The following is a 110869-nucleotide window of genomic DNA, read 5'->3' as shown; positions in this document are numbered from 1 at the left end:
GATGCGATCGGACAACAAGGCAAACAACGGCGCGGTGATGACGATGGCGATCGACAGCGACAAGTCGAAGATCAGCGCGTCGGTGCTGCCGTACCCCAGTTGCGTGGCGTATGACAGAAAGAACGTGCTGCCGATGTAGGCGATGGTCACGTAGCCGAAAGCGATGCCGGTGCACAGCAGCATGGCTCGGGGCCGTGCGCGCAATGCTTCGAGCAATGGCATGCGCACCGGCGCCTGCGGTTCAGCCGGCTGCTCAAGGGGTTTCTGCAAGCGCGCATACAGACCGATCAGCACCAGCACACCACCGAGCCAGAACGGAATGCGCCAGGCGAATCCGGCCAGGTCATCGTGCGCCGCGACGCTGACGATGGCGAACACCCCGGCACCGAGAATCCCGCCGATACCGATGCCCATGCTGGTGAAGCTGCCCCACAACCCACGTCGTCCGGGCGGCGCCGACTCGATGCCGAACAGCGCTGCACCGCCCCACTCGCCACCGGCGGCGAATCCCTGCACCAGCCTGAGCAACACCAGCAACACCGGTGCACCCGCACCGAGCGTTGCGTAGTCCGGCAGGCACCCGATCAACAGCGTGCTCAGGCCCATCAGCAGCAGCGTGATCACCAGCATTTTCTGCCGGCCGAGTTTGTCGCCGTAATGCCCGAACACCATGCCGCCCAAAGGGCGGGCGAAAAACCCGGCGCCGAAAGCACCGAACGCCACCAAGGTCGCGGTCAGCGGGTCCATCTGCGGAAAGAACACCTTGGGAAACACCAGCGCGGCGGCGGTGCCGTAGATTACAAAGTCATAGAACTCCAGCGCGGTGCCCATGCCGGAGACGAAAAACGTCCTCAGCGCAGACGGCGAAGCGCTCGTGCGATCAATGTCGGTAGCCATGTGCAATGCTCGTTTTGTTTTTATTGGAGGCAGCGGTTCAGAAGCGCAGATAGCCGTTTCGGGCCAGTTGTTTGGGGTTGCCGGCGGCGTATTCAAGCACGCTGTTTTCAGTGTCGATGCCGATGGTCAGCAGGGTTTCCCAGCGTTCGGTGGCCGGCATGCTCAGGTCCGGATGGAAGCAGATCGGCGCGTCTTCGCCCGCCTCGCCACACATGGCGTCAGCCCGCTGACTGAGGTTGCCGCTGGTCATGTTCGGCCGCGCCGTGTTGACGTGGGCAATACGCGCGTAGGTCGTGGACGCATCAGGGGTGCGCTCGCCCAGACTCAGTTCGGGATCGAGAAAATGGTTGGTGTGAGTGATCCAGCCGTCGGCGTCGGGCCGCACCACGGCGGTGAAGGCCGGCGACATTTCAATGCTCACCGCACGCGGGTTCGAATCCTCGCGGGAGAACACGGTCAGCACCGTGGAGGCACTGACTCGCGCCGAACGCGCCAGCGCAATCGCCTCCTCAACACTGCTGGCTTCCTCGAGGATGCGCCGGGCAATCGCATGCACCGGCACCCCGGCCGACCCGTTGTCGCTGGCGTGATGCAGTATGTTGAAGTGCAGCCCCAGCCCCGCGCTGTTGACGCCGATCTTGCCGAGCATGCCGAACTCGGTGAACAGCTTGACCGTCATGCCCTTGGCCGTGGTCAGTTGCAGAATCAATCCGTTAGGCACCAGCGAATCGTGCCAGTCCCAGGTCTGAATAGTGCGCGGCGCCAATGCGCCGTTGGGCGCAAACACCGCGGTGGAACACTCGCCTTCGGTGGACGCCGGCATCACCGCGAGAATCTCGGTGCGGGCATTCAGGCTGGCGAGCTGCCAGAGTGGTACTCCGGCGCCTTCAGCGGTGGCGACGATTTCTTCGGCGAGGCTCGGGCACCAGCCTTGCAGGGTGTGCAGACTGGCTTCGCCGATGGCCCGCACTTGTGCCTCAGGCACGCCGACCTGAGAGAAGAAATCCAGATAAAGCGCCACTGTCTGGCGGATCTGCGCAGCCCAGGTGACGCCAATCTGTTGCCCGCGAATCTGCGGGTTGCGGGTGTCGGTGACAAAGCAATGAACATTCACGAAAAGGTTTCCTTGGTTACGTTACACAGAGAGGCCATCAAGGCTTGCGGCGGTAGATTTCGCGACCGGCAAACCAGGTGTTGAGCACTTGGGTGTCGCGCAGGGTCTTCGGCTCGACACTGAACACATCGCGGTCGAGGACGATCATGTCGGCCTGCTTGCCGGGTTTGAGCGAACCGATCCGGTCTTCCAGGCGCAGCACTTTGGCCGCGTTGAGGGTGTAGGCCTGGAACATGGTCTGGCGGTCGATGTCTTCGGCGGCGTTGAGCACGCCTTTCGGGCCTTTGCGGCTGACCGCCTGATAGATCGCCTTCCACGGTTCGGGAGTGGTGATCGGCCAGTCACTGGCACCGGCGATGGTCGCGCCATTCTTCAACAGCGAACGCGCCGGATAGGTGTACATGAAGGCCATGGCACTGACGTAAGGCTTGACCAGATCCATGCTCGACTCGTCGGCGGCAGCCCAGAACATCTGCATCGAGGCGATCACATTCAGCGCCTTGAAGCGGGCGAACTCCTTGGGGTTGACCATTTGCAGGTGGGTGATCGAATGGGCGATGCCGCTCTGCCGATCCTTGCGCGCCTGTGCGATGCCATTGAGCGACTCACGCACCGCACGGTCGCCGATGGCGTGGATGTGCACCAGCCAGCCGCGCGCATCGGCGGCACTGACCAGTTCGCCGAAATGCGCCGGGTCGATCAGCAGTTCACCGGTCTTTTTTGTGTTGCGGTACGGCTCGAGCATCGCCGCGCTTTGCGCCGGCACTTCGGCCACGCCGTCGGCGAAGATCTTGATCCCCGGCAGGGTCAGGTTGCTGATACCGAGAAACTGCTGGCGCACCTTGTCCAGCTCATCAAGGTCGGCCGGCGTAGCCTTGGAGTCCGCCATCAGCAGCGCTGCGACGTGGGCGGTGAGTTCGCCGTTTTCCGAGAGTTTTTTGTAGGTCGGCAGCACGCCGAGCGAGGCATTGGTGACGTCACTGCCGGGGACTTCGTTGGCGAGCGGGTCCAGCCACCCGGTGATCCCCAGGCTCTTGTAGTAGTTCAGCGCTGCGCGCCCACCAGCCAGCAACTGATCAGCCGTCGGCGGCGGCAGCAAGGCCTGCACCGGGTACAGACCGGCATCGACGAGAAAGCCATTCGGGCTGCCATCGGGGTCGTGGCCAATGATCGCCTGCTCTTCGCCTTTGAGGCCCTTGATCTTTTCAGCCGTCACGCCAGCGCGGTCGAGCATGGCCCGATTGGCCCAGCCGGTGTGCAGATCCCAGCCCAGCAGCAGGATCGGCTGGTTCGCCCATTCGCCCTGATTGAAGCGCTGTTCGAGGCCGGCAATGTCGCTCCAGTAAGTCGATGGCAACCCGCCGACACTGAGGAATTCTCCACGCTGCGCCTTGCCGTCCTGACGCCATTGGCGCAGGTGCTGTTCCAGTTGATCAAGTGGCAACAGTTGCCCGTCGAGGTTGGCCTGCAACATCTGCAGACCGCCCTTGATGGTGTGGGAATGTGAGTCGATGAAGCCGGGCATCAGCACGTTACCGTGCAGGTCGATCACTTGCGTGGCGGCCGTCTTCAGGCGCAACACCTGCGCATCCGTGCCCACGGCGAGAATCTTGTCATTCTCCACCGCCACCGCCTGCTGCAAGGGCTGGCCGGGTTCTGCGGTGTAGACCTTGGCGTTGTGCAGGATCAGATCGGCGGACGCCAGACTTTCCAGTGAGGCACAGGCCAGTGCCGATGACACCATCAGGGTCAGTAGCTGCTTCATGAGGTTTCTCGTTATTTTTGTTAGGCTGCGAGCAAGCCTATCCAAGCCTTGGCGATAACTGAATGCCACCTCGCGCACAACTTTTGTGCCCAGCAGGAATAGATCAATGGACAAGATGAGCGCCCTGACCATGTTCGTCGCCACCGCCGAACACGGGAATTTCAGCCGCGCCGCCGAGGTGCTCGGCAAGACCCCGTCGGCCCTGACCAAAGCCGTGGCGCAGCTGGAGGACGAACTCGGCACGCGCCTGTTCGACCGCACGACCAGACGCATGGCCTTGACCGAGGCCGGACGGATTTATCTGGACGGTGCGCGACAGGCGCTGATGCAGCTGCAACTGGCCTGCGAAGGCGTCGAGCAGCTCAAGCACGAATTGAGCGGCGGCCTGCGCATCACCGCGCCACCCTCTTTCGCCCCGGCGTTTCTCAATGAAGTCTGCTGTCGTTTTCTCGACGCCCATCCGCAGGTGCATCTGGAAGTCGACTTGAGCGACAGCTATGACGACCCGGTGGACGGTGGGTACGATCTGGCGCTGCGTGACGGCCCGATCGATCTGCCGGGGGTGATCGCCCAACCTATCGTCGAGAATCAGGTGGTGTTGTGCGCCAGCCCGGCGTACCTGGCGCGCAAGGGCAAAGAGGTGTCACTGGACAACTATCAGCAGCACGACTGGCTGATCTTCCGTCATCCGCTGCTCAACCGGCATTTCTGGTGGGTCAAGCAAGGGGAGCGGCGGATACGTTTGACCCAGCCGAATCCACGGGTGGCCAGCGACAATTACGACTTCCTGCTGGCCTGCCTGCTGAAGGGCCAGGGCCTGCAGTTTCTGCCGCAATGGAGCGCCGCGCCGTATCTGGCGCGCGGTGAACTGGTGGAGGTGATGCCCGAGTACTGGCGTGAGCCAAGCGCATTCGGCCCGTGGATTTACGTGCTGTACCTGGCGCACCGGCGCAGCACGCGCAAGGTCAAAGTGTTTATCGAATTCTTGAAGGCGCACTGGCGCCCACTGGCACCTGGGGTGAATTCCGACCTGCCCGCCGCTGACGGCCGCTGTTTTTCCGAGTTGTGAATCAACGATGCGGATGCACCGTCATCGCCACCAGTTTGATCACGATCGGCCGCACCACGAGGATGCAAAGGAAAGCCACCGGCATCGCCAGCTTGTAGGCGTGCAGCGCATTACTCAGGTAGTCGTTATCAATCCCGGAGTTGGCGGCGGTGATCACCAGCGACATCAGGAATGCCATGATCGTCGCCATGTACAGCGCAAACACATACGGCGTCGCCCGTGCAGAAAGCTTGCGTCGGCCGAGATACAAGGCATCGGTATCTGTTCTTTGATTCATATGGCTTTTCCATCCATTGATAGGGAGCCGGCACCTTAGCAAAGCCCCCTGCCCTCAACTAGACGGCCCGCCGCAGGTACTTTATAAAGCATAACTTACGAATCAAACCCATACGGCGGGACACGGATGAATCTGTTGGCGGCGATTGCCAGTTTTATCAAAGTGGTCGAGGCCGGCTCGATCGTCGGCGCCGCCAAGACGTTGGGCGTCAGTGCGGCCGCCGTGAGCCAGACCCTCAATCGCCTCGAAACCCACCTCGGCGTTCGCCTGCTGCAACGCACCACACGCAGCATGGCGCTGACCGAAAACGGCGCGTTGTATTACGAAAAGGTGCGACGTATTGCGGCTGATCTGGAGTCAGCGCAAAGCGCGATCATCGGCGACGAAGGCGAGCTGCAAGGCCGCTTGAGCATCGCCTCCACCAGCGCCTTCGGCCGTCACGTATTGGCGCCGTTACTCGCCAGTTTCGCCGCACTGCATCCGCGCCTGCTGGTCGAGCTGTCGACCACCAACGGCAAGATCAATCACATTCAGAACGGCATCGATCTGAGCCTGCGGATCAAGCCGCAACTGGAAGATGGCATCGTCGCGCGCAGGATCGTGTCCCTGCCCTTCGTCTTCTGCGCCGCTCCCGCCTACCTTGCGCGCGCCGGCGTACCGCAGTCACCGCAAGACCTGCAACATCACGCCTGCCTCGCATTCCGCTATCCACTGGATGGCCGCTTTCTGCGCTGGGGTTTGATCCGCGACGGCCAGCCCTACGACGCACCGATCAATGCCACCGCCATCAGCGACGACATTGATGCGCTGGCGCAAATGGCAGTCCACGGCGCGGGCATCACGCGCCTGGCCGAATTCGTCGCCGCGCCCTATCTTGAAAGCGGTCAACTGGTGCCGCTGTTTGAAAATCTCCCGGGTGAAAGCCACGCCTATGTCGAACCGATGGACATCTACGCCTGCGTGCAGGAACGTGCGGCGATGACGCCGAAGGTTCGAGCTTTCATGGATTATTTGACGGAGCACCTGAACAGACGCTGGCCGATGCAAGTTCGTTGATCATGCCTGGCGGATGAATGCAGCGCTCTGTCTTCAACGCTTCAGATCAGCACCGAGCCGTTGACTGCACGCGCTCATCTGCCGGGTAATCCATTCGCGAAAAAGCATGGCATTTGCACTCTGTTCGAAGGGTCGCGGTGATAACAGGCAATAACTCGAACCGTCGCGAATGAAGCCGAACGGCGCGATCAATTGGCCGGATTTTAGCTCGTCCTGAACCATCAGAAACGACGCCATACCGATCCCTTGCCCCGCTAACGCCGCTTGAATGCGCAGATAGAAGTGTTCGTAATCGACCCGACTGACCTCCGCCACGCTAATCCCGGCCTGTCGCACCCAGTTGTCCCACGCCTGCGGGCGCGTCTTGCTGTGCAGCAGGCAGGCACCGCGCAAATGATCACCGTCAGGACGACTGGCCGGCACGCAAACCGGGCCGATCCACTCCTCGCAAATGCTCACGCCATGCACGGTCTCGTTCCAATGAAAATCGTCGCGCCGGATCGCCAGATCCACCCCTGAACGAGCGAAGTCGATGGGCCCGCCGGCCGTCAGCAATTGCACCTGCAACTGTGGGTGTGCGCTGTGGAAGTCAGGCAAACGCGGGATCAGCCATTTCATGGCGATGGTCGGCTCGCAGGACACCACCAGCACGTCATCGTGGACTTCGCGTTGCAGACGATAAACAGCGCTTTCCAACTGCTCGAACATCGGCGCGGTGACATTGAACAGCAAGCGCCCGGCGTGATTGAGAAAGATCGCCCGATTGCGCCGCTCGAACAATTCCACGCCGATCGCCTCCTCCAGCAAGCGCACCTGGCGGCTGACCGCACCGTGGGTGACGTGCAGCAGTTCGGCAGCCTTGACGAAGCTCTGGGTCTGGGCGGCGGTGTTGAAGAAGCGAAAGGCAGCCAGCGGAGGCAGGTTCATATAGGCGATGATTTCTCACAGATTTTCGCGACTATAAATCGTTTTTTTTGCCTAAGACACTTCTCCATCATGGCGCCGCTCGCAGACGCTAGAGCATTCGCATCAACAATGTTGGTCGTTGGTACAGATCGAAGCTCGACATCTGTGAATTTTAGTAGCGCAAATAACGTCATGGAGAGCAGGAATGAACGAGTTGTTTCTGGTAATCGCCATCACCATTTTGGCAGTGATCAGTCCTGGGCCGGACTTTGCCATGGTCACCCGCAGCAGTTACGCCTACGGCCGGCGCAGCGGTTTGCTGGCGGCGCTGGGCATCGCCTGTGGCGTGCAGGTTCATGTGTTCTACACGGTGTTCGGGGTGGCGCTGATCATCACCCAATCGCCGCTGCTGTTCTGGATGATGAAACTGCTGGGCGCCGGCTACCTGATCTATCTGGGCATCAAATCCTTTACCAATAAATCTGTGCTGACATTTGCCGATGCGAGCGCTTCGGCGCCCCGCGCCTGGAAGGTGTTCTGCTCAGGTTTTCTGACCAATGCACTGAATCCGAAAACCATGTTGTTCGTGGTGGCGGCTTACAGCCAGGTGGTGGAGCCAGGCAGTTCACTGACGGTGAACTTCGCCTATGGCCTGTTCATGTCGGTCATTCATTGGGCATGGTTCAGCCTGGTCGCGCTGTTTTTCTCCACTGAACGGTTGCGCCGGCGCCTGCTGGAAAAACAGCGGCTCCTCGACAAGGTCATCGGGATCGCATTGATAGGTCTGGCGGCGTGTTTGATCATTCCGGGGGTTGCGCAGTCTTGAGCTAGAGCGTTTATGCTGTCGTGTCTGATACCCGTCAGCTCATTCTCGGCAAGTTCACCATGAGGCCCATTTCATGAGTAAAGCGCCCTACGTACCGCCCAAGGTCTGGAAACACGAAGCCCCCTCCGGCGGCCAGTTCGCCAGCATCAACCGCCCGATTGCCGGGCCGACGCATGAAAAGACGTTGCCGGTGGGCAAGCATCCGCTGCAGCTGTATTCGCTGGCGACGCCCAACGGCGTGAAGGTGACCATCCTGCTGGAAGAGTTGCTCGCACTGGGGCACACCGAGGCCGAGTACGACGCGTGGCTGATCCGCATCAACGAGGGCGATCAGTTCTCCAGCGGCTTTGTCGAGATCAATCCGAACTCGAAGATTCCGGCGCTGCTTGACCGCAGCGCGCAGCCGCCGATTCGGGTGTTCGAATCCGGTTCGATCCTGCTGTATCTGGCGGAGAAATTTGGCGCCTTCCTGCCCAAAGACCCGGCCGGCCGCACGGAAACCCTGAACTGGCTGTTCTGGCAGATGGGCGCCGCGCCTTATCTGGGCGGTGGCTTCGGGCACTTCTACGCGTATGCGCCGGAGAAGCTCGAATACCCGATCAACCGCTTCACGATGGAAGCCAAGCGTCAGCTCGATGTGCTCGACCGACGCCTTGGCGAAAGCCGCTATCTGGCCGGCGACAGCTACACCATCGCCGACATCGCGGTCTGGCCGTGGTACGGCCAACTGGTGCGCAATAACGTGTATTCGGCGGCTGAATTCCTCGCAGCCCAGGAGTACACCCACGTGCAACGCTGGGCAGAAGAAATCGCCGAGCGCCCGGCAGTCAAGCGTGGCCAGCGGGTCAACCGCACCTGGGGTGACGAGGCGAGCCAGGTTGCGGAGCGACATCAGGCCAGCGATCTGGACTGACGTCACACTCCCACAAAGATTTGTGCTGGACATGGGAATCCGTAATCACCAGCAAACTTTATGGGAGCGAGCTTGCTCGCGAAGGCGCCGGGTCAGTCAACACTGACATAACAGACCTGGCGCTTTCGCGAGCAAGCTCGCTCCCACAGGGAATTCGGGTTGGACATGAGGATTTTTGAACCTCAGCAATTACAGTGAGACCACACCACCACTGTCGTCAAAGGATCTGCAATGCCCCCTGGAAAACGTGAACTGGCGCGGATCGAGCGGCGCTTGATTGCCACGCTCACCGACGCGTGTGAAACCGCAAAAAGCGAAATCAAAGGCTTCACCTGGCTGACCCACACCGCTGACCTGAACGCACTGGCGGCAACCCTGAACGTCATCTGGGTGTTCGACACTGAAGCCGACAAAAACCTCGCCCTGACTGACGCCAAGGCACGTCTCTTCGAACTGACGGCCACTGCGCTAAAGGAGGCCGATATCGATCTGTCCCCTTCAGAGCGCAATGTGCGTTTCGACTCCGAGGAGGAATGCCAACGCACGCACGGAGGCAACTGGCGCGAGCGTCTGGCGCGGTATTCCTAGCCCTTGCGTTGCTGCTGATACTGCGCCATCAGCTTGTCGAGGAACTCGAACAGCTTGAGGTTCATCTGCTCATACGCGTTGGTGCGAAGCGCCGCCGGCTGCTGAACGAAACGACGATCCACCGCTGCCGCCAACTCTTCAGGGGAAGCGGCAATCAAGCGCTCCACGACCTCCGCCGTGAACTCCATGTGGCACTGGAAACCGTAGACCAGATCGCCGTATTCGATTATCTGACGCGGGCAGCCCTCACTGACGGCGAGGACCTTCGCCTGCGCCGTCAGCCCCGGCATGTCGTTGTGCCAATGCCCGACTTCCAGCACATCGCCGAAGTGCGCCACCTTGGCATTGCCCTTGCCTGCCTCGGTCAAGGTGATCGGAAAATTGCCGATCTCTTTTTCCGGACTGTGGCCATGTGCAGCACCCAGTGCTTCGCCGAGCAATTGCGCGCCCAGGCAAACGCCGACCACTGCCTTGTTCGCGTTGATCGCCCGGACGATCAGATCGCGCTCGGCGGCCGCGTCGAAGTGCGCGCATTCGTCTTTGCTCGTCGCCGGCGACTGCGGGCCGCCCAACACCACCAGCAGGTCGATGTTTTCGACGCTCGCGGGCAAGGCCTCAAACGCATGAACGCGCGAATAGCTCGCTTCATGGCCACGCTCGCGCACCCAGGTCTCATAGGCGCCGGGTGATTCGAATGCTTCGTGGACGACGAAATGAACGTTCATTGAAAATCCTTGGTGGGCGGCTGAGAGAGTGATGCGCGAAAGACTATATGACACTTGGTGTCATATGCAAATCCGTTGCTGGAGCCGAGCTGCCCGCTCAACGATCACTCTCTCACTTCTCTCAACCGGTCACGTTCGATTCGACCAGATGCACTTGCTCAGCACTGCGACCGGCAAGCCAGGCGAGCGCAGACGCCACCACCAACACCGCAGCGCTCAGCTCGAAGGTGGCTTTATAACCGCTCAGGTCAAACGCCAGCCCACCGACGATGGCCCCTGCTGCGATAGCCAGTTGCACGATGGCCACGAGCAAGCCTCCGCCGGCTTCGGCATCCTCCGGGAGGGTCTGTGCCAGCCAGGTCCACCAGCCAACCGGAGCAGCGGTGGCCACCAGACCCCATAGCCCGAGCAGCACCGCGGTCAGCAACGGCGATGCGCCAAAGTTCACAAGGGCCAGCGCAATCACCGCCATGATCAGCGGAATAACCGTCAGCGTGCGGTACAGGCCAGTGTCGAGGAATCTTTCGATCACAAAGGTCCCGATGAGGCCGGCAAGCCCCAGCCCCAGCAGCATCAACGACAGGGTTGCAACGCTGCCCCCGGTGACCCCCTCCAGAAAGGGCCGCAGGTAGGTGAACAGCATGAACTGCCCCATGAAAAATACGCTGACAGCGATCATCCCCAAAGCGACCGGCCATTGCTTCATCAGCCGCAGGGCGTTGCCGCGACCGGCCTGACGCTCGAGCTTGAAGGACGGCAGACTGATCAGCAGCCACACGGCCGCCAGCGCGGCGACCGGAACCACACAGAAGAACGCGCCGCGCCAGCCTATCAACGCGCCGAGGAAACTCCCCACCGGAGCGGCGATGACCGTCGCCAGCGCGTTGCCGCCGTTGACGATCGCCAGCGCCCGGGATACTTGATCAGGCGGCACCAGACGCATCGCGGTCGCCGCCGACAACGACCAGAAACCGCCGATGGCGATGCCGATCAAGGCCCGCCCGAACATGAACGAGGGGTAGCCCGGCGCGAACGCGACGACCGTACCCGAGACGATCATCAGCAAGGTCAGCCCCAGCAACAGCTTTTTGCGCTCGACACGCGCGGCGACCGCTGCAATCACCAGACTGGTCACCAGGGCGAATGCACCGGACACGGAAATCCCCTGCCCGGCCTGGCCTTCGCTGATGTGCAGATCGGCGGCAATCGGCGTCAGCAGGCTGACCGGCATGAATTCTGAGGCGACCAAAGCGAAGGCGGCCAACGACATGGCCAACACCGCGCTCCAGCCGCGTTGTTCTGTAGAAAGGGAAGTCATTGGAACTACCTGTATTGCGAGAGGCGTCCGGGCGATTGCCCGGACGCACTGTTTTTCACGGTGCCAGCGTCGCGTTATCGATCACGAAACGGTATTTGACGTCACCTTTGAGCATGCGCTCGTACGCCTCATTGATCTGCTCGGCACGGATCAGCTCGATGTCCGAGACGATGCCGTGTTCGGCACAGAAATCGAGCATCTCCTGAGTCTCCGGAATGCCGCCGATCATCGATCCCGCGAGGGTGCGACGCTTCATGATCAGGTTGAACACGTTCGGCGATGGATGCGGCGACGCCGGAGCGCCCACCAGTGTCATCGCGCCGTCACGCTTGAGCAGCACCAGCAAAGCGTCGAGGTCGTGGGGGGCGGCCACGGTGTTGATGATCAGGTCGAAGCTTTTCAGGTGCGCGGCCATTTGCTGCGCATCGCTTGAAACCACCACTTCATCGGCGCCAAGGCTTTTCGCGGCCTCGCGTTTCGATTCGGACGTGGTGAACGCCACGACGTGCGCGCCCAACGCGTGCGCCAGTTTGATCCCCATGTGCCCCAGACCACCGATGCCCACCACGCCGACTTTCTTGCCGGGGCCGGCGTTCCAGTGCCGCAGCGGCGACCAGGTGGTGATACCTGCACACAGCAGCGGCGCCACGGCAGCCAGTTGAGCCTCGGGGTGGCGAATGCGCAGGGCGTAGCGCTGATGCACGACGATCGCTTGCGAATAGCCGCCGAGGGTCCAGCCGGGGGCATCCGCAGTCGGAAAATTGTAGGTGCCGATCATGCCGTCGCAGTAGTTTTCGAGGCCTTCGGCACATTCTTCGCAATGCCTGCAGCTGTCGACAATGCAACCGACGCCGACCAGATCACCCGGAGCGAAGCCGCTGACCTGTTGGCCTACGGCGGTGACTCGACCGACGATCTCGTGACCGGGCACACACGGATATTGTGTGCCCTCCCATTCGGCCCGCACCTGGTGCAGGTCAGAGTGGCAGATACCGCAATAGGCAATCTCGATCTGCACGTCTTCCGGGCCGGGATCGCGACGGGTGATGCGCAGAGGTTCAAGCGGTTTGTCGCCCGCATGGGCGCCATAAGCGAAGACTTGCATGGTGGCTCTCCTGTAATGGTTTGACACATTCTCCCGGTCGATTCGCCTCTGCCCTAGTGCATTCCTCTTGAATGCTTGCCTGATCCTCTGAGGTTGCAGGGCGGTATATAGGAAACCTCTGCTGGGCGGACTAGAGTTCGAGCAACAGGAGCGACCCGACATGATCCCTACCCCCGCGCGCCACGAATCACCTTTGGCGTTGAACATTGACCCGCGCGTGAGTGTGCCGGGTGACTTCGCCACGTCCGTACCCGGCCTGTCGCTGTTTCGCCGCGATCAGCCGGCGCCACCGAGCGTGTGTATGATCGAGCCGAGCCTGATTCTGGTGGGCCGTGGGGAAAAGCGCTTGTGGGTCGGCGGTGAGGGTTACCGCTACGATCCCTCAAGGTTTCTGGTCACCTCGCTGGATCTGCCCGCCAATTCCGAAGTGATGCTTGCCAGCCCCGAACAGCCCTGTGTCGGGCTGGTGCTGAAACTGGATGTCGGCATGCTCGCCGAGATCCTCAGCAAAGGTGGCTTGCCCGCGAAACGGCAGCCGTCGATGAACACCGGCGCTGGTATTGGAAGCCTGTCGTGCGCGCTGGAAGGCGCGCTCGAGCGCCTGCTGGCACTGCTCGACGAGCCTGAAGCGATCCCGGTGCTGGCGCCGCTGATCCTGCGGGAAATCCACTATCGGCTGCTCCATACCGATCAAGGCGCGCGGCTGCGGCAGATCACGGCCGTCGATGGCCAGGGTTATCGCATCGCCAAAGCCATCGACTGGCTTAAGGTCAACTACAGCGCGGCGTTGCGCATCGATGAGCTGGCGGCGCGGGTGCAGATGAGCGCACCGACCTTTCACCACCACTTCCGCCAACTCACCGGCATGAGCCCGCTGCAGTACCAGAAATGGCTGCGCTTGAACGAGGCGCGCCGGCTGATGTTGATGGAGCGTCTGGACGTTTCGCGAGCGGCGTTTGCGGTCGGCTATGAAAGTCCCTCGCAGTTCAGCCGCGAATACGCACGCCTGTACGGCACCGCACCCAGTCGTGACATCGCGCTGCTGCGTGGCGACCCCTTCGCCGCAGAAGCGCTGGGCAATACGGCCAGTTGAGCAAAAGAACACGCTTTACCGGTGAGGCGCCTCGCAGCGTTTCACCGTTTATAAAAATGCACGTCAACCGATGATCGAGCGGGTGAACCATGGAACTACGAATCAACCAGAAAACCTATCAGGTCGATGCCGACGCCGATACGCCCCTGCTGTGGGTGATCCGCGATGACCTGGGCATGACCGGCACCAAGTACGGCTGTGGACTGGCGCAGTGCGGTGCCTGCTCCGTGCTGGTGGACGGCAACGTGGTGCGCTCGTGCGTCACGCCGGTGGCCGGTGTGGTCGGCCGCGAGGTCACCACCATTGAGGCGATCGAGGCCGATGACGTCGGCAAACGCGTGGTCTCGACCTGGGTTGATCTGCAGGTCGCCCAGTGCGGCTACTGCCAGTCCGGCCAGGTGATGGCTGCCACGGCGCTGCTCAAGCAAAACCCAAAACCGAGTGACGCGCAGATCGAAGCGGCGATGGTCAACTTGTGCCGCTGCGGCACGTACAACGCCATTCATGCCGCCGTGCATGAGCTGGCCGGCAAGGGAGACGCCTGATGAACGTGCGTATCGATCCTGCTCAGGAAGCATCAGCACTGGCCCTGCATGAACCGATCAACGTGTCGCGCAGACGTTTCCTGGCCGGCACCGCCGTCGGCGCACTGGTGCTCGGTTTCGGCCTGCCGCTGGGTGCGACTCGTGTGCAAGCGGCAGTGGCGGCCGCAACTGCCGAGCGCGGCACGCAGGTTCCGGCGTTTCTGGAAATTCGCCCGGACAACCGCGTGCGCCTGCTCTGCCCGTTCATGGAAGGCGGGCAAGGTACGTTCACCGCGATGGCGCAGATCGTCGGTGAAGAACTGGATGCCGACCCGGCGACGTTCCTGGTCGAAGCCGCGCCGCCCGGCGAAGCCTATGTAGTGATGGAAAACGGTATGCGCATCACCGGCGGCAGCATGTCGGTGCGCATGAGTTACCCGGTGATGCGCCGCCTCGGCGCCCTCGCCCGCGCCATGCTGCTGCAGGCCGGTGCGCAGCAGCTTGGGGTGCCGGTCAGCGAACTGACTACCGAACCCGGCAAAGTCGTGCACACCAGTTCGGGCCGCTCGCTGGCCTACGGCGAACTGGCCGAGCACGCCATGGATCTGCCGGTTCCCGATCCGGCCTCGGTGCAACTGCGTGATTCGAGCCAGTTCCGCTGGATCGGCAAACCGGTGAAGCGCGTCGATGCCTACGACAAGTCCACCGGCAAGGCGCTGTACAGCATCGATCTGAAGGTCGACGACATGCTCCACGCCGCCGTTCAGCATGCCCCGCGTTTGGGCATGACCGTGGGCAACTTGCGCAACGAAGAACAGGTCAAGGCGATGAAAGGCGTGCATTCCGTGCATCGCCTGCCGGGGGCCGTGGCGGTGGTCGCCGAGCGTTGGTGGCACGCCAAACGTGCAGTGGAAGCAATACAGGTCGACTGGCAGGAACCCACGGCCGACAGCCAGGTACGCTCGATGCCCGCGGATTTTTCCAGCGACGCCTGGCTCAAGCGCCTGGCTGACGACAAAGGCCCGGCCAGGGATGATGAAAATGAGGGCGACGTGGCTGCAGTTCTGGCCAGCGCCAAGACCCGGATTGACGCCACTTACCACAACCAGTACCTGAACCACGGCCAGTTGGAGCCGCCGTCGGCGCTGGCCCGATTCAATCCCGACGGTTCGCTGGAGGTATGGCTGCCGAATCAGGCGCCGGACATGTTCCGAGCGGACATCGCCAAACGCACCGGGCTGGACCCGTCGCGCATCACCTTGCATTCGCCATTGCTCGGGGGCTTCTTCGGTCGGCATTTCCTCTACGACGCCGCCAGTCCCTACCCTCAGGCGATCGAGTTATCGAAAGCGGTTGGCCGCCCGGTGAAACTGATCTGGAGCCGCGAGGAAGAGTTCCTGCGCGATGTGCTGCGTCCGGTGGCGGCGGTGAATTTCCGCGCCGCGCTGGACAATGACGGCTGGCCGCTGGCAATCGAAGCAATCAGCGCCACCGAAGGCCCGACCGAGGCGCTGGCCGGCAAACAGGGTGAAAAACTCGACCCGACGGCGCTTGAAGGCTTGTCGGGCAAGTCCTATGCGATCCCCAACAAGCGCATCGCGCAGATTTACGCCAAAGGCCCGGCGATGCTGGGTTACTGGCGTTCGGTGGGCAATTCGCTCAACGACTTCTTCTATGAGTCGTTCCTTGACGAACTGGCCGACAAGGGCGGCAAGGACCCGTTCGAACTGCGCCTGCATCTACTGCGCGACAACCCGCGACTGACCACGTTGCTGCAAGCAGTGGGCGAGCTGTCGGGTGGCTGGAAGCGTGGGCCGTTCACCGCGGCGGACGGCAGCAAACGTGCGCGAGGCGTGGCGATGGCGTCGCCGTTCGGTACCCAGACGGCAGTGATCGCCGAAGTCTCCATCGAGAACGGTCAGGTCAAGGTGCACGACATCTGGCAGGCGATCGACCCCGGCAGCATCGTCAATCCGGCGATTGTCGAAGCGCAGGTCAATGGCGCGGTGGCGCTGGGCCTCTCGCAGACGCTGGTGGAGGAAGCTGTGTGGATTGATGGCAAGCCGCGCGCGCGCAATTACGACTTGTATCCGATTCTGCCACCTTCACGGATGGCCCGGGTCCACGTGCGTGTGGTCGAGAGCGGGGAAAAAATGGGCGGCATCGGTGAACCACCGTTGCCCGCTGTCGCGCCCGCCGTCGCCAATGCGGTGGCAACGCTGACCGGGCAACGGGTGCGCAGCCTGCCCATGAGCCGACACACCTTCAGTTGATCAGCGCCGGAGCGTCCATGAATAACCGCCGATTCGCAAGAACCGCTGGCTGGCTGGCAGTGCCGTGCCTGGTCGCGGCAGGCCTGCTGGCCTGGTATGTCACCCGCGAGCCTGTCTCGCACCTTGAACACAACCAATCCGCCGTGGCCGATATCGACCCGGCGCTGGTTGCGCGTGGCGAATACGTCGCCCGACTCAGCGATTGCGTGGCGTGCCACAGCGTGCCGGGCGGTGCGCCGTTCGCCGGCGGCCTGGAAATGGCCACACCGCTGGGCGCGATCCACGCGACCAACATCACCCCGGAGCCGGAAACCGGCATCGGTCGCTACAGCCTGGCGGACTTCGACCGTGCGGTGCGCCACGGCGTGGCACCCGACAGCCGTCGTCTGTACCCGGCGATGCCCTACCCGTCCTACGCCAAGCTCAGTGACGACGATGTGCGAGCGCTGTACGCGTTCTTCATGAAAGGCGTGGCACCGGTCAAGCAGGCGAATATCCCGAGTGCGATTCCTTTCCCGTTGAACCTGCGCTGGCCGATTGCGTTGTGGAACGGTGTGTTTGCCGATACCGAGCCTTACGTGGCCAAACCGTCGCAGGATGCCGTGTGGAATCGCGGCGCGTATCTCGTTCAAGGCGCAGGACACTGCGGCAGTTGCCATACGCCGCGCGGTCTGGCGTTCAACGAGAAAGCCCTGGATGAATCCGCCACGCCGTACCTCGCCGGCGCCTTGCTCGATGGCTGGTACGCGCCAAGCCTGCGTGATGATCACAACACTGGTCTGGGTCGCTGGAGCGAGCCGCAGATCGTGCAATTCCTCAAGACCGGGCGCAACAAACACGCGGTGGTTTACGGCTCGATGACCGAGGCGTTCAACAACTCCACGCAATTCATGAGCGATGACGATCTGACCGCGATTGCCCGTTATCTCAAGTCATTGCCGGGGGACCGTCAGCGCGACGGCCAGCCATGGCAGTACCAGGCGGTTTCGGCAACGGAACGTCTGGACGCACCCGGTGCTCATACCTACGTCACGCGCTGTGCTTCGTGCCACGGTTTGGACGGCAAGGGCCAATCCGAATGGATGCCGCCGCTGGCCGGCGCCACTTCGGCACTGGCCAAGGAAAGTGCCTCGGCGATCAACATCACCCTCAACGGTTCGCAACGAGTGGTGGCAGCCGGAGTGCCGGACGCCTACCGCATGCCGGCCTTCCGCGAGCAGTTGTCGGATCAAGAGATCGCCGAAGTGCTGAGCTTCATGCGCAGCACCTGGGGCAATCAGGGCGGTGCCGTTGAAGCGCAGGCCGTCAGCAAGCTGCGTGAACGCACGGGTCCGGCCAGCAGCAGCCCGATCATTCTGCAAATGCGTTAGAGGAACGTTTGATGGAAAGCATCGACTTGCTGGTCCTGCGCACTGCCCGGGACTGGCTCGCCGCCGGAGAGCAAGTATTGCTCGCCACGGTGGCGCGCACATGGGGCTCTTCGCCGCGCCCGACAGGCTCGATGATGGCCTTGCGCAACGACGGGCGCGTGATCGGCAGCGTGTCCGGCGGCTGCATCGAGGACGACCTGATCGATCGCTACACCACCGCCCATGGCGGTAGCGGCCTCAAGGACAGTGCGCCCGAGGTGGTGCGCTACGGCGTCAGCGCCGACGAGGCACATCGTTTCGGTTTGCCCTGTGGCGGCACGCTGGAGTTGATTCTGGAATTCAACCCATCGTGGCAGGTGCTGGACGAACTGCTGGTGCAACTGGATGCCGGGCAACTGGTGCGCCGCTGCCTGGCACTGGACAGCGGTCGCGTCACGCTGGACGCCACGGCAACTCCTGAGCAATTCAGTTTCGACGGCCAACAGATGCTCAATACCTTGGGGCCGGGGTATCGGCTGCTGATGATCGGTGCCGGCGCGCTGGCCGAGTACCTGGCGACCATGGCGCTGTTCAACGGCTTCAAGGTCGCGGTGTGCGATCCGCGTGCCGAATACATCGAAACCTGGGCGGTGAACGGCGTGGAGCGGATTATCGGCATGCCCGATGACGTGGTGCGCGACTTCGCGGTCGATCTGCGCACCTGCATCGTCGCCTTGAGTCATGATCCGCGACTCGACGATCTGGCACTGCTCGAAGCCCTGCACAGCCCGGCGTTTTACATTGGCGCCATCGGTTCGCGGCGCAACAGTCAGCTGCGCCGCGAACGTCTGATCGAGCATTTTGGTGAGACCCAGGCGTCACTCGAACGGCTGCACGGGCCGATCGGCATCTACATTGGCAGCAAGACACCGGCGGAGATCGCGGTCAGCGTGATGGCCGAGATTCTGGCCGCGAAGAATGGCGCCCACCTGCCGAAGGCGTTTTCGATTGCCAGCGCCAAGGCGCAGGTAGCCTGACTGGCTGGAACAATAGCGATCTGCAAGGCCTTTCGCGGCTTACGCGTAATCCCCCAGCCGCATCGACAACTCGATGTCATCCGCAAATGGCACCGACAGGTAACCGTTGTGTGGCGCACGCACATGGGCCAGATATTCCGGGCAATAGTTGGTGTTGTCCGCCACCACCAGCGCGCCCGGCTTCAGGTGTTTTTCCACTAGGCTCAACACGTCGCCGTACAACGCCTTGGCCCCATCGAGCAGGAGCAAGTCGACTGACGGCGGCAGGTTGCTGGCGAGCGTGACGAGCGCATCGCCTTCGCGGATTTCCACCAGGTCACTGACGCCGCCCTCGATGAAGTGATGGCGCGCCAGGGCGATTTTCGACGGTTCGAATTCGCTGCCGATCAGTACGCCGCCACCGTTGTCGCGCAGTGCCGCCGCCAGGTGCAGAGTGGACAGGCCGAACGAGGTGCCGAACTCGACAATCGCTTTGGCCCTGGTATTGCGCGCCAGCATGTACAGCAGTTTGCCGGTGTCGCGCGAGACCGGCAGCCACAGGTCCTTGAGCATGGCGTAGAGTTGCAGGTACTCGGTCTTGCTGTGCATCAGGCGCTCGCGCTCCGCGCCCGACACCGTTTCCAGCACCGGGCTGGTGGCGGCGCTGGCCTGGCCGTAGAGGCGTTCGATCAGGCTGGCCAATGGTTCAGAAGTCAGGGTGGTCATGATTGCTTTCCGTCAATGGAGGATTAAGATGCGAGTGATTCGTCGCATTTAAATGATGCGAGTGATTCACTCGATCCGCTATTCGCGTTTCCCCCGAGGCCCGAGCCACCCATGAGCAATCGTCAGACCGCCCGTATTTCCTCGCGTAAACAGCCGCAGCAGGCACGCTCGGCTGACTTGGTCGCGGCGATTCTGCAGGCGGCTATTCAGGTTTTGACCGAACATGGCGCGACCCGATTCACCACCGCACGGGTCGCGGAAAAGGCTGGCGTGAGCATCGGCTCGCTGTACCAGTACTTCCCCAACAAGGCGGCGATCCTGTTTCGTTTACAGAGCGATGAGTGGTTGCACACCACGCAAATGCTGCGGCGAATTCTGGAAGATCAGCAACAGCCGCCACTGACGCGCCTGCGCACACTGGTGCAGGCGTTCATTCGTTCGGAGTGCGAGGAAGCGCAGATGCGCGGTGCGTTGAATGACGCGGCGCCGCTGTATCGCGATGCGCCCGAGGCCCACGAAGTGCATGCTGCAGGACGGCAGATCTTCGCCACGTTCATCCTGCATTTGCTGCCGGAATCCGATGAGCCAACCCGCGTCGCGGCCTGCGATCTGATCCTGACCACGCTCAGTTCGGTGGGCAAAGACTTTTCCGGCACTGCGCGCAGCGACCTGGAGATCACGGCCTTCGCCGATCGGCTGGCGGACATGTTCAGCGCCTACGTAATGACGCTGAATCAACCTTCAATGTGAGTCAGCGACTACGCTGGGTAACGGCGAACCGTATCCGGTCGACAAACCTCCCGCCAGGTTTCACCATGGCCCCTTTCCCTGAAATGACAGCGAGGCGTCGTAATGAGCCAATCCACCATCCGCGCGTTGATCCTTGATGACTATGCTGAAAACAGCTTTCGCGAAGCGCAGATCGAGCGCCCGGTACCGCAAGCCAACGAAGTATTGGTGCGCATCATCGCCAGTGGCGTAAACCCCATCGACTACAAGATCCGCACCGGCAACGCGCCGTACGCGATGCCGGAACTGCCGGCGATTCTCGGTACTGACATGGCCGGGGTGATCGAAGCGGTCGGCGCCGATGTTACCCATCTGGCGGTGGGCGATGAGGTGTTCGGCATGGTCGGTGGCGTGCGCGGCTTGCCCGGTTCGCTGGCCGAGTACCTGGCGGTGGATGCGGATCTGGTGGCACGCAAGCCGAAAAATCTCGACTTCCGTGAGGCCGCTGCGGTGCCACTGGTGTTCCTCACCGCGTGGGAAGGTCTGGTCGACCGCGCGCATGTCAAGGCCGGCCAGAAGGTGCTGGTGCACGGCGGCGCGGGTGGTGTCGGCCACATGGCGGTGCAAATTGCCGCCGCGCTGGGCGCTGAAGTGTTCGCCACGGTCTCGCCGGGCAAACGTTCGATTGTCGAAGGCTACGGCGCCACGGCCATCGACTACCAGAGCGTGCCGGTGGAGCAGTACGTGAATCAGTTCACCGACGGCAAGGGTTTTGACGTGATCTACGACACCGTCGGCGGCCAGAGTCTGGATGACTCGTTCGCGGCGATCCGGCTCTACGGCCACGTCACCAGTTGCGCGGCGTTCGGCACCCACAATCTGGCCACCGGGTCGCTGCGCAGTGCCACGCTGTCGGGGATTTTCGTCCTGCTGCCGATGCTCACCGGTGTCGGGCGCAAGCACCACGCGGAAATCCTCGGTTACGCCACGCGGCTGATCGAAGAAGGCAAGGTCAAGCCGTTGATGCATGCCGATCGCTTCAATCTCAGCCAGGCGCGCCAGGCGCATGACGCGGTGCAACAAGGCAAGGCGATTGGCAAGGTGGTGATCGACGTCGCCTGAAGCGCAAAAACTCCGGCGAAAAAAAGCCCCGCAACCGAATGAGGTGCGGGGCAAAGGATTGGTTGGTTGCGGCCAACCAAAGGAGCTCGGTTAAAACGGTTTGTGCAGCCGGGTCAGATGCAGTCCTGGGCAGCGCGTTCAAAGCTTGAAGGCAGGAAGTTGGAGGCCAGCAAGTGGCGCTCGTAGATGAACACCTTGCCGCCGTTGCCGGCCCTGTAGGCCTCGAGTACGTTGTCGGCCGACACTTTGCTCGGCACCACGATCCGGTAGCTGCGCTGGGTCTGCGAGACGGTCGGGTTCAGCGCGCTCTTCTGCAGCTTCGGCACCACGCAGTCGGCGTATTGCGCCGGGGTCTTGCTGGTGTGCAAGGTCAGCGTCGGGTCGTTCGGTGCGGAGGCGCAACCGGCGAGCAGCAAGGAAGCAACGGCCAGGGTCGGGGCAAACAAAGCACGCATCGGGGTAATCCTGAAAATAAAGGTTCGGTTCAACTGGCAGCGATTCAGCGTCACGGCGCCGCCGCTGCCCTTTTGGTTTTGAGTGTTCAGCTGGAAGCCACCAGTGCCTTGAGCGAGGCATCGAACTGCTTCAAGGCACTGAGTTGCAGGTCACGTTGTTGCTCGATCTGCGCGGCAATCTCGTGCGCCGCTTTGTCGTGTACCCAGGCCGACGGAATCTGTTTCTCCACCGCGCCTTCGGCCTTGCCGATGTACTGCAGGTCGGCATCGTAGAAACGCGCAATGAAGTGCGCTTCGTACAGGCTGTTCTGCTGTGTCAGCAGGCGGTTGAAGGTATCCAGTTTCACCACGATGTCCGGATGCGCCAGAATCAGCGTATCGAGGTTGTCGTAAACGGTCACCGACACGAACTGACGCTGCAACGAGCTGAGCAACCAGTCGATCGCCAGTTCCGGGTCGGAGCTGCTGACAAACGCGGCACGGATTCGCGAATCCAGTGCATCCTTGGCCCCGTGCAGCGCCATATCGTGGTAACGCGTCAGGTATTGCAGGTTTTCCCGGGTGTCTTCGCTGTACAACACACCCACGCTCTGCGAATGCTGCAAAGTCGCGCTGCTGCCGGCGCTGGGCTGAAGATGACAGGCACAAGCGTCTTCGGCGTAAGACGGTGCCGTGGCTACCATGCCGCTCATCAGCAGAGCGGTCAGCGCCAGTCGGGTCAGTGTCTTCATCGCGCAATTTCCTTGAGCTGGGTGTTCAATGAAGGCAATTTTCCGCCTATTGCCTGCAAAGCTGAACTTGCGTTTCGTGATGGTCACTATTACTTCTAGCGATAGTTACCGACGATAAAGTTTGATGCACGCTCATCCCTAATGACTAAAACAACAGTGAGGAAGCCGATTTGAGAACCTTTGACCTGATCCGCGACGCCGTTTTGTCCGACTTTCGCGAGCGGGTGGCCGAATACCTGGTGCAGTACGAAAACGTGTTGCTGGACAAGGACATCACCGACGCGCAGCTCAAACGCGATACCGCCAATCAGTTGCGTGGCTATCTGCGCGGGTTGAACACCACCCGGGTGCTGGGCATGGCTTATTGGGAAGAACTGGATCGGCGGGTCGTCGACACCTGGCTCGCGCCGCAGCGATGACCGACTAGACTTGCCGGGCTGCCAATGTCCCGTCAGTCGAACCGGAGGTGTCCCCATGAGCAACAGCGAACCCGCAACTTTCAACGGCTGGGCCGCCACCGCCGCCGGCGCCCCGTTGGAGCGCTACAGCTACGATCCCGGCCCCTTGGGCGAAGAGGACGTTGAGGTCGCCGTGGAATACTGCGGTGTATGCCACTCCGATCAGTCGCTGATCGATAACGATTGGGGCATCAGCCGCTACCCGTTCGTGCCGGGCCACGAGGTGGTTGGCAAAATCGTGCGCATGGGCCCGCAGGTGCGCGGCCTCGAACTCGGCCAGCGCGTCGGCATCGGCTGGTACAAGGGCAGCTGCATGCACTGCTCGTCCTGCATCAGCGGCTCGCAACAACTGTGCGGCACTGCGCAACCGACCATCATCGGCAGCAACGGCGGTTTCGCCGATCGGGTGCGTTCGCACTGGGCGTGGGCGATTGCGGTGCCCGCCAATCTTGATCCGGCGATGGTCGGCCCGCTGTTCTGCGCCGGTTCCACCGTGTTCAACCCGCTGCTGCAGTTTGGCGTCAAACCCACCGACCGTGTCGGCGTTGTCGGCATCGGCGGCCTCGGTCATCTGGCGCTGCGCTTTCTCAATGCGTGGGGTTGTGAGGTCACCGCGTTTACTTCTTCACTGAACAAGCAGGACGAAGCCAGGCGTCTGGGCGCGCACAACGTCGTGGCCTCGACCGACAGCAGTGCGCTGAAAGCGATTGCCGGCACCCTGGACTTTTTGCTGATCAGCGCCAACGCCGACCTCGACTGGACAGCGATGCTCGCCACCCTGCGCGGCAATGGCCGGCTGCATTTCGTCGGCATCGTGCCCAGCGCGATTCCGGTGCATGTGTTCGATCTGATCCCGCAGCAGAAATCCCTGTCCGCCTCCCCGGTCGGCTCGCCCGGCACCATGGCGACCATGCTCGAATTCTGCGCCCGGCATCAGATTCTGCCGCAGGTCGAGATGTTTCCCATGAGCAAGGTCAACGAGGCGGTCGATCATCTGCGTAGTGGCAAGGCGCGCTACCGCGTGGTGCTGGACGCCAGCCAGTGACGATTGCGTGCGGCGTCTGCCTGCGCAGATGCCGCACCTCCTGCCAAAACGCCCCCAAACGCTTACAATCGCCCGTCTAACCGACCTTCAGACAGGCTCCCCAAGAAATGCCGCTCGACCCACCAACGATGCTGACCATCTCGATCGCTCTCGCAGCTGCTGCCGCGCTGTACCTGGCGGTCGAGTGGCGCAGCATTCGTGAGCCTTCGCTGCTGTTCTGGAGCGCCGGTTTCGCCACGATCACCATCGGCTCTACCCTGGCCTTGCTGCGCAGCAACGGTTTTCTGCTGATCGGCATCTGGTTCGCCAACGGCTTGCTGGTGACCGCGCACTTTCTGTTTCTGCTGGGGGTGGCGCGCTTTACGCAGATCCGCCTGTCACCGGCCTGGTACCTGATCTTCATCTGCTGGCTGGTGATGCTGTTGCTGCCGGACGGGCCGCTGTGGTCGAAAGTCATGCTGGCTGCCAACTCGCTGCTGGTCGCCGCCACGACGCTCAAGGCCAGTCTGCTGTTGCGCCCGCATGGCAAGTCGCTGAGCGTCGGCGCGGTGCAACTGCGCTACGTGTTGCTCGGTCACGGGCTGTTCTATGTGGCCAAGGCCCTGACCGTGATGATCCCGGGCACCCTGATCGACCTGGCCGCGTTCCGTGGCGAAATCATCCAGATCTCGCTGGTCGAGGGCGCGATGGCAATCATGCTGATCGCGCTGTCGATGACCGGCACCGAACGCTATCGGCGCGAAGAGCAGATCGCCCGACTGGCCGCCCGTGATCCGCTGACTGCCCTCTTCAACCGTCGCGCCCTTGAAGTGCGCGCCCCGCGCCTGCTGCGGGAGGTCTGTTCAGAGCAACCCGGAGCGCTGCTGCTGATCGATATCGACAATTTCAAACTGGTCAACGACCACTACGGCCACACGGCCGGCGACCGTTTGCTGGTGGCGTTGAGCGAGATGATCCGCGCCGAGTCTCCCGAGGGTGGGCTGGCCGCGCGTTTGGGCGGTGACGAATTTGTCATTCTGCTGAGCAACGCGCCCAGTGAACAGATCGTCAGACTGGGCGACACCCTGCGCGATCAGTTTCAGCGCATTGCGATCCAGACATTTCCCACTGCCGAGCCGGTGACGCTAAGCATCGGCGCCACCCTGTTCAACAAGCCGCCGGCCAGTCTGGCGGCGCTGATCGAACAAGGCGATGCCGCACTCTACGAATCCAAGCGCGGCGGCCGCAATCGCCTGCGCCTGACCGGGCTCACCACTTCAGGATGATCAGACCCATGAGCCGTTCCGAAACTCCCCTGCAAGACCTCGCCGCCCCCGAAGGCGTCTGCTACGGCTGTGGCGGCCGCAACCCCCATGGCTTGCACGTCAAAAGCTACTGGCACGAGGACGGCGTGCACGTTATGGCCGATCATCTGCCGGACGACAAATACTGCGGCTGGCCGGACCTGGTGTACGGCGGCCTGCTGGCGATGCTGGTCGACTGCCATTCAAACTGGACCGCGATGGCTTACCACTATCGCCACGAACAACGCGAACCAGGCAGCCTGCCGCGCATCGACTGCGTCACCGGCAACCTCGGCCTCAAGTTCATAAAACCCACGCCGATGGGCGTCACCCTGACCTTGCGCGCCAGGGTCGAGGGCGAGGTCGGGCGCAAGACCCGGGTGATCTGCGAGGTGTACGCCGGGGATGTGCTGACGGCAATTGGCGATTCAGTGTTCGTACGCGTCGACACCGGGCAACTGGCGGATGCAGCGCACGGCCGCTGACTCTCCCCTCCCCTGTAGGAGCTGCCGCAGGCTGCGATCTTTTGATTCTGCTTTTGAGGTTCAAAATCAAAAGATCGCAGCCTGCGGCAGCTCCTACAGGTGCGACACTTGAGCAAACCCGGCTAGGCGCATCTGCCCCGAAATCGTCGAGGCTATAGCAGACCGCACTTCCAGGAGTCTTTACCCAGTGTCCGAACTGCCGACCCACTTCGCCTACACCCGACGTTTCAACGCCGTGCTCGCTTACATCGACGCCCATCTCGAGGGCGACCTGTCGGTGAGCACGTTGAGTCAGGTGGCGAACTTTTCGGCGTTTCACTTCCATCGGCAATTCAGCGCGTTCGTTGGCGTGCCGGTGTCGCGCTACGTGCAATTGATGCGCTTGCGCAAGGCAGCCCATCGGCTGGCCGCGCAGCCGGATCATTCGATACTGGACGCCGCGTCTGAAGCCGGTTTCGAGAGCCCGGAAGCCTTCAGCCGCGCATTTCGGCGCGACTTCGGCATGACGCCGAGCGCCTTCAGGAAGCAACCGAACTGGCAGATCTGGAATGCGGTATTCGCCATCCCTCACTTTTCCAGGAGCGTCATCATGCAAACCAGAATCGTCGATTTCCCCAGCGTACGGGTCGCCGCGCTTGAGCACTGCGGCGCGCCGGCGCAGGTTCAACAAAGCGTGCAGACATTCATTGCCTGGCGCATGCATAGCGGGCAGTCGCCCGTGGCCACGAGTCGAACCTTCGGCATTCCCTACAACAACCCCGACACCACAGCGGCGGCGGATTTTCGCTTCGCCATCTGTGGCGAGATTGATGAGCCGGTGGCACCCAATACGTTCGGCGTGGGGGAACTGGTGATTCCCGGGGGGCGTTGCGTGGTGGTGCGGCATGTGGGTTCACCGGATCACATTGGCGAAACCATCTATCCCGTCTACCGTGACTGGCTGCCGGCCAGCGGTGAGGAATTACGTGATCATCCGCTGTTTTTCCATTACCTGAGCGTCTATCCCGAGACCCCACAGGATCAGTGGCAGACAGACGTCTACGTACCTCTGCAATCGTAAGATTCACTTACATGTTTTTCCGCTTGTGGTGCGCAATGCCAACCCCTTATAAGAGCGACTCTCACTCGCGAATTTAAGGATGCACCCATGAGCAATGCCTGGAACGAAGGGTATTTCACCGATGAGGGTTACACCTATTCGTACAGCCGGGAAATCAACCCGGTGTTCCAGCGTTTTTGTTTGTTGTTGCGCGGTTTTGCCACCCTCGAAAGCGCGGGTGGCTACCACTGCGAACTCGGCTTTGGCCAGGGTGTCTCGATCAACATCCACGCCGCCGCCAACCCGGGCAACTACGTCGGCACCGACTTCACGCCGTCACAGGCCGCGCATGCCATGGCGCTGGCGAACGACTGGAACAGCCAGGCCCGCCTGTATGACGACAGCTTCGAGCAACTGCTGGCCCGCGATGATCTGCCGGCGTTCGACAGCATCAGCCTGCATGGCATCTGGTCCTGGGTCAGCCGCGACAATCAGCAACTGATCGTCGAGTTCGCCCGTCGCCACCTCAAGCCCGGAGGCATGTTGTACGTCAGCTACAACTGTTTCCCGGGCTGGTCGCCGTCGGCGCCACTGCGCAATCTGTTCAGCCTGCACAATCGCTTTGCCAGCCAGGCCTCGACCAGCCCGGCCAAACGCATCGATGCTGCGATGGAGTTTTCCGAAACGCTGTTGGCAGCCAATCCGAAGTACGCCAGAACGGCGCCGGCCCTGGGTGCCCAGTTGCAGAGCATCAAGGGCCAGAACCGTCAGTACGTGGCCCATGAGTATTTCAATCGCAACTGGGACTGCATGTATTTCATCGACGTGGTCGATGCCATGACCGCAGCCAAACTCGACTACGCCACCACGGCCGTACCGCTGGACACTGTGGCTGCGCTGAATCTGAGTGCAGAAGGCATGGACTTTCTGCAAGGTATCGAGCACCCGATCATGCGCGAACAGGCGCGCGACTACTTTATCAATCAGAACTTCCGCCGGGATCTGTACGTACGCGGCGCCAATCGGCTGTCTGCCGCCGAGCAGCGCGATGGCCTGCTGAGAAGCCGTTTTGTCCTGTTGCAAGCCATTGAAAGCATTCCCGACACAGTCACAGGTCCTGCGGGCGCCGCTTCGCTGCAAGCGGAGATTTACCGCCCGGTACTCGCAGCGCTCGCCGCCAATGCCTACACCCCGAAAACCTTGCAGCAATTGTCGATGGCCGTCGGCGCCGTTGCTTATGACGACCTGGTGCAAGCTGTCACCGTGCTGATCGGCATGGGCGTCGCCGCCCCGTGCCAGAGTGAATCCGCCGAAAGGCAGGTGCAGGAACGTTGTGACACCCTCAACCTGCAACTGTGCAAGCGCGCCCTGTTCAACAGCAACATTCAGGTACTGGCCAGCCCGGTCACCGGCGGTGGCGTGCCGATCAGCCGCGTACAGCAGCTGTTCCTGATTTCGATCAAGCAAGGCATGACCGACCCGCAAGACTGGGCGCAGTTGGCGTGGGCCGTCATCGGTGATCAGGGCGAAGTGCTGCACAAGGGCGACCAGCCGCTGCTCACGGCCGAAGAAAATCTTGCCGAGATGACCGAACAGGCCCGGGCGTTTGCCCAGACACCGCTGGACATTCTTATGGCGCTGAAGATCGCTTGATCCTGATATATGCCGGACGACTGGCCGCGATCGAAAGCGGCCAGTCGTCTGCCTGTATGGCCCTGACTGCCGCCTCCTGAGCCATCCTGCCCCCGCCTGCCACGCAGCGCCCCGTTAAAAAAGCAAAATTGCCATGTGTTTCCATCGTTCCTTCTTGCGTCGCACTGTTCATTGCCCGTTCCTGTCTGCCTGGAGTTTCTTCGATGCCGTCGCCCAAATCCCTGCCCTCTGCCCTGCTGGGCCTGGCCCTCGCCTGCCCGGTCATGGCCGAGGAACCCAAAAGCATGGAGCTGGGACAGGTGCTGATTTCGGCTGAAGAACAAAGTGGCGCCGACGCCTCTGTGGCCGAGGCCCAATCGCGTCTGGCGCAGGTGCCCGGCGGCAGCAACCTGGTCGACATGCGCCAGCCGTTGCAGGGCCGTGTGGCGAGCAATCAGGATGTGCTGGCGTATCAGCCGGGGGTTTACGCGCAGTCGGCGGGCAACGAAGGGGTGAAGATTTCGATCCGGGGTTCGGGGATCAACCGCGCACCGGGCGCGCACGCTTCGGGGTTGTACACGATGCTCGACGGCCTGCCGCTGACCGGCCCCGGCGGCACGCCCTACGAATTGCTCGAACCGCTGTGGCTTGACCATGTGGAGGTGCTGCGCGGCGCCAACGGCTTTGATCGCGGTGCACTGGCGCTGGGTGGCGCCATCGATTACGTCAGCCACACCGGCTACGACGCGCCGAAATTGCAGGTGCGCTATGCCACCGGCAGCCATGGTTATCAGCAGCGTCAGGTGAGTTCCGGGCAGGTGCTGGGCGACTTCGATTACTACGTGTCGCTGACCGACTCGAACGCCGACGGCTATCAGGATCACACCGCCAGCGAGAGCAAAGGCGTGATCGCCAACTTCGGCTATCGCTTCAATCCGAACCTGGAAACCCGCTTCTATATCCGCTATCGCGAGACCGACAACGACCTCGCCGGCCGCGTAACCAAACACTCGATCGAGCACGACCCACGGGCGGCCAACCCGGCCTACGTGGCGCGCGATGACAGCCGCAAACAACCGGGCAGCACCTTCATCGGCAACAAGACCACCTACTACATCGACGACGATTCGAGCATTCAGACCGGCCTGGTCTATCACGACTACCCGATGGACCTGCGCGAAGGCCCGAACCGTCTGAAAGTGGCCTACACCGACGTCAGCGGCACGTTCGACTACAAGCGCCGCGACACCCTGTTCGGCATGGAAAGCCGCAGCACCGTGGGCCTGCGCACCACCAAGCACCTGCCCAATGACGGCGCCAGTGAATTCGTGCGCATCCCGTCCGGCAACACCGCTGCCTACGCGCCGGGCACGCGCATGCGCAACTTCACCTATCAGGGTTCGGACACCGTTCTGCACGTGGGCAACGACCTGGAAATCGCCGACGACCTGTGGTTGACCACCGGCCTCGCCGCCATTTACACCCGCCGCGAAAGTGCCGTCACCTACCCGCAGGGCGGCGGCAAGACCAGTCTGAACGACTGGGACTACGCGCCGCGTCTGGGCCTGCGCTATCAGGTCACACCGGACCTGCAACTGTTCGGCAACCTCAGCCGTTCGGTCGAGGCACCGCACCCGTGGTCGCTGATCTACAGCTCGAACATCCGCTTCCCGGCCGGCAACGGCGCGGCGACCGGTACCCAGAGCGATCCGATCAAACTGCAGAACCAGACCGCGACCACCCTCGAACTCGGCGGCCGCGGCGACAGCGCGCTCGGCCAGTGGAGCCTGGCGTGGTACTACGCCCAGGTGCGCCACGAATTGCTGTCGGTACTGCCGGACGCCAACGCCGTCACCCCGTACGAACTCAATGCCAGCCCTACCGTGCACCAAGGCGTGGAAGCCAGTTTGCAAAGCACACTGTGGTCGGCTCCCGACGGACGTAAATTGAGCCTGCGCCAGGCCTACACCTTCAGCGACTTCCACTACCGCGACGACCAGCGTTTCGGCGACAACCGCCTGCCCGGCCTGCCGATGCACTACTACCAGGGCGAACTGCGCCACGACTGGCCGCAAGGCTTCTTCGCGGCGTTCAACACGCAACTGGTGTCCAAAGTCGCCGTGGATTACGCCAACAGCTACTACGCCGATCCCTACGCACTGTTCGGCGCCACCGTCGGCTACAACGCGCCGAAAAACGACTGGCAGACCTGGCTCGACCTGCGCAACCTGACCAACAAGCGCTACGCCGCGACGGTCACGCCGGGGTATGACGACAAGGGCCAGGACGCGGCGCGGTCTACGCCGGGTGAAGGGTTGGGGGTTTATGTCGGGGTGTCGTGGAGTTTGCTCTGACGGCATGTCCTGACCAGACAAACGCAGCGGGTTCAAAACGGCCCCTGCGTCATCACCCGCGTCTCGATGATGCTGCGCAGCGCCGCGACCCGCTTCTGATACAGCTCAGTCAAGCAACCGCCCTTCGCGCCACAGGCCTTGCGGCTTTTCAGGAAAGCCTGCTGTTCGCCGATCAGCGCGTCGCGCCCGCCCATCGGCAGCAGGCGTTTGTCGAGGCTGAACAGCTCGCCCATGGTCACGTCCAGATCGTTCAGCGTGCGGTTGGCGCAGACGGCTTTTTCGTCCGCTGTCCGGGCTTTGGCGCAGTCGAAACTGGCGGCGCAGGCCGAATCGGCGGCCAGGCATAATCCGGCGCCGACTAGCGCGCCAATCACCGATGAAATTTCTCGAACTCGTGTCATGTCGTCGTATCCAACGTTGTAAGCCAATGGAGGTATGAAAAATGAAAAACACTGACGACTGCAAGCCTGCAACCCCTCATAACGCGCCTCCGCTCGACGCTGCGGGCAAACCGGTGGATGTGGTTCGCCGCGATCTGCAGGACAGTGACGACGACACCAAAGCAGTAGACGAGGTGTTGACGCCGACCTCGATCCGCACCAAAGAACAAGAGGCCGAGGAACTCAAGCGCAAGACCGATGCGATCGAACGCAAGGTTGCCGACGGCAATTGACTCGCCAGCCACAGGGCAGCGCTGACGAGATATGCCGGGCGGAAGGATTGCTTATTGCCAATCAATCCATCCGGCTTTGCGCTGGCCTTGGCCTTTCTCCCCCTGGAAATATCCTCGTCCGCTCAACGGTTTGTCGCCCTTGAGCGGATACGTCCTGCGAGCCGTCAATCTCTCGCCCACAACCGTTCGGCGCTTTCTCTGGCAAGGCCGCAAATTCGCATCTAGGGTTGCATCGCTGGCGATATGCCAGCCATCCAGCGAATGTCGAATCGGCACTCGCCCGTAGCGGCACCGGAAAAGCAATCAGGGATGGTTTTTGTGCTTGCGGTTCTCCTGCGCTCTTGCCGAGCGCGCTACTGATCCCTGCGTTTCGTTGTGTTCTATCAAGGACAGAAAGATGAACAACGTATCGGTCAATTCTCTGCATCTGCCACTCAGGCAGGCCACACGCGACGCTCCCGACATCCCGCCCGGCGGATTCGGCTGAGAACGCTGGCGCCGGCCCGGGCGTATTGACGCCTGCACTGCGCGCACTGAAACCCGCACTCGATCAGATCCCGACGGATCAGGTAACCCGCTCGTCGAGACAGCGCCTGCCGCTGTTCTTGCTGGTCGCGGCTGCCTGGCTGTCAGGTACGGCGCCCCTTGTCCGCAAGGGGCGGTTTTGCAGCACCGATGAGGAACCTCGCTATGTCCCGTTCAACGGCCAGCATCCCGCCTTACGGGGTCGCCATTCAAAGCGCGATCAAGCAAGGCGATGTGCAGCACATGAAAACGCTGTTGCAGCAACGCGACACCAGCAAACCTGAAGCGCCAGACCTGAAAGACGCGTACGAAAAACGGGCCAGGGAAGTTTCCAGGCACGAAAAGTCCTGAAGCCATCAATCACATTGCAACGGAGGCAAACAACATGTCCGGTTCTACTGAAAATGTCGGCCTGTTCCCGGTGAGCTATCGCATCGGCACCGGCGCACCCGGCGCGCAGTCGCTGGCCCTGCACCTGCTGGTCTCGACACCCGATACGAAAGTCAACGGCACCGCGGCGATCACCCAGGCGACCAATCCGCCACTCGACGTGCACTCCGACGTCTGGGGCGAGTACACCTACCTCACCGTGATGTCGCCCGGCGTCAGTAAAATCCTCGTGACCGCCCAAGGCAATCACGGCGGCCCAGGCGCCAACTCCATCATCAATTTCGATGTGCGCCTGGTGGTGGGCACCGACTGGCGCGAAGGTGTCGCCAACTATCGCTACTTCGATGGGCAACGCTGGCATGAGGTCAACAACGCCCCGGCGCATCTGGTGGAGTCGATACCTTCACCGTTCAATCCCGGCCCGGTGATCAACCCGCATCCACCGATCCTGCCGCTGTATGCCGCGCCGATCCAGAGCGCCATTGCCAGCGGTGATCTGGCGCAGATGAAGAACCTGGCCAGGCTCGCCGAACAGCAGCTGGAGCAACTGCCGAAATTGCGCGACGCACTGGACACCGCGAAGAAAGAGGTCAGCCGGCTGCAGAACCACTGAGTCAGGCCACTTGATCCGCCATTCACTTAGGGAGTAGCACCATGTCGATTGGACTTTTTCACACCCGTCTCAGCATCAGCAATGCATTGCCCGGCGCACCGGTTCTGAACCTTGATCTGCTGGTCGATACCGTGAACAAACGTGTCAGCGGGATTGCCAGCGTGTTTCAGGCCACCTGGCCGACGGTCAATTTCCGGACTCAGGTCTGGGGCAGTTTTTCCGAAACGAAACTGACTGCAAACGTCGAGAACCACATCATCCTCACTCTCGACGGTGGTCCGAGCGGCCCGCTTAGCCAGATTGCGCAGACCTTCCACCTCAGAGGCATTCTGGGCGGCGACTGGGCCAGCGGCTTTGTCGATTATCGCTACGAAGAACAGGGCCAGTGGCACGACGTCAAGCACGTCGCAGTGCATCAGGCGCCCAGCGAGCAACCGCACCCCACGCCGCATCCGCAGCCACTGTACGCCGTGGCCGTGCAGCAGGCGCAGACCGGCGGCAATCTGGCGCAACTCAAAACCGTGGTGCAACAGGCCGAGCAACAGGTGGCGCACGAGGGCGCCTTGCGCAGTGCCCTTGAGCATCTGAAGGCGGAAATTGCGCGTCTGGAAACGCGCTAACCGACAGACCCCGGGCGCGATTGCAAAGGATCTCGCCCGGGGCTTGTTCAACTGCGGTCAATCCCTTCGTCGCGCGCACCGGATTGTGCGCAAGGATTTCCCATGTCAGACGTGCGCCCTGCCCGTTACCTCAGCGACACCGATCTCAAACGCTACGTGCCAGTGCATGTGGTCTGGGAGATCACCCTGGCCTGCGACTTGAAATGCCTGCATTGCGGCTCCCGCGCAGGGCATCGCCGGCCTGACGAACTCAACACCCGCGAATGCCTCGACGTCATCGATTCGCTGGCCGCGCTTGGCACCCGCGAGATCACCCTGATCGGCGGCGAAGCCTATCTGCGCAAGGACTGGACACAACTGATCAAGGCCATTCACGACCACGGCATGTACTGCGCAATCCAGACCGGCGGGCGCAACCTGACGCCGGCGAAAATGCAGGCAGCGGTCGATGCCGGGCTAGACGGCGTGGGCATTTCCCTCGATGGTCTCGCGCCGCTGCATGACGCGGTGCGCAACGTCCCCGGCTCGTTCGACAAGGCCGTGGACACCTTGCGCCGGGCCAAGGCTGCGGGGCTGGCGGTGAGCGTCAACACCCAGATCGGCGCGGCCACCCTGCCCGACTTGCCGGCGCTGATGGACACGATCATCGAACTCGGCGCCACCCACTGGCAGATCCAGATCACCGTCGCCATGGGCAACGCGGTGGACCATCCGGAACTGCTGCTGCAACCCTATCAACTGCTGGACGTGATGCCGCTGCTCGCGCGGCTGTATCGCGAAGGCGTCGACCGTGGCTTGCTGATGAACGTCGGCAACAACATCGGCTATTACGGCCCGTATGAGCATTTATGGCGCGGCTTCGGCGACGAGCGCGTGCACTGGACCGGTTGCGCCGCCGGCCAGACCGTTCTGGCGCTGGAGGCCGACGGCACGGTCAAGGGCTGCCCGTCATTGGCGACCGTCGGTTTCTCCGGGGGCAACGTGCGCAACATGAGCCTGCACGACATCTGGCACTACAGCGAAGGTATGCATTTCGGTCGCCTGCGCTCGGTGGATGACATGTGGGGTTACTGCCGGGGCTGTTACTACAACGATGTCTGTCGCGGCGGCTGCACCTGGACTTCGCACTCACTGCTCGGCAAACCCGGCAACAACCCTTACTGCCATTACCGCACCCTGGAGTTGCACAAGCGCGGGCTGCGCGAGCGCATCGTCAAGGTCGAGGACGCGGCGCAGAAGTCGTTTGCCGTGGGCCGTTTCGATCTGATCACCGAACGCATCGACACCGGCGAAAAAGTCAGCAGCGTCAGCGACAGCGGTCAGGTGATCAAACTGGCGTGGATCAATCAGGGCCAGCAATCGCCGGAACAAGGCCGGATCGCCCCGCAACTGAGCCTGTGCCGCAGCTGCTTGCAGTACATCTATCCGCACGAGGTGATCTGTCCGCATTGCGCCGCCGATGTCGCCGCCGCCGAAGCCGAACACCAGACCATTCGCGTGCGGCAGCAGGCGATCATGAACACGCTGACCGGGCTGTTGGGCATCGCGCCCAGTCACTTGAACTGAGCGCTTGCTGCCCCTGCAGTCGATATTTTCCAACTCTGTCCCGGGTTTTCCTGCCCGGGGCAACTCTCCCCCCGCCCTGCAAGCCGCGGTTTTACTGGCTTTGTCCTTTCTGCTTCAGCAATTTGTATTCACATCCCAGCTTAATAATATTTTACCGATACCCCCCTCCTGCCTAGTCTGACCGCAAGCAAAACGGACCAGCCTGAAGCGATCCGAATCCACTTGCCTTGCCAGGAAGGATGTAGAAATGACCACTGAAATAATAAAAACAGACACGCTTGTCGTGGGGGCCGGACAGGCGGGTGTGGCGATGAGCGAGCACCTGAGCAAACTCGGTGTGCCGCACCTGGTGCTGGAGCGCAGTCGCATTGCCGAACGCTGGCGCACCGGGCGCTGGGACTCGTTGGTAGCCAACGGTCCGGCGTGGCACGACCGCTTTCCGGGGCTGGAATTCGATGATGTCGATCCCGATGGTTTCGCCCCCAAGGAGCGAGTCGCCGACTACTTCGAAGCCTATGCGAAGAAATTCAACGCGCCGATCCGCACCGGGGTCGAGGTCAAAAGCGTAATACGCAATGTCGGTCGTCCGGGCTTCACCGTCGAGACCTCCGAAGGCGTGATCGAAGCCAGCCGCGTGGTCGCGGCGACCGGGCCGTTCCAGCGTCCGGTGATCCCGCCGATCGCGCCCCAAGAGCCGCGTCTGTTGCAGATCCACTCCGCTGACTATCGCAATCCGCAGCAATTGCCCGCAGGCGCAGTGCTGGTGGTTGGCGCCGGTTCGTCAGGCGTGCAGATCGCCGATGAACTGCAGCGCTCCGGCAAGCAGGTGTACCTGTCGGTCGGCGCTCACGACCGTCCGCCGCGAGCCTATCGCAACCGTGATTTCTGCTGGTGGCTGGGGGTGCTCGGCGAGTGGGATCAGGCAGCGATGAAACCCGGCCGCGAGCACGTGACCATCGCGGTCAGCGGCGCGCATGGCGGGCGCACCATCGACTTCCGTGGTCTGGCCCATCGCGGCATGACCCTGGTTGGCGTCACCGAGTCGTTCAATAACGGCGTGGTGACCTTCAAGCAGGACCTGGTGGACAACCTCAAACGTGGCGATGACAACTACCTCGCCCTGCTGGATGCCGCCGATGCCTACATCGAGCGCAACGGTCTGGATCTGCCCGAAGAGCCCGAGGCACGCGAAACCTACCCGGATCCCGACTGCGTGAAAAATCCGCTGCTCGATCTCGATCTGGCCAAGGCTGGGATCACTTCGATCATCTGGGCCACCGGGTTCGCCGTGGATTATTCCTGGCTGCAGGTCGCAGCGTTTGACGACAAGGGCAAACCGCAGCATCAGCGCGGCGTGTCCAGCGAGCCGGGGGTGTATTTCCTCGGGCTGCCATGGCAGTCGCGGCGCGGTTCGTCGTTCATCTGGGGCGTGTGGCATGACGCCAAGCACGTAGCCGACCACATCGCCACCCAGCGCAAATACCTTGACTACAAGGATGCCGAGCAGCGTGAAGCGGCCCTGCATTCGAGCGCCAACACCAAAGCCGCCGACACCGTCGACGCTTGATTGCCCACTTTCGCGGCGGTGCCCGGTGCGCCGCTGATTACCCAGTCTGGAGCTGTACATGAGCAAGCCAACCCACACCCGCATCCGTATGTTCAACACCAAGGACACCTACCCGAACCAGACCCTGGACAACGATCTGTGCCAAGCCGTGCGCGCCGGCAACACCGTGTATGTCCGGGGTCAGGTCGGCACCGATTTCGACGGCAATCTGGTGGGCCTCGGTGATCCGCGTGCGCAGGCCGAACAGGCCATGCGCAACGTCAAGCAACTGCTCGAAGAGGCCGGCAGCGACATGAGCCACATCGTCAAGACCACCACTTACCTGATCGACCCGCGCTACCGCGAGCCGGTGTACCAGGAAGTCGGCAAGTGGCTCAAAGGCGTGTTCCCGATTTCCACCGGGCTGGTGGTGTCGGCACTGGGGCAGCCGCAGTGGCTGATGGAGATTGATGTGGTGGCGGTGATTCCCGAGTAATCAGGCAGACCGAGTCGCAGCCATCGCTGGCAAGCCAGCTCCCACAGGTATTTGAGGTGCCTTCAAGTTTTGTGAGCAACCCAATTACTGTGGGAGCTGGCTTGCCAGCGATGAGGCCCGCAAGGACAACAAATTCCTCGAAAGGAGTTAGACCATGACCTTTTCAATCGCAGCCCGTTGCCCCGAAACCGGCCAGTTCGGTGTCGCCATCAGTTCCTCCAGCATCGCCGTCGGCGCACGGTGCCCGTGGCTGCTGCCGGGGGTTGGCGCGGTGTCGAGCCAGAACATCACCCTGCCGTCCCTCGGCCCGGAAGTCCTCGCGCTGATGGAGCAAGGCCACGCGCCCGACGCGGCGCTGGACCAGGTGCTGACCCGCAACGGCTACAGCCAGTACCGGCAGATCACCGCGATCAACCACCTCGGCCAGACCGCGCATTTCAGCGGCGCACAAACCCTCGGCGTGCACAACGCGGTCTGCGGCGAGCAATGCGTGGCCGCTGGCAACATGCTCGCCGGGCGTGCGGTGATCGAGGCGATGGTCAAGGCCTTTGAAGACGGCGAAGGCCAATTGGCCGACCGCTTGCTCAAGGCCCTGCACGCCGCACAAGCCCTCGGTGGCGAGGCTGGTCCCGTGCATTCGGCAGCCGTGGTCGTGGTCGGCGAGCAGACCTGGCCGATCGTCAATTTGCGGGTCGATTGGGCCGATGAAGACCCGATCGGCCAACTGCAAAAGCTCTGGGACGCCTATCAGCCGCAGTTGCAGGACTATATCGATCGCGCCCTCGATCCGGCCAAGGCGCCGGGCTATGGCGTTGCCGGAGATGACCGATGAGCAACAGCGTCGCGTTGCTCAAGACGCTGGTGGGGTTCGACACCACCAGCCGTGAATCCAACCTGCAATTGATCGAGTTCGTGCGCGACTATCTCGCCGAATTCGATGTGCCATGCGAGTTGATCTACAACGCCGAGCGCAGCAAGGCCAATCTGTTCGCGACGATTGGCCCGGCCGAGCAACCGGGCATCGTACTCTCGGGGCACACCGATGTGGTGCCGGTCGACGGCCAACCGTGGACGGTGGCGCCATTCGAACTCAGCGAGCACGATGGCAAGCTGTTCGGGCGTGGCACCGCCGACATGAAGGGCTACATCGCCTGCGTGCTGGCCTTGGTGCCGGCGCTGGTCGCTGCAGACCTGCGCATGCCGGTGCACATCGCCCTGTCCTACGACGAAGAAGTCGGCTGCCTCGGGGTGCGCTCGTTGCTCGCGGAGCTGGAGCAGCGCCCGGTCAAACCGCTGCTGTGCATCATCGGTGAACCCACCGAACTGAAACCGGTGCTCGGCCACAAAGGCAAACTGGCGATGCGCTGCGATGTGCACGGGCATCCGTGCCATTCGGCCTACGCGCCGCTGGGGGTCAACGCCATCGAGTACGCCGCCGAGCTGATCGGCGAGCTGGGGCGCATCGGCCAGCAACTGAAGGCGCCCGAGCATCACGACGCGCGTTTCGACCCGCCCTACAGCACGGTGCAGACCGGGGTGATCAGCGGCGGCAAGGCCTTGAACATCGTGCCCGCCGATTGCCGCTTCGACTTCGAAATCCGCGCCCTGCCCTCGCAGGATCCAACCCAAGTCGCACAACAGTTGCAGGCTTACGCCGAGCAGCAAGTGCTGCCGCGCATGCGGGCGGTGAGCGAGCACAGCGCGATTCGTTTCAGTGAGCTGTCGGCTTATCCCGGCCTGGCCACCGATGCGCAGAGTCAGGCGGCGGAGCTGATTGCAGCGTTCTGCGGCTCACAGGAATTCGGCACCGTGGCGTTCGGCACCGAGGGCGGGCTGTTCGATGCGGCGGGCATTCCCACCGTGGTCTGCGGTCCCGGCAGCATGGACCAGGGGCACAAGCCCGATGAGTTCGTCAGTCGTGCGCAACTCGATGCCTGCGATGCGATGCTGCAGCGGATGCTGGCCTTTATCCGCGCTTGAAACACGGCTCGACGCACGTTCAGGCGTACAGTCGAGCCAACTCCTCCCGGCAATGATCGACGAACAACTGCACCGGTTTGGTCAGTTGCACCCGGCGCAGCCAGGCTGCCGACAAACCCGAGCCGGTCACGGTTTCTGCCAGCGGCACGCACACCACTTTCTGCCCGTCGTAGGTGTATTCGCCGAACGGCCGGGTCACCAGAATCGAAAAGCCGAAACCACGCCCGACCATGCCGCGCACCATCTCGATCGACGGTGAGCTGAAGACGATGTGCGGGGTCAGTCCGCGTTCTTCGAAGATGCTCACGAAGTAGGTGCGGCTGGGCACTACGTCGAGCAGGATCATCGGTTCCAGCACCAGATCGTGCAGCGAGACTTTCGCCTGTTGCGCAAAACGATGATCGGCGGGTAGCAAGGCGTAAGGCTGCTGCGGCGGCATCAGCGAAGTGGTTTCGATGGTGCTGTCGAGGTCGTGCTCGAAGAGCATCGCCAGATCGATGCTGCCGGCGGTCAGCGCCTGCACCAGTTCCTGCTGTTCGCCATCGCGAATACGGATTTCCACGCCCGGCCAGCGCTGCTTGAAACCGGCGATCAGGCGCGGCAGGTACAGCGGCGCGACCGTTTCGAAACAGCCGATATCGATCTGCCCCGAGACCACGTCGTTGTCCGCCAGCGCGTTCTGCTCGAACTCATGCGCCACTCGCAGCAATTCCAGCGCCTTGCGATAGAAGCGCGAACCACTGGGCGTCAGCGACACGCCTTGGGCGTGATGGCGGATGAACAGCTGCACACCGAAGCTTTCTTCCAGATGCTTGATCGCGGTGGAGACGGACGGCTGGGCGATATAGAGCTTGCGCGAGGCTTCGGCGACGCTGCCGCAGTCGGCGGTGGTGACGAAGTATTTGAGCTGGCGCAGGTTGTAGGCGGCCATGGAAAACCTCTGCAAGTGAGACAACGCTTTTGTGGTGAGGAGATCTATCTGTTGTCAGGACATTTATCTGTAGTCAGGAGGCTCTGTGGTGAGGGGATTTATCCCCGATGGGGCGCGAAGCGGCCCCTGTTTCTAAAGTCAAAAGAGGGGCCGCTTCGCAGCCCATCGGGGATAAATCCCCTCACCACAAAACTGTGTAAATCCAGGACAGAGTGAAGCCTGAACATACCGGAGCTACGCATTACACGCGGCATATATTTTTTAAGGTCTGAAGCAACAAACTTACTAATTTATCTATCCCGGGCCTTTGCACATGATCGCTTCAACAAGAAATGCGCCGTCCGTGTCGGCGCTTACCGAAGTACGTCCACGTACTCATCCTTGCCTTGGAGTTCGTCATGTCCACCTCTGCAACAACGTCCGCCCCGCTCATTGAAAAACACACGATAGGATACGTGCCCCCCGAAGATCGCCACGGAAAGGTCAGGGATCTGTTCACGCTGTGGTTCGGCGGCAACATCGCGCCGTTGCCCATTGTCACCGGCGCGCTGGGCGTGCAGTTGTTCCACCTGAATCTGGTCTGGGGCATTGTCGCGATTCTGGTCGGTCACCTGGTCGGTGGCGTGCTGATGGCGCTGCACTCGGCGCAAGGTCCGCAGATGGGCATTCCGCAGATGATCCAGAGCCGCGCGCAGTTCGGTTCGCTCGGCGCGCTGCTGGTGGTGCTGATTGCCGGGGTCATGTACATCGGCTTCTTCGCCTCCAACATCGTGCTGGCCGGCAAGTCGCTGCACGGCGTGATCGACAGCGTGCCGGTGCCGGTCGGCATCGTCATCGGTGCCCTCGGTTCGGGGATCATCGGCATCATCGGCTACCGCTTCATCCACGTGCTCAACCGCATCGGCACCTGGGTGCTGGGGATCGGCATCGTCGTCGGTTTCGGCTACATCTTCACCCACATTCAGACCGATGACTTCCTCACCCGTGGCAGCTTCAACCTCTCCGGCTGGCTCGCCACTGTGTCGCTGGCGGCGCTGTGGCAGATCGCGTTTGCGCCGTACGTGTCCGACTATTCGCGTTACCTGCCGGCCGATGTCAAAGTCTCGTCGACTTTCTGGACCACGTATCTGGGTTCGGCGCTGGGCTCGAGTTTGGCGTTCATCTTCGGTGCCGTCGCCGTGCTCGCGACACCCGTGGGCATGGACACCATGGACGCGGTCAAGCTCGCCACCGGCTCGATCGGGCCGCTGATGCTGGTGCTGTTCCTGCTCAGCGTGATCAGCCACAACGCCCTCAACCTGTACGGCGCGGTGCTGTCGCTGATCACGTTGGTGCAGACCTTCGCCTACCGCTGGATCCCCACCGCGAAAAGTCGCGCGGTGATCTCGATCATCGTCCTGCTGGCCTGCTGCTTTGCCGCCGTCGGCGCGTCGAAGGACTTCATCGGCCACTTCGTCGACATGGTGCTGGTGCTGTTGGTGGTTTTGGTGCCGTGGACGGCGATCAACCTGATCGACTTCTATGCCATCCACAAGGGCCAGTACGACATCCAATCGATCTTCCAGGTCGATGGCGGCATCTACGGGCGCTACAACCCGCAGGCATTGCTGGCCTACGCGATCGGCATCGCGGTGCAGATTCCGTTCATGAATACCCCGCTGTACGTCGGTCCGGTGTCGGCGCACATCAACGGCGCGGACCTGTCGTGGCTGGTGGGGCTGCTGGTGACCTCGCCGTTGTACTTCTGGCTGGCCAATCGTGACAGCGCCTATCGGCGGCGGATGATGGGCGGCAAATTGGTGGGCAGTCTCTGAGATTGACTCGCTGTAAACACAAGGCCCGCCACTGTGCGGGCCTTGTGCATTGCAGTGTGGTATTTCTTGTGGCTGGACAGTCAGCCACAACACAGGGAATCCCATGCTGCGAATACTGGGCAAGGCGTCATCGATCAACGTGCGCAAAGTGCTGTGGACCTGCGCCGAACTGCAGATCCCGTTCGAGCGTGAGGACTGGGGCTCGGGCTTCAAACCCACCGACACGGCGGAGTTTCTCGCGCTCAATCCCTGCGCCATGGTGCCGGTGGTTCAGGATGGCGATTTCACCCTGTGGGAATCGAACACGATCATTCGTTATCTGGCAGGCGCCTATGGCGGCGCCGACCTCTATCCCGCCGAGCCACGAGTTCGCGCGCGGGTCGATCAGTGGATCGACTGGCAGGCGTCGGAGCTGAACCGGTCGTGGTCGTATGCGTTCATGTCGCTGGTGCGCCGGTCGCCGGATCATCAGGACAGCGCCGCGTTGCTCAACGGCGTCGAGCAATGGTCGAAGACCATGGGCATCCTCGATCAGCAGTTGGAAAAGACGGGCGCTTACGTCAGTGGCGAGCAGTTTTCCCTCGCCGATATCCCCATCGGGCTGTCGGTCAATCGCTGGTTCGAAACGCCGCTCGCGCATCCGGACTATCCCGCCGTCAGGGCGTATTACCAGCGTCTGAGTCAACGCGAAGGCTTTCGCCTGTACGGCAGAAACGGTACGCCATAACGAAAAAACCTCTGGTTCCGGATAACGGAACCAGAGGTTTTTTATTGACCTGAAACGTAGATCAGGCCGGAACACCGAGAATGATGTGCGAAGCCTTGATCACCGCCGTGGCGCTCACACCTTTGGCCAGACCCAGCTCGGCAACGGCATCACGGGTGATGATCGAATAGACCTTCGAACCGCCTGCCAGCTCGATCACCACTTCAGCATTGACCGCACCGTCGGTGACGCTCAGCACTTTCCCTTCCAGGCAGTTGCGCGCCGACAGGCGAATGTCGCTGGATTCGGTCATCAGCATCACCCACGGTGCCTTGACCAGCGCCACGGCTTCCTTGCCAACGGCGATGCCGAGGTTCTTGATGCTTTCCATGGTCACGACAGCAACCAGTTGCTCGCCCCCGGCCAGGGTCAGAACCACTTCGGCGTTGACCGCGCCAGCTTGAACCTGACTGACTTTGCCTTTGAATACGTTGCGTGCGCTGACTTTCATGACGGGCTTCCTTTTTTTTGACTTTGGAGTTAGGAAAAACGGCCTGCATCATCGGAGTAAGCGCTATGTAGAAACAACTACAGCGCTGCGCTCTGTTGTCACACTTCAGATCTGCCGAACAACGATAGATCAGATCAACAGATCTTCATAAAACGCGCCGAACGGTCGATGCGGGTGGGCGATCTGGATTTCCAGGATCCATACACCGGCGTTCGGCGTCTGGTCGAAATCGCCGAGATTGCCGCCGCGATGGATCGCGTGAGGGAAATCGCTGACGCGGTGGCCCTTGATGTCGAGATTGAGTTTCCAGCCCATGGCTTCAGCCTGATCGCTGGCATAGCGGTACAGTTCGACACCGCTCACGCCTTGGCGCCACAGCGCCTCGACCCGCTTGAACAGCTCCCTGGATGCCGCCGCGCAGGCGATCATTTCCGGATCGGAGCCGGTGGTGAAGGTTTCGCCGGCATCGCCTTCGTGCCCCTGCCAGACCACGCCCATGTCGATGAAGAAAATATCGTTTTCACCCAGCACCGGATCGCCTTCGGAACGTTCCTTGAATGCCTTCAGCGTGTTGGCGCCAAAGCGGATCAGCAACGGATGCCAGATGCGATCCATGCCCAGTCCGGCAAGGATCTGCTTGCCCAGTTCCTGGGCTTCGGATTCACGCATGCCCGGCTTGATCACCTTGGCAATGGCATCAACGGCGTTCCAGGTCAGTTCCTGCGCATGACGCATCGTCTCCAGCACAAACCGTTCTCCGACGGCTTCTTTACCGCTCAAGGCTGCACTCATTTGCTTGTTCCTCATGGCTACGCTGTATAGTTTTTTATATTGCGAAACGCCGATCAAGATACAGCCATGACACAACGTGTCAATTACTCTTCTGCACGCACCACGCCGCGCTCCTCCAGCAAACGCACGAACATGCTCAAGCTGCGCGACACCGTGCCTCGGCGCCACACCAGCCACGTAGTCAGATAACGAAAATCCGCCGCCAGCGGCCACACGCTCACGGTTGCGCTGCCGGGCATGCTCTGCAGCATCTTGCGCGGCATCAGCGCCAGCCCGGCACCGGCGCTGACGCAGGCGAGCATGCCGTGATACGACTCCATCTCGAAAATCTTCCCCGGCACCGCAGCGTCGGTGCTGAACCATTTTTCGAAGTGATGACGATAGGAGCAGTTGGAGCGGAACGCATAGATGTTCTCGCCGTTCACATCCGCCGCGCGCTGCACCGGAGCGTGATTGAGTGGCGCGATGATGACCATTTCTTCTTCAAACGCCGGCACGCCTTCCAGCGTCGGGTGCAGCACCGGGCCATCGACGAAGGCGGCCGCCAGGCGCCCGGCGAGGACGCCGTCGATCATCGTCCCGGACGGGCCGGTGGACAGGTCCAGATCGACCTTGGGATGCAACTGGTTGTACGCCGCCAGCAGTTCGGGGATACGCACTGCCGCGGTGCTTTCCAGCGATCCCAGGGGGAATGCGCCCTGCGGTTCTTCGCCAGCGACGGTGGCCCGCGCCTCCTGCACCAGATCGAGAATGCGCCGCGCGTACTCGAGAAAACTCCAGCCGGCGGGCGACAGGCGCAACCGGCTTTTCTCGCGAATGAACAGGTCGACGCCCAGATCCTGCTCCAGTTGCTTGATCCGCGTGGTCAGGTTCGACGGCACGCGATGGATCTGCGCCGCGGCGGCGCTGATGCTGCCGTGCTCGGCGACGGCTTTGAAGATTTCCAGCTGCACCAGATCCACAGTCATTCTCCAATCGTGAAAGAAACGATCTTTATTATTCAGTTTCCAGAAAACAAACGCCACCCTACTCTAGACCCATCCACTGAACACGCAGGACGACGCCATGAGCCAGATTTCCAGCCAGACCCACGCCATCTCGATCAACCCCACTACCGGCGAGCAGGTCGGTCACTACGCCTTTGAATCGGCACAAGCTCTCGACGCAGCGCTGACCCGCGCCGCATTCGGTTTCTCGAAGTGGAAGCGCAAGCCACTGCAGGATCGCTCCCGCGCCCTGACCGCCCTCGCCGGCGCTCTGCGCGACAGCGCCGAAGCCATGGCGACCATGATCACCCTGGAAATGGGCAAGCCGATCGCCCAGGCCCGTGGCGAAATCGAAAAATGCGCCAAGCTCTGCGAGTGGTACGCCGAAAACGGTCCGGCCATGCTCAGCGCCGAAGCGACCCAGGTCGAAGGCGGCAAGGCGCGCATCGAATACCGACCACTCGGGCCGATCCTCGCGGTGATGCCGTGGAACTTCCCGATCTGGCAAGTGCTGCGCGGCGCGGTTCCGGCGCTGATTGCCGGCAACACCTACGTGCTCAAGCACGCGCCAAACGTGATGGGCAGCGCCTACCTGCTGCGCGACGCCTTCAAGAACGCCGGTTTCGCTGACGGCGTGTTTGAAGTGATCAACGTCACCCCTGAAGGTGTTTCCACCGCCATCGCAGACCCGCGCATCGCCGCCGTGACCCTGACCGGCAGCGTGCGCGCCGGCATGGCCATCGGCGCTCAGGCCGGTGCCGCACTGAAGAAATGCGTGCTGGAGCTGGGTGGTTCCGACCCGTTCATCGTGCTCAACGATGCGGATCTGGATGAGGCCGTGCAGGCTGCCGTCATCGGTCGCTACCAGAACTCCGGCCAGGTTTGCGCAGCGGCCAAGCGTCTGATCATCGAAGAAGGCGTGGTCGAGGAATTCACCCGCAAATTCGTCGAGGCCACGCGCAAGCTGAAGGTCGGCGACCCTTTGTCCGCTGACACTTACATCGGCCCGATGGCGCGTTTCGACCTGCGTGACGAACTCGACCAGCAAGTGCGCGATACCCTTGAAGAAGGCGCGACCCTGCTGTTGGGCGGTGGCAAAGCCGAAGGTCCGGGCAACTACTACGAACCAACCGTGCTGGCCGACGTGACCGACCGCATGACCTCGTTCAAACAGGAACTGTTCGGCCCGGTGGCCTCGATCATCACCGCCCGCGATTGCGCCCACGCCATCGCCCTGGCCAACGACAGCGACTTCGGCCTGACCGCGACGATCTACACCGCCAACGTGCAACTGGCGCAGCAACTGACTAGCGAACTGGAAACCGGTGGCGTGTTCATCAATGGCTATTCGGCCAGTGACCCGCGCGTGACCTTCGGCGGCGTGAAGAAAAGCGGTTTCGGCCGCGAGCTGTCGCACTTCGGCGTGCGCGAGTTCTGCAACGCACAGACCGTGTGGCTGGACCGCAAATAACCCGGGACAACATCGTCCCCTGTAGGAGCTGCGGCACGCTGCGATCTTTTGATTTTGATTTTGCAGATCAGGATCAAAAGATCGCAGCCTCGTTTCACTCGACAGCTCCTACAGGGTGTTACGCCACTGCAACGCGCAAACGGAGTGGCTGGATCGCAAGTAACCCGAGACATCACCGCCCCCCTGTAGGAGCTGCGGCACGCTGCGATCTTTTGATTTTGATTTTGCAGATCAGGATCAAAAGATCGCAGCCTCGTTTCACTCGACAGCTCCTACAGGGTGTTAAGCAGCACAGTTGCCTTCGGGGCTTACAGATATTTCAGCCAAGCGATGTCACGGCGCCGCGATTTCAGTGCGGAAAACCAGCGTACCGCCGGGTACAGTGCCAGCGCCAACAGCAGCGACACCAGCCAGATTGCAGCTACTGAATCGAAGCCGAAATAGCTACCGTAGTTAAGGCCGAACAGCGTCACGGCAATCAGATACAGCACCTTCAGCACGTACAGATGCAGCAGATAGAAGAACATCGGTGCCGAACCGAAAACCGTCAGCCAGCGAATCCAGCGGCGCGTCTGCAACCGTTCAAATACCAGCAACAACAGCAATCCGATGCTCACCGTCAGGGTGATGAACAGCAGCGATGGCGGGTACTTGGTGATGTTGAAAAAACCCATCAGCGTTTGCACGGTCGTGTCTTCAACGGCCCAAGGTTTTTCGCCATAAGCGTTGAGCAGTCGCAGGCCCACGAAGCCCAGCAGACCGGCGATACCGCCCAGCAACAAACCTTGCTGACGGCTCCAGGTATCAGCCACGCGGGAGAACCACGGGCCCAACGCATAACCCAGACCGATCACGCCGATCCACGGCAACAGCGGATACGAAGTGCGCAAGCGCAGACTGTCACCGGCCTCGATCCAGCCCCGATCATGCAGAATCGCCCATGGCACATGCAGTGCCGACTCCGGCGCGAAATGCAGTCCATCCAGCAGATTATGCCCGGCAATGATCGCCAGACTCAGCGCCAACAACAGCCAGCGCGGCAACCAGACCAGCAGCGACAAGGCGATCATGCTCAAGCCAATCGCCCAGATCACCTGCAGATAGATCACGCTCGGCGGCAACTGAAACGTCCATGCAAAATTCACCAAGGTGAATTCCAGCACCACCAGAAACAGCCCTCGCTTGAACAGGAAGGCACTGACATCGGCCTTGCCCGCGTACTTCTCGCCGAACAACCACGCGGACAATCCAGTCAGCAACACGAACACCGGTGCGCACAGATGCGCCAACGTTCGACTGAAAAACAACGCCGGCTCGGTGTTGGCGATGTCCATCGGGTCGGACACCTGACGGTGCAACAGGAACGTCTCGCGCACGTGATCCAGCAGCATGAACAGGATCACCAGACCTCTTAACGCATCAATGGACAGCAAGCGGCCGGTCGGCGGCGGGTTGGAGCGGGTACACGCAATCGTCATGGACATTTCGCCATCGAGTCTATGAATCGGGCGCGCACAACTACACGTCCCGCCAAAAATTGGCGTTACTCTATAACATAAAATGTCGATTCCCAAGCCAAACGCCATTTGCCCAATCACGCCAGGCTTCTATAGTGATCAGACGCCCCCTGCCCTTTGCGCCTGCTGTCGAGCGTTGCCCATGACCTCAACCGAACACCTGATCATCTGCGAGCATTGCGATTGCGTGTACGAAAAAGTCGTGCTCGGCAAACACCAGAAAACACTTTGCGTACGTTGCGGCGGCGTGCTGCAGCGCTATAACGGTTTGACCGTCGAGCAGCGGCTGGCCTTGAGTTTCACCGCGGCGATGCTGTGGCTGTTCGCCAATTTCTATCCGGTGATGAGCATCAGCATGAAGGGTCTGAAGAACAGCGCGACGCTGTGGGATTCGGTGCTGGCACTGAGTCAGGGGCCGATCACGTTCATGGCGATGGTCGCAGCGATCTCGATCATCATCGCCCCGGCGTTTCAACTGGTGCTGTTGATCTGGGTGCTGAGTTTCGCCCTGTCGTCGCGCCGGGCACCGGGCTTCAAGCTGTGCATGCGCTGGCTGGAAACGCTGCGCCCGTGGAGCATGCTCGAGGTGTGTCTGCTGGGGGCGATGGTGGCGGTGTTCAAACTGGCCGGGCTGCTCGATGTGCTGCCGGGGATCGGCCTGTTCGCCCTGGCGGTGCTGAGCCTGATGATGATCCGCATTGCCGGCCGCGACATTCGTGACCTGTGGGACATTCTATGAAGCGACCCGCGACCGCCAGCGAACTGAACCTGTGCCTGTGTCACAGCTGCGGGCTGGCCTGCGACATGACCGACGAGCCGCACCAGTGCCCGCGTTGCGAAGCACCGCTGCATCGGCGCAAAACCAATTCCCTGACGCGCACCTGGGCCTATCTGTTCGCCGCGCTGGCGTTCTACGTGCCGGCCAATCTGCTGCCGGTGATGAACACGGTGATGCTCGGCAACGGCGCCGACAGCACGATCATGAGCGGCGTGCTGGAGTTCTGGGAGGGCGGCGCGTGGGACATCGCGCTGATCATTTTCATCGCCAGCATCGCGGTGCCCGGGATCAAATTCGTCGCCCTGTCGCTGCTGCTGATCACCGTGCAGCGGGGCAGCGACTGGGCGCGCCGTGAGCGTTCGAAGCTGTACCGTTTCGTCGAGTTGATCGGCTACTGGTCGATGCTCGACGTGCTGGTGGTCGCACTGGTCGCGGCGCTGGTGAAGTTCCAGGCGCTGGGCGATATCGAACCACGCCCGGGCATCCTGTTTTTCGGCATGGTGGTAGTGTTCACCATGCTCTCGGCGATGAGTTTCGACCCACGGCTGATCTGGGACAACGCCGCGGACGACGAACCGCTCAGCGACGTACCACCTCAAGCAGCACCTGCAACGGATGGCGCAGCGCCCGATCCGACTGGCGCTTGACCTGACTGCGGCACGAATAGCCGGTGGCCAGTGCTTCGCCCTGCTCCGCCGGTGCTTCGACTTGCCGCGCCCACGATTGCTCGTAGATCACCGCCGAGGTTTCGCGGTTGCGCGCCTCATGGCCGTAGGTGCCGGACATGCCGCAGCAGCCGGTGGCCTGCGTCGCCAGTTTCAACCCGGCCCGTTCGAACACTTGTTCCCACTGGCGAGTGGCAGCCGGCGCATTGGTTTTCTCGGTGCAATGCGCCAGGAGCCTGAATGCATTTGCCGATTGGTTATTCACCTGCTCCGGCATCACCTTGAGCAACCATTCCTGCACCAGCGCCACTTCCGGGCATTGGTCCATGCCGGGCACTTTCAGGTATTCCTGGCGATAGACCAGCGTCATCGCCGGATCCAGCCCCAGCAGCGGCACGCCAACGTCGGCCAGCTCGCGCAGTTGCCGGGCATTGCGCAACGCCGCGCGGTTGAACGCTGACAGAAAGCCCTGTACATGCAACGGCTTGCCGTTGGCACTGAATGGCGCCAGATACACCTGATAGCCCAGCCGCGAAATCAGCTCGGCCAGATCCGCCAGCAGCGGCGCTTCGAAATAACGGGTGAACGCATCCTGCACCAGCACCACACTGCGCTCGCGCTGGGCCTGAGTCAGCGCCGACAGCGTGGAAACCGTCGCCGGCCGCACATTCCAGCGGCGCATGGCGGCATGGAAATCGAAGCGGCTGAGCAACGGCACATCGACCATTCCACCGAGACGCTCCAACTGTTTGCGCACGAATGTTGCGCCCATCAAACCGTTGTACAGCGCCGGAACTCGCGCCATGTACGGGATGCTGTACTCCAGCGAAGCAATCAGATAATCCCGCGCCGGGCGCAGATAACGGCTGTGATACAGCTCAAGGAAGCGCGATCGGAATTCCGGCACGTTGACCTTGACCGGGCACTGCCCCGCGCAGGACTTGCACGCCAGACAGCCGGCCATGGCGTCATACACCTCGTGGGAAAAGTCTGCGCCCTGCGCGCGGCTGTTGCGCCAGCGCGTCCACAGGTTGCGGAAAAACGCCGGACGGAGGATCGCATCGGACAGCACATCCACCCCTGCCTCGCCCTGCAAACGCAGCCATTCACGGATCAGCGACGCACGGCCCTTGGGCGATTGCGCACGCTCGCGGGTGGCTTTCCACGACGGGCACATGGCGTCGTCGGGATCGAAGTTATAGCAGGCGCCGTTGCCGTTGCAATGCATGGCCGCGCCGTAGCTTTGCCAGACCTTTTCATCGATCTGCCGATCGAGTTGGCCGCGCAGGGTCACTTCGTCGATTTTCAGCAACGCCGCGCCGGTGTTAGCCGGGGTGGCGATCTTGCCCGGGTTGAACTGGTTGCACGGGTCGAACGCGGCTTTCAGCGCTTGCAACGCCGGGTACAGCTCACCGAAAAACGCCGGCGCGTATTCCGAGCGCAGGCCTTTGCCGTGTTCACCCCACAACAGGCCGCCGTAGCGCTGGGTCAGCGCGGCGACGCCATCGGACACCGGACGCACCAGCGCCGCTTGCTGCGGATCCTTCATGTCGAGAATCGGCCGCACGTGCAGCACGCCGGCATCGACGTGGCCGAACATGCCGTACTGCAAACCGTGGCTGTCGAGCAGTTCGCGCAGTTCGGCGATGTACTCGGCCAGGTGCTGCGGCGGCACCGCGGTGTCTTCGACAAACGGCTGCGGCCGCGCTTCGCCGGCAACGTTGCCGAGCAGGCCGACTGCGCGCTTGCGCATGCCATAGACCTTGTTCACCGCCGCCTGACCGACCGCCAGCGTATGGCCGAGACGTTCGACCGTGGTGTCGCTGCTCAAGTGTTCGAGGAAAGCTTCGACCCGGCGTTGCAGATCTTCAGCATCGTCACCGCAAAACTCCACCAGGTTGATCCCCAGTGTCGGCCGTTCGGCACTTTCCGGGAAATACTCGGCGACGCCGTGCCAGACGATGTCCTGCATCGCCAGCAGCAACACCTTGGAGTCCACGGTTTCTATCGACAACGGCTTGAGCGCCATCAGCGCCCGGGCATCGCGCAACGCATCCATGAACCCGGCGTAGCGGATGTTCACCAGCATCGTGTGCTTGGGGATCGGCAGCACGTTGAGCTTCGCCTCCACCACAAACCCCAGCGAGCCTTCAGCGCCGCAGAGCACGCTGTTGAGGTTGAAACGATCATCGGCCTCGCGCAGGTGCGCCAGGTCGTAGCCGGTCAGGCAGCGATTGAGATCAGGGAAGCGTTGCTTGATCAGTTCGCCCTGCTCATCAATGATCTGCCGCGCACAGCGATAGACTTCACCGACCCGATCTTCACGGGCACACAGCGCTGTCAGATCTTCTTCCGCCAGCGCTGCGCCGTGCAGGCGTTCGCCGCCGCGCAGGACCATGTCGAGTTCCAGTACATGGTCGCGGGTCTTGCCGTAGGTGCAACTGCCCTGGCCACTGGCGTCGGTGTTGATCATGCCGCCAACGGTGGCGCGGTTGGAGGTCGACAGCTCCGGGGCGAAGAACAGCCCGGCGGACTTCAGTGCGGCGTTGAGCTGATCCTTGACCACCCCGGCCTGCACCCGCACCCAGCGCTGCTCGACGTTGATTTCCAGAATGCGGTTCATGTGCCGCGACAGGTCGACTACGATGCCGTCAGTCAGCGACTGACCGTTGGTGCCGGTGCCACCGCCACGCGGCGTGATCACCACCTGCTGATAGGCCGGCTCGGCAATCAGTCGTGCGACTCGCGCCACATCCTCCGCATCCACCGGAAACACCGCCGCTTGCGGCAGACGCTGGTAGATCGAGTTGTCGGTGGCAAGCACTACGCGGCTGGCGTAATCGGCGCTGATCTCGCCACGAAAACCGCTGGCCTTCAAGGCTTTGAGGAATTGCTGGTAATCGGCGGTCAATGCCGGGGCGGGTTTCAGCTGGGCAATCATCGGTGAGGAAATCTCGGTCAAAATCGGGTCGTGTGGCGGTGAACAGTTGTGCGCAATGAATGATTGCGTCACGCTCCCGCCATCTCATGGTGCTTATGTTCATTGCTTGGCGCCGTCGGGACAAACGTAAAATCGACCCGCAATCCATGACTAAAACGAATGAATCCGCGAACCCTCACCCCTTCCATGTCGTTATTGCTGGCCTTCGAGGCCGCCGCACGCCATGAAAGCTACACCCGCGCCGCCCACGAACTGTCGCTGACGCAGAGCGCGGTCAGCCGTCAGGTGCAGATTCTGGAAAAGATGCTTGGCATGCGCCTGTTCAGCCGCGAAGGCCGGCAAGTGGTGCTCACCGATGTCGGGCGCATGTATCAGCGCGAACTGGCCGAAGCCCTCGGGCAGATCCGCAGCGCGACCCTGCAGGCCATGGCGTTCGGTTCCGGCATTCACAGTTTGCGTCTGGCGACGCTGCCAACTTTCGGCTCGAAATGGCTGCTGCCGCGACTCAAGGACTTCTACACCGCGCACCCGGGCATGACCGTGCACTTGCATTCGCGCATCGAAGCGATCGACTTCGACACCAGCGAAATCGACGCGGCAATCTGTGTCGGTGCGGGGGACTGGCCCGGTCTGAGCGCCTTGCCGCTGCACACTGAAGAGTTGGTGGTGATTGCCAGTGCGCAGTTGTCACAGACCGAACGCGACGAAGCCGAACAGCATATCGCCGGGCAGTTACTGCTCAACGTCAGCAGCAATGCCCAGGCCTGGGCGGAATGGTTCACGCATCATGGCTTGCCGCACCGCAGCATGCGCATCGGGCCGAGCTTTGAAATGACCTCGCACCTGATTCAGGCGGTGCGGGCGAATATTGGCGTGGGGCTGGTGCCACGGATTCTGGTGGAGGATGAATTGCTTAACGGCGAGCTGCTGCAACTGGGGGAGCCGATCACCAGCCGGCGCAGCTATTACCTGGTGTATCCGCCGCGCAATGAGGCGCTGCCGTCACTGAAAGCGTTCAGGGACTGGTTGGTGGATACGCTCTGACTGGAGATCTCACAATGCCAAACATAACGAAACGCCGCTCGATGAGCGGCGTTCAGTCAGTCCCGATACTGGCGCTTCAGCGGTGGCGGCGCACTCGGCCCTTTGACCAGGGGCTTGGCTAACAGCTTGCCGTCCGGACCATAAAAGAGGCGCCTGACGCTGGGCGGCATGGGAGTAGGCTCTTTTGCGCTCATGATGAAACCTCTTCGACAGAACTGAATTCGACCCACTGAACTTTCGAGGAATCTATCACTAATAGTTCGCCGCCAAAAGGCAACGCCACGCCGTCCGCCCCCAGCCAGCCTGGATTCAGCATGATGAATTGTCCCTCCAGCGGGCCGGAAGGCCACTCGCGGGCCAGCCAAACAATCGTCTTTCATCCGTCAAATGCAGCGTTACCAGGCGATTGTGCCGGGCAAAAGTGCTGTACCACTCGCTGGGGTAAGAGTTTTTATTGGTTACATTTTTACTTCGTAACCATTTGTGCAGTTTGTCATTCGAAGCCAGAGCACACGACAACAAACCGAGTCCCATTGAAACCATGAACGCCCATATCGCCTGGGCCTTGCCATCCCATTTCCCTACAGAAAAGCCCTTCGAGCCTATCCATAAGCCAATAGCCCCGATCCCCAACACCACCCCATGAATCACAAACGTAAAGATCAACGCCTGCACAATCTGCCCGAACGTATCAGGCCGCTTGAATGAAGTGAGCGTGTAGAAAATCCAGGTAGAAACGAATCCGGGAATCAGATACTGCAACAACGGGATAACTTCCTTGACCAGATCATCCATGATCCGTGGCTCCTTGAAAGACTTGCCGGCCTGATAAGTGACCGGCAATCAAAGCCTAGCGCACGCTGGAATACGCCTCGTGCCGATCTGTCACAGCGCATTTCGCAAAGCAAAAAAAAAGCAGAAACCATTGATCCGGTTTCTGCTTTTTATGCAGCTGGCTTTTGCATCTGAGGCTGGGCTTTACAGGCAGTCACGCACCGATTTGCGCAACGACCCGGACTTGGCCCATGGCGGTCCCTGATACAGGGAAACGCGGCTGCCGTCCTTGTATTTGATGATGTCGAGAATCTCGTCGGCGGTGACGAGGCTCGGTGCCTTGATCCGGTAGCCGTTGGAAATGGAGGTCTGCGTGGTCTTCGGAATGTCCTGCTGCCACAACGGCAACAAGCACGCGGCATAGTCTTTAGGCGCTTTGGTGGTGGTCTTGCTGAGGTTTGGCTCGCCCGGTACCAGCGATGCTGGCAATGAGCAACCCGCCAGCAATGCCAACGCCAAACTCCCGATCCATATCCGCATGGTGTTTCCCTGATCTGAAAAAAAGCGAATGTAACGTGTAACCGGTTGTACATCCATCCCGACGCCCCGCTACAAGGGCATTTGGACAAATATTTACATCCATTCACCCGGTGACAGACGAGTTGCACATCGGCGATGAAAAATGCGGCTACTCTGTTTTACCGAGAATGACCGGAGGTGATCATGCGGCTCAATGAATACGAACACGAACTTCAGCGCGACCTGCAAGCCGTTGCATCGGATTTGAGATGGTCGGCGGTCGACCTCAAGCGCATCGCCGAACAACTGCGCAAAAGCGGCAATGAAGCGGATGCCCAGGCGGTACTCAGGTCCTGCGAGGTGCTGCAAAGTGATGAAGAACGATTGCAGTCCTATGCCAAGGAAGTGAAAACGCGCTCCATCAGCCGAAGCAAGGTTCACTGATAGCGACCCTGCCCTCAACAAGAGCCCCGGCAATTACCGGGGCTCATTCGTTACATCTGCTTCAACTCGCAGTGTGACTTCGAGCCCGCGCCAAGCGTTGTCTGTAACTTGGCAACGCAGCGGCATAGGCCAGCGCTTCTTCTCTGCTACCAAACGACGCAAGCCGATCGCCTTGGGTACAAACCCGCCATGGGCCGTTGTTTACACTGAGTACGTCGTAGCCGTTCATGTGCATCTTGTTCAGGACAGGAATGCTCATGGGGACCTCCTTTTTGCTGACAGTGGATTCAGCTCTGCTTTTTTACCTTACACCCTGTTGCCGGCGATGTGCCGACCGGATGTCGCGGATAGCCATGTGCCAAGGCTCTGGCACTTTCAACCTTGCCAAACACTCAAAACCCCGACGGAACCTCTGAATCCGGTCCCGGCTCGAATATTGCAGTTTTATTTCATTTATGTGACACGCAGTAAACAGGTAACAGATGAAAGTACGCGCAACCGTTATTTGCGAGCAGGATCGACACGTTCTCCTGGTGCGCAAACCCCGCTGTCGCTGGACCTTGCCCGGCGGCAAGGTCGAGCCTGGGGAAACCAAAGCCGGGGCGGCGACGCGCGAGCTGCAGGAAGAAACGGCACTGGATGCCGAGCAGATGTTGTATCTGATGGAACTGCACAGCGGCAGCACCCAGCATCATGTCTACGAGGCGTCGGTGCTGGATCTTGAGCAGTTACGCCCGCAAAACGAGATCATCGAATGCATCTGGCATCCGCTGGACGCGGTGCAGAATCTGCCCACCAGCGACGCGACGTTACGCATCGTGCAGGCGTTTCAGCGGCGTTTGTGAGGTATCAGCCGGCGAATGCCCGGCGCCCGGCGCTCATTTCCGTGCGCAATTCACCGATGAAGTTGGAAATATCGCGGATGGTCACCAGGTGTTCCGGTGAGACGCCATTGAGCAACAACTCGACTCGCCCGGAGTCAGGCTCATAAACCTTGATCCGCAGCAATCCCTGCTCCACTTGTGTGCATTCGCATTCAAGCGACGGAAAGCCGGATTCGACAATCCGGCAGATGTCGGCAATGGCTAGCATGGGCGCATGCCTCGCAGGCGATGAGTCGGTCGACCGATTCAGCATAGATGAGCGATCAATAATCTGCCGCCCCGACGACTGCCAACCCGATCACATTTCCAGCGCGGCCTCAGTGCGCGTCATGATCCCAGATCCAGTTCCACATCCCCGGTAATTGCACCGGCTGCGAACTCTGCTGAACGGTGCGCGCCAGCGCCGCTTTCTGCAGTGCCGCTTGATCATCGTAAAACGGCTTGTCCGCCAGCCTCACGCCCGTGGCGGCAGCACTGTCGAGGAGAATCTGCAGGTATTCGCGGGTATGCCGCGCGGTATAGCGATTGAGGTCATGAAACGTCACCACCACCGGAATCACCCCGTCCACGGTGGGAAATTCGCCGAGGGCAATGCGCTCGCGCACCTCCGATAGCTGGCGCAGCATGTTCGCCCGACGTCGTGGACTGGCGTTGAAGCCCCAGATCTTGCCGTCGTTGGCGCTCAGATCGGTCAACAACACATGCAAGCCATGTTGCTGATAGGCGGCGAAGGTGCGCTTGTCGTAATTCCAGAATGGCGGGCGCAGCAGGATCGGTGCTGCTCCGGTGATCGCGGCGATATCCGCGGTGCCGTTGCGCAACGACTGCTCCAGTTCTTGCGGATCGAGCGAGCGATGATTGGTGTGCCAATGGGTGGCGGTGTGGAACCCGAGGATGTGCCCTTCGGCGTGCTCCCGCCGCATGATGCCGCGGCCGATTTCACTGTTGCCGGCGCGAGGTGCGCGGGTCTGGACGAAGAACACCGCTTTGATGGCCGGTTGCACCGGGTTGACCTTGAGGCTGTCGAGCACGGTCGCCGACGGATTCCACAAACTCGACGCACTTGGGCCATCGTCGAAGGTCAGCAGAAAGCGCACCGGCGCCTGGGCCTTGAGCCGGGTTTCGGTTTGCGCGGTCATCTCGATCGGCGCGGCAATGCAGCCGGCCAGCCCGAATGCGATGGCCGCTGCACAGAGAAGATTGAACGCGTATTTCATGTTTTGCCTTGCGCCTGACCGTTGCGGCCCTGTTGTCGACTGGCAAAACTCCCTCGCCCTGATCCATCCCTGCGCCCGGCTTCGCGAGCCAGATCTGGACAGGGTACACAGGCTTTGGTTCCGGCGCTCGCTCAGTCAGCCAGTGCCTGTTGAAACGAGGTATCGATAACCCCGGCGGTGGCCAGCGGCGCCGGCAGTGCCTTGACCTTGAACAGGAAGTCCGCGGTGCCCTGCAAGTCGGTCGCCGCCTGCTGATCCACCGGCCCGACAGTCATGTGCGCCTGGCGCAACCAGTGTCGCGACACCTGCTGATCGAGATTGGCTTTCTTCGCCCACAGATCCGCGTATTCGTCGGTGTGGCTGTCGACCCAGGCCCGCGCCTGTTTCAGACGCCCGAGAAAATCGGCAATCGCTGCACGCTTGCTGTCGATCGACGGCGCCGACGCGGCAATCGCGCTGAGGCCCGGCATCAGGTTTTTCGCCGTGAGAATCGGCCGCGCACCGGAGAACACGATTTGCTGGGAGATGTACGGTTCCCACACCGGGAAAGCGTCGATGCTGCCCTGCGGCAATGCCGCCGCCGCATCAATCGGCATCAACTTGACGAAGTCGACGTAGTTTTCCGGCAGACCGCCCTGCTCCAGGGCGCGCAAGGTCAGCTGCTGGCTCCAGGCGCCGGGCCAGTAGGCGACTTTCTTGCCCTTCAGATCAGCGATGGTTTTCACCGGCGAATCTTTCGGCACCAGCAAGGCGATAGTGTCCGGGTTCTGCCGCGACACACCGATCAGTTTCACCGGTGCCTGTTTGGCGGCGAGAAACAGAAAACCCGAATCGCCGAGAAAGCCCAGATCCAGCGAACCGGTCTGCAACGCCTCGGCCAGTGGCGCGGCGGCCTGGAAGTGCTTCCAGTCGACGCTGTAAGGCGCGTCTTTCAGCACGCCAGAGGCTTCGACCGAGGCGCGGATGTTGTAGTAGTTCTGGTCACCGACATGCAGGACCAACGGCTCGGTAGCGTAGGCAAACGGAGCGGCGAACAAGGCGGTGATCAGTGTGCTGCGGAGCAAACGGGAGAGCTTCATGGCGGGTCCTGCGACGGGATTTTGCATAGACCATAACGCTGTTGATTGGCGGTTTTTAAATTCGATTAATGCATAAGTTAAGCGCTCCGCATGCGCACTGTCCGCTGCGCAACAGTGCGATACCACAGTGTTGCCCAAGCAACAGTTGAAAGGCGCGAAAACCGGCGAAAACCTCGTAAACATGGGTCGAGAAGAACATGGCACAGAGCCTGCAATATTCCATTCATGCAGGACGCAGCCGATAAAAATATATTTTTGGACATAACAACCAGTGCCTCTGCCGGAGCGTCGCCATGACATCGTTTTCACCCTTATCCCGCCTCAAAACACTGCTGGTCGCCAGCGCCATGGCGCTGAGTCTGCAACCGCTGGCTCAGGCCGCCGAAGCGCCGCCTGCGGAAGTCCATCTGGATTACGCCTACTACTCACCCGTGAGCCTGGTACTCAAGCATTTCGGCTTCCTCGAAAAAGCCCTGCCGCAGACCAAAGTCAGTTGGGTGCTGAGCCAGGGCAGTAACCGTTCACTGGAATATCTGAACAGCGGTGGCGTCGATTTCGCCTCCAGCGCCAGCCTCGCTGCGGTGCTGAGCCGGGCCAACGGCAGCCCGATCAAATCGGTGTACGTCTACAGTCGCGCCGAATGGACTGCGCTGGTGGTGCGCAAGGATTCGCCGTACCAGAGCGTCGCCGACCTCAAGGGCAAGAAAATCGCCGCCACCAAAGGCACCGACCCGTACCTGTTCACCCTGCGCAGTCTGCAACAGGCCGGGCTGAAGAAAGACGACGTGGAACTGGTGCACCTGCAACACCCGGACGGCCGCACCGCGCTGGAAAAAGGCGATGTCGACGCCTGGGCCGGACTCGATCCGCACATGGCCGCCAGTCAGGTACAGGCCGGTTCGCGTCTGCTGTATCGCAACCCGGCATTCAACAGCTACGGCGTGGTCAGCGTCACCGAGCAGTACGCCAAAGAGCATCCGCAAACCATCGACACGGTGATCAAAGCCTACGAGCAGGCGCGGCAATGGGCGCTGAAAAATCCCGACGAGTTCGCCGCGTTGCTGGCCAAGGAATCCGGTCTGCCGCTGGACGTGGCCAAACTGCAGCTGTCGCGCACCGATCTGAGCAGCCCGCAACTGACCGCCAACGACGTGCAGGCGTCCAAGGCTGCGGCACCGATTCTGGTGTCCGAGGAACTGGTGCGGCGTGGAGTAAATGTCGATCAGGTCATCGATCAGTTGCTCGACAGTGGTGTGCAGCAAGCCGTCGCCCGCCAGTAACCGACCAGACTCACCGCCCATCCCTGTTTGACGCGGATGAGCGGTGAGCGGAGCCCCCGCATGACCATTCGCAGTAATGACTTGCCCGCACTTCCCCAGAGTGTGTCGAGACCTCGTCCTTCAACCCTCAATCCGACATGGCGACGGCGCCTTAAAGGCCTGGCCCTGCCGCTGCTGATCGTGGTCGCCCTGGAGTTCATCGTGCGCCTCGGCTGGCTGCCGTCCTATCAGATGCCCGCCCCGAGCGAGATCGCCCTGACCCTCACCGACCTCGCCGAAGGCGCACTGTGGAAACACATCGGCGCCAGCCTGCTGCGGGTGTTGCTCGGATTTGCCATCGGCGCGAGCCTGGCGCTGGTGTTCGCTGCCTGGGTCGGTTTGAGCCGCGAGGCCGAGGCGTATCTGGAGCCGACGTTCGCCGCCCTGCGCTCAATTCCGAGTCTGGCCTGGGTGCCGCTGTTGCTGCTGTGGCTGGGCATCGATGAAACCTCGAAGATCGTGCTGATCGCCATTGGCGCGTTCTTCCCGGTCTACGTCAATGTGGTCGCGGCGATACGCAATATCGACCGCAAACTGGTGGAGGTCGGGCGCATCTATGGCTTCAGCCGCTGGCAACTGGTGCAGCGGATTCTACTGCCCGCCGCCCTGCCCGGCCTGTTCACCGGGTTACGCAGCGGCATGAGTCTGGCGTGGATGTTTCTGGTGGCCGCCGAGCTGATCGCCGCGACCAAGGGCCTGGGTTATCTGCTCAGCGACGGCCGCGAAACCTCGCGCCCGGACATCGTGCTGGCGGCAATCATCGTGCTCGCCGTGCTCGGCAAACTCAGCGACGGTTTGCTCGCGGTACTTGAGCGCCGCTGGCTGGCCTGGCGCGACACGTTCACCGGTCAGGAGGCGCAGGATTGATTGGCCTGAACCAACTATGCTGAAAGCGTCCACCCAGAGATTCGGCGCATGTGCGGAAGACTCTCGCAGTACCGCGGCATTCACGACTTTGTCGCGGTGCTGAGCATTCCCGATGCGCTGATCAATCACGTCGGCGACGCCACGCTGGAACGCTACAACGCAGCACCCACCACGTCACTCGCGGTCCTTCATCAACATGATCAACGCCTGTATGCCGACAACCTGCGCTGGGGCTGGCGCCCGCACTGGGCCAAGGACCGCGCGGCGCCGATCAATGCCCGCGTGGAAAAGGTCGCGCATGGGCCATTCTTCCGGACGATCTGGCGGCATCGGCTGATCGTACCGGTCGACAACTGGTTCGAATGGGTCGACGGCCCGGATAAAACCCGCCAGCCGTGGCTGATCCGTCGGGCCGATCACGGGCCGGTTTTCTGTGCGGCCATCGGGCAGCTTCCGACACCCGGCAGCGATGCTCGGGAGGACGATGGATTCGTGATCATCACCGCCGACAGCGTCGGAGGCATGCTCGATATCCATGATCGCCGACCCGTGGTTTTTCGCGCTGACATGGCTGCCGAGTGGCTTGATCCGGCAACGCCTGCGGAGCGCGCCGAACAGATGCTGCTGTTCGAAGGGGAACCCAGCGTCGCCTTCACCTGGCACAAAGTCGGCAAAGCCGTCGGCAACTCCCGCAATCAGGGCGCCGGGCTGATTGAGCCAATCACCTAAAAATCCCGCGCCCTCACCCGTTAACCCCTGTAGGAGCTGCCGCAGGCTGCGATCTTTTGATTTTGCTTTCAAAAAAAGATCAAAAGATCGTCCGAACGCGGCCCGAGCCTTCGGCAGCTCCTACAGGTGATTTCAGGTGAATACAGGTGACACTCGATCTTTACAGGTGCTGTTTCATTGTTGAGACAACCGGAAAAAAACAGTCGTTTGAGCGAACTAACCGCCTGTCTGACATTTCAACCGTCATACATACATTTAGATGCGCTACGGATAGCATGCGCGCCGCATTTCCAATTGGCATACCAGTTGACCAAAGAGTCAGCAAAACCAGGAATCCCCTACAACTTTAACAAGCCTTGCAGAGAACTAAGTTGCGCGACGATTTTGCAATCAAACAGGCCAACGGCCTGGAGTGTATCTATCTGTCCATGACAGAACGCTTTCAACTCGACTGTTTTATCGGCCACTACATCAAGACCCGAAACCTGCGTTCAGTTCCAGACATCGAACGCATCCTGCGCACCACCCTCCAGAGCTATCCCGGCCACCCGCCGGTGATGGTCAACGAGCTCAATGCATGGATCGACAGGACCCTGGGCTATCGGGCGTCACACCCGGACTTCCCGCAGCTGGAAGACCTCTGAAACAACAAAAAGCCCCGCAATCGCGGGGCTTTTTGTATGTCGCCATCAGAATTTCACATCCGGCCCGGTGAGTTCCTTGTCATCGTCGTGCTTCCACGTCTGCTCCTTGCGTTTCTCGCGCTCGATTTCTTCTTCGCTGGGCTCGTCTACTTCTTCGTCTTCATCGGGACGCTTTTGCTCGGACGTCATGTGCACCTCGCCTTGTCGAAAATAGTCATCCAACAAGCGTAGAACAGTTTTTCCCCGGCAACTTACAGCCACCACCGCAACAAAAAGAAAAACGCCATGCTCAAGAGCATGCTGAGCAAGGTATTGCGGGTGTACAGCACCAGGCCGATCGCCACCAGCGAACTCAGCAAGTACGGATTATCCCACTGCAGATTCAGCTGTTTATCCGGCATGAACACGATCGGTCCGCAGATCGCGGTCAACATGCCCGGCACGGCAAAACCGAGAAACTGTCGTGCGTTGCTGCTCAAGCGTAGCGGCAGGCGCGGTTCGAGAAACACGTAGCGGTTGAGAAACACCAGAAGCCCCATGCCGAAAATCACTGCCCAGACCATCATGTGCGCCCCCGATACAGCTTGTTGCAGACAAATCCTGCGGTCATCCCGGCCAGCCCTGACAACACCAGCGCCGAGCCCCACTGCCAATAACTGAACAGCACCGAGCAGAACAGCGAAACCGCCACACACACCACGGTCGGCACATTGCGCACCACCGGGGTGATCAGCGCGATAAACGTCGCGGCAATCGAAAAATCCAGGCCCAGATGCTCAAGCCCCGGAATGCTGCTGCCCAGCACGATGCCGGCCAAGGTGAACAGGTTCCAGGCGATATAGAACGTCAGACCGACGCCCAAGGCGTACCAGCGATTGAACTGCTGGCGATCATGCTGGCTGGTCAGGGCGAACAGTTCATCGGTGAGCAAAAAGCCCAGGCCGATACGCCAGCGCCCGGGCAACGGTGAAATCACTGAACGCATGCTCATCCCGTACAACAAGTGCTGCGAAGTCAGCAGCAGCGTGGTCAACAGAATCGAGAAAATCCCGGCACCGCCCTTGAGCATGCCGATCGCCACCAGTTGCGCGGCCCCTGCGAACACGATGCTCGACAGGCCCTGCCCCTGTAACGGCGTGAGGTTGGCTTCGATCGCCATGGAGCCGGCCAGCAGCCCCCACGGCGCCGTCGCCAGTGATAACGGCATGATCGCCGCAGCACCGTGAAGAAACGCACGGCGCGGCATAAGTGAGTCAGACATAACGCTCTTCAACCGAGGAAACGGTCGCAGACTCTGCCAGCAAGTGCCCCTTCGTGGCTTGAACAATCTTGCGCACTTGCGCCAAATCACCGCGCCCTGGCGTTGCTGTCGGCGTACCATGGAGGCCTTCACAACCGCGTCAGGGAGACGACATGCTGTACCGAATCGCAGCCGACGGGCTGGTGCTGTTCCACCTGTCATTCATTCTGTTCGTGCTGTTCGGCGGGCTGCTGGTACTCAGGTGGCCACGCCTGATGTGGCTGCACTTGCCAGCGGCTGCCTGGGGCGTGGCGGTCGAGGTGTTGCACCTGACCTGTCCGCTGACTTACTGGGAAAACCTGATGCGTCACGCCGCCGGGCAGACCGAATACGCCGGCGGCTTTATCGAGCACTACATCTGGCCGATCATCTATCCCGCCGGGCTGACGCCGCAAATTCAATTGGCGCTGGGCAGCGTGGTGCTGGTGATCAACCTGCTGGTCTACGGGCGCCTGCTGCGACGGTGGAAACTGCGCCGCGCCAGCCGTATCCCGTTCTAACGCGCGGCGGGTTTCAACGCTTGAAGCCAGGCGGGGTCCAGGCGCTTCTGGTCGAGGTCCAGACCGAGCGCCTGCATCCGCTCCCGGTGCGCTTCGACTTCACGGTGCAATTGCGCGTGATCGCTGGAATTACCGTCCAGTTCATGCATCTGGGTCAGCCCCAGATGATAGAAACGCAGCACCTTCATCGCGGTCGGATCGTTCTGCTCGACTGCTGCGGTCACTTGGTGCATCACGTTGGTCACGCTCATCAGGCTGCGCTTGAGCCGCCAGCTGTAAACCGCCGGGGCCATCCACGGCTGCTGCCAGAACTGCCCGCGCATCAGCGCCGCCGTCAGCAGAAACGCGACAAACACTCCGCCGACATTGAACCGCAGGTTATCGCCGCCGGGTTCGCCGAACAGCGCCACCGCCGCCGTCGAAAGCGCCATCGCCAGCACCAGGAACAGCACCGCGATGATGATCGTGCTGCGGCGGGTCTGCTGGCGAAACGTTGCTGGGTCCATCGGCTGGATCTCGAACATCAGGCATGACTTCCTTGAGCGATAAAAAGGGCAACGGAAAAAACTCGCTGCGCATTATCGCCTCTCTCCGCGATTTAGCTATGCTGGGGGCCCTTTTCATCTCTTCAGCGTCCAACGGGGACATGGCGGTACAGCGCAGATCGTGCCATCTTCATTCATGGATACACACTATTCGGATGCCATTTGCCTGCCATTGGAATGACATCGTTTTAAGGATCATTGCATGACCCAACGACACGTAATCAACGCCTCGGTCAGCCCGAAAGGCAGCCTGGAAACCCTTTCTCAACGTGAAGTTCAGCAACTGAGCGAAGCCGGATCCGGCAGCACCTACACCCTGTTCCGCCAGTGCGCCCTGGCCATCCTCAATACCGGCGCCCATGTCGACAACGCGAAAACCATTCTGGAAGCCTACAAGGACTTCGAAATCCGCATTCACCAGCAGGATCGCGGCGTGCGCCTCGAGCTGCTGAACGCCCCGGCCGACGCTTTCGTCGACGGCGAAATGATCGCCAGCACCCGCGAGATGCTGTTCAGCGCCCTGCGTGACATCGTCTACACCGAAAACGAACTCGACAGCCAACGCATCGACCTCAGCACCTCGCAAGGCATCAGCGACTACGTCTTCCACCTGCTGCGCAACGCGCGCACCCTGCGTCCGGGTGTGGAGCCGAAAATCGTCGTGTGCTGGGGCGGCCACTCGATCAACACCGAAGAATACAAATACACCAAGAAAGTCGGCCACGAACTGGGCCTGCGCAGCCTCGATATCTGCACCGGTTGCGGCCCCGGCGTGATGAAAGGCCCGATGAAGGGCGCGACCATCGCCCACGCCAAGCAGCGCATCCATGGCGGGCGCTACCTCGGCCTGACCGAGCCGGGGATCATCGCCGCCGAAGCGCCGAACCCGATCGTCAACGAACTGGTGATCCTGCCGGACATCGAAAAACGTCTGGAAGCGTTCGTGCGTGTCGGCCACGGCATCATCATCTTCCCGGGTGGCGCCGGTACCGCCGAAGAATTCCTGTACCTGCTGGGCATCCTGATGCACCCGGACAACGCCGGCCTGCCGTTCCCGGTGATCCTGACCGGGCCGAAACATGCCGCGCCGTATCTGGAACAACTCGACGCGTTCGTCACCGCCACCCTCGGCGATGCGGCGAAGCAGCACTACGAGATCATCATCGACGACCCGGCCGAAGTCGCGCGGCAGATGACTGCCGGCCTCAAAGCGGTGAAGCAGTTCCGCCGCGAGCGTAACGACGCGTTCCACTTCAACTGGCTGCTGAAGATCGACGAAAGCTTCCAGCGCCCGTTCGATCCGACCCACGAAAACATGGCCAACCTCAAACTGCACCGCGACCAGCCGCCCCACGAACTGGCCGCCAACCTGCGCCGCGCGTTCTCCGGGATCGTCGCCGGCAACGTCAAGGACAAGGGCATCCGTTTGATCGAAGAACACGGGCCGTATCAGATCCGCGGTGACGCGGCGATCATGCAACCGCTCGACGCACTGCTCAAAGCCTTCGTCGCCCAGCACCGGATGAAACTGCCGGGCGGCGCGGCGTATGTGCCGTGCTATCGCGTAGTGGCATAACCCTCAAGCCACCACCCCCCACACCACAAACCAATGTGGGAGCGAGCTTGCTCGCGAAGGCATTCGGTCAGTGACATTAATGCTGACTGACACTGCGCTTTCGCGAGCAGGCTCGCCCCCACAATTGTTTTGAGGTCAACCCGATGCTGCCGTTCAGCCTTGGTTTCTGACACAAAAGCCCCTCACATTCCTCACGACAGCCACCCCCGGCCCGTACTAAGCTTCGCGCTCAATTTTTCAGGGACGATTCATGAAACGGATTGCCGCGTGTCTGCTGTCACTCCTGGCCCTGGCGGCCAATGCGGCGGACCTGCAACTGCTCACCGACAATCACCCGCCCCTGCATTTTCAACAAGGCGATCAACTGGTGGGTTATGGCGTGGATGTGGTGCGCGCGCTGGCCGAACAGACCGGTGACCGGATCGTGCTGCAACAAGTACCGTTGCTGCGTGCCCTGCGCACCGCCAGCGAGACCCCGAATACGGGCGTTTTCACGGTTTTGCGCACCGACGAGCGCGATGATCGTTACCAATGGGTCGGGCCGCTGATCGAAGTCGAAACCGCCCTCTACGGCCATGCATACAGCCAGCCACCGGTACGCTCACTGCAAGAGGCGGATCAGGCCGGGCGCATCAGCGTGCCGCGCAAATGGCTGGTCTACAGCTACCTTCAGCAGCAAAACCTGAAAAACCTCGACGGTGTCGAAACCCCTGAGCAGATGATGCGCCTGTTCAGTCTGGGCCGAACCGACTTCGTGGTCTCCGACACCCTGTCCACCGCCGCCCTGGCCCGCACCCAGGGCATGGAACCGGGACGCTTGCAGTATCAGATGTCGTTGATGAAACAGGACACCTACATCGCCTTTTCGCTGCAGACCGATCCGGTTCAGGTCAAACGCTGGCAACAGGCGCTGGAAACCTTGCGCGCCGACGGGCGCCTGGAGCAGATTCGCCAGCGCTGGCTGATGAATGCACTGCCGAGATAATCATTGGCTGAACTGGCCCCATCGCTGGCAAGCCAGCTCCCACAGTGGTTTGTGTTGTTCACGGATTTTGTGATCCATGCAAACCCCTATTGAAGCTGGCTTGCCAGCTACCCCAGTTTTCTGTGTTGTTCACAGATTTTGTGATCCATGCAAAACCCTATTGGGGCTGGCTTGCCAGCTAACACAGCTTTCTGTGTTGTTCGCAGATTTTGTGATCCATGCAAAACCCTGTGGGAGCTGGCTTGCCAGCGATGGGGCCAGTCACAACAACATCAATCAAGCAGACGCGCCGCCAGCATCTTCGCCTGCAACGCCACATCGGTCACCGCCGTGCTCTCCCACCACATCCCGCGCAGCGGTGGCCCCATCGCGAACAATCGGCTGCCGGCCTGCCCTTCAGCGTCCAGCACCGCACCGTCCACCGCCGCCGCAATCCCCAGCGCCAACGGCCCCGGACGCACCAGCCCACGCGCCAGCAACTGCTGCGGCAGCGGGCGCGCGACGCGGCGCCAGTCGTACTCGATGCCACTGGAATTGATCAGCGCTGCACCTTGCACCACACAGGTTTGCGCCTCGCCGCGACGCCGAATTCGAATGCTCACACCCTCGCCCGTCATCGGCTCAAGCCCTTTGAACGACGCCGCCTGAATCCGCAACCGTCCTTCGTTGTGCAAGCGCTCAACCAATGCTGCACTCAGCGGCGGCGACCGGTGATGGTGACTCTCCCACCACGGCCGCACATGCCGTACGAATTGTCGACGCTGCACGTCAGTCGCCTGACTCCACAACCGTCCGATATGCGCCCGCACGGTGTCCAGCGGCGCTTGCCAATCGATGCCCTGAGCGATCGCCTCGCGGCAATGCCTGCGCAGTTCGCGCAACAATTGTCGCGGTGTGCGGATGCTCTGATTCTCGGCGAGGAAATCCACCCATGCCGGCGGTTGGCGCCGCACATGGGGCAACAGCCCATGACGGGAAAACACTTCGATCGCCCCGCGATGCCCTGCCTGCTCCAGCGAAACCACCGCATCGACCATGGTCAGGCCGGAGCCGATGATCAGCACGGTCGATTGCGGATCGAGCTGGCGCATGGCAGCGACATCCCACGGGTCGAGCGCTGCGGCGTTCAGGCCGCTGGACTCTTTCTGCGGCGTGCGGGCGGCGGGGAACATGCCCGTGGCGAGCACGGCGTAGGCACCGCGCAGAGTCTGCCCATTACTCAAACTCAGTTGCACCGAATCGGCCTCGCTTTGCAGATCGACGACTTCGGCGCAGATATGCTCGACGCTCGACCCCCGCTGCGCACCGACGATTCGCGCCTCGGCCAGACGCTGCTGCACATACACGCCGAACAGCCCGCGTGGCGGGAACAGTTCGCTGACCGGCACATTCTGCTCGGCAGATTCCGGCCAGCCACCGGCGGCAATGTGCGCGGTCAGCCATTGCGTCAGGTCATCGGGGTTGTCCGGGTCGACACTCATGCGCGCCGCATTGCCGTTGAGCGTGTGGCCAAGCTCGACGGCGCTGTAGGCTTCACCGCGACCGAGCTCGGCGCGCGGTTCGATGATCTGGATCCGGCGCTGGCCGGGCAGTCGCAGCAATTGCACGGCCAGCATCGTGCCACTGAGGCCACCGCCGATGATCAGGATGTCTGCGTTCTGATTCATTTCAAATCACCACATTACGCACAAACCGCACCGCGACCGTTCCGTCGTTGCGATAGCCGTGCGGCTGGTTGCTGGCAAACATGAAAAACTCGCCAGTGGAAATGGTATTGGTCACATCGCCGACCGTCAGCGTCAGGCAACCTTCGAACACATAAATCTGTTCACTCCAGCCATCGGCATCCGGTTGTGAGGGATAGATTTCGCCCGGCTGCAGGCACCATTCCCATTGCTCGACCTCGCGGGTGGCGGTGGCCTTGGACAACAGCACCGCTTTACTCCCCGGAATGACGCCGGCCCAGGCCACCTCGTTGATGCGGCTGGTATCGCGTGCGTCGGGGGCCTGGATCAGGTCGCTGAAGGCCACGTCGAGCGCTTCGGCAACGCGATCAAGGGTGGTCAGGCTGACATTCTTTTCCCCAGCCTCGATCGCCACCAGCATGCGCCGACTGACGCCGGACTTTTCCGCCAGCGCGGTCTGGCTCATGTCGGCAGCGTGGCGCAGGCGCCGGACGTTGTGGCTGACGTGTTGCAGGACGGACGCCCGTTGGCTGGAATCTTTGTGCACTATATTGCTCACTCGGTGGGGTTGGGCAGTATACTGCGCAACGTTGGGCGCATTGTGCGTCCTGCCTTTTATAGTGCGCAAGGTCATGACGTCAGTGAACGAATCTTCCACCTCTCTCCGCTTTTCCCGCTTCAGCAAGGCCGAGTGCGTGCTGGTGCTGATCACCATGGTCTGGGGCGGCACGTTCCTGCTGGTGCAACACGCGATGACCGTCAGCGGCCCGATGTTTTTTGTCGGCCTGCGCTTTGCCGCTGCGGCGTGCATCGTCGCGCTGTTCTCCTGGCGTCACTTGCGTGAACTCACGTTATTTGAACTCAAGGCCGGATCCTTCATCGGTGTGGCAATCATGCTCGGTTACGGCCTGCAGACGGTGGGCCTGCAAACGATCCCGAGCAGCCAGTCGGCATTCATCACCGCGCTGTACGTGCCCTTCGTGCCGTTGCTGCAATGGCTGGTGCTGGGCCGTCGTCCGGGGTTGATGCCAAGCATCGGCATCATGCTGGCGTTTACCGGGTTGATGCTGTTGTCCGGGCCTTCCGGGGCTTCGCTGAATTTCAGCCCCGGAGAAATCGCCACGCTGATCAGCGCCATCGCGATTGCCGGCGAGATCATTCTGATCAGCACCTACGCCGGTCAGGTCGATGTGCGTCGGGTGACCGTGGTGCAACTGGCGGCGACCTCGGTGCTGTCGTTCCTGCTGGTGGTGCCGACAGGTGAAGCACTCCCGGATTTTTCCTGGACCTTGCTGGTGACTGCTCTGGGCCTCGGCGCGGCGAGTGCGGCGATTCAGGTGGCGATGAATTGGGCGCAGAAAAGCGTTTCGCCGACCCGCGCGACCTTGATCTATGCCGGTGAACCGGTCTGGGCCGGCATCGTCGGGCGGATTGCCGGGGAGCGTCTGCCGGCGATTGCCTTGGTTGGCGCCGGGTTGATTGTGGCGGCGGTGATTGTCAGCGAGTTGAAGACCAAGGGTAAGGTTGACGAAGTGGACGCTGAGCTGGAGCGGGAGACCCAAGGTTAATCCGCAATATCTCGAGAGCCTGAACCATAGCCATCGCGAGCAGGCTCACTCCTACAATTGAAATACGTTTCCCCTGTAGGAGTGAGCCTGCTCGCGATGAGGCCATCCCAGGCAACATCCATCTACCTGAAACAATGCCAAACAGAAAATTCCAGACTACTTTGTAGGATTCTGAGACATCCTGGCGTTTGGTAATCAGGGAGCTGGCACGTATGATGCTTCACAAACTTCCGCAGATTAGAAGCCTATGTCCCTGATAGTTCTACTGCTTCTGCCATTCATTGGCAGCTGTCTGGCAGCGGTGCTGCCACACAACGCGCGTAATACCGAATCCCTGTTGGCAGGTCTGGTCGCTCTGATCGGCACCGTGCAGGTCGCGCTGTTGTACCCGCAAATCGCCCACGGCGGGGTGATCCGCGAAGAATTCATGTGGCTGCCCAGCCTCGGTTTGAACTTCGTCCTGCGCATGGACGGCTTCGCCTGGCTGTTCTCGCTGCTGGTGCTGGGCATCGGCGCGCTGGTCTCTTTGTATGCGCGTTATTACATGTCGCCGGACGATCCGGTGCCGCGCTTCTTCGCCTTTTTCCTGGCGTTCATGGGCGCCATGCTCGGGCTGGTGATCTCCGGCAACCTGATCCAGATCGTGTTCTTCTGGGAGCTGACCAGCCTCTTCTCGTTCCTGCTGATCGGCTACTGGCACCACCGCGCCGATGCCCGGCGTGGCGCCTATATGGCGCTGATGGTCACCGGTGCCGGGGGACTATGCCTGCTGGCGGGGGTCATGATCCTCGGCCATGTCGTCGGCAGCTATGACCTGGACAAGGTCCTGGCCGCCGGCGATCAGATTCGCGCACATGCCCTCTACCCTATCCTGCTCCCCCTCATCCTCATCGGCGCCCTCAGCAAAAGCGCGCAGTTCCCCTTCCATTTCTGGCTGCCGCACGCCATGGCGGCGCCCACTCCGGTTTCGGCTTATCTGCACTCGGCGACCATGGTCAAGGCTGGAGTGTTTCTGCTTGCGCGTCTGTGGCCGTCATTGTCCGGCAGTGAAGAATGGTTCTACATCGTCAGCGGCGCCGGTGCGTGTACGTTGTTGCTCGGCGCCTATTGCGCAATGTTCCAGAACGACCTCAAGGGCCTGCTGGCCTACTCGACCATCAGCCATCTGGGCTTGATCACCTTGCTGCTGGGCCTGAACAGCCCGCTGGCGGCGGTCGCGGCGGTGTTCCACATCCTCAATCATGCGACCTTCAAGGCTTCGCTGTTCATGGCCGCCGGGATCATCGACCACGAAAGCGGCACCCGCGACATCCGCAAGCTCAGCGGCCTGATCAAACTGATTCCGTTCACCGCCACATTGGCGATGGTTGCCAGTGCGTCGATGGCTGGCGTGCCGTTGCTCAACGGCTTCCTGTCGAAAGAAATGTTTTTCGCCGAAACCGTGTTCATCAACGCCACCGCGTGGGTTGAAGCGGCGTTGCCGATTGTCGCGACCATCGCCGGGACCTTCAGCGTCGCCTACTCGCTGCGCTTCACCGTCGACGTGTTCTTCGGCCCGACCGCCACCGATCTGCCGCACACCCCGCACGAACCACCGCGCTGGATGCGTGCGCCGGTCGAGCTGCTGGTGTTCACCTGCCTGGTCGTCGGGATCTTCCCGGCCCAAGTGGTCGGTCCGCTGCTCGCGGCCGCCGCGCTGCCGGTGGTGGGCGGAACCTTGCCCGAATATAGCCTGGCGATCTGGCACGGTCTGAACGCGCCGATGATCATGAGCCTGATCGCCATGTCCGGCGGCATCGTGGTCTATCTGCTGCTGCGCAATCAGCTCAAGCGGGGCCGCTTCAAATACCCGCCGCTGGTGGGCCGCTTCAACGGCAAGCGCCTGTTCGAGCGCAGTCTGGTGCTGATGATGCGCATGGCCCGTCGGGTCGAACGCCGCCTCGGCACCCGCCGCCTGCAGATGCAACTGTTCCTGATGGTGTTGGCGGCGGTGCTCGCCGGCCTGATCCCGATGTTGCACAGCAGCCTGAGCTGGGGCGACCGGCCGAAGATTCCGGGTTCGATCGTGTTCGTCACCCTGTGGCTGCTGGCAATCGCCTGCGCCCTCGGCGCCGCCTGGCAGGCCAAGTATCACCGTCTCGCCGCCCTGACCATGGTCAGCGTCTGCGGGCTGATGACCTGCGTGACCTTCGTCTGGTTCTCGGCACCGGATCTGGCCCTGACGCAACTGGCGGTCGAAGTGGTGACCACGGTGCTGATCCTGCTCGGCCTGCGCTGGCTGCCACGGCGGATCGAAGAAGTCTCGCCACTGCCGTCGAGCCTGCGCAAGGCCCGGGTACGCCGCTTGCGCGACTTGCTGCTGTCGATTGCCGTCGGTGCCGGCATGGCGCTGTTGTCCTACGCGATGCTGACGCGGCAGACGCCCAACGACATTTCCTCGTTCTACCTCAGTCGCGCCATGCCCGAGGGCGGTGGCAGCAACGTGGTCAACGTGATGCTGGTGGACTTCCGCGGCTTCGACACCCTTGGTGAAATCACCGTGCTGGTGGCCGTGGCGCTGACCGTGTTCGCCCTGCTGCGCCGCTTCCGCCCGCCGAAAGAAAGCCTGCAACTGCCGGCTCAGCAACGCCTGCTCGCACCGGACGTGGTCACCGATCTGGTCAACCCGCGCAGCGCCAGCGACACCGCGCTCGGCTTCATGATGGTGCCGGCAGTGCTGGTGCGCCTGTTGCTGCCGATTGCGCTGGTGGTGTCGTGCTACCTGTTCATGCGCGGTCACAACCAGCCGGGCGGCGGCTTCGTCGCCGGACTGGTGATGTCGGTGGCGTTCATCCTGCAATACATGGTCGCCGGTACGCAGTGGGTTGAGGCGCAAATGAGCCTGCGGCCGTTGCGCTGGATGGGCACCGGGCTGCTGTTCGCCACCGCCACCGGTCTTGGGGCGATGGCGGTTGGTTATCCGTTCCTGACCACCCACACCTGGCATTTCGCCTTGCCGCTGCTGGGCGAGATCCATATCGCCAGCGCGCTGTTCTTCGATATCGGCGTGTACGCCGTGGTGGTCGGTTCGACGTTGCTGATCCTGACCGCCCTCGCCCACCAATCGGTGCGGGGTCACAAGACCGCGTCACTGCCCAAGGCCGTCGCCAGCAAAGGAGCCGTCTGATGGAAGAAGTCATCGCAATCGCCATCGGCGTGCTCGCCGCGTCCGGCGTGTGGCTGGTGCTGCGGCCACGGACGTTCCAGGTGGTCATGGGCCTGTGCCTGCTGTCCTACGCGGTCAACCTGTTCATCTTCAGCATGGGCAGCCTGTTCATCGGTAAAGAGCCGGTGATCAAGGACGGCGTGACCCAGGATTTACTGCACTACACCGATCCGCTGCCGCAGGCACTGGTGCTGACGGCGATCGTCATCAGCTTCGCCATGACTGCGCTGTTCCTGGTGGTGCTGCTGGCGTCGCGGGGCCTGACCGGCACCGACCACGTCGACGGCCGGGAGCCCAAGGAATGATGGCGATGACTCACCTGATCGCCGCACCGATCCTGCTGCCGCTGCTGACCGCCGCCATCATGCTGATGCTTGGCGAAAAGCACCGACCGTTGAAGGCGAAAATCAATCTGTTCTCCAGCCTCATCGGCCTGTTCATTTCGGTGATGCTGCTGCAGTGGACGCAAACCACCGGCGTGCCCGGTTCCATCGGCGTGTATCTGCCGGGCAACTGGCAGGCGCCGTTCGGCATCGTGCTGGTGGTTGATCGCCTGTCGGCCTTGATGCTGGTGTTGACCGGGATCATCGGCGTCAGTGCCCTGCTGTTCGCCATGGCGCGCTGGGACGGCGCGGGATCGAGCTTCCACGCGTTGTTCCAGATTCAGCTGATGGGCCTGTATGGCGCGTTCCTCACCGCCGACCTGTTCAACCTGTTCGTGTTCTTCGAAGTGCTGCTCGCCGCCTCTTATGGCCTGTTGCTGCACGGTTCGGGTCGGGCGCGGGTATCGTCGGGGCTGCATTACATCTCGATCAACCTGCTGGCCTCGTCGCTGTTCCTGATTGGCGCGGCGCTGATCTATGGCGTCACCGGCACGCTGAACATGGCTGATCTGGCGCTGAAGATTCCGCTGGTGCCGGAAGCCGACCGTGGCTTGCTGCATGCTGGCGCGGGGATTCTTGCGGTGGCGTTTCTGGCGAAGGCCGGCATGTGGCCGCTGAACTTCTGGCTGGTGCCGGCCTACTCCTCGGCCAGCGCGCCGGTGGCGGCGATGTTCGCGATCATGACCAAGGTCGGCGTCTACACCCTGCTGCGTCTGTGGACGCTGCTGTTCTCCGGGCAGGCCGGGGCTTCGGCGTTCTTCGGTGGCGACTGGCTGATCTACGGCGGTATGGCGACCATCGCCTGCGCGGCGCTGGCGATTCTCGCCGCGCAACGCCTGGAGCGCATGGCCAGCCTGAGTATTCTGGTGTCGGCTGGGATTCTGTTGTCGGCGGTAGGTTTCGCCCAGCCGAACCTGATCGGCGCGGCGCTGTTCTATCTGGTCAGCTCGACCCTGGCACTGAGTGCGCTGTTCCTGCTGGCGGAGTTGATCGAGCGTTCGCGTTCGGCCAACGAAATCCCGCTGGAGGATGAAAGCGAGTTGCTGCCGCGTCCGCAGGAATCGCTGCAACCGCCCAAAGGCATCAACCTCGATGACGAGCAGAAAGCCGTGGTCGGTCAGGTCATTCCGTGGACTATGGCGTTTCTCGGCCTGAGCTTCATTGCCTGTGCGCTGCTGATCATCGGCATGCCACCGCTGTCCGGATTCATCGGCAAGCTCAACCTGATCGGTGCGCTGCTTAATCCGCTGGGGCTGGGCGGCGAGGCGCCGATCTCCAACGCGGCCTGGGCGCTGCTGACGCTGCTGATCCTCTCCGGACTGGCTTCGCTGATGGCATTTGCGCGCATGGGCGTCCAGCGTTTCTGGACGCCCGAGGAACGCCCGTCGCCGCTGCTGCGCAAGCTTGAATGCGCGCCGATCTTCCTGTTGCTGGGGCTGAGCATCGCGCTGACCTTCAAGGCCGAACCGCTGCTGCGTTACACCCAGGCCACCGCCGACGCGCTGAACAACCCGCAGCAATACGTGATGGCGGTGCTCGGCACCCGCGCCGTGCCAAGCCCTGAAGCCAAGGCGGCGATGCTGGAGGTGCAGCCATGAAGCGCGTGTTTCCGGCACCGTTGCTGTCACTGGCGTTGTGGGTTTTGTGGCTGACGCTGAACCTGTCCGTCAGCCCGGGCAACCTGCTGCTCGGCGCGATACTCGGCTTCGCCGCACCATTGATGATGCGCAAGCTGCGCCCGAAACAGGTGCGCATCCGCCGCCCGCTGACGATTTTGCGCCTGTTCGTAATGGTGGGCCGTGATGTGGTGATGTCCAATCTGATCGTCGCCTGGGGCGTGCTCAATGCCGGTCGCCGGCCGCCGCGCTCAGGCTTCGTCAAAGTGCCGCTGGACCTGCGCGACGCCAACGGTCTGGCCGCGCTGGCGATGATCTGCACCGTGGTGCCCGGCACCGTGTGGTCGGAGCTGGCGCTGGATCGCAGCATTCTGCTGCTGCACGTTTGGGATCTGGATGACGAGGCGCACTTCATCCACCACTTCAAGACTGCCTACGAGCAGCCGTTGATGGAGATTTTCGAATGAGCCCGCTGCTGTCGAACGCGATTCTGCTGACGCTGTTCCTGTTCTCGCTGGCAATGATCCTGACCCTGATTCGCCTGTTCAAGGGGCCGTCGGCACAGGATCGAGTGCTGGCGCTGGATTACCTGTACATCGTCGCCATGCTGATGATGCTGACCCTGGGCATTCGTTATTCCAGTGACACTTATTTCGAGGCGGCGCTGCTGATCGCGCTGTTCGGCTTCGTCGGCTCGTTTGCCCTGGCGAAATTCCTGCTGCGTGGCGAGGTGATCGAATGAATGCGCAATTGTCGCTGTGGGTGGAGATTCCGGTGGCGATCCTTCTGGTGCTCAGCGGGGTGTTTGCGCTGATTGGCGCGACCGGATTGCTGCGCATGAAGGATTACTTCCAGCGCATGCACCCGCCGGCGCTGGCCTCGACAATCGGCGCGTGGTGCGTGGCACTGGCGTCGATCATCTGTTTCTCGGCACTCAAGTCGGGGCCGGTGATGCATGCCTGGCTGATTCCGATCCTGTTGGCGATCACCGTACCGGTGACCACGTTACTGCTGGCGCGGGCAGCGCTATTCCGCAAGCGCATGGCCGGGGATGATGTGCCGGCTGAGGTGAGCAGTCGCAGGACCGAGAGCGGTAGCTGAAGTTTTATGTTGTCTGCAATGACGCCATCGCGAGCAGGCTCACTCCTACAGGGGAACGCATTCCAAATGTAGGAGTGAGCCTGCTCGCGATAGCAATCTCCAGATCACCTCAAACCTCAGACCCACGCCACCGCCAACAACCCCGCCCCCAGCACCAGACACAACGGCGAATACACCCAGGTATCCAGCCGCGCAAACCGCGACCCTTTCACTTCCTTGAAAAACCCCACCAGATTCGAATCGCCGATCGCCCGGGCAAACATCAGCAACGCAATCGCGCTGATCACCCATTGCAATGCCTTGTGATGCACCGCCGGCATGCCCCAGCCGACGCGCATGCACACCAGCGCGGCGATCACCAATAATGCTGCCGCCACCAACAAAGTGATCCAGCCTGACGGTTTGAACGCCGGTCGCACCGTCACCACCAGTCCTTGCACCGGCACTTGCGGTACCGCCGCCACCGCCGCCCATTGCCCACCCAGCGCCCAATACACGTGTACCAGGGCGATTGCCGCAAATATCGTCACCAGCCATTGAGCCAACACAAAGGTCATGGTCGAGAATCCTTTCGAGGGATTTGAACAAAACATCCTAGTTGGCATTTTTTGAAGTGCACGACCGATCAGCGGTACGGTAAAGTGCCGCCCCATGAAATTCACCCGTTCCGATCGCTCACTGCTGGCCTGGATGCTTTATTGCTGCGTCCTGTTCAACGTGTTCGCCTGCAGCATCGGTCACGGACAAATGGTCGGGATGCAGCTCAACGGTATCGGCGGCCAGTTCTGTACAGTCGACCCGGCCACGCAAGCGCCGCTGACCAGCAATCCCAGTGAAGAACAATTGCCGACCCTGTCCAAGGCGTTCGGCTGCCCGTTGTGCTCGGTCGGCGGCGGCATGGGCCCGGCGTTCAACTCCAGCCTGACCCTCGCGGTTCTGCCCGAGCAACACAGCCCGCCGCTGGCACCCATCGTCAGCGCCGACCTCCCTGCCCGCTTCACCTGGCCTTCGGCCAACCCTCGCGCCCCACCGCTCGCCTGAGTGTCTTTGCCTTTTTGATTTTTCAGCTCACTGCGCCAACGCGCGGCGTTTGCCTGTGCGCTGATTCCCAGACAAGCATTCAGGATTCAACGATGAAACATATTCCTCTGCTGGCGAGCCTGTGCGGCTGCCTGTCCCTTAACGCCTGGGCGCAATCCACCGTGGATCTGGCGCCAATCACCATCGACGGCGAATCCACCAGCGAGCCGGGCCTGAGCCTCGATCAATCCAGCGGCATGGCTTCGCGCCTCGGCCTTAGCGTGCGCGACACACCGGCCTCGGTGGCCGTCGCCAATCGCAACGACATCGAACGCCACGGCGCACAGAACTTCCAGGACGCCGCCAACACCCTGCCCGGGGTCAATGCCAGCGCGCCGCCAGGCTTTGGCGGATTCGTCTCCTATCGCGGTTTCACCAGCAGCCAGATCACCCAGATGTTCAACGGCGTCACCGTCTCCGGCGGCCTCGCCCGACCGGTGGATGCGTGGATCTATGATCGGGTCGAACTGGTGGGCGGTCCGTCATCGCTGATCAACGGCGCAGGCTCGGTCGGCGGCTCGCTGAACTATGTGACCAAACTGGCGACCCGCGACGAACAAGCCGCCGAAGGTCGCGTCAGCTACGGCAGTTACGACACCACCGAAACCGCGTTCGGCCTCAACCATGCGCTGACCGACCCGGGGGCCGACGTGCAGCACTACGCGCGCCTCGATGTCAGCCACAACACCAGCAACGGCTACATCGACCGCCAGGAACGCGATGCCTGGAGCGTGGCGTTCTCGTTGCTCAGCGACCTCACGCCGGACCTGTCGCACACCCTGGCCCTGGAATATCAGGACGAACACGAAGACAGCCCGTACTGGGGCACGCCGGTACTCAACCCCAAAGCCGGCGAGTTGAAGATCGACAAACACAACCGCTTCAACAACTACAACGTCGAGGACGGGCGCTACGAACAGCGCACGATCTGGGTGCGTTCGATCATCGATTACCGGATCAACGACAGCACCACTCTGCGCAATACGCTGTATCACCTCGACAGCCAACGCGATTACCGCAACCTCGAGACCTATCAGTACAACGCCGACAACTCGGCGGTTAACCGTTCCACCGCCTATCAAGTGCGGCATCAGGGCGAGCAGAACGGCAACCAGTTCGAACTGCGCCACGACAACACCTTGTTCGGTCTCGACACCACTTGGTCCGGCGGATTCGAGTACAAGGTCAACCAGACCACCAACTCGCCGTTGAACATCAAAGGCGCGAGCACGGTCGATCCGAACAATTACCGACCCGGGCACTTCTACGACATTCCCGGCACCAACCCGGCGCTGATCAGCGACAAGACCAACGAGGTCACCACCAAGGCGCTGTTTGTGGAAAACCGCCTGGCACTGACCGACAAACTGGCGCTGCTCACTGGCCTGCGGTACGACGACATCGACCTCGACGTGACCAACCATCGCACCGTGACGGCCGCCAATCCCAAGCACCTCAAACGCAGCTGGGAGCCGGTCACCGGGCGCGTCGGCCTGACCTACCAGTTCATTCCATCCGCCAACGTCTACGTGCAATACAGCACCGCCGCCGAACAACCGAACGGCACGCAGGACTTCGATGTTTCAACCGGCAAGCAATGGGAAATCGGCAGCAAGTTCGACTACCTGGATGGCCGTGGCTCGGCGACGGTTGCCGCCTACACCATCGAGCGCAAAGACTTTGCTGTGACTGATCCGCTGGACCCGACCAGCAGCATCCCGGTAGGGCAGCAAACTTCGAAAGGCATCGAGATCGCCAGCTCCCTGCGGATCACCGACAAACTGTTGGCCGAAGGCAACTTCGCCTGGGTCGATGCGCAATACGACGACTTCACCGAAAAGAACGCCGCCGGCGCGGTGGTTTCACGCAAGGGCAACACACCGACCAACGTTCCGGACCGGGTGGGCAACCTGTGGCTGACTTACGACTTCTCCCCGCAGTGGCAAGGCGGGGTCGATGCGCGGTATGTGGCGTCGGTGTACGCAGATACGGCGAACACCATGACCGTGCCGTCGTACACGCTGTTCGGCAGCTTTCTCAGCTACAAGGTCGACTCGCACACCACCGTCACCGGCCGGGTGCGTAACCTGACCAACGAGGTGTATGCCGAGTTTGCGCATGTTTCGCCGGCTTACTATCTGGGTACGCCGCGTACTTTTGAATTGGCGGTGCAAACTCGATTCTAAGTCGACACATAACCTGTGGCGAGGGAGCTTGTCGAATCGTCGCACCGTCCCGCTCGGCTGCGGAGCAGTCGCTATCTCGGAAAATGCGGTTTTACTGATTAACCGCGTCAGCCGATTTCAGGGCTGCTTCGCAACCCAGCGGGAGCAAGCTCCCTCGCCACAGAAGCCCATCTCATTTCAGATCAGCGGAGACCTTCTCCGCCACATCCTTCGGCACCCACGCCTGCCACACCTCCGGATGCGCCTTCATGAACGCTTCCGCCGCCTGGCGTGGCGCGGTGTGCTTCTCGCTCATCTCGGCCAACGCCTTGTTCAGCGGCTCGATCGGGAAATCCACCTTGCTGAAGAAATCGGCAATCTGCGGATACTGCTTCTGGAACGGCGTAGACACGCCAATCGACAGCTTCGACGCCAGCGAACGGGTCGGTTTCGGATTGGGGTTATCGGCATCGGTCAGGGTCTTCCACGCTTCGGCATCGAACGGTGGCTCTTCCAGCTGCACCAGTTTGAATTTGCCCAGCAATGGCGTCGGCGACCAGTAATAGAACAGCACCGGTTTGCCCCGACGGATCGAAGAGCTGATTTCGGCATCCAGCGCCGCACCCGAGCCACTGCGGAAATTGGTGTAATCGTCCTGCAGGCCGTAAGCGGTCAGCTTCTGTTTGTTCACCACTTCCGAGGTCCAGCCGATCGGGCTGTTGAGGAACCGACCCTTGCTCGGGTTTTCCGGGTCCTTGAACACGTCCTTGTATTTCTTCAGATCACTGACGCTGCGCAAGTCCGGCGCCAGCGCCTTGATACCTTTGGCCGGGTCGCCCTTGATCACGTATTCCGGCACCCACCAGCCTTCGGTGGCACCCTTGACCGTATCGCCGAGACTGACGACCTTGCCTTCGGCTTCAGCCTTGACCCACACCGGACTGCGCCCGGCCCACTCTTCGCCAATGACCTGAATGTCGTTGTTGGCCAGCGCGGTTTCCAGGGTGATAGTGGTGCCCGGCAGCGTATCGGTCGGCAGGCCATAGCCCTTTTCGACGATGATCCGCAGGACATCGGTGATCAGGCTGCCGCTTTCCCAGTTCAGGTCGGCAAAATGGATGGGCGTTTGCGCCGCCGTCACCGGTTGCGCCGATGTCAGCACACCGAACGTGACCACGCTGGCGGCCAGTAACCGTCGAAATCCTTTCATGCTTTTGCACCTCGTGCTGTTCACAGCAATAGCAGGATGGCCTGGCAGAAGACCGCAAGCCTCTGAATACTCAGTCAACTGACTGTAGCCGAGGTTCCTGCTTTTTCCGGGACCCAATCCCGGCGAGGTTATGTTTCAGACTTTTCCTGCAAGCTTTGCAGCTCGCGTCTGACCATGCTGGCGTATTCCGCAGGCCGCAAGGTGTAGATCTGCGCTGCCACCCAGTTCAGCCACGCGCCCTGCAATTCGGCTTTGGCGTTGAACAGGCGCAAGGCCTCTTCACGCGCGCGATCGAGGTTCTGCGAATGGAAGTCGGCGCGACTCAAATCTCCGATCACTCGCTGGCCTTGAATGTGATCAGTTCGCCCTTGCGCCACTTCGCCGCTTTACCGGTAACGGCTTTCAGGGTCTTGGTCAGGCCTTCCTGCAGTTGCTGATGCGCGGCAAACACCGTCACCACGCTGTGGCCTTCCTTGAACAGGATCGCGTGTCCGTCCGCGGTATCGACAAAGGCATAGTCGCCCAGGCCGTACACCGTCAGTTTGATTTCGCGAAAGCGGATGTCCATCTTGCCGCCTTCGCGGCTGGGCAGCACGGCCGCGCTGAAATGATCGCCGACCTTGAGCTTGAGTCCCGGTTTGTCATCGACCACCAATGCACTTTCGGTGTCGATCTCGGCCACGTAAATACCTTCGGCATTCTGTTCGGTGATGTAAACAAAACGCGATTGAAACAGCTTGACCAGCTTTGCACGCAAATCACCCAACACGAACAAAGCATGCATATCGAGATTACTGACTGCCAAAGAAACATCCCCACATCTGAAAAGTACCCTGCGCCAAAACGCGCACGGCAAAAAAACGGCCAGGCCGATGCTGTTACCGAATGACTTCAGTAAACCTGAGACAAGCAGAACGCCCATTCATCAATGGGTTCGCAAGACTACTGGAAAGTCAGGCGAGAAACCTGCCTCGACGTTCGCCAAACCTTGAAGGAAAAATCTTCATTGAAGCGCAACGAAGACGGACTACAAACTTTAGGGAAAAAACTGACGAAAAAAAGCCCTTTTCCGACATATCGCCGGTAAAAAATTGCTTTAGATAGACACCTGTCGTCAACAGACGCTGGCGATTCTAGAGCAGCGATGCTGCTTCCGACTACCCGAACCGACCTGTAACCGTCGGCTATCTCATGAAAAGGACTTCATATGTGCACTCTGACTCACTTTACCCAGCCTTCCAAACCAGTCATCGACACGCCGTTCGTGCTGCAAGGCACCGATCTGGCTGAACTTGCGGAGCACGGAGCAGGCAGTCACAGACCGCGATTTCAGGTAGTTCCGGCGGGTAACGCGTTCTTTCATATCAAGGAATCTTCCACCGGTCGTGTAAGAGGTTTCCGCGAAGACCATAACGAGGCGTGCGCCCTCGCCCGCTCGCTTGAATCACGAATCGAACTCTTGTCCAACGGCTGCCTCAGATAAAGAGCGAGCGACAGCGCCATTCCGGCACACGCAAAAGGAGTACACGATGGAACTGCCTGCATATGATCTGAAAACCCTGTTCGACCAACTGGGCCTGCCATCGGAAAACGGGGCAATCGACGATTTCATCGAAGCGCATCCGCTGGATGCCAACACCAAGTTGATCGATGCCGCGTTCTGGACACCGCAACAGGCGCAACTTCTGAAGGAGTGGCTGCGCGCCGACGGCGAAGAAGCGGTGATGGTCGATGAATTGAACGTACGCCTGCACGACGGACGTTAATAAATGTCAGTGCAGGCTGTCGCCAGGCTCGGCCATCAGTTGCGCGAGCCAGGCAGCCTTGCACTCCTCCGCCTCGTCGCGACTGGCGAACGCGGTGCCGCGCCGCTCACCATTGAGCAACACCACCCAGCAGACGCTCTGGCCCATCGCGCGCAATCCGGCGGGCACACCACTGCCAATCATCACCGCGACATCGACTCTGCACATACTGACCTCTCGATTTCATTAGCTACCTAACTAATGGCCATGTTAATGACTTCATCGCAGAGGAAACAGCAACCCACGTGCACAGATTCATTGCGCGAGCGGTAACAATCGATCAGCGCGGATTCTCCGGTTTATAACCCAGGCGCAGACCGCCCCAATGCCGGCCCTTGACCATGATCGGCACCGACAAGTCGTGCATCAGCTCCCCGGTGTCACGGGTGTAGGTCTGCAGCAACACCGCCTGTTGATGGCTGCCGCAGCGAATCCCGGTGCGATCGGCGAACTTGCGTTTGGTGCGGTTACCCACCGCGTCGACCTGCGCGTCACCGGTCAACGGCTGACTGAACGCCAGATTGTGCGTCGGCACATAACCCTGCGGCGTGCAGGCGATGGCGAACACCAACCCTTCATGACGCGGCAGCAACGGCTCCTGAATCGTCGGCAATACCTGATCGGTGTAGCGGTCGAAACGGGTCTGAAACTTCGCCGGTTGCGTCCCGGGAATCGGTTGATATTGACGGTCGAACAAATCCTCAAGACTGATCCGCCCCTGCTCGACATCCGCCTCGAACCGCGCCGCAATCTGACTCGCGCCCTCACGCGCCAGGTCATAGACGCGCTGGTGATAGTCATCCAGACCGACTTCGGCCAGACGCTCGCTGATGGTTTCCGCCTGCCCTTCCATCTGCACAGCGGCCTCGGCCAGGCGTCGGGTTTGCTGATCGCTGATCGCCAGATCACTGCGCATCTGCTCGATGGCCTTGAACAGACTGTCGAGCTGCTCGCGATTGGTTTCCGCGCCACGGGCGATTTCACCGACCTGAGTTTCCACCCCGGCCGCCAGCCGCGCGATGTTTTGCAGATGCTGGCCGGTGTTTTCAACTTGTTCGACACCGATCTGCAGATCGCTGGACAACTCGCGGATCTGCTCCACCACTTGCGCCGTGCGCTGCTGAATATCGGCGACCATCTCCCCGACCTCGCCGGTCGCCGAGGCCGTCCGCGCTGCCAGACCGCGCACCTCATCCGCCACCACCGCAAAACCCCGACCATGCTCACCCGCCCGCGCCGCTTCAATTGCCGCGTTGAGGGCCAGCAGATTGGTCTGGCTGGCGATGGACTGAATCACCAGCGTCACCCGTTGAATGTCATCGCTGCGCAGGCTCAGGGCTTCGATCAGCTCACGGCTGGCGTTGGCGCGTTGACTGAGTTGATGCATGCGCGCAATCGAATCCACCAGTTCCGTGCGCCCCGCCGCGCTGCTGTGGTGCGCCTCGCTGGCGGCGTCCAGCGCTTCACGACTGAGCTGCGAAGTGGCGTGTTCGGTGGCGATCATCACTTCGGCGTTGCTGACAATCTGCGCCGCCGCCTCGAGTTGCGATTCCAGTTTGCCCGCCAGTTGCTTGACGGAAAACGCCACACCGGCGGCTGACAGCGCGTTATGACTGGTGGTGTAGGAAAGATCGCGAGTGAGTTCGGAAATCGCGCTGCCGGCATCGACAGGCGCAGCATCAGGGGTGGCCCGCGAGCGCAGGCGTGGCAGCCAGACAATCAGCACTGCCAGCGGCAGGCTGACGTACAGCGACCATTCACCCAGCGTCATGCCGGCGAGCAACAGCATCAGGGCGATGCTTTGCAGGGTCGGAGCGATCCAGCGGTTTTTCGGCAACAGCACTGGTGCGGGCAAAGCCCCAACCAGAGATCCATCTCTCGTCATTTCAACACCCCACGCTTGTTCTCATTGTTGTGACTGCATTAAACGCCACTAGAACGCCATTATCCATGGTCCGTTAGTCGTGGAGTCTGCAGCAGGTCAATGGAACGGCGCGCAAAATATCGCGGACGAGCAAAAGCAAAGATCGCAGCCCCGGCAGCTCGTGGAGGAGCTGCCGAAGGCTGCGATCTTTTCGGGCACCCCCGATTCAGGGGGCAGCCATGGAATCAGGCCTGACGCTGGTGCTTGTCGATCTGCTCGTGACGCTCTTGAGCTTCGATGCAGTACTTGGTGGTCGGGCTGATCAGCAGGCGTTTCAGGCCAATGGCCTCGCCGCTGTCGTCGCACCAGCCAAAACTGTCTTCCTTGATGCGCTCAAGGGCTTGTTCCAGTTGCGGCAGCATGCGCTGGTCGCGATCGATCGCGTTCACCAGCCAGGTGCGCTCTTCTTCAACCGAAGCCGCGTCCGCCGGGTCGGCCGGAGTGTCCAGGCTTTCGATGGCGATACGGTTTTGCTCAATGCGCTCGTGGGTTTCGACTTTCATGTTCTGCAACAGCTCAGTGAAGAAAGCGTGTTGCTCGGCATTCATGTAGTCATCTGCCGGCATGGCCAGCAACTTGTCCTTTGTCATTGATATCTCTATAAAAAAACGTGCATTAAGGCGAAATAGGGAGCGTTCCGGCGAACCGTGTCCGGTCGACGAAAAGGCATCGTTTATTGCAAACGCCACCCGGCACTCAATTTACGAAGGGGCGGCAGTCTAAGGCCCGTTTGAGGCCTCAGCAACTGTAAATACCGGGAATTTGTCCGACAACAGCCGTAAACAGGTCTGACACAGGCTTCATGGCGGTCATCGGAGTGCGTTTATAGCAAGAAATTCAGTCCAACGGCTGTATATAGAAGACAAACGGCTAACCGCTGGCGTCTCATCGCGAATTTTTCTACTCCCGGTGCATCGTTTCAGCCAAGCAGAACCCCAAAAGCCCTCCTAACATCAGCCACAACCCAGCACTTTGTGGCGAGGGAGCTTGCTCCCGCTGGGTCGCGAAGCGGCCTCCATTTTTGGGCCTGCTGCGCAGTCCAGCGGGACGGTGCGACGATTCGACAAGCTCCCTCGCCACAGGTTGAACGATCAGCTCAAAGGATAACTTATGCCCCGCCCCGATCTGCCGGCCAACGACGAGCGCCCCCTCGCCAGCCTCCCGATCAATGCCGAGCGTCTGCTGCAACTGATCACCGACGAATACGACACCCTGCCGCGCCAACTCAAGCGCATCGCCAGCTACATGAGCCAGCAAAGCGACCGGATCATGGTCGATCGCATCAGCGACATCGCCCGGGAATGCGAGGTGCATCCGTCCGCCATCGTACGTTTCTCGCAGCGTTTCGGCTTCAGCGGCTTCAGCGAGATGCAGGCGCTGTTCCGCGCCGCCTACACCCACAAAGCCTCGCCGGTACACAACTACCAACAACGCATCCGCAGCATGATCGCCAACCAGTCGCAGCAGGCCAGCGACGGCGACCTCGCCCGCGAATGCATTGACGCCACCCGCTCCGGCATCGAACGCCTGGGCCGCGAACTCGACGACGTCGCGTTCGAAAAAGCCGTCGACCTGATCGTCAACGCCGACAACATCTATGTCGTCGGCGTGCGCCGCTCCTTCGCCGTCGCCGACTACCTCGTTTACAACTTGCAACACACTCACAAACGCATACACCTGGTTTCCGGACTGGGCGGCAGTTATCGCGAGCAGATGCGCAGCGTGCGTAGCGGTGATTTGGTGATCGCCATCAGCTTCACCCCCTACGCCAAGGAAACCCAGCACTGCCTGCGCTACGCCCGGCAACAACAGGCCAACACCCTGATCCTCACCGACAGCCACCTCTCACCTTTGGCCAAAAACGCCAACAGTCTGCTGCTAGTGAATGAGGGCAGCGCACTGGCGTTTCGTTCGCTGAGTGCGACGTTGTGTTTGTGTCAGGCGTTGTTCGTGGCGGTGGCGTATCGGCTGGAATTGAATGTGGACGAGATTCACGAACAAGCCGGTTTTGACGACTGACATTTGCCTCAGGCTCGGCTAGGTTATGCCTTCCCACCGGTTCGACTGAAGGAACGCGTCATGAAACTGATCGGCATGCTGGACTCCCCCTACGTGCGCCGCGTGGCGATCTCCGCCAAACGCCTCGGCATCGACCTCGAACATGAATCGGTCTCGGTGTTCCGCCACTTCGAGCAATTCCAGCAGATCAACCCGGTGGTCAAGGCACCCACGCTGATCCTCGATGACGGCGTGGTCCTGATGGACTCCACCCTCATCCTCGACTACCTCGAAGCCGCCAGCGGCAAAAGCCTGCTGCCGACTGACCTCCAACAACGCGCCCACGCCCTGCGCCTGATCGGCCTCAGCCTCGCCGCCTGCGAAAAAGCCGTGCAGCTCTATTACGAACGCAACCTGCGCCCGGCTGACATTCAATACCAACCGTGGGTCGAACGCGTCGAAGGCCAACTCGCCGCCGCCTTCACCGCCCTCGAACAGGAACTGGAAAAAACCGGCCTGCCTACCGACGGCACCCTCACCCAGGCCGGCATCAGCCTCGCCGTCGCCTGGAGCTTCACCGACCTCGTCGTCCCCGACCAGATCGACACCCGCCGCTACCCGCACATCGCCCAATACACAGCCTACGCCGAAACCCTCGAAGCGTTCGTCAGCACCCCGATGACCTGACCATGAGCACCACCGACACCGCCGCCCCGGCGTTAAAGGAAATCTTCAACGCCGAGCGCCTGCAACACATCGCCACTGAAATGAGCGCCGTGTACCCGGCGTTCAAGGCCAAGGCGTTTCTCAAGCACGCCAACCAAGGGCTGGCGGAATTGTCGGTGATGCAACGCATGGCCCGCGTCAGCGAAAGCCTGCACGCCGTGCTGCCACTGGACTACGAAGATTCCCTCGAAGTCCTGCGCGAACTCGCCCCCCGCCTCAACAGCGGATTCGTCAGCATGTGCCTGCCGCACTACGTCGCCAGCTACGGCGGCCACGCCTTCGATACCTCCATGCAAGCGCTGAAATACTTCACCACCTTCGGCTCCTCCGAATTCGCCATCCGCCACTTCCTGCGCAGCGACCTCGAACGCTCGCTGGAACTCCTGCACGACTGGACCCAAGACCAAAACTACCACGTCCGCCGCCTCGCCAGCGAAGGCACCCGCCCTCGCCTGCCCTGGTCATTTCGCCTCGAAGCCGTGCAAGCCAACCCGCAACTGACCGCCGGTATCCTCGATCGGTTGAAGACCGACGAGAGTCTGTACGTACGCAAGTCCGTGGCGAACCATCTGAATGACGTAACCAAAGAGCATCCGGAATGGGTGCTGGAAACGATTGAAGGCTGGCCACTGGAGAACAAACACACGGCGTGGATTGCCAAGCATGCGTTGCGCAGCTTGATCAAACAGGGCGATCTGCGCGCGCTGACGGTGATTGGTGCGGGGGCCAAGGCTGAGGTTGAGTTGCTGGATGTGCGGGTTGAACCGGCGGTGGTTCGGTTGGGGGAAGCGATTACGTTATCGTTTACGGTGAAGTCGACGGTGGCGCATGAACAGCGGTTGGTGATTGATTATGCGATTGACTATGTGAAGGCGAACGGCGGGGTTTCGGGGAAGGTATTCAAGTTGAAGACGGTGGTGTTGGCGGGGTTTGGGGAAGTGGTTGTGGGGAGGCGGCAGGTGATTCGGGATTTTACGACGCGGAAGCATTTTTTGGGGCGGCATGGGGTGAGGGTTTTGGTGAATGGGGAGGTTTTGGGGAGTGCTGCGTTTGAGATCGTCGCTGATTGATACTGCTAAGAGATTCCGTTGATATGGCGGGACTCGGGCTGATAGGGAATTACGGATGGGGCTGCTTTCGGCCAAAAGCGGACGCTGATGACAAGTCAGCTTCCGGCCAAAAACCGACGTTCGCAAGCGACCATTGACGGCCAGCAACGGACAGTGGACAGACTGATGGCGAAACAGTAGCGTCAGGTTTTTCTAGGAATCTGAACCCATGTCATCGCCGCTGCACCTCTACAAGTACGAACGCTTTACCGCACAGTCGCTTCAGAACCTGAAGGACCAATTAATCTATTTCGGTTCCCCGCTCGCTTTCAACGACCCTTACGACTGCGCGCTTTCACCGCGCATCAAGGAGCCAACTGACGCCGATGTTGAGAAACTGCGAAGCCATTACTTAGCAAAACCCGAAATCGAAAGTGGCATTCGGCGAGAGTTCGAAAAAGCATCTCCTGCTGTGCTTAGGGATATGCTCCTTCGCATAGGACAGGAAACCTTAGATGACATGATCAAAAGATTTCTGTCACAACGTGGGGTCAGCTGCTTTTCAGAGAAGAAGGACAACTTATTGATGTGGTCCCACTACGGGGATCATTGCAAAGGTTTCTGCCTGGAGTTTTCAACCTTGGCCGATCCATTTCACAAGATTAAGAAGGTTCACTATACACAAGACATGCCCATTCTCGACATCGTTCCGATCCTGTGCGGTGAAGATTCCGACCCTGTCTCCGATCTATATTGTACCAAAGCGATTGATTGGGCTTATGAGCACGAGTGGCGCGCTATTCATAGTCAAGCCGGCACGGCGTATCGGTATCCTTCCGAAGCACTCACCGGCATCTACTTCGGCCCAGACATGCCCCTCACTGCGATTGAGATTATAGCGTTAGTTCTCGCTGGACAAAATGAACACGTCCAGCTCTGGCAAGGTTGTCGTAGCAAGTCTAACTTCTCAGTTGAATTTCAGCCCGTAAAATACATGTCACATCTGGAAGCAAAGCGGCTAGGACTACTGGGGACAGCAGGCACTTAATCGGCCACCAAAACTGCACCCTCGACCCATGTATTTCATGCCCGCCCGGCATAGCAGGCTTCTTTCGGCCAAAAGGAGACCTTGGATGTATCTGGGATACCCGGGCGTTCAGAGCGATGTAAACAGGGTTAGAATATGGTTGAATTTGAGGAGTGAATATGAAAGTTGAATGGAAGGCCAACAAAAAACTGAAGCCGCAAATCATCCTAGATCGCCTAAAGGCCTGCTCATCTATCGACGCCGAAGGTAAAGTGTCTTTCAATGGCTTCGAAATACATGAGCTTGATTCCGTTCTTTTTACGATGATTGATTTTCATAAAACATTTAGTTATCACACCGCTAAGCGATTTTATAACCGAGCCTTGAACTCATGGGTGAAATCCGGGAGCAAATTGGCTGATGATTTTTTGAAAGCATTAAAGATAGAGGTGTTATCTTATAATAAGCAGGTGCCGAAGGAGTACGTGTTAGTAACTTCGATATCGATAGCCACGGGCTTTCCACTGCGAAGGATAGTGCTCGGTGATACGACTCTGGAATGTTACCCAGGCGGGCTTCCAAAAAAATATAAAAATCGAGAAACATATAACGCTCGTTGGAATTTTGAATCTCCATCTCTACCAGATAGTTATTGTCCTGTTGTTGTAAGATTCAAGTCGAAAAATCCTATGGATGGTGTAGAGCATGCGCTACATGAACTGGATTTCATAAGGGGAGTATTTTGTCTAGATATAAACCCTGCGTTTGAAATTGCCATTTCGGTGCGGGCAATTCGAAGAGCGCCTATCAACAAGTTGACTTTAGGGGGAATGCATACGTTACACAACAAGGATGGCAGTCTAAGTGATAGCAATATTTTTTGGTACGACTCTAACTATACTGAGCGAAGATCATTAAATCTGACAGCTGGAAAAAAAACCCAATCGATAAACTTCTTCAGGTTTGTAACAGATAAACTCAAGCATCATAAGGATGCGCACATTATCAAAGACGCCATCGTAAGATTTGTGCGTGCATTTGACGAGACTGATAAAAACTCCTCTGTTCAACGGGGGTGGGCTGCTTTGGAGTCAGTAATGGCTCCAGGTGAAAATAATACGGATTTAGTCGTTGCGCGTTGCTCTTACCTTTATGGAGAACGTGAGTATCATCGACAAATATTAGAGCATGTAAAAGACTACCGTAATCGAAATGTACATATGGGGCAGTCTATCGACGATCCATCCCCTCATTGCTTCCAAATACAAAAATTCTTTCGGCAGGCGGTTATTTTTCACTTGGCTGAAGTGGGCAATTTTTCTGGATTGCAAGATGCTAATAAATTCTTAGACTCGTCAGCTTCGATAGAAGAGTTGATACGACAGCGAGATCTTATAGATAAAGCTATATTATTTATTAGCCCTGAATAAGCTAAATATGAATCGCATCATTCGGTCGACATTATTCATCTATTACTCGACTAATCATAAGCACTATATAAAACTTATGAACATGCTGAGTCGCCCATAGATTTCTAGACGCCTTCAACTGGCTCCTTTTGGCCGTTGGTGGTCAATTGCGAGCATCCGATTGACTACGGCGATCGACTGAATATGATTCAGAAGGAGGCATCGACGCGAAAAGTACCTGAGAGCGACCCGCGCATGACGCTGGTAAAGAATTACAATTGGCGCAAGATAACCTAAATACTCCTCCTCTAATAAACATCAAAGATTAATATTTAAACCATGATCTAGCATCAGTTGCTCTACTGCGACCCTTCCACCCTCAACAGACTCCAACGCTCGCAGAACACTGGCCAACTCATTGCTGTGCTTAATCTGGTCATTTGCTGATGCCATCCTAACAATTTCATTGGCTTGTTTGTAGGTAGGGTCGACTTCCTGCATAACTTGCCTGATGGTGCGACCATATGTATTTGCTTCAGCAAAGCTACGAGAGGTTGAATATATGGTAATTAGCCGATCCAACATCGCTGAAGGAGTGACAAGCCAATCAACTTTTTCCAGCTCGTCAAATGTTGCAAACCTAATTCTCTTTTCTGCTGCGGCAATTAATTCGGGTGGGAGAGCGTCTAGTAAAAAAAACCAATCTAAATCAACAAATAATTTCTGTGGTGCATTTTGTATAAATGTCAAAATCCTTAACTGCTCCGCCTTGGGAAGGGCACTCCATAAACCCAATTTGGCGAGCCGTGCTACGATTATCACTGCGCCGGATATTTCCTCTTCCGTTCGCATACGTTCAACTGTTTGTCTGACGCAATCCTCAAAGAATCTTTCCCACAAGTTAGGGTGGATAATTTTAATTGCCGATAAAGCAAGCACGCACTTATTAAATTTTGCGGATTCTTCTCCCCCAAAGGCGGTTTTTACAAAAACCTTTAGTAAGTTGTTGTAGAGAGACTCTCTTGGCCGTTTCAAAGGCCCGGCCTCGAATAACGTAACAACGTCCTCTAGATTGCTCGGGAAAAATTTAGAATCTACATCACTCAAAACTCGCGCCAGTGCTACCTTTCCTTGCGATGCAGGTCTGGAAAGTATGGAATTTACAGAGTTGAATATATGCAATCTTGCGAGTTCCGCCGACGCGGAGAATACTTGGTTGTCAGAAACCTGTGAGGGATGAGCACATCTATTGCGATCCTCTACCAAGCGAACAATATCTAGATATTCAATAGGAGAAATTAGCTCGAACTTGTCCTTCGCCATCAATGGAAGTTCTTTTTCAAAAGCTAAGGCTCCCGGAAGGTTGTGAGTTTTCTGTATAGTCTCAAATCTCGCAATTTCAACTTGGGCCTCCTTATCTCCGGAAGCTGATAGCTCTCTTATTTTGTCCACCAAATCGAAAGCAACTGCAATCCAACAAGCTACCACTGACGAGCGATACGCACCTGCCTTATAACATTTTACGGCCTCTTCGATATATAGGCGCGAGCGAGGGTCCTCGCAACTCAATATTAACTCATCCAGATCGCTGAGCATTTTTTTCCTTATTTGTTATCTATTAGATGGTAAGTGCACAATTTCTATCCGCTATATATTTTTTTAGCTTTGAGAAAATGCATTCGAAGCTTTTGCTGGTCTGGTCGCAGATATTATTGGTATTCTCTACTGAGAGCAACGGCGTTTGACTATCACCGCAGCCCCGCCAAGGACTTGCTGCGTATGCAAATCCCTTGCTAAGGATAGGTCTGGCCAATGTGTAGAAACGACTTTATGGTGAATGGCCGTTTCTGGCCGGAAGCAGTAGTTCCCGGATGTCCGCTATTAGCCGTTTGCAGCGCTTCGCGACAGGCAGCAAACGGCCAATAGCTGCCGATCATGACATTCTATGCGGCTATGATCCTAAGGACACAGTCCCTATTGGTTAGCATGCAATGGCACACGATTTTGATTACATTCATACATTAGAGGCTCGCAGCGATTCCACGCTGGAGATCCTTGAGAGTGTTTTTCAGCTGGATACCGAACAGATGCATCGAACCATTTGGGGCTCCTATTTGGCGTTACGTGCTGGGCTCGATGCAAAGGGAATCGACTACAAAGAACTTAAGAATGCACTCATCCCGCTGACTAGAAAAAAGATAGAAACGGTTTTTCTCTTCGACTGGACAAAATTCAGCAGTAATTTTTATGGCCACGATGTCATGGACATGCTTTTGCCCAAACTTGATCGAGGAGGCGCTCGGAGCGTCCTGTATGGAGACTGGATAGGAGCAACAGGTTCGTTTGCTCGCATATACGAGGAGTGCTATGGCGAAACGGACTTGAAGGCTCGCTTTCCGAGCGCTTGGCTTAGGGACACTGTGGCTCTTTACTATGTAAATAATTTGACCTCATCGGGCAAACAGGCACTCGTGCAGTCCTTTTCACATCATCCCGCATATATGGGGGCATTGGATCTCACCTATACAACGCTCATGAAAGCCATGATTTCTACAATGTTGATAAGAGCATTCGTTCAGTATAAGAACATCATCATCGATACCCACGACGATGGCCTCGGCCCCCATCACAACGAAGGCTATTTACCTTGGAACTTCAAGACATTCGGATTCGCAGTGAAGAGCATAGAAAGTTCACTATACCGTATGTTCCTATCCTACAAAATCGAGCGACCCGTGCTACAGCATGAGCATGACGTAGCAATGTCTCTAAACTCGCTAACGCCTTACCCCGTACACGTTAAAGACTGCATCTTGGATATAGATGAGAAAAAATTGACTTACCTTCGACAGGATCACGCACCCGCACTAATGCATGCTGGATTAGCCGAAATCACAGCCGAAGAACTGTCTAATAAGATCAATGAAAAGCTACGTGCTGGCTATATTTACAGCATGGGGCGTTCCAAGGAGGATGGCACTTTGAAGTTCAATGTCGTCGTTGAAGAAGTCGGTCGATCACGCATTCTTTGTGGGCTGAAATACTTCCCATCTGAAAAGCGGGTAACCATCCTCACGCTCTTCTGATGTCATTTCCGTAAGACGACTGCACAAACCTCAGAAGCCGAATGCATTAACGCGGCGAAGTAGATCGGATCTATCAGGTGAATTCCCCAAGAATTCGTAGTTACCATACGGCTGCTTCTGGCCGACTCCCGACTGTGGTGACGGGCAGAGGGTGGCCAAAAGCAGTCGTTTGGGAGGGGATTTTATAATTACCCCCTTTTACCTTCAGCGAGCCTTGTAAGCGGGGCTTTCGGCGGACTATCTAGCACTCGCAGCCGGGTATTGCAACAAGCTAGGCAATGCCATTAGTTGGTTGGGTTTATCGTGTGATAATTAACGCGCGCTATTTCAAATACGGATAGTGCTTCCTGAGAAACGACAAGGTCAAATTCGGGGGCCCAATCGGGATTCTGCAATGCCCCAGGTGTGCTCCTATCGAAAATCACGTAATTGACGCCACCTTCTCGCTGCACTGAGCGGAACGAAATGCCATCAAACCTCTGCTTTCCGTAGTATCGAATGAATTCAGCCAACGCTTGGGTCATTACATAATCGGTATCGGTGGCGCGCACAGGGCGGGCGATCAGATCGTGGAGATACTCAAGCATCAACCGATGGTCAGTGCGCTCTCGATAGCCAGGCTGGAACCAGCTGATTTCTTTGTGCTGAAGCGCAGTAAGTGCAGTGAAATCAAAGAACTCCAAATACCGATTGGAGATAAATTTCCCTACCACCACCTTGTCTCCAATCGAAGGCCTTACCTCAGCAATACTTGTCTGGGCGTCTGCGGCCACGTAGAGCAAGGGAACGCCTGCCGGGCTCATCCGGTTGTTCGCCGCGCGATCCTTGGGGGGAGCTCCTAATTCTTTGGACGGATTTTTTTGAAACTCTTGGATTTGCGTATGGGTAGCGGCGATTCGTGCTCGATAAAAACAGGTGTTTTCAGGGATTACCTTGACGACCGCGGTCGTGTCAGCACTTGAATCACTACCGGCCAGTATCGCTTCAGCCATCAGGGATTCAAAAAAACGGCTGGCGTTGGTATTGAAAAACCTACGACCATGAGCTAGCTCGGTTGCTATTTGCGCCCACTCACTCTCGATCCACCACCGTTCCTGCTCTTCGGACTCGAATCGGCTGGATGCTCGGCAATATTCCTGCCCGTGGAAGTAAAAGTGTTCCTCATCTGCATCCGGGTCTATGAGCCGTTCGGCTACCGCGTCGCACACCGCTTCGGATTCACTGCAGATTGCATGACCTATGATTTGACTGAGCGTCATTTCGTAACCTGGGTAAAGCCCATAGTCGATGGCAAAGTGATCTGAAAGTTTGTTCTTGATGGTCTCTGCAATTGTCTTGGAAGTGAGCGCCTCCAGCGTGGACGTTCCACAGGAAGCGCAAACCCGTGGCATCGCACGTTTGGACGGGCGACCTTTGAGCCAAGTGTCACCAATGCACGCCAGGCACACAAACATCGACTCCTCGGCTTCCTCCTCGAGAAGGATCTCATGGAAGATGTCTGCTAATACTGAAACCATCACATCGCCCCGTTCTAGGATTTCGGCTCGGCCAGGATCCTATCATTACCCTACTGGTTGAGCGATCTGCAGTTGCGGGCGGAGGCTAAAACCTGAGCTATGAACCGTCCCTGGCTTAAATAAACGTTTCGAGTGCCTACTCTTTGGCAATTGTGGCCCGTCGTCACCGGCAGAGGTCGGCCAGAAGCTGGCCCTCCGGTATGGTAGCTCCTGCCTCATAACGGGCAGCAGTAACCGGCTAAAAGGCCATGGACACGCTGCCGCCGACTTTGTAATCTCTGTGCGCTTCATATAGCTTTTTCTTTTGGTTTCATCTCGCAGTCTCCACTGCGCCTCTTGCACTGTTTGAGGAATTGTCCATTGACGAGAAAGCTATGATGAGGACGGACATTATTGCCAGCTCATGCCGCCTACTTTTAATTAGCCAAGGAATTTGAGGCATCAGTATGAACAGACCCGCCGCAGCAAGATATATTCTCGGATTAATTTTCGAAGTAGCAATAAGCAAATTAAAAAGACCACATAATGTGTATTCAAAGCTATCAGTAACTGCGCTTATCATAGGCGGAGGAGCTTTAGTCACACCATTCTGGCAACAAGCTCTAGAAGGCGCAGCGGTCACACTTAAACTAAAGACCATCAGCGGGCCAATTCCTTCCATCGTATCCGGTGTAGTATTTCTTGTACTGGCGATCTTGTTTGCTGAAATATCAAGAAGAACAGGCGGATCCACAGCAAGAGAACCATTGGTAGATACAAAGGCAGTCAGCGAACCGATAGTCATCGGCAAGTCAAAGATCTACTGCTATTGTGGCTCGATTGTGGGATTAACCGAAGCCGAGGTCTTAGTTACATCAGAGAACAGATATCTTAAGCTCGGCGGGGTAGACGGAACCTCGGTATCTGGCAGGGTAAGAAGGCTGGCCGCATCGTTTCGAGTAGATGGATCGCTCAGCGCCGACCCGCTTGGAGATTTTATAGATAATTGGAAAAAATCACAGCCGCATTCGGGGCCTTACCAATTAGGAACAACCATTGTGTCACCGCCATTTAATGCCTGTGCTGTCGGCATAAAACATATAATTCATGCCGTAGCCCTTGACAAGCGAGACGACGGCGTCAACCTGATTGATGAGAGGTCAATAAGGAGAATTATTCAAACTACGATAAATGAGTGCGTAAATTCTTCCTGTAAATCAGTATTCATTCCAATTTTTGGATTAGGCAGCGGAAGGATTCTCGCTGACGAAGCGATCTCAAAAACCGTTTTACCTATCATAGAGGCTATCAAGTCCAACAATGTCGCCCTGGATATCTATTTAGGAACGTACAGACTAACTGATGCCGCACAAGCGACAAGCATGATTCTGAAGAGGTCGTAGGTAATAAAACATGCCAAACATAATTATTCCTCACCAAAACGGAATTGTTGGCTATACTTCTGGCGTATTCGATCTTCTGCATGAAGGGCATAGAAACTACCTGCGGGCATGCAAGGAAAGGTGTGACTATTTAGTCGTTGGTGTTGATGAAGATGATATTGTCAAGAAAAACAAAGGTAGCAGTCGACCGTTTGAGAGCGTTGAAACTCGAATAGAATCTTTAAGAAGAGAATCTCTTGGTGATGCTTTCTTCAAAAAATCAAACTCATTTGAAGAGTTATTCAAAGCAAACCATACCCAGAAATATTTCATCTCGGACGAGCGAGTTCTACAAAAAAGTAGATTAGCCCTCATATCTAGCTTGGGCATAGAGCTGGTGATTATTCCCCACACAGTAGGAGTATCAACCAGTCTTATTGCCCAATTCTGCATCCCGAAAACACAGACTTAGGCTAATAATTCCATCTTCCGGACGCCGTACCGGCGACGCTGTTTTTCAACATTAGGCAATGACTGCTACCGACCGAAAGTGGCCCTTCGTTGAGCTCAGCACTGACTCTGCGGCTGTCAAATGTGATTCACTCCAGACAACGCTACTGAAAGCAGGCAAGAGAATTGCCTCCTACCTCTTTCCTACCAACTTCCATACGGAATGCCGTACTTTTCGACATACCGCTTAGCCTTTTCACTTACCGGATAGGCATATCGACCACCGTTCTTCCCTTGTTCCGGCCCCAGAGGCTCTATCTCTCCTTGACCGCGAGAAATCTCAACCGGTTTTCGACATGAATCTCTAACCCATGTTTTGAGCACGCCGCCGGGAGCGAGCCCCACGTAAAGTGACGCCATAAAGCGAGCAGTTTTCTCCGGTGTTTCCGGGCAACGCTGGTGTGTTGACTTCACCATCAGTTGCCTGCCCTCTTCCGGAATTTCGATGAAGCCTTTGTAGGTTTTTTGCTCTGTTATGGATTGCCAGCGGACAAAGATCAGTTTTGGAAGATCGGCGCCTGTCACAGGCATCCCGCTCCCCGACACCGTCCCCCAACCACGGGCAGACTCTGTGCTGATATCGGGCTCTCCACTGGCTGCAGTGCTCTTGCCAGCTCTAAAGAAGACTCTGTTATTGATGTCTTGAACGGAGCTGTCCTCTACCCAGACCTTCATGTAGTTCGGCTGAACGAATACTAATTCCCACCATGGATATTTAGGGTCATTTTCGCCTGCTTCTGGGCCACTGCTTTGGCAGCCGGACAACAATAAAGCGCCCAGCAGTGCAATCGTTGCTTTCATTACAAATGATCCATTCAAGTAGTTGTCACGACTACCAACTTCCATATGGAATGCCGTACTTGTCGATATACCGCTTGGCCTTTTCACTCACAGGATAGGCGTACCGCCCTTCGTTCTTACCTTGACTCGGCCCCAGTGGCTCAATTTCCGCCTGTGCTCGCGCGACCTTAACTGGGTGATGACATGAGTCTCTTACCCAAACCTGCACGACACCGCCGGGAGCCAGGCCGAGATAAACCGATGCCATGAATCTTGCCTGCCGATCAGGAGTTCGCGGGCAGCGCTGATTGACGGACGTCACCATCAACTGCCTGGCCTCTTCCGGAATATCTACCCATGCTTGCCAGGTTTTCTGTTCGACGATTGATTGCCAACGGACCCAGATGCGAACGGGTAGGCCTGCTCCTATCACCCTCCTCCCGCTGCCGCCAACCCCGCCTGTCCACCCTCGGGCTGACTCTGTGCCATCTTCAGGCTCTCCCCCAGCAGCGGTGCCGCCGCCGGTTTTGTAGAAAATCCGGTTGTTAACGTCTTGAACAGAGCTGTTTTCAACCCAGACTTTCATATAGTCCGGCTCAGTAAACGCCAGCTCCCACCATTCGGACTTTGGGTCATTTTTGGCTGAGAGTGGATCAGTTTCTTGGCACCCTGAGATCAGCAAAACGCAAAGTATCGTTATGAGTTGTTTCATTGGCTTAAGGATTACCAACTCCCGTACGGTATGCCGAATTTATCGATATACCGCTTGGCCTTTTCACTGACTGGATAGGCATAGCGCCCGCCGTGCTTCCCCTGCTCCGGGCCTAACTGTTCAAGTTCGCCTTGGGCATGAGCGACTTGGACCGGACGATGGCATGAGTCTCTGACCCACGCTCGTAGTGCCCCCCCTGGGGCCAGGCCCACATACAGCGAGGCCATGTATCGAGCAGTCTTTTCTGGAGTTTCCGGGCAACGCTGGTGCGTTGATTCCACCATCAATTGCCTCGCTGATTCTGGAATTTCAATGAAACCCTTGTAGGTCTTCTGCTCTGATATGGACTGCCAACGAACGAAGATGAGCTTTGGAAGATCGGCACCGCTTACCGGAATACCGGAACCACTGACCGTGCCCCAACCACGGGCTGACTCTGTGCCATCTTCTGGTTCACCTCCGGCGGCGGTGCTTCCGCCCGCCTTGAAAAACGTTCTGTTTTTGATGTCCAGGACTGAGCTGTCTTCTACCCAAACCTTCATGTAGTCCGGCTCTACAAATCCTAACTGCCACCAAGGAGACTTGGGGTCACTTTCGCCACTTTCGGCTGCGCCCGCCTGGCAACCCGCCAACAGAAAAATGCCCAACAGAACAATCAATGCTCTCATTACCAAAGCTTCCAATCAGGTACGTGTGGGTGTTGTACGCGAATTGCGTCTGCCGTCGGAGCGTTGATGTAAACGGCCTCGATGCCACTGCCGTCATTTCTTCCGAGGGGATGATTCCAGTTTGCAGAGGTGTGGATGTATTTGAGCTTAAGCAGTGTTTCTTCCTCATCAGTGGTTTTGTAATCACCGGCAACAAAACGATCACACAATGCTTGTAGTTCTTCCGGAACCGCGTACTCATCGCTTTCCGGCATGTCGATGAACTGGACACCCTTTTCCTTAGCCAGTTGATACATGACTCTCAAGTAAACCAGTGAAAGCTTACCGCTGACTGGCCTTTTGAGCTGCAGCGCGGCGTACACGCGTTTTTCTCTAGGAGCCAGTCGATCTTGGTTGTCCCTCGGGAGCACGAGCGCGGTGGGTGTCACAACTTCCAGAAGATGCTCAGGCCACCCTTTGGCAACCCACTGACTTTTCAGGCGTGCAGCATCCCGGTAGATCGACGTAGTCGCGACGTCAGTTTGGACAGAGACATCAAGGGCTTGCATGGGGCTGACCAGCACGCATTCCTCGACTTCATCGAGGTAGCTTCCACCGATATCCGAATGAACGCCGGGAAGGGTGTACTCCGGATGGTCGGGCTTAACACGGCTGAGCGCGAAATTCACTCGGCACTCATCGCGAGCAACGAGATGGACAACATCTTTGAAGAACCTGCGGTCCAGGTAAAGCTTCACACCGGGAGCAATAGGACTTGTCACTTGACCAAGATTGGTGAAGCCGGCAATGGATGGCACTGTGTCGAACAGGCCAATAAATCCCATCTTGATACCGTTTCCGTATTGGCTATCAAAATTTCGGCTGAAATCTCGGGCGTAGATGTTCAGCAAATTCCCTAGTGGACCCTGCTTGCCTCGCACGATTTCATTGGAAAAGTGCCGGGCAGCTGCGGCGCCACGGCTGAAGCCAAACGTATCAAAAGTCAGAGACACTATTTCACTGCCGGGACTATCTTGCAGGGCCTCATCAATGGTTTGTTTGATTTGCGCGAAAGACGCCTGCACACGCGCTGCAACACCGGTATCACCTCGCCCCGTACCAGCGCCCACCGTGCTGTCTTTTTTATTGCTGACGGTGCCTATTCCGTCAACATAGACAGGACGTGAAATGCATTTGAAGGCCCCTGAGCCCTCCGCTTTTTCAGTCTTTTTATACAGATCATGCAGTTTTTTAACATTCGTGAGGCCGGCCCCATAACTGCTATCCGGATCACTCATGTAAGGCATGCAACTCGCAGGAATATCCTGCGGCGCAATCGGATGCTGCGCACCACACAGCAGCCCCGCCGCCGTGTTGTTCGCATTGTTACCAGTACCATCAAAGAAAACCCCAATCCTCAACGCAATGCCGATTTTCTCAGGCTCGCGCGCAGGCTCTTTCCCATGTTTCTCATACTCCGCCCAACGCTGGGCATGAATATCGACGGGTTTAGCTTCTTCGTAGCGGTAGTTTTTCGGGGGGTTGGGAACGTAGCCACTCAATCCTTGATTCCTTGTTCTGATCCTTGAAGAACGGGCCGAAGGGTGACAGCCGAGGCCTGGAGGCGCAAGGCGTGGCTCTGTGCCAGCTCGGTTGGAATTGCTGGGTGCGACGAGGGTTTGGGCTCGTCGCACGGGTTGGTCAGTGGGCGATTTCGACGTTGTCGAGGGCCTGGTTTACGGCGAGTTCGCCGAGCATGACGACCTGGGCAATGCCCAGTGCGGTTTTGCGGTGGGAGGTGTCGAGTGTGGCGGCGAAGTTGTTGAGCATTTCGCTGGCGGAGCCGAGGGTTTCGCTGGCGTTGGCGAGCAGGGATTCGGTGTCGCACTTCGGGTTGGCGAGGTACATGGGTTCGGGTTTGTGCGGGCTGGCCATGATTTGGGTGGCCGGGGACAGGTAATGGTCGAGGGCGCGTTCGGCGGCTTCGTGGAGTTTTTTGGAATCGAGGGATTCGTAGGGGGATGCGAGGTCGGTTTCTGGCGGGTTGGGTGTTGGTTTGATCATGGTGAAACTCCTAGTTATTGAAGAGGAGCCTTCACCTTCGCTACCAAACGAAGGGTGGCGGCCACACGCGGGTTGGTAGACCGGTAACTAGGACCCGGCACACCCGAAGGTGTCCTGCGCATGGCCACCATTGAGCAGCGACCTGGGGAGGTCTGCGAACGGTGCGCGATGCGACTAGTTATGGCGGGCTACCAAACCCGATCACTGTTTTTCAGCGACCGACAGACGATAGAACCCGCGCTCTAGACGCACAAGCCGGCGGATTCTGGCGTACTCGTAGGCGATAGCGCAAGGCGTTGTAGGGCTTCGGTGGTAACGGCAGGCTTCATATAAACATCTCGATTATTTTCTGTTTATACACCGGTTCAACGGGCTACCGATCCAGCACCCACCCCGCAATGATCGGAATACACTGTTCCGTCCAAAAAAGTCATTTACGCACCTACCTCGCCATCGCTCGGCTCGCTAGAGTGCAGCGCTCTTTTCAACTGGCTGACGTACTGATGAATCTGTGGTTTCGATTGCTCTGCATGTTTTTTCGCCGACCGTGGCGCAAGCCGGTCAATGCGCTGGAATCCACCGTTATCCGCATGCGCGTGTGGCCGTTGGATCTCGATTTGAATCGGCACGTCACCAATGGTCGCTACTTCACCCTGGCTGACGTCGGGCGCATGGATTTTGTGTTGCGCAGTGGCGCGTTTCGGGTGGCGCTGCGTGCTAAAGCGTTGCCGATCGTTGGCGATACGTGGGGCAAATTTCGGCGTGAACTGAAGCTGTTTGAAGCGTTTGAAATTCACAGCCGGATGCTTGGCTGGGACGATAAATGGAGCTTCATGGAGCATCGCTTCGTGAGCAAGGGAAGAGTGATCGGCGTGGTGGTCATGCGTGGGCTGTTTCGGTCGGCACAAGGCACGATTGCGCCGGGTGAGTTTGTCAGGGAGTTGGGGTTGCCTGAGCAGTCGCCGGAGATGCCGCAGTGGTTGACGTCGTGGTCGGCGAGTTGTGATCTGATGAGTCGTCAGCTCAGGGGTGAGGAGGTTTGAGTGATTGGACGGGCGCCATCGCTGGCAGGCTAGCTCCCACAGGGAATTTGGCTGGTTTGGGAGTGGGGTTGACTGGGCTGGCGTCTTCGCGAGCAGGCTCGCTTGTATGTTTAGACTTGAAGGGGTGGGAATAAGGCGCTAGTGCAGGTATCGGAAAGGAGTCTGACGGACTGTCAGTTCTTACAGGTCTCTTCCAGTTTGCGCAGGGCTAAGCTGGCCCGACTGAAGGAAAACTGAGGGACCGATCATGGGCCGCATTCGATACTTGTTGCCACTGAGTGCTCTGCTGCTGGCCTTGCAGCCAATAATTGGCTATGCCGGTGCCACCTGGACGTATATTTCGCTCGAGGCGAATTTCCGCTGTGATAACGGCGTCACGACACAAGGCTATAGCGTCTATGCGGTGGGTGATCGGCCGGAGTTAGGGAATTGGGACCCGGCCAAAGCGGTTCGACCCACGCCGTCCCCCTCCCCCTCTTGGTCCGGAAAGATAAAATTCAGTAACGCAAAACCCGGTGATGTCGTGGAGTGGAAATGTATCGTCCGCAGTGACAGCAACCCCAGCGACGCGACCTGGCAAACAGCCCCCAACAATCAAGTAACCATGGCTTTTAGTCCCACACCTCTGGCGACGGGAAGCTTCTGAATCGACCGTATGGTGCCGCGGCTACAAGCTCGAACTCTGGCCTCGACCGCGCGTCATATTGATCAGCGCCACACGCCGGCCCCCCGGCGCCGCGCGTTCTTCTATGGAGAACGGCACGAAACCGAGTTTCGGGTAGAGCAGCAACCCTGCGGTGTTTTCGTTGAAGCAGGACAGCTGCACTTCCCTTGCCCCGTACTTTTCAAAGCCGACCGCAGTCATGGTTTCGACGATGTAGCGCGCGACGCCCTGGCCACGGGCGTAGGGCGCGACGATGACGTTGCCGATACAGCAGACGCCGTCGTGCTCGGCACGGTAGAAGTTGGCGAAGCCGACGAACTCGCCGTTGGCCAGAAACGCCGTGGAGTCGAAGCGCTGGCTGATCGCGGTGTGCATCTGTTCTTCCGTCAGCGGGTACTGCGCTTTCGGGAACATGAAGTACAACTCTTGAACGCCCTGCGGAAAGCCGCACAGGGTTTTGACGTCGTCGGCCGTCACTGGCCGGTGGGAGAAATTCATCGCTGCCCTGCCCTCACTTTTTGCCTGCGGCCAAATGGTGCGCGACCAGCGCGTTGGCATGGCCGTGGCCCATGCCGTGTTCTTCTTTGAGCCACGCCACCAGTTCCATGTGTTTCTTGTCGGTGATGCCGGCGAGCAGGTTCAGCCAGTGATCGATGGGCTGGCCGTATTTCTTTTCGATGGAGGGGAAGTACGACGCCGGGCCTTTTACCTTGTTGTCTTCGCTCATGCTGCAAGCTCCCTTGGGTCACGACGGAGGGTCGGCGACGCTCCTTGTCGGCATGCCATAGAGTGGACGCGAAGTACGATTCCAGCAACCGCCTCATAGGGCCGAATACACCACAAAATCTGTAGGAGTGAGCCTGCTCGCGATGGCGTTTGCCCTGCACCATCAATGTGGCTGGATTACCGCTTTCGCGAGCAGGCTCACTCCTACAAGAACCGTGTTCGGTAACCCGCGCTCAGCTTAGCCATGCAGCAACGCAGTCGCGGATGACACCACCAGCAACACCGCTAGAATCCGGTTCAGCCACTGCAACTGCGCCGGATTACTCAACCAGCGCGCAGCACCGCGACCGAGCAATGCCCACAGCGCCAGACATGGCAACGACACCAGAAAGAACGCCAGGCACAACGCATTCAAGCCCTGCCCTTGCGCGGTAAATACGCTGATCACGGCGATCGCCATCATCCACGACTTGGGATTGACCCACTGCAACAGCGCGGCGCCGAGCAGGCCCAGCTCGGGTTTTTCTTCGCCGGCAGCGGGATCGATGGCGGTGGCCGGCGCGGTGAAGATCTGCCACGCCAGCCACAACATCCAGCCCATCCCCAGCGCACTGATCACCGGGCGCACGCCGGGCAGCATCAGCGTACTGGCGCCCGCGCCGGCGACCCACACCAGCGACGCGGCACCCGCCCCCGCGCCGAGAATGATCGGCAGACACGGTCGCCAGCCGCGTCGAGCGCTGGTGCTGAGCACGATGAGGTTGGTCGGCCCCGGGGTGATCGAGGCAACGAAGGCAAAGAGGATGAACGCAAGCATGGCACGGCCCTGTAGAAAGTCAGGGCCTACTGTGATGGCTGAGCAGCGTGGTGGTCTTGAACGTTTGTTCAGCGGCGCAAGGTGCCAATGGCGCGTTGCTGATAGGCGCCCGGCGTGATGCCGTAGGCACGCAGGAACCAGCGGCCCAGATGGCTTTGGTCGGCGAAGCCGAGGCGGCTGGCGACTTCCACTGGCTGCATGCCGGCGGCGAGCATCTGCCGGCCGCGGCTGAGGCGCAGCTGGATCAACCAGGCGTGCGGCGCGAGTCCATAGGCCGCCTTGAACGCGCGGGTCAGGCGAAAGCGGTCGGTGCCGCAGACGTCGGCCAGGGTTTGCAGGCTGATGTCTTGCTCGTGGTAGGCCACCAGGTAATCGCGTGCCTGCCGGGCGACCAGTGGCGCGCGGGATACGGCGCTTGGTTGCGGTCGCCGGTACAGGTGAGTCGCCAGTCGTTCGAGCAACGCATCCAGCGCCACATCGCGCACCATGCGCACGTCCTGCTTATGCAGCGCATTGAAGGCAAACAAGGTGGCGCGGGCCAGTTCGGGATCGTCGTTGAGCACGCTGCCGATCCCCGGCAAGCCGCTGCCGTAACTGCCCAGATGCAAACCGTCCAGCGCTTGCTCCAGCCACGCAGGTTGCAGGTAGAGCATGCGATAGGTGAAGCCGTCCGGGCTTGGCGCATCGCCGTCATGGATGTCGCCGGGTTCCAGCATGAACACCTTGCCCGGCGTGCTGTCGTGCCGCGCCCGACGGCTGTTGAAGCGCTGCACGCCTTGCTCGGTGAAGCCGATCAGGTAGGTTTCGTGCCAGTGCGGATCGTAGGCGTGCGCGTGCCCGGCGAAATGCGCGTGCAGGGTTTCGATGCCGGTTTCCCGGTCGCGGGCAAGGTCGATCCAGTTGCTCATGGCGTGCGTACAGTGGTGGGCTGGGGCCAGTAATCCACAATTGGCGGGTTGAGGCTAGAAGGTTTGTGCATTTCAGATAGAGCGCTGATTGACCCGCGCCATCAGTTGCTCGGCGCTTTCCTTGCGTTCGGAATAGCGATCTACCAGAAAATCCTGGCGCTCGCGCAGCAGCACGGTGAACTTCACCAGCTCTTCCATCACATCAACCACGCGGTCATAAAACGCTGACGGTTTCATCCGCCCCGCCTCGTCGAATTCCGTGAACGCCTTGGGCACCGAAGACTGATTGGGGATGGTGAACATGCGCATCCAGCGCCCCAGCACGCGCAGTTGATTGACCACGTTGAAAGACTGCGAACCGCCGCAGACCTGCATCACCGCAAGAGTTTTGCCCTGGGTCGGACGCACCGCGCCGAGCTCCAGCGGAATCCAGTCGATCTGCGCCTTGAACACCGCCGACATCGCGCCGTGGCGTTCCGGCGAACACCAGACCTGACCTTCCGACCACAGCACCAGCTCGCGCAGTTCCTGGACTTTCGGATGATCGGCCGGGGCGTCGTCCGGCAACGGCAAACCGGACGGATTGAAGATGCGCGTTTCGGCACCGAAGTGCTCCAGCAAGCGTGCGGCCTCCTCCACCAGCAGACGGCTGAAGGAGCGTTCGCGGGTCGAGCCGTAGAGCAGCAGGATGCGTGGTTTGTGTTCGTGCGAAGGTGATGTGATCGGGCCTTCGAACAGCGTGTGATCAAGATTGGGCAAGTGCTCTGACATACGTCCTCCGGCTCAGAGTGAGCCGATGCGATCCAGTTCGCGCTGAAGCTCAACGCGGCTGAGTGATTTAAAAGGAAGACCGAGGAAGGTTGCGCAGCGGCGCTCGATGATCGCCAGCGTGGCACGGAACGCCGCATCCACTGCGGCCTCGTCACCCGTCACATCGGAGGGATCTTCCAGCCCCCAATGGCATTTGATCGCCGGGCCGAAGTACACCGGGCAGGTTTCGCCCGCCGCCTTGTCGCAGACAGTGATGACGATGTCCGGCGGGTTGCTTTCGAAGGCGTCGTTGCCTTTGCTGTACAAACCGTCGATAGCGATACCGGCCTGTTGCAGCGTCGTCAGGCTGCGCGGCAACACCTGGCCCTTGGGGAAACTGCCGGCGCTCACCGCCTCGAAACCCTCGCGCGCCAGATGATTGAACATGGCTTCGGAAAGGATGCTGCGGCAACTGTTGGCCGTGCACATGAACAGGACACGCATGGATAGCTCCGGGGATATTAGAAGTTCAGCAGCACGCGATTTCGCGGGCAGGACGGCCGTCCATGTTGTGCAGGCGACAGGCATTGTCCTTGAGCCAGTCGGCGTTGGCCGTCGCGGTAATCTTGAGGATCTGTTGAACCCAATCCGGCAGCTCCGGGTTGAGCCGGTAGTAGACCCACTGGCCCTGACGGCGATCGAGCAACAAACCGTTGCTGCGCAGTTGCGCGAGGTGGCGGCTGATTTTCGGCTGGCTGTCGTCGAGGGCGCACATCAACTCGCAGACACACAGCTCACCCTGCTCGGCAATCAGCAAGGTGGCGCGGGCACGGGTTTCATCGGCCAGGCTTTTGAACAGTTCGGTGGGGGTAAGCATGGAAGCGGGCTCGAACATATGGAAAACCGAATATACGGATATCCATATATTATTCAACCCCAGTAACGGCATAGAACCTGTGGGAGCTGGCTTGCCAGCGATAACGGATTGACATTCAACATCACCATTGACTGATTCACCGCCATCGCGGGCAAGCCCGCTCCCACAGGGTTTTATGCAAGCAGAACTATCCGCGTAATGTCAGTCGATTCCTATGTCACAGACATACCGCCTTCGCCAGCAGGCTGGCTCCCACAGGGGGATTTGTGCGGGGCATGACTATCCGCGCAGCAGGCCTTGCTCCGCCTCGCAAAGGCCGACGACATAATCCCAGACCACCCGCAGCCTTACCGACTTGTGCAGCTCGCGCCGGGTGCTGATCCAGTAACTGCGCTCGATGCTGTCAGCCGGCAACAACGCCACCAGATCCGGATCCGACGCGGCCATGTAGCAAGGCAACACGGCAATGCCCAATCCCGAGCGCGCCGCTTCCTGCTGGGCGATGACGCTGGTGCTATGGAACACCACGCGCGGACTGCGGCAGAAGCTGTTGAGGAACATCAGTTCCTGACTGAACAGCAGATCATCGACATAACCGATCCACGCATGCCGCCCGAGGTCTTCGCGGCTGCGCAACGGCGGAGCGCTGTCGAGGTAGCGTTGGCTGGCATAGAGCGCCAACCGATAGTCGGTGAGCTTGCGCGTGACCAGCATGTCGGCCGCCGGGCGCTCCAGATGAATGCTGATTTCCGCCTCGCGGTTGAGGATGCTGACGAAGCGCGGTACGGCGACCAGTTCCACTTCCAGCCCCGGATAGCGTTCGAACAGACCGATCATCCGGCTGGCGAGAAACTTGATGCCCAGCCCTTCGGTGACGCCGACACGGATCTTGCCCAGCGGTGCGGTGGACTGGGTGATTTCTTCCTGAGCCAGCAGCGCGACGTTCTCCATGGCTTCGGCGTGCTTGAGCAGCGCCTCGCCTGCCGGGGTCATTTCATAGCCTTGGGCGTGCTGGACGAACAGCGCGGTGCCGAGGCTTTTTTCGATGGCCTCGATGTGCCGGGCCACCGTGGCGTGAGTGGTGTTCAAGCGCCGGGCGGCGGTGAGCAAGCGGCCGCTGCGTTGCAACTCCAGAAAGAAGCGCAAGTCGTTCCAGTCGAACATGGGGTGTCCTTGTCAGCTATCGTCAGTCCAGGCTGTTTGAAAACGCACAGCGGCTGCGCAAAAACTAACATTCTTTTAACGAAAGCTAACAACTAGAGTGTTCGACAATAAAAACAAAAAGCGAGGTCAGGGAATGCAGACTTCCCTTGAAGAATACGACTACATCGTGGTCGGCGCCGGCCCCGCCGGGTGCCTGCTGGCCAATCGACTGTCGGCGGATAAACAGCAGCGGGTGTTGCTGCTCGAAGCCGGCGGGCGCGACAACTACGCATGGATTCACATCCCCGTGGGTTACCTGTTCTGCATCGGCAACCCGCGCACCGACTGGTGCTTCAAGACTGAAGCGCAGCCCGGCCTGCAAGGCCGCAGCTTGAGCTACCCACGCGGCAAAGTGCTCGGTGGCTGCTCCTCGATCAACGGCATGATCTACATGCGCGGTCAGGCCGGCGACTATGACGGCTGGGCGGCCGAGGGCAATCCGGGCTGGGCCTGGAACGACGTGCTTCCACTGTTCAAACAAAGCGAAAACCATTTTGCCGGCGCCGCTGAATTTCACGGTGCCAAGGGTGAATGGCGCGTCGAGCAACAGCGCCTGTCATGGCCGATTCTCGACGCGTTTCGCAGCGCTGCCGAGCAGAGCGGCATCGCCAGCATCGACGACTTCAACCAGGGTGACAACGAGGGTTGCGGCTACTTTCAGGTCAACCAGAAGGCCGGGGTGCGCTGGAACGCGGCCAAGGCTTTTCTCAAACCGGTTCGCGAGCGGGTCAATCTGACGGTGCTGACCGGGGTTGAGGTGGATCGGGTGCTGCTGGAAAACGGCCGTGCGTCGAAGGTCAGCGCCCGTCACGAAGGTCAGGTGAAAAGCTTCAAGGCGCGCAAGGAAATCATCCTCTGCGCAGGTGCCGTCGGCTCGCCGAGCATTCTGCAGCGCTCCGGGATCGGCCCGCGTCCGTTGCTGGAGCGTCTCGGCATCGGGGTGATTCATGAGCTGCCGGGGGTCGGCGGCAATCTGCAGGATCACCTGCAACTGCGCCTGATCTACAAACTGCAGAACGCTCGGACCCTGAATCAGATCGCCGGCAGCGTGTGGGGCAAGATGGGCATGGGCCTGCGTTATCTGTATGACCGCAGCGGGCCGTTGTCGATGGCGCCGAGTCAGCTCGGGGCGTTTGCCAGATCCGGGCCGGAGCAGACTTCGGCCAACCTTGAATACCACGTGCAGCCGCTGTCGCTGGAGCGTTTTGGCGAGCCGTTGCACAGCTTTCCGGCGTTCACCGCGTCGGTGTGTGATCTGCGTCCGCAGAGCCGTGGGCGCATCGACATACGTTCGGCGGATCCACAGGACGCGCCGCTGATTCAACCGAATTACCTCAGCCATCCCGAAGATTTGCGCGTGGCCGCCGATGCGATCCGCCTGACCCGGCGCATCGTCAGCGCCCCGGCCCTGCGAGCGTTCAAACCGGTGGAGTATCTGCCCGGCGACAGCCTGCAAAGCGAAGAGCAACTGCACGAAGCGGCGGCGCGTATCGGTACAACGATTTTCCATCCGGTCGGCACCTGTCGCATGGGCAATGACGCTGACGCGGTGGTCGATGCGCAACTGCGCGTGCATGGCGTGCCCGGCCTGCGCATCGCCGACGCCTCGATCATGCCGCGCATCACCTCGGGCAACACCTGTTCGCCTACGCTGATGATTGCCGAGAAGGCGGCGCAGATGATCCTCAACCCAACCGCTCCGAACTCAACCCTTGTAGGAGTGAGCCTGCTCGCGATGACGGAATAAAATTCAACATTTTCGTTGGCTGATACACCGCTATCGCGAGCAGGCTCACTCCTACAGGAACTGCGTCAATTCAAGACTCACCCGGACACGCAACACCAGTGGAACAACAAAAACAATCACTGTGAGGGATACCGATATGTCAGAACACGCTCAGCCGCTGGACGCCACGCGCGCCGCCAGCACCAGCAATGCCACGCAGAAAGTCATCTTCGCCTCGTCGCTCGGGACGGTGTTCGAGTGGTATGACTTTTTCCTCTACGGCGCCCTCGCGGCGGTGATCAGCAAGCAGTTTTTCGCCGGGGTCAATGACACCACGGCGTTCATCTTCGCGCTGATGGCCTTCGCTGCCGGGTTTATCGTGCGGCCGTTCGGGGCGCTGGTGTTCGGTCGGTTGGGGGACATGATCGGGCGCAAATACACCTTCCTCGCGACCATCATCCTGATGGGCATCGCAACCTTCTGCGTCGGCCTGCTGCCGACCTACGCCAGCATCGGCATTGCTGCGCCGATCATTCTGGTGGTGCTGCGCATGCTTCAGGGGCTGGCGCTGGGCGGTGAATACGGTGGCGCCGCGACTTATGTGGCGGAACACGCGCCGATCGGCAAACGCGGTTTCCACACCAGCTGGATTCAATCCACCGCGACCCTCGGCCTGCTGCTGTCGCTGCTGGTGGTGCTCGGTTGCC

117 protein-coding genes and 1 pseudogene (2 of these 118 running past the window's edge) are annotated in these 110869 nt (G+C 59.8%); 66 read left to right on the top strand and 52 right to left on the bottom strand.

Annotated elements, in window-relative coordinates; all coding sequences use genetic code 11:
- The 3 genes in view from ACIP8I_RS04810 to ACIP8I_RS04800 are tightly spaced (at most 37 nt apart) and all read right to left on the bottom strand, a layout consistent with a single transcriptional unit that may run on beyond the window.
- Positions 1-897 carry the 5' portion of an MFS transporter gene (locus ACIP8I_RS04810; RefSeq protein WP_400759094.1) on the bottom strand. Its footprint begins 429 nt before the window's first position, so only the first 897 of its 1326 coding nucleotides appear in the window; it begins with the start codon at positions 895-897; its stop codon lies beyond the left edge, outside the window.
- A 37-nt stretch (positions 898-934) separates the two neighbouring features.
- Positions 935-2011, bottom strand: a complete 1077-nt coding sequence (locus tag ACIP8I_RS04805; RefSeq protein WP_400759092.1) for a C45 family autoproteolytic acyltransferase/hydolase — start codon at positions 2009-2011, stop codon at positions 935-937.
- Positions 2012-2048: 37 nt separating this feature from the next.
- The gene (locus ACIP8I_RS04800) at positions 2049-3776 is read right to left on the bottom strand and encodes an amidohydrolase (protein WP_400759090.1); all 1728 of its coding nucleotides are present in this window, start codon (positions 3774-3776) and stop codon (positions 2049-2051) included.
- A gap of 106 nt (positions 3777-3882) precedes the next feature.
- Between ACIP8I_RS04800 and ACIP8I_RS04795 the strand changes: the two genes are divergently transcribed.
- Entirely contained in the window at positions 3883-4845 is a 963-nt protein-coding gene (locus ACIP8I_RS04795; RefSeq protein ID WP_400759088.1) for a LysR family transcriptional regulator, read from the top strand.
- Position 4846: 1 nt separating this feature from the next.
- Here ACIP8I_RS04795 and ACIP8I_RS04790 read toward each other — a convergent pair whose 3' ends face one another.
- Positions 4847-5122, bottom strand: a complete 276-nt coding sequence (locus tag ACIP8I_RS04790) for a DUF2798 domain-containing protein (RefSeq protein ID WP_007960490.1) — start codon at positions 5120-5122, stop codon at positions 4847-4849.
- Between the two features lie 126 nt (positions 5123-5248).
- Between ACIP8I_RS04790 and ACIP8I_RS04785 the strand changes: the two genes are divergently transcribed.
- Complete coding sequence (locus ACIP8I_RS04785) at positions 5249-6178, top strand: LysR family transcriptional regulator (RefSeq protein WP_367084225.1); 930 nt, start codon at positions 5249-5251, stop codon at positions 6176-6178.
- 33 nt (positions 6179-6211) lie between these two features.
- On the opposite strand, the gene ACIP8I_RS04780 is transcribed toward ACIP8I_RS04785, so the two are convergent.
- Positions 6212-7105 (bottom strand): LysR substrate-binding domain-containing protein, encoded by an 894-nt coding sequence (locus tag ACIP8I_RS04780; protein WP_400759086.1) that lies wholly within the window; start codon positions 7103-7105, stop codon positions 6212-6214.
- Positions 7106-7289: 184 nt separating this feature from the next.
- Between ACIP8I_RS04780 and ACIP8I_RS04775 the strand changes: the two genes are divergently transcribed.
- From ACIP8I_RS04775 to ACIP8I_RS04765, 3 genes are all read left to right on the top strand, one after another.
- A complete protein-coding gene (locus ACIP8I_RS04775; RefSeq protein ID WP_400759083.1) occupies positions 7290-7910 on the top strand; it encodes a LysE family translocator in 621 nt (206 codons plus the stop codon).
- Positions 7911-7983: 73 nt separating this feature from the next.
- Entirely contained in the window at positions 7984-8823 is an 840-nt protein-coding gene (gene yghU, locus ACIP8I_RS04770) for a glutathione-dependent disulfide-bond oxidoreductase (RefSeq protein WP_400759080.1), read from the top strand.
- A 231-nt stretch (positions 8824-9054) separates the two neighbouring features.
- Positions 9055-9411 (top strand): hypothetical protein, encoded by a 357-nt coding sequence (locus ACIP8I_RS04765; protein ID WP_007960501.1) that lies wholly within the window; start codon positions 9055-9057, stop codon positions 9409-9411.
- Here the strand turns inward: ACIP8I_RS04765 and ACIP8I_RS04760 are convergent.
- The 3 genes from ACIP8I_RS04760 to ACIP8I_RS04750 form a co-directional block, all read right to left on the bottom strand.
- Positions 9408-10136 carry a type 1 glutamine amidotransferase gene (locus tag ACIP8I_RS04760; RefSeq protein WP_367084220.1) on the bottom strand — a complete coding sequence of 243 codons (729 nt, stop codon included), beginning with the start codon at positions 10134-10136 and terminating at the stop codon, positions 9408-9410. The genes ACIP8I_RS04765 and ACIP8I_RS04760 overlap by 4 nt on opposite strands.
- 121 nt (positions 10137-10257) lie before the next feature.
- Positions 10258-11454 (bottom strand): MFS transporter, encoded by a 1197-nt coding sequence (locus tag ACIP8I_RS04755; RefSeq protein ID WP_400759077.1) that lies wholly within the window; start codon positions 11452-11454, stop codon positions 10258-10260.
- 55 nt (positions 11455-11509) lie between these two features.
- Positions 11510-12559 carry an NAD(P)-dependent alcohol dehydrogenase gene (locus ACIP8I_RS04750; protein ID WP_400759075.1) on the bottom strand — a complete coding sequence of 350 codons (1050 nt, stop codon included), beginning with the start codon at positions 12557-12559 and terminating at the stop codon, positions 11510-11512.
- Positions 12560-12719: 160 nt separating this feature from the next.
- On the opposite strand from ACIP8I_RS04750, the gene ACIP8I_RS04745 reads away from it, so the two are divergent.
- From ACIP8I_RS04745 to ACIP8I_RS04725, 5 genes are all read left to right on the top strand, one after another.
- On the top strand, positions 12720-13652 hold the full coding sequence (locus tag ACIP8I_RS04745) for an AraC family transcriptional regulator N-terminal domain-containing protein (protein WP_400759072.1): 933 nt from the start codon (positions 12720-12722) through the stop codon (positions 13650-13652).
- Between the two features lie 89 nt (positions 13653-13741).
- A complete protein-coding gene (locus ACIP8I_RS04740; protein ID WP_027613020.1) occupies positions 13742-14197 on the top strand; it encodes a (2Fe-2S)-binding protein in 456 nt (151 codons plus the stop codon).
- Positions 14197-16449, top strand: a complete 2253-nt coding sequence (locus ACIP8I_RS04735; protein WP_400759069.1) for a molybdopterin cofactor-binding domain-containing protein — start codon at positions 14197-14199, stop codon at positions 16447-16449. Before ACIP8I_RS04740 ends, ACIP8I_RS04735 begins: the two co-directional genes overlap by 1 nt.
- Positions 16450-16466: 17 nt before the next feature.
- Positions 16467-17819 carry a c-type cytochrome gene (locus ACIP8I_RS04730; RefSeq protein ID WP_400759067.1) on the top strand — a complete coding sequence of 451 codons (1353 nt, stop codon included), beginning with the start codon at positions 16467-16469 and terminating at the stop codon, positions 17817-17819.
- A gap of 11 nt (positions 17820-17830) precedes the next feature.
- Positions 17831-18835: an XdhC family protein gene (locus tag ACIP8I_RS04725; protein WP_367084214.1), complete on the top strand. Its 1005-nt coding sequence runs from the start codon at positions 17831-17833 to the stop codon at positions 18833-18835.
- Between the two features lie 39 nt (positions 18836-18874).
- Here the strand turns inward: ACIP8I_RS04725 and ACIP8I_RS04720 are convergent, their stop codons facing one another.
- Positions 18875-19540 (bottom strand): class I SAM-dependent methyltransferase, encoded by a 666-nt coding sequence (locus ACIP8I_RS04720; protein WP_367084213.1) that lies wholly within the window; start codon positions 19538-19540, stop codon positions 18875-18877.
- Positions 19541-19651: 111 nt separating this feature from the next.
- On the opposite strand from ACIP8I_RS04720, the gene ACIP8I_RS04715 reads away from it, so the two are divergent.
- Both ACIP8I_RS04715 and ACIP8I_RS04710 read left to right on the top strand, forming a co-directional pair.
- A complete protein-coding gene (locus ACIP8I_RS04715) occupies positions 19652-20290 on the top strand; it encodes a TetR family transcriptional regulator (protein ID WP_400759065.1) in 639 nt (212 codons plus the stop codon).
- A 102-nt stretch (positions 20291-20392) separates the two neighbouring features.
- On the top strand, positions 20393-21391 hold the full coding sequence (locus tag ACIP8I_RS04710; protein ID WP_400759063.1) for a zinc-dependent alcohol dehydrogenase family protein: 999 nt from the start codon (positions 20393-20395) through the stop codon (positions 21389-21391).
- Between the two features lie 113 nt (positions 21392-21504).
- On the opposite strand, the gene ACIP8I_RS04705 is transcribed toward ACIP8I_RS04710, so the two are convergent.
- Both ACIP8I_RS04705 and ACIP8I_RS04700 read right to left on the bottom strand, forming a co-directional pair.
- Complete coding sequence (locus ACIP8I_RS04705) at positions 21505-21846, bottom strand: hypothetical protein (protein ID WP_400759061.1); 342 nt, start codon at positions 21844-21846, stop codon at positions 21505-21507.
- 86 nt (positions 21847-21932) lie between these two features.
- Positions 21933-22577 carry an ATPase gene (locus ACIP8I_RS04700; protein WP_400759059.1) on the bottom strand — a complete coding sequence of 215 codons (645 nt, stop codon included), beginning with the start codon at positions 22575-22577 and terminating at the stop codon, positions 21933-21935.
- 170 nt (positions 22578-22747) lie between these two features.
- On the opposite strand from ACIP8I_RS04700, the gene ACIP8I_RS04695 reads away from it, so the two are divergent.
- The 7 genes from ACIP8I_RS04695 to ACIP8I_RS04665 all read left to right on the top strand — a co-directional run bounded on the left by ACIP8I_RS04695 (position 22748) and on the right by ACIP8I_RS04665 (position 30873).
- Positions 22748-22996 (top strand): hypothetical protein, encoded by a 249-nt coding sequence (locus tag ACIP8I_RS04695; RefSeq protein WP_400759057.1) that lies wholly within the window; start codon positions 22748-22750, stop codon positions 22994-22996.
- Between the two features lie 55 nt (positions 22997-23051).
- Complete coding sequence (locus ACIP8I_RS04690) at positions 23052-24080, top strand: NAD(P)-dependent alcohol dehydrogenase (protein ID WP_367084207.1); 1029 nt, start codon at positions 23052-23054, stop codon at positions 24078-24080.
- A 107-nt stretch (positions 24081-24187) separates the two neighbouring features.
- Positions 24188-25345 carry a GGDEF domain-containing protein gene (locus tag ACIP8I_RS04685; RefSeq protein WP_400759055.1) on the top strand — a complete coding sequence of 386 codons (1158 nt, stop codon included), beginning with the start codon at positions 24188-24190 and terminating at the stop codon, positions 25343-25345.
- Between the two features lie 8 nt (positions 25346-25353).
- Positions 25354-25848 (top strand): PaaI family thioesterase, encoded by a 495-nt coding sequence (locus tag ACIP8I_RS04680; RefSeq protein ID WP_400759053.1) that lies wholly within the window; start codon positions 25354-25356, stop codon positions 25846-25848.
- A 187-nt stretch (positions 25849-26035) separates the two neighbouring features.
- Positions 26036-26908, top strand: coding sequence for a GyrI-like domain-containing protein (locus tag ACIP8I_RS04675; RefSeq protein ID WP_400759052.1), 873 nt, complete (start codon positions 26036-26038; stop codon positions 26906-26908).
- 87 nt (positions 26909-26995) lie between these two features.
- A complete protein-coding gene (locus tag ACIP8I_RS04670; RefSeq protein WP_400759050.1) occupies positions 26996-28540 on the top strand; it encodes a class I SAM-dependent methyltransferase in 1545 nt (514 codons plus the stop codon).
- Positions 28541-28743: 203 nt separating this feature from the next.
- Positions 28744-30873, top strand: a complete 2130-nt coding sequence (locus tag ACIP8I_RS04665; RefSeq protein WP_400759048.1) for a TonB-dependent receptor family protein — start codon at positions 28744-28746, stop codon at positions 30871-30873.
- A 32-nt stretch (positions 30874-30905) separates the two neighbouring features.
- Here the strand turns inward: ACIP8I_RS04665 and ACIP8I_RS04660 are convergent, their stop codons facing one another.
- A complete protein-coding gene (locus ACIP8I_RS04660; protein ID WP_400759047.1) occupies positions 30906-31274 on the bottom strand; it encodes a lysozyme inhibitor LprI family protein in 369 nt (122 codons plus the stop codon).
- A gap of 41 nt (positions 31275-31315) precedes the next feature.
- Between ACIP8I_RS04660 and ACIP8I_RS04655 the strand changes: the two genes are divergently transcribed.
- The 9 genes from ACIP8I_RS04655 (at position 31316) to argE (ending at position 39282) form a co-directional block, all read left to right on the top strand.
- The gene (locus tag ACIP8I_RS04655; RefSeq protein ID WP_400759044.1) at positions 31316-31546 is read left to right on the top strand and encodes a hypothetical protein; all 231 of its coding nucleotides are present in this window, start codon (positions 31316-31318) and stop codon (positions 31544-31546) included.
- A gap of 690 nt (positions 31547-32236) precedes the next feature.
- Entirely contained in the window at positions 32237-32422 is a 186-nt protein-coding gene (locus ACIP8I_RS04650) for a DUF1843 domain-containing protein (RefSeq protein WP_400759041.1), read from the top strand.
- A gap of 34 nt (positions 32423-32456) precedes the next feature.
- On the top strand, positions 32457-33074 hold the full coding sequence (locus ACIP8I_RS04645) for a DUF1842 domain-containing protein (RefSeq protein ID WP_400759039.1): 618 nt from the start codon (positions 32457-32459) through the stop codon (positions 33072-33074).
- 41 nt (positions 33075-33115) lie between these two features.
- Entirely contained in the window at positions 33116-33694 is a 579-nt protein-coding gene (locus ACIP8I_RS04640; protein ID WP_367084199.1) for a DUF1842 domain-containing protein, read from the top strand.
- 102 nt (positions 33695-33796) lie between these two features.
- Positions 33797-35260 carry a GDL motif peptide-associated radical SAM/SPASM maturase gene (locus ACIP8I_RS04635; RefSeq protein ID WP_400759036.1) on the top strand — a complete coding sequence of 488 codons (1464 nt, stop codon included), beginning with the start codon at positions 33797-33799 and terminating at the stop codon, positions 35258-35260.
- A gap of 247 nt (positions 35261-35507) precedes the next feature.
- Positions 35508-36827 (top strand): flavin-containing monooxygenase, encoded by a 1320-nt coding sequence (locus ACIP8I_RS04630; RefSeq protein WP_400759034.1) that lies wholly within the window; start codon positions 35508-35510, stop codon positions 36825-36827.
- 58 nt (positions 36828-36885) lie between these two features.
- Entirely contained in the window at positions 36886-37302 is a 417-nt protein-coding gene (locus ACIP8I_RS04625; protein ID WP_003225869.1) for a RidA family protein, read from the top strand.
- A gap of 154 nt (positions 37303-37456) precedes the next feature.
- Positions 37457-38134: a DUF1028 domain-containing protein gene (locus ACIP8I_RS04620; protein WP_400759032.1), complete on the top strand. Its 678-nt coding sequence runs from the start codon at positions 37457-37459 to the stop codon at positions 38132-38134.
- Entirely contained in the window at positions 38131-39282 is a 1152-nt protein-coding gene (argE, locus tag ACIP8I_RS04615; protein ID WP_400759029.1) for an acetylornithine deacetylase, read from the top strand. The genes ACIP8I_RS04620 and argE overlap by 4 nt, the downstream gene beginning before the upstream one ends.
- 19 nt (positions 39283-39301) lie before the next feature.
- Here the strand turns inward: argE and ACIP8I_RS04610 are convergent, their stop codons facing one another.
- The gene (locus ACIP8I_RS04610) at positions 39302-40213 is read right to left on the bottom strand and encodes a LysR family transcriptional regulator (protein ID WP_210558748.1); all 912 of its coding nucleotides are present in this window, start codon (positions 40211-40213) and stop codon (positions 39302-39304) included.
- Between the two features lie 398 nt (positions 40214-40611).
- Between ACIP8I_RS04610 and ACIP8I_RS04605 the strand changes: the two genes are divergently transcribed.
- Positions 40612-42027: a purine-cytosine permease family protein gene (locus ACIP8I_RS04605; RefSeq protein WP_400759026.1), complete on the top strand. Its 1416-nt coding sequence runs from the start codon at positions 40612-40614 to the stop codon at positions 42025-42027.
- 103 nt (positions 42028-42130) lie between these two features.
- Positions 42131-42754 (top strand): glutathione S-transferase family protein, encoded by a 624-nt coding sequence (locus tag ACIP8I_RS04600; protein WP_400759023.1) that lies wholly within the window; start codon positions 42131-42133, stop codon positions 42752-42754.
- Between the two features lie 61 nt (positions 42755-42815).
- Here the strand turns inward: ACIP8I_RS04600 and ACIP8I_RS04595 are convergent, their stop codons facing one another.
- From ACIP8I_RS04595 to ACIP8I_RS04585, 3 genes are all read right to left on the bottom strand, one after another.
- On the bottom strand, positions 42816-43244 hold the full coding sequence (locus ACIP8I_RS04595; RefSeq protein WP_400759020.1) for a molybdopterin-binding protein: 429 nt from the start codon (positions 43242-43244) through the stop codon (positions 42816-42818).
- A 129-nt stretch (positions 43245-43373) separates the two neighbouring features.
- Positions 43374-44036: a M24 family metallopeptidase gene (locus tag ACIP8I_RS04590; protein ID WP_400759018.1), complete on the bottom strand. Its 663-nt coding sequence runs from the start codon at positions 44034-44036 to the stop codon at positions 43374-43376.
- An 83-nt stretch (positions 44037-44119) separates the two neighbouring features.
- A complete protein-coding gene (locus ACIP8I_RS04585; protein WP_204896111.1) occupies positions 44120-44998 on the bottom strand; it encodes a putrescine utilization regulator PtrR in 879 nt (292 codons plus the stop codon).
- A 103-nt stretch (positions 44999-45101) separates the two neighbouring features.
- Between ACIP8I_RS04585 and ACIP8I_RS04580 the strand changes: the two genes are divergently transcribed.
- Positions 45102-46493 carry an aldehyde dehydrogenase family protein gene (locus ACIP8I_RS04580; protein ID WP_400759016.1) on the top strand — a complete coding sequence of 464 codons (1392 nt, stop codon included), beginning with the start codon at positions 45102-45104 and terminating at the stop codon, positions 46491-46493.
- 308 nt (positions 46494-46801) lie between these two features.
- Here the strand turns inward: ACIP8I_RS04580 and ACIP8I_RS04575 are convergent, their stop codons facing one another.
- Entirely contained in the window at positions 46802-47971 is a 1170-nt protein-coding gene (locus tag ACIP8I_RS04575) for a DUF1624 domain-containing protein (protein ID WP_400759014.1), read from the bottom strand.
- A gap of 181 nt (positions 47972-48152) precedes the next feature.
- On the opposite strand from ACIP8I_RS04575, the gene ACIP8I_RS04570 reads away from it, so the two are divergent.
- Positions 48153-48749, top strand: coding sequence for a paraquat-inducible protein A (locus ACIP8I_RS04570; protein WP_003225887.1), 597 nt, complete (start codon positions 48153-48155; stop codon positions 48747-48749).
- Positions 48746-49435, top strand: a complete 690-nt coding sequence (locus ACIP8I_RS04565) for a paraquat-inducible protein A (RefSeq protein WP_400759011.1) — start codon at positions 48746-48748, stop codon at positions 49433-49435. Before ACIP8I_RS04570 ends, ACIP8I_RS04565 begins: the two co-directional genes overlap by 4 nt.
- On the opposite strand, the gene ACIP8I_RS04560 is transcribed toward ACIP8I_RS04565, so the two are convergent.
- Complete coding sequence (locus tag ACIP8I_RS04560) at positions 49368-52394, bottom strand: FAD-binding and (Fe-S)-binding domain-containing protein (RefSeq protein ID WP_400759169.1); 3027 nt, start codon at positions 52392-52394, stop codon at positions 49368-49370. The genes ACIP8I_RS04565 and ACIP8I_RS04560 overlap by 68 nt on opposite strands.
- A 159-nt stretch (positions 52395-52553) precedes the next feature.
- Here ACIP8I_RS04560 and ACIP8I_RS04555 point away from each other — a divergent pair, with 159 nt between their 5' ends.
- Positions 52554-53438 carry a LysR substrate-binding domain-containing protein gene (locus tag ACIP8I_RS04555; RefSeq protein WP_400759009.1) on the top strand — a complete coding sequence of 295 codons (885 nt, stop codon included), beginning with the start codon at positions 52554-52556 and terminating at the stop codon, positions 53436-53438.
- A 190-nt stretch (positions 53439-53628) separates the two neighbouring features.
- Here ACIP8I_RS04555 and ACIP8I_RS04550 read toward each other — a convergent pair.
- Positions 53629-54233, bottom strand: a pseudogene (locus ACIP8I_RS04550) (DUF6338 family protein).
- Positions 54234-54416: 183 nt separating this feature from the next.
- Positions 54417-54752, bottom strand: coding sequence for a hypothetical protein (locus tag ACIP8I_RS04545; RefSeq protein ID WP_003225912.1), 336 nt, complete (start codon positions 54750-54752; stop codon positions 54417-54419).
- A gap of 183 nt (positions 54753-54935) precedes the next feature.
- Between ACIP8I_RS04545 and ACIP8I_RS04540 the strand changes: the two genes are divergently transcribed.
- On the top strand, positions 54936-55175 hold the full coding sequence (locus ACIP8I_RS04540; RefSeq protein WP_007966805.1) for a hypothetical protein: 240 nt from the start codon (positions 54936-54938) through the stop codon (positions 55173-55175).
- 61 nt (positions 55176-55236) lie between these two features.
- On the opposite strand, the gene ACIP8I_RS04535 is transcribed toward ACIP8I_RS04540, so the two are convergent.
- Entirely contained in the window at positions 55237-55434 is a 198-nt protein-coding gene (locus ACIP8I_RS04535; protein ID WP_400759006.1) for a DUF2188 domain-containing protein, read from the bottom strand.
- 223 nt (positions 55435-55657) lie between these two features.
- On the opposite strand from ACIP8I_RS04535, the gene ACIP8I_RS04530 reads away from it, so the two are divergent.
- The gene (locus ACIP8I_RS04530; RefSeq protein ID WP_007966809.1) at positions 55658-56020 is read left to right on the top strand and encodes an NUDIX hydrolase; all 363 of its coding nucleotides are present in this window, start codon (positions 55658-55660) and stop codon (positions 56018-56020) included.
- Positions 56021-56024: 4 nt separating this feature from the next.
- On the opposite strand, the gene ACIP8I_RS04525 is transcribed toward ACIP8I_RS04530, so the two are convergent.
- From ACIP8I_RS04525 to ACIP8I_RS04515, 3 genes are all read right to left on the bottom strand, one after another.
- Positions 56025-56267, bottom strand: coding sequence for a DUF1652 domain-containing protein (locus tag ACIP8I_RS04525; protein ID WP_003225919.1), 243 nt, complete (start codon positions 56265-56267; stop codon positions 56025-56027).
- Positions 56268-56376: 109 nt separating this feature from the next.
- Complete coding sequence (locus ACIP8I_RS04520) at positions 56377-57276, bottom strand: polysaccharide deacetylase family protein (protein ID WP_400759003.1); 900 nt, start codon at positions 57274-57276, stop codon at positions 56377-56379.
- 131 nt (positions 57277-57407) lie between these two features.
- Positions 57408-58355 (bottom strand): ABC transporter substrate-binding protein, encoded by a 948-nt coding sequence (locus ACIP8I_RS04515; protein ID WP_400759000.1) that lies wholly within the window; start codon positions 58353-58355, stop codon positions 57408-57410.
- 293 nt (positions 58356-58648) lie between these two features.
- On the opposite strand from ACIP8I_RS04515, the gene ACIP8I_RS04510 reads away from it, so the two are divergent.
- The 4 genes from ACIP8I_RS04510 to ACIP8I_RS04495 all read left to right on the top strand — a co-directional run bounded on the left by ACIP8I_RS04510 (position 58649) and on the right by ACIP8I_RS04495 (position 61914).
- On the top strand, positions 58649-59635 hold the full coding sequence (locus tag ACIP8I_RS04510) for an aliphatic sulfonate ABC transporter substrate-binding protein (RefSeq protein WP_400758997.1): 987 nt from the start codon (positions 58649-58651) through the stop codon (positions 59633-59635).
- A gap of 60 nt (positions 59636-59695) precedes the next feature.
- Positions 59696-60541 (top strand): ABC transporter permease, encoded by an 846-nt coding sequence (locus ACIP8I_RS04505; RefSeq protein WP_400758995.1) that lies wholly within the window; start codon positions 59696-59698, stop codon positions 60539-60541.
- Positions 60542-60589: 48 nt separating this feature from the next.
- A complete protein-coding gene (locus ACIP8I_RS04500; protein ID WP_400758992.1) occupies positions 60590-61270 on the top strand; it encodes an SOS response-associated peptidase in 681 nt (226 codons plus the stop codon).
- Between the two features lie 371 nt (positions 61271-61641).
- Positions 61642-61914, top strand: a complete 273-nt coding sequence (locus ACIP8I_RS04495) for a hypothetical protein (RefSeq protein WP_108591936.1) — start codon at positions 61642-61644, stop codon at positions 61912-61914.
- Between the two features lie 45 nt (positions 61915-61959).
- Here the strand turns inward: ACIP8I_RS04495 and ACIP8I_RS04490 are convergent, their stop codons facing one another.
- The 3 genes from ACIP8I_RS04490 to ACIP8I_RS04480 all read right to left on the bottom strand — a co-directional run bounded on the left by ACIP8I_RS04490 (position 61960) and on the right by ACIP8I_RS04480 (position 63175).
- Positions 61960-62103 (bottom strand): hypothetical protein, encoded by a 144-nt coding sequence (locus ACIP8I_RS04490; protein WP_177482421.1) that lies wholly within the window; start codon positions 62101-62103, stop codon positions 61960-61962.
- A gap of 62 nt (positions 62104-62165) precedes the next feature.
- On the bottom strand, positions 62166-62477 hold the full coding sequence (locus tag ACIP8I_RS04485) for an AzlD domain-containing protein (RefSeq protein ID WP_177325723.1): 312 nt from the start codon (positions 62475-62477) through the stop codon (positions 62166-62168).
- Positions 62477-63175: an AzlC family ABC transporter permease gene (locus tag ACIP8I_RS04480; protein WP_400758989.1), complete on the bottom strand. Its 699-nt coding sequence runs from the start codon at positions 63173-63175 to the stop codon at positions 62477-62479. The genes ACIP8I_RS04485 and ACIP8I_RS04480 overlap by 1 nt, the downstream gene beginning before the upstream one ends.
- Before the next feature lie 152 nt (positions 63176-63327).
- Between ACIP8I_RS04480 and ACIP8I_RS04475 the strand changes: the two genes are divergently transcribed.
- Entirely contained in the window at positions 63328-63714 is a 387-nt protein-coding gene (locus ACIP8I_RS04475; RefSeq protein ID WP_400758987.1) for a DUF2784 domain-containing protein, read from the top strand.
- Here ACIP8I_RS04475 and ACIP8I_RS04470 read toward each other — a convergent pair.
- Positions 63711-64238 carry a DUF3087 domain-containing protein gene (locus tag ACIP8I_RS04470; protein ID WP_400758986.1) on the bottom strand — a complete coding sequence of 176 codons (528 nt, stop codon included), beginning with the start codon at positions 64236-64238 and terminating at the stop codon, positions 63711-63713. The genes ACIP8I_RS04475 and ACIP8I_RS04470 overlap by 4 nt on opposite strands.
- Before the next feature lie 223 nt (positions 64239-64461).
- Here ACIP8I_RS04470 and ppnN point away from each other — a divergent pair, with 223 nt between their 5' ends.
- Together ppnN and ACIP8I_RS04460 are read left to right on the top strand one after the other, a co-directional pair.
- Complete coding sequence (gene ppnN / locus ACIP8I_RS04465) at positions 64462-65835, top strand: nucleotide 5'-monophosphate nucleosidase PpnN (protein WP_027612974.1); 1374 nt, start codon at positions 64462-64464, stop codon at positions 65833-65835.
- Between the two features lie 250 nt (positions 65836-66085).
- Positions 66086-66820 carry a substrate-binding periplasmic protein gene (locus ACIP8I_RS04460; protein WP_400758984.1) on the top strand — a complete coding sequence of 245 codons (735 nt, stop codon included), beginning with the start codon at positions 66086-66088 and terminating at the stop codon, positions 66818-66820.
- Positions 66821-67092: 272 nt separating this feature from the next.
- On the opposite strand, the gene ACIP8I_RS04455 is transcribed toward ACIP8I_RS04460, so the two are convergent.
- Together ACIP8I_RS04455 and ACIP8I_RS04450 are read right to left on the bottom strand one after the other, a co-directional pair.
- Positions 67093-68487 (bottom strand): FAD/NAD(P)-binding protein, encoded by a 1395-nt coding sequence (locus tag ACIP8I_RS04455; protein WP_400758983.1) that lies wholly within the window; start codon positions 68485-68487, stop codon positions 67093-67095.
- A 1-nt stretch (position 68488) separates the two neighbouring features.
- Positions 68489-69052 carry an XRE family transcriptional regulator gene (locus tag ACIP8I_RS04450; protein WP_367084175.1) on the bottom strand — a complete coding sequence of 188 codons (564 nt, stop codon included), beginning with the start codon at positions 69050-69052 and terminating at the stop codon, positions 68489-68491.
- Between the two features lie 85 nt (positions 69053-69137).
- On the opposite strand from ACIP8I_RS04450, the gene ACIP8I_RS04445 reads away from it, so the two are divergent.
- From ACIP8I_RS04445 to ACIP8I_RS04415, 7 genes are all read left to right on the top strand, one after another.
- A complete protein-coding gene (locus ACIP8I_RS04445) occupies positions 69138-70073 on the top strand; it encodes a DMT family transporter (protein ID WP_400758980.1) in 936 nt (311 codons plus the stop codon).
- Positions 70074-70320: 247 nt separating this feature from the next.
- Positions 70321-73239 carry a monovalent cation/H+ antiporter subunit A gene (locus ACIP8I_RS04440; RefSeq protein WP_400758977.1) on the top strand — a complete coding sequence of 973 codons (2919 nt, stop codon included), beginning with the start codon at positions 70321-70323 and terminating at the stop codon, positions 73237-73239.
- Positions 73239-73583 carry a Na+/H+ antiporter subunit C gene (locus ACIP8I_RS04435; RefSeq protein ID WP_003225953.1) on the top strand — a complete coding sequence of 115 codons (345 nt, stop codon included), beginning with the start codon at positions 73239-73241 and terminating at the stop codon, positions 73581-73583. Before ACIP8I_RS04440 ends, ACIP8I_RS04435 begins: the two co-directional genes overlap by 1 nt.
- A complete protein-coding gene (locus ACIP8I_RS04430) occupies positions 73580-75259 on the top strand; it encodes a monovalent cation/H+ antiporter subunit D (RefSeq protein ID WP_400758975.1) in 1680 nt (559 codons plus the stop codon). The genes ACIP8I_RS04435 and ACIP8I_RS04430 overlap by 4 nt, the downstream gene beginning before the upstream one ends.
- The gene (locus ACIP8I_RS04425; RefSeq protein ID WP_007966918.1) at positions 75256-75744 is read left to right on the top strand and encodes a Na+/H+ antiporter subunit E; all 489 of its coding nucleotides are present in this window, start codon (positions 75256-75258) and stop codon (positions 75742-75744) included. The genes ACIP8I_RS04430 and ACIP8I_RS04425 overlap by 4 nt, the downstream gene beginning before the upstream one ends.
- Positions 75741-76019, top strand: a complete 279-nt coding sequence (locus ACIP8I_RS04420) for a K+/H+ antiporter subunit F (protein WP_367084171.1) — start codon at positions 75741-75743, stop codon at positions 76017-76019. Before ACIP8I_RS04425 ends, ACIP8I_RS04420 begins: the two co-directional genes overlap by 4 nt.
- Positions 76016-76378, top strand: coding sequence for a Na+/H+ antiporter subunit G (locus ACIP8I_RS04415; protein WP_007966916.1), 363 nt, complete (start codon positions 76016-76018; stop codon positions 76376-76378). The genes ACIP8I_RS04420 and ACIP8I_RS04415 overlap by 4 nt, the downstream gene beginning before the upstream one ends.
- Before the next feature lie 116 nt (positions 76379-76494).
- Here ACIP8I_RS04415 and ACIP8I_RS04410 read toward each other — a convergent pair whose 3' ends face one another.
- Positions 76495-76935 (bottom strand): DUF3995 domain-containing protein, encoded by a 441-nt coding sequence (locus ACIP8I_RS04410; protein WP_007966915.1) that lies wholly within the window; start codon positions 76933-76935, stop codon positions 76495-76497.
- Between the two features lie 94 nt (positions 76936-77029).
- Here ACIP8I_RS04410 and ACIP8I_RS04405 point away from each other — a divergent pair, with 94 nt between their 5' ends.
- Both ACIP8I_RS04405 and ACIP8I_RS04400 read left to right on the top strand, forming a co-directional pair.
- A complete protein-coding gene (locus ACIP8I_RS04405; protein ID WP_047598254.1) occupies positions 77030-77419 on the top strand; it encodes a DUF2946 domain-containing protein in 390 nt (129 codons plus the stop codon).
- A gap of 92 nt (positions 77420-77511) precedes the next feature.
- Positions 77512-79644, top strand: coding sequence for a TonB-dependent receptor (locus tag ACIP8I_RS04400; RefSeq protein ID WP_400758971.1), 2133 nt, complete (start codon positions 77512-77514; stop codon positions 79642-79644).
- A gap of 172 nt (positions 79645-79816) precedes the next feature.
- Here ACIP8I_RS04400 and ACIP8I_RS04395 read toward each other — a convergent pair whose 3' ends face one another.
- The 3 genes from ACIP8I_RS04395 to ACIP8I_RS04385 form a co-directional block, all read right to left on the bottom strand.
- Positions 79817-80833, bottom strand: a complete 1017-nt coding sequence (locus ACIP8I_RS04395) for an ABC transporter substrate-binding protein (RefSeq protein WP_400758969.1) — start codon at positions 80831-80833, stop codon at positions 79817-79819.
- 128 nt (positions 80834-80961) lie between these two features.
- A complete protein-coding gene (locus ACIP8I_RS04390) occupies positions 80962-81159 on the bottom strand; it encodes a hypothetical protein (RefSeq protein WP_027612962.1) in 198 nt (65 codons plus the stop codon).
- Between the two features lie 8 nt (positions 81160-81167).
- Complete coding sequence (locus tag ACIP8I_RS04385; RefSeq protein ID WP_007966910.1) at positions 81168-81638, bottom strand: hypothetical protein; 471 nt, start codon at positions 81636-81638, stop codon at positions 81168-81170.
- 402 nt (positions 81639-82040) lie between these two features.
- Here ACIP8I_RS04385 and ACIP8I_RS04380 point away from each other — a divergent pair, with 402 nt between their 5' ends.
- Together ACIP8I_RS04380 and ACIP8I_RS04375 are read left to right on the top strand one after the other, a co-directional pair.
- A complete protein-coding gene (locus tag ACIP8I_RS04380) occupies positions 82041-82316 on the top strand; it encodes a hypothetical protein (RefSeq protein WP_400758966.1) in 276 nt (91 codons plus the stop codon).
- Between the two features lie 46 nt (positions 82317-82362).
- Positions 82363-82599 carry a DUF2789 family protein gene (locus ACIP8I_RS04375; RefSeq protein ID WP_400758964.1) on the top strand — a complete coding sequence of 79 codons (237 nt, stop codon included), beginning with the start codon at positions 82363-82365 and terminating at the stop codon, positions 82597-82599.
- 6 nt (positions 82600-82605) lie between these two features.
- Here ACIP8I_RS04375 and ACIP8I_RS04370 read toward each other — a convergent pair whose 3' ends face one another.
- The 3 genes from ACIP8I_RS04370 to ACIP8I_RS04360 all read right to left on the bottom strand — a co-directional run bounded on the left by ACIP8I_RS04370 (position 82606) and on the right by ACIP8I_RS04360 (position 85152).
- Positions 82606-82806 carry a hypothetical protein gene (locus tag ACIP8I_RS04370; protein ID WP_007966907.1) on the bottom strand — a complete coding sequence of 67 codons (201 nt, stop codon included), beginning with the start codon at positions 82804-82806 and terminating at the stop codon, positions 82606-82608.
- A 112-nt stretch (positions 82807-82918) separates the two neighbouring features.
- Entirely contained in the window at positions 82919-84142 is a 1224-nt protein-coding gene (locus ACIP8I_RS04365; protein WP_400759166.1) for a methyl-accepting chemotaxis protein, read from the bottom strand.
- A 605-nt stretch (positions 84143-84747) separates the two neighbouring features.
- Positions 84748-85152 (bottom strand): TraR/DksA family transcriptional regulator, encoded by a 405-nt coding sequence (locus ACIP8I_RS04360; protein ID WP_003225981.1) that lies wholly within the window; start codon positions 85150-85152, stop codon positions 84748-84750.
- Between the two features lie 520 nt (positions 85153-85672).
- On the opposite strand from ACIP8I_RS04360, the gene ACIP8I_RS04355 reads away from it, so the two are divergent.
- From ACIP8I_RS04355 to ACIP8I_RS04335, 5 genes are all read left to right on the top strand, one after another.
- Entirely contained in the window at positions 85673-86581 is a 909-nt protein-coding gene (locus tag ACIP8I_RS04355) for a MurR/RpiR family transcriptional regulator (RefSeq protein WP_027612958.1), read from the top strand.
- A 60-nt stretch (positions 86582-86641) separates the two neighbouring features.
- A complete protein-coding gene (locus ACIP8I_RS04350; protein ID WP_400758961.1) occupies positions 86642-87247 on the top strand; it encodes a glutathione S-transferase in 606 nt (201 codons plus the stop codon).
- Positions 87248-87249: 2 nt separating this feature from the next.
- The gene (locus ACIP8I_RS04345; RefSeq protein WP_400758959.1) at positions 87250-88356 is read left to right on the top strand and encodes a DNA alkylation repair protein; all 1107 of its coding nucleotides are present in this window, start codon (positions 87250-87252) and stop codon (positions 88354-88356) included.
- A gap of 208 nt (positions 88357-88564) precedes the next feature.
- Positions 88565-89383, top strand: coding sequence for a DUF2971 domain-containing protein (locus ACIP8I_RS04340; RefSeq protein WP_400758956.1), 819 nt, complete (start codon positions 88565-88567; stop codon positions 89381-89383).
- A 158-nt stretch (positions 89384-89541) separates the two neighbouring features.
- Positions 89542-90792, top strand: coding sequence for a hypothetical protein (locus ACIP8I_RS04335; RefSeq protein ID WP_400758954.1), 1251 nt, complete (start codon positions 89542-89544; stop codon positions 90790-90792).
- Positions 90793-91089: 297 nt separating this feature from the next.
- Here ACIP8I_RS04335 and ACIP8I_RS04330 read toward each other — a convergent pair whose 3' ends face one another.
- The gene (locus ACIP8I_RS04330; RefSeq protein ID WP_400758952.1) at positions 91090-92367 is read right to left on the bottom strand and encodes a hypothetical protein; all 1278 of its coding nucleotides are present in this window, start codon (positions 92365-92367) and stop codon (positions 91090-91092) included.
- Positions 92368-92762: 395 nt separating this feature from the next.
- Between ACIP8I_RS04330 and ACIP8I_RS04325 the strand changes: the two genes are divergently transcribed.
- The gene (locus ACIP8I_RS04325) at positions 92763-93857 is read left to right on the top strand and encodes a hypothetical protein (protein ID WP_400758950.1); all 1095 of its coding nucleotides are present in this window, start codon (positions 92763-92765) and stop codon (positions 93855-93857) included.
- Positions 93858-94141: 284 nt separating this feature from the next.
- Here the strand turns inward: ACIP8I_RS04325 and ACIP8I_RS04320 are convergent, their stop codons facing one another.
- Complete coding sequence (locus ACIP8I_RS04320; RefSeq protein WP_400758947.1) at positions 94142-95374, bottom strand: RES family NAD+ phosphorylase; 1233 nt, start codon at positions 95372-95374, stop codon at positions 94142-94144.
- 446 nt (positions 95375-95820) lie between these two features.
- Between ACIP8I_RS04320 and ACIP8I_RS04315 the strand changes: the two genes are divergently transcribed.
- Together ACIP8I_RS04315 and ACIP8I_RS04310 are read left to right on the top strand one after the other, a co-directional pair.
- Entirely contained in the window at positions 95821-96756 is a 936-nt protein-coding gene (locus tag ACIP8I_RS04315; RefSeq protein WP_400758944.1) for a macro domain-containing protein, read from the top strand.
- Positions 96757-96766: 10 nt separating this feature from the next.
- The gene (locus ACIP8I_RS04310) at positions 96767-97207 is read left to right on the top strand and encodes an adenylyltransferase/cytidyltransferase family protein (RefSeq protein ID WP_400758942.1); all 441 of its coding nucleotides are present in this window, start codon (positions 96767-96769) and stop codon (positions 97205-97207) included.
- Between the two features lie 182 nt (positions 97208-97389).
- On the opposite strand, the gene ACIP8I_RS04305 is transcribed toward ACIP8I_RS04310, so the two are convergent.
- The 5 genes from ACIP8I_RS04305 to ACIP8I_RS04285 form a co-directional block, all read right to left on the bottom strand.
- Complete coding sequence (locus ACIP8I_RS04305; RefSeq protein WP_400758941.1) at positions 97390-98046, bottom strand: DUF2931 family protein; 657 nt, start codon at positions 98044-98046, stop codon at positions 97390-97392.
- A 31-nt stretch (positions 98047-98077) separates the two neighbouring features.
- On the bottom strand, positions 98078-98737 hold the full coding sequence (locus ACIP8I_RS04300; protein ID WP_400758939.1) for a DUF2931 family protein: 660 nt from the start codon (positions 98735-98737) through the stop codon (positions 98078-98080).
- A gap of 11 nt (positions 98738-98748) precedes the next feature.
- Positions 98749-99405, bottom strand: coding sequence for a DUF2931 family protein (locus ACIP8I_RS04295; RefSeq protein ID WP_400758937.1), 657 nt, complete (start codon positions 99403-99405; stop codon positions 98749-98751).
- Positions 99405-100946 carry a phospholipase effector Tle1 domain-containing protein gene (locus tag ACIP8I_RS04290; RefSeq protein ID WP_400758935.1) on the bottom strand — a complete coding sequence of 514 codons (1542 nt, stop codon included), beginning with the start codon at positions 100944-100946 and terminating at the stop codon, positions 99405-99407. Before ACIP8I_RS04290 ends, ACIP8I_RS04295 begins: the two co-directional genes overlap by 1 nt.
- Before the next feature lie 139 nt (positions 100947-101085).
- Positions 101086-101448: a DUF6124 family protein gene (locus ACIP8I_RS04285; RefSeq protein ID WP_003226001.1), complete on the bottom strand. Its 363-nt coding sequence runs from the start codon at positions 101446-101448 to the stop codon at positions 101086-101088.
- A 503-nt stretch (positions 101449-101951) separates the two neighbouring features.
- On the opposite strand from ACIP8I_RS04285, the gene ACIP8I_RS04280 reads away from it, so the two are divergent.
- Together ACIP8I_RS04280 and ACIP8I_RS04275 are read left to right on the top strand one after the other, a co-directional pair.
- Positions 101952-102491: a thioesterase family protein gene (locus tag ACIP8I_RS04280; RefSeq protein ID WP_400759163.1), complete on the top strand. Its 540-nt coding sequence runs from the start codon at positions 101952-101954 to the stop codon at positions 102489-102491.
- A 247-nt stretch (positions 102492-102738) separates the two neighbouring features.
- Positions 102739-103137 carry a carbohydrate-binding module family 20 domain-containing protein gene (locus ACIP8I_RS04275; protein WP_400758933.1) on the top strand — a complete coding sequence of 133 codons (399 nt, stop codon included), beginning with the start codon at positions 102739-102741 and terminating at the stop codon, positions 103135-103137.
- A gap of 21 nt (positions 103138-103158) precedes the next feature.
- Here ACIP8I_RS04275 and ACIP8I_RS04270 read toward each other — a convergent pair whose 3' ends face one another.
- From ACIP8I_RS04270 to ACIP8I_RS04235, 8 genes are all read right to left on the bottom strand, one after another.
- On the bottom strand, positions 103159-103653 hold the full coding sequence (locus ACIP8I_RS04270) for a GNAT family N-acetyltransferase (RefSeq protein WP_400758932.1): 495 nt from the start codon (positions 103651-103653) through the stop codon (positions 103159-103161).
- A gap of 13 nt (positions 103654-103666) precedes the next feature.
- Positions 103667-103882: a DUF4287 domain-containing protein gene (locus ACIP8I_RS04265; RefSeq protein ID WP_115985022.1), complete on the bottom strand. Its 216-nt coding sequence runs from the start codon at positions 103880-103882 to the stop codon at positions 103667-103669.
- Positions 103883-104119: 237 nt separating this feature from the next.
- Positions 104120-104698 (bottom strand): LysE family translocator, encoded by a 579-nt coding sequence (locus tag ACIP8I_RS04260; RefSeq protein WP_166497434.1) that lies wholly within the window; start codon positions 104696-104698, stop codon positions 104120-104122.
- 68 nt (positions 104699-104766) lie between these two features.
- A complete protein-coding gene (locus ACIP8I_RS04255; RefSeq protein ID WP_400758931.1) occupies positions 104767-105606 on the bottom strand; it encodes an AraC family ligand binding domain-containing protein in 840 nt (279 codons plus the stop codon).
- Positions 105607-105678: 72 nt separating this feature from the next.
- Positions 105679-106377: an arsenical resistance protein ArsH gene (gene arsH, locus ACIP8I_RS04250; protein WP_400758930.1), complete on the bottom strand. Its 699-nt coding sequence runs from the start codon at positions 106375-106377 to the stop codon at positions 105679-105681.
- 12 nt (positions 106378-106389) lie between these two features.
- Positions 106390-106860: an arsenate reductase ArsC gene (locus ACIP8I_RS04245; RefSeq protein ID WP_400758927.1), complete on the bottom strand. Its 471-nt coding sequence runs from the start codon at positions 106858-106860 to the stop codon at positions 106390-106392.
- A gap of 25 nt (positions 106861-106885) precedes the next feature.
- Positions 106886-107233, bottom strand: a complete 348-nt coding sequence (locus ACIP8I_RS04240; RefSeq protein ID WP_400758925.1) for a metalloregulator ArsR/SmtB family transcription factor — start codon at positions 107231-107233, stop codon at positions 106886-106888.
- A gap of 279 nt (positions 107234-107512) precedes the next feature.
- Positions 107513-108397: a LysR family transcriptional regulator gene (locus ACIP8I_RS04235; RefSeq protein ID WP_400758923.1), complete on the bottom strand. Its 885-nt coding sequence runs from the start codon at positions 108395-108397 to the stop codon at positions 107513-107515.
- A gap of 133 nt (positions 108398-108530) precedes the next feature.
- Between ACIP8I_RS04235 and ACIP8I_RS04230 the strand changes: the two genes are divergently transcribed.
- Together ACIP8I_RS04230 and ACIP8I_RS04225 are read left to right on the top strand one after the other, a co-directional pair.
- Complete coding sequence (locus ACIP8I_RS04230; protein WP_400758921.1) at positions 108531-110183, top strand: GMC family oxidoreductase; 1653 nt, start codon at positions 108531-108533, stop codon at positions 110181-110183.
- A gap of 136 nt (positions 110184-110319) precedes the next feature.
- Positions 110320-110869 carry the 5' end (the start) of an MFS transporter gene (locus tag ACIP8I_RS04225; protein ID WP_400758919.1) on the top strand. Its footprint extends 1073 nt past the window's final position, so 550 of the gene's 1623 nt are visible here — the first part of the coding sequence; its start codon is at positions 110320-110322; the stop codon falls past the right edge of the window.

This window comes from Pseudomonas sp. NPDC088414 (assembly GCF_044753325.1).
Taxonomy (GTDB): domain Bacteria; phylum Pseudomonadota; class Gammaproteobacteria; order Pseudomonadales; family Pseudomonadaceae; genus Aquipseudomonas.
The sequence above is the reverse complement of the archived record's forward strand: the minus strand, read 5'-3'. Positions and strand labels throughout refer to the sequence as shown.

What these genes read in the sequence shown, in the direction of transcription:
- ACIP8I_RS04380 (WP_400758966.1), top strand. Translation starts at nt 82,041, where the DNA reads ATGTGCACTCTGACTCACTTTACCCAGCCTTCCAAACCAGTCATCGAC.
- ACIP8I_RS04485 (WP_177325723.1), bottom strand. Translation starts at nt 62,477, where the DNA reads ATGGTCTGGGCAGTGATTTTCGGCATGGGGCTTCTGGTGTTTCTCAAC.
- ACIP8I_RS04240 (WP_400758925.1), bottom strand. Translation starts at nt 107,233, where the DNA reads ATGCTTACCCCCACCGAACTGTTCAAAAGCCTGGCCGATGAAACCCGT.
- ACIP8I_RS04515 (WP_400759000.1), bottom strand. Translation starts at nt 58,355, where the DNA reads ATGAAGCTCTCCCGTTTGCTCCGCAGCACACTGATCACCGCCTTGTTC.
- ACIP8I_RS04800 (WP_400759090.1), bottom strand. Translation starts at nt 3,776, where the DNA reads ATGAAGCAGCTACTGACCCTGATGGTGTCATCGGCACTGGCCTGTGCC.
- ACIP8I_RS04440 (WP_400758977.1), top strand. Translation starts at nt 70,321, where the DNA reads ATGTCCCTGATAGTTCTACTGCTTCTGCCATTCATTGGCAGCTGTCTG.
- ACIP8I_RS04680 (WP_400759053.1), top strand. Translation starts at nt 25,354, where the DNA reads ATGAGCCGTTCCGAAACTCCCCTGCAAGACCTCGCCGCCCCCGAAGGC.
- ACIP8I_RS04590 (WP_400759018.1), bottom strand. Translation starts at nt 44,036, where the DNA reads ATGAGTGCAGCCTTGAGCGGTAAAGAAGCCGTCGGAGAACGGTTTGTG.
- ACIP8I_RS04360 (WP_003225981.1), bottom strand. Translation starts at nt 85,152, where the DNA reads ATGACAAAGGACAAGTTGCTGGCCATGCCGGCAGATGACTACATGAAT.
- ACIP8I_RS04475 (WP_400758987.1), top strand. Translation starts at nt 63,328, where the DNA reads ATGCTGTACCGAATCGCAGCCGACGGGCTGGTGCTGTTCCACCTGTCA.
- ACIP8I_RS04750 (WP_400759075.1), bottom strand. Translation starts at nt 12,559, where the DNA reads ATGCAAGTCTTCGCTTATGGCGCCCATGCGGGCGACAAACCGCTTGAA.
- ACIP8I_RS04755 (WP_400759077.1), bottom strand. Translation starts at nt 11,454, where the DNA reads ATGACTTCCCTTTCTACAGAACAACGCGGCTGGAGCGCGGTGTTGGCC.
- ACIP8I_RS04650 (WP_400759041.1), top strand. Translation starts at nt 32,237, where the DNA reads ATGTCCCGTTCAACGGCCAGCATCCCGCCTTACGGGGTCGCCATTCAA.
- ACIP8I_RS04265 (WP_115985022.1), bottom strand. Translation starts at nt 103,882, where the DNA reads ATGAGCGAAGACAACAAGGTAAAAGGCCCGGCGTCGTACTTCCCCTCC.
- ACIP8I_RS04520 (WP_400759003.1), bottom strand. Translation starts at nt 57,276, where the DNA reads ATGAAATACGCGTTCAATCTTCTCTGTGCAGCGGCCATCGCATTCGGG.
- ACIP8I_RS04330 (WP_400758952.1), bottom strand. Translation starts at nt 92,367, where the DNA reads ATGCTCAGCGATCTGGATGAGTTAATATTGAGTTGCGAGGACCCTCGC.
- ACIP8I_RS04325 (WP_400758950.1), top strand. Translation starts at nt 92,763, where the DNA reads ATGGCACACGATTTTGATTACATTCATACATTAGAGGCTCGCAGCGAT.
- ACIP8I_RS04480 (WP_400758989.1), bottom strand. Translation starts at nt 63,175, where the DNA reads ATGTCTGACTCACTTATGCCGCGCCGTGCGTTTCTTCACGGTGCTGCG.
- ACIP8I_RS04655 (WP_400759044.1), top strand. Translation starts at nt 31,316, where the DNA reads ATGAAAAACACTGACGACTGCAAGCCTGCAACCCCTCATAACGCGCCT.
- ACIP8I_RS04700 (WP_400759059.1), bottom strand. Translation starts at nt 22,577, where the DNA reads ATGAAGACACTGACCCGACTGGCGCTGACCGCTCTGCTGATGAGCGGC.
- ppnN (WP_027612974.1), top strand. Translation starts at nt 64,462, where the DNA reads ATGACCCAACGACACGTAATCAACGCCTCGGTCAGCCCGAAAGGCAGC.
- ACIP8I_RS04660 (WP_400759047.1), bottom strand. Translation starts at nt 31,274, where the DNA reads ATGACACGAGTTCGAGAAATTTCATCGGTGATTGGCGCGCTAGTCGGC.
- ACIP8I_RS04405 (WP_047598254.1), top strand. Translation starts at nt 77,030, where the DNA reads ATGAAATTCACCCGTTCCGATCGCTCACTGCTGGCCTGGATGCTTTAT.
- ACIP8I_RS04470 (WP_400758986.1), bottom strand. Translation starts at nt 64,238, where the DNA reads ATGTTCGAGATCCAGCCGATGGACCCAGCAACGTTTCGCCAGCAGACC.
- ACIP8I_RS04570 (WP_003225887.1), top strand. Translation starts at nt 48,153, where the DNA reads ATGACCTCAACCGAACACCTGATCATCTGCGAGCATTGCGATTGCGTG.
- ACIP8I_RS04415 (WP_007966916.1), top strand. Translation starts at nt 76,016, where the DNA reads ATGAATGCGCAATTGTCGCTGTGGGTGGAGATTCCGGTGGCGATCCTT.
- ACIP8I_RS04490 (WP_177482421.1), bottom strand. Translation starts at nt 62,103, where the DNA reads ATGACGTCCGAGCAAAAGCGTCCCGATGAAGACGAAGAAGTAGACGAG.
- ACIP8I_RS04795 (WP_400759088.1), top strand. Translation starts at nt 3,883, where the DNA reads ATGGACAAGATGAGCGCCCTGACCATGTTCGTCGCCACCGCCGAACAC.
- ACIP8I_RS04280 (WP_400759163.1), top strand. Translation starts at nt 101,952, where the DNA reads ATGAATCTGTGGTTTCGATTGCTCTGCATGTTTTTTCGCCGACCGTGG.
- ACIP8I_RS04355 (WP_027612958.1), top strand. Translation starts at nt 85,673, where the DNA reads ATGCCCCGCCCCGATCTGCCGGCCAACGACGAGCGCCCCCTCGCCAGC.
- ACIP8I_RS04745 (WP_400759072.1), top strand. Translation starts at nt 12,720, where the DNA reads ATGATCCCTACCCCCGCGCGCCACGAATCACCTTTGGCGTTGAACATT.
- ACIP8I_RS04775 (WP_400759083.1), top strand. Translation starts at nt 7,290, where the DNA reads ATGAACGAGTTGTTTCTGGTAATCGCCATCACCATTTTGGCAGTGATC.
- ACIP8I_RS04435 (WP_003225953.1), top strand. Translation starts at nt 73,239, where the DNA reads ATGGAAGAAGTCATCGCAATCGCCATCGGCGTGCTCGCCGCGTCCGGC.
- ACIP8I_RS04255 (WP_400758931.1), bottom strand. Translation starts at nt 105,606, where the DNA reads ATGAGCAACTGGATCGACCTTGCCCGCGACCGGGAAACCGGCATCGAA.
- ACIP8I_RS04630 (WP_400759034.1), top strand. Translation starts at nt 35,508, where the DNA reads ATGACCACTGAAATAATAAAAACAGACACGCTTGTCGTGGGGGCCGGA.
- ACIP8I_RS04540 (WP_007966805.1), top strand. Translation starts at nt 54,936, where the DNA reads ATGCGGCTCAATGAATACGAACACGAACTTCAGCGCGACCTGCAAGCC.
- ACIP8I_RS04425 (WP_007966918.1), top strand. Translation starts at nt 75,256, where the DNA reads ATGAAGCGCGTGTTTCCGGCACCGTTGCTGTCACTGGCGTTGTGGGTT.
- ACIP8I_RS04430 (WP_400758975.1), top strand. Translation starts at nt 73,580, where the DNA reads ATGATGGCGATGACTCACCTGATCGCCGCACCGATCCTGCTGCCGCTG.
- ACIP8I_RS04720 (WP_367084213.1), bottom strand. Translation starts at nt 19,540, where the DNA reads ATGACCACCCTGACTTCTGAACCATTGGCCAGCCTGATCGAACGCCTC.
- ACIP8I_RS04735 (WP_400759069.1), top strand. Translation starts at nt 14,197, where the DNA reads ATGAACGTGCGTATCGATCCTGCTCAGGAAGCATCAGCACTGGCCCTG.
- ACIP8I_RS04535 (WP_400759006.1), bottom strand. Translation starts at nt 55,434, where the DNA reads ATGAGCATTCCTGTCCTGAACAAGATGCACATGAACGGCTACGACGTA.
- ACIP8I_RS04345 (WP_400758959.1), top strand. Translation starts at nt 87,250, where the DNA reads ATGAGCACCACCGACACCGCCGCCCCGGCGTTAAAGGAAATCTTCAAC.
- ACIP8I_RS04365 (WP_400759166.1), bottom strand. Translation starts at nt 84,142, where the DNA reads ATGATCGCCACCGAACACGCCACTTCGCAGCTCAGTCGTGAAGCGCTG.
- ACIP8I_RS04340 (WP_400758956.1), top strand. Translation starts at nt 88,565, where the DNA reads ATGTCATCGCCGCTGCACCTCTACAAGTACGAACGCTTTACCGCACAG.
- ACIP8I_RS04565 (WP_400759011.1), top strand. Translation starts at nt 48,746, where the DNA reads ATGAAGCGACCCGCGACCGCCAGCGAACTGAACCTGTGCCTGTGTCAC.
- ACIP8I_RS04335 (WP_400758954.1), top strand. Translation starts at nt 89,542, where the DNA reads ATGAAAGTTGAATGGAAGGCCAACAAAAAACTGAAGCCGCAAATCATC.
- ACIP8I_RS04455 (WP_400758983.1), bottom strand. Translation starts at nt 68,487, where the DNA reads ATGAATCAGAACGCAGACATCCTGATCATCGGCGGTGGCCTCAGTGGC.
- ACIP8I_RS04605 (WP_400759026.1), top strand. Translation starts at nt 40,612, where the DNA reads ATGTCCACCTCTGCAACAACGTCCGCCCCGCTCATTGAAAAACACACG.
- ACIP8I_RS04665 (WP_400759048.1), top strand. Translation starts at nt 28,744, where the DNA reads ATGCCGTCGCCCAAATCCCTGCCCTCTGCCCTGCTGGGCCTGGCCCTC.
- ACIP8I_RS04780 (WP_400759086.1), bottom strand. Translation starts at nt 7,105, where the DNA reads ATGAACCTGCCTCCGCTGGCTGCCTTTCGCTTCTTCAACACCGCCGCC.
- ACIP8I_RS04300 (WP_400758939.1), bottom strand. Translation starts at nt 98,737, where the DNA reads ATGAAACAACTCATAACGATACTTTGCGTTTTGCTGATCTCAGGGTGC.
- arsH (WP_400758930.1), bottom strand. Translation starts at nt 106,377, where the DNA reads ATGTCAGAGCACTTGCCCAATCTTGATCACACGCTGTTCGAAGGCCCG.
- ACIP8I_RS04575 (WP_400759014.1), bottom strand. Translation starts at nt 47,971, where the DNA reads ATGACGATTGCGTGTACCCGCTCCAACCCGCCGCCGACCGGCCGCTTG.
- ACIP8I_RS04595 (WP_400759020.1), bottom strand. Translation starts at nt 43,244, where the DNA reads ATGAAAGTCAGCGCACGCAACGTATTCAAAGGCAAAGTCAGTCAGGTT.
- ACIP8I_RS04525 (WP_003225919.1), bottom strand. Translation starts at nt 56,267, where the DNA reads ATGCTAGCCATTGCCGACATCTGCCGGATTGTCGAATCCGGCTTTCCG.
- ACIP8I_RS04235 (WP_400758923.1), bottom strand. Translation starts at nt 108,397, where the DNA reads ATGTTCGACTGGAACGACTTGCGCTTCTTTCTGGAGTTGCAACGCAGC.
- ACIP8I_RS04635 (WP_400759036.1), top strand. Translation starts at nt 33,797, where the DNA reads ATGTCAGACGTGCGCCCTGCCCGTTACCTCAGCGACACCGATCTCAAA.
- ACIP8I_RS04690 (WP_367084207.1), top strand. Translation starts at nt 23,052, where the DNA reads ATGAGCAACAGCGAACCCGCAACTTTCAACGGCTGGGCCGCCACCGCC.
- ACIP8I_RS04505 (WP_400758995.1), top strand. Translation starts at nt 59,696, where the DNA reads ATGACCATTCGCAGTAATGACTTGCCCGCACTTCCCCAGAGTGTGTCG.
- ACIP8I_RS04790 (WP_007960490.1), bottom strand. Translation starts at nt 5,122, where the DNA reads ATGAATCAAAGAACAGATACCGATGCCTTGTATCTCGGCCGACGCAAG.
- ACIP8I_RS04285 (WP_003226001.1), bottom strand. Translation starts at nt 101,448, where the DNA reads ATGATCAAACCAACACCCAACCCGCCAGAAACCGACCTCGCATCCCCC.
- ACIP8I_RS04730 (WP_400759067.1), top strand. Translation starts at nt 16,467, where the DNA reads ATGAATAACCGCCGATTCGCAAGAACCGCTGGCTGGCTGGCAGTGCCG.
- ACIP8I_RS04670 (WP_400759050.1), top strand. Translation starts at nt 26,996, where the DNA reads ATGAGCAATGCCTGGAACGAAGGGTATTTCACCGATGAGGGTTACACC.
- ACIP8I_RS04510 (WP_400758997.1), top strand. Translation starts at nt 58,649, where the DNA reads ATGACATCGTTTTCACCCTTATCCCGCCTCAAAACACTGCTGGTCGCC.
- ACIP8I_RS04710 (WP_400759063.1), top strand. Translation starts at nt 20,393, where the DNA reads ATGAGCCAATCCACCATCCGCGCGTTGATCCTTGATGACTATGCTGAA.
- ACIP8I_RS04625 (WP_003225869.1), top strand. Translation starts at nt 36,886, where the DNA reads ATGAGCAAGCCAACCCACACCCGCATCCGTATGTTCAACACCAAGGAC.
- ACIP8I_RS04370 (WP_007966907.1), bottom strand. Translation starts at nt 82,806, where the DNA reads ATGTGCAGAGTCGATGTCGCGGTGATGATTGGCAGTGGTGTGCCCGCC.
- ACIP8I_RS04620 (WP_400759032.1), top strand. Translation starts at nt 37,457, where the DNA reads ATGACCTTTTCAATCGCAGCCCGTTGCCCCGAAACCGGCCAGTTCGGT.
- ACIP8I_RS04705 (WP_400759061.1), bottom strand. Translation starts at nt 21,846, where the DNA reads ATGCGTGCTTTGTTTGCCCCGACCCTGGCCGTTGCTTCCTTGCTGCTC.
- ACIP8I_RS04270 (WP_400758932.1), bottom strand. Translation starts at nt 103,653, where the DNA reads ATGAATTTCTCCCACCGGCCAGTGACGGCCGACGACGTCAAAACCCTG.
- yghU (WP_400759080.1), top strand. Translation starts at nt 7,984, where the DNA reads ATGAGTAAAGCGCCCTACGTACCGCCCAAGGTCTGGAAACACGAAGCC.
- argE (WP_400759029.1), top strand. Translation starts at nt 38,131, where the DNA reads ATGAGCAACAGCGTCGCGTTGCTCAAGACGCTGGTGGGGTTCGACACC.
- ACIP8I_RS04350 (WP_400758961.1), top strand. Translation starts at nt 86,642, where the DNA reads ATGAAACTGATCGGCATGCTGGACTCCCCCTACGTGCGCCGCGTGGCG.
- ACIP8I_RS04275 (WP_400758933.1), top strand. Translation starts at nt 102,739, where the DNA reads ATGGGCCGCATTCGATACTTGTTGCCACTGAGTGCTCTGCTGCTGGCC.
- ACIP8I_RS04295 (WP_400758937.1), bottom strand. Translation starts at nt 99,405, where the DNA reads ATGAGAGCATTGATTGTTCTGTTGGGCATTTTTCTGTTGGCGGGTTGC.
- ACIP8I_RS04245 (WP_400758927.1), bottom strand. Translation starts at nt 106,860, where the DNA reads ATGCGTGTCCTGTTCATGTGCACGGCCAACAGTTGCCGCAGCATCCTT.
- ACIP8I_RS04305 (WP_400758941.1), bottom strand. Translation starts at nt 98,046, where the DNA reads ATGAAAGCAACGATTGCACTGCTGGGCGCTTTATTGTTGTCCGGCTGC.
- ACIP8I_RS04645 (WP_400759039.1), top strand. Translation starts at nt 32,457, where the DNA reads ATGTCCGGTTCTACTGAAAATGTCGGCCTGTTCCCGGTGAGCTATCGC.
- ACIP8I_RS04640 (WP_367084199.1), top strand. Translation starts at nt 33,116, where the DNA reads ATGTCGATTGGACTTTTTCACACCCGTCTCAGCATCAGCAATGCATTG.
- ACIP8I_RS04765 (WP_007960501.1), top strand. Translation starts at nt 9,055, where the DNA reads ATGCCCCCTGGAAAACGTGAACTGGCGCGGATCGAGCGGCGCTTGATT.
- ACIP8I_RS04445 (WP_400758980.1), top strand. Translation starts at nt 69,138, where the DNA reads ATGACGTCAGTGAACGAATCTTCCACCTCTCTCCGCTTTTCCCGCTTC.
- ACIP8I_RS04530 (WP_007966809.1), top strand. Translation starts at nt 55,658, where the DNA reads ATGAAAGTACGCGCAACCGTTATTTGCGAGCAGGATCGACACGTTCTC.
- ACIP8I_RS04715 (WP_400759065.1), top strand. Translation starts at nt 19,652, where the DNA reads ATGAGCAATCGTCAGACCGCCCGTATTTCCTCGCGTAAACAGCCGCAG.
- ACIP8I_RS04785 (WP_367084225.1), top strand. Translation starts at nt 5,249, where the DNA reads ATGAATCTGTTGGCGGCGATTGCCAGTTTTATCAAAGTGGTCGAGGCC.
- ACIP8I_RS04760 (WP_367084220.1), bottom strand. Translation starts at nt 10,136, where the DNA reads ATGAACGTTCATTTCGTCGTCCACGAAGCATTCGAATCACCCGGCGCC.
- ACIP8I_RS04545 (WP_003225912.1), bottom strand. Translation starts at nt 54,752, where the DNA reads ATGCGGATATGGATCGGGAGTTTGGCGTTGGCATTGCTGGCGGGTTGC.
- ACIP8I_RS04375 (WP_400758964.1), top strand. Translation starts at nt 82,363, where the DNA reads ATGGAACTGCCTGCATATGATCTGAAAACCCTGTTCGACCAACTGGGC.
- ACIP8I_RS04600 (WP_400759023.1), top strand. Translation starts at nt 42,131, where the DNA reads ATGCTGCGAATACTGGGCAAGGCGTCATCGATCAACGTGCGCAAAGTG.
- ACIP8I_RS04740 (WP_027613020.1), top strand. Translation starts at nt 13,742, where the DNA reads ATGGAACTACGAATCAACCAGAAAACCTATCAGGTCGATGCCGACGCC.
- ACIP8I_RS04400 (WP_400758971.1), top strand. Translation starts at nt 77,512, where the DNA reads ATGAAACATATTCCTCTGCTGGCGAGCCTGTGCGGCTGCCTGTCCCTT.
- ACIP8I_RS04725 (WP_367084214.1), top strand. Translation starts at nt 17,831, where the DNA reads ATGGAAAGCATCGACTTGCTGGTCCTGCGCACTGCCCGGGACTGGCTC.
- ACIP8I_RS04395 (WP_400758969.1), bottom strand. Translation starts at nt 80,833, where the DNA reads ATGAAAGGATTTCGACGGTTACTGGCCGCCAGCGTGGTCACGTTCGGT.
- ACIP8I_RS04420 (WP_367084171.1), top strand. Translation starts at nt 75,741, where the DNA reads ATGAGCCCGCTGCTGTCGAACGCGATTCTGCTGACGCTGTTCCTGTTC.
- ACIP8I_RS04560 (WP_400759169.1), bottom strand. Translation starts at nt 52,394, where the DNA reads ATGATTGCCCAGCTGAAACCCGCCCCGGCATTGACCGCCGATTACCAG.
- ACIP8I_RS04610 (WP_210558748.1), bottom strand. Translation starts at nt 40,213, where the DNA reads ATGGCCGCCTACAACCTGCGCCAGCTCAAATACTTCGTCACCACCGCC.
- ACIP8I_RS04555 (WP_400759009.1), top strand. Translation starts at nt 52,554, where the DNA reads ATGAATCCGCGAACCCTCACCCCTTCCATGTCGTTATTGCTGGCCTTC.
- ACIP8I_RS04685 (WP_400759055.1), top strand. Translation starts at nt 24,188, where the DNA reads ATGCCGCTCGACCCACCAACGATGCTGACCATCTCGATCGCTCTCGCA.
- ACIP8I_RS04320 (WP_400758947.1), bottom strand. Translation starts at nt 95,374, where the DNA reads ATGGTTTCAGTATTAGCAGACATCTTCCATGAGATCCTTCTCGAGGAG.
- ACIP8I_RS04260 (WP_166497434.1), bottom strand. Translation starts at nt 104,698, where the DNA reads ATGCTTGCGTTCATCCTCTTTGCCTTCGTTGCCTCGATCACCCCGGGG.
- ACIP8I_RS04410 (WP_007966915.1), bottom strand. Translation starts at nt 76,935, where the DNA reads ATGACCTTTGTGTTGGCTCAATGGCTGGTGACGATATTTGCGGCAATC.
- ACIP8I_RS04315 (WP_400758944.1), top strand. Translation starts at nt 95,821, where the DNA reads ATGAACAGACCCGCCGCAGCAAGATATATTCTCGGATTAATTTTCGAA.
- ACIP8I_RS04580 (WP_400759016.1), top strand. Translation starts at nt 45,102, where the DNA reads ATGAGCCAGATTTCCAGCCAGACCCACGCCATCTCGATCAACCCCACT.
- ACIP8I_RS04230 (WP_400758921.1), top strand. Translation starts at nt 108,531, where the DNA reads ATGCAGACTTCCCTTGAAGAATACGACTACATCGTGGTCGGCGCCGGC.
- ACIP8I_RS04500 (WP_400758992.1), top strand. Translation starts at nt 60,590, where the DNA reads ATGTGCGGAAGACTCTCGCAGTACCGCGGCATTCACGACTTTGTCGCG.
- ACIP8I_RS04460 (WP_400758984.1), top strand. Translation starts at nt 66,086, where the DNA reads ATGAAACGGATTGCCGCGTGTCTGCTGTCACTCCTGGCCCTGGCGGCC.
- ACIP8I_RS04310 (WP_400758942.1), top strand. Translation starts at nt 96,767, where the DNA reads ATGCCAAACATAATTATTCCTCACCAAAACGGAATTGTTGGCTATACT.